The organism is Bdellovibrio bacteriovorus (genome assembly GCF_001592735.1).
GTDB classification, from domain to species: domain Bacteria; phylum Bdellovibrionota; class Bdellovibrionia; order Bdellovibrionales; family Bdellovibrionaceae; genus Bdellovibrio; species Bdellovibrio bacteriovorus_D.
Window position 1 is genome coordinate 574624 of record NZ_LUKE01000001.1, and the last position, 115343, is coordinate 689966.

Consider the following 115343-nt stretch of genomic DNA (forward strand, 5'->3'; position numbering starts at 1 on the left):
ATGGCACTGATAATTCCCGACGAGTTCAGCGCGTGACAGAAAATATTAAAGGGCTTAAAGATATGTGCGAGCTGATTTAAAGCCTTTAACTGCCCCGCACTTTTTCCGTTTTCATCGGCCGCATCTTCACCATTAAATAAATGAGTCACCAAGGCTTTCAGACGGATTTTTTTATTCTGCCAAAGACGATCAAATAATTTTTGACCTTCCTCTGGACGGAATCCCAAACGATTCATGCCGGTATCAAACTTTAAATGAATGCCGATAGGACTGTTTGATTCCAAAGCCTCAAGATGGTCGATATGATCCCAAGAACTCACCACCGGAGTCATCGCGTATTCGGCGATTTTTTGAGCTCCATCAAAATCAAATCCACGGAATACCAGGATCTCGGCATTCACTCCGGATTTGCGTAATAAAATGCCTTCTTCAATCAAACACACGCCCATGTGACGAATGCCTAAGCCTTCAAGATAAAGGCCCAAGCGCACGTCCCCGTGACCATAAGCATTGGCTTTGACCATTGGACATAAAAATCCCACTTGCGGAAAAGCCTTTTGAATCGCACGAATATTGTACGCTAAATGGCTTAAGTTAATTTCCGCATATGTGCGTCGGTACATTTCCATGGGTTCGATCACTCCGCCGGGATTTGGAATTCAGGTTTATGCGTTTCCGGAGCTTTATAAAGGCAGATTTTATTTCCACCCTTATCCGTGATGTGCAGCAAAGCTTTTGAAGCCGTTTCATCCAGAGTTTTCGCTGAATCACACAGGGTCGGGTATTCACTCACTCCTAAGCTGATTGAAACCTTCATGCCGTTATCCATAAAGGAGGTGCCTTCAATAATTCGGCGCAAACGTTCGGCCCGGATCGCCGCCCCTTTTTTTGAAGCATGCGGCAGAATCAAGGCCATCTCGTTAGCGGCTGTTCGGCAGGTCACATCATTGGTGCGACTGGTTTTAGTGATAATAGCCGCTACCGAACGCAAAAGCTCGTCACGAACTGCATCCCCCAGCGAAGACTCAATTTCGTAAATATCATCCAAAGCCACTTTCACAACCGACAATGGCTGTTTCAAACGTCGCGCCCGAGAAACTTCTTCGGCCAAGATCTTTTGATAGTAATTACGATTGTACAGTTCCGTGACATAGTCTTGAACTTCTAACGTATCCACTCGCTTTTCTAAAACTAAATTGGAATAACATAATGACATCAAAGAAAACTCTTCGGTCATGGCCGTGCTTAATTGCTTATTCACTTCACCTGAATACACAAAAACACCTTCAAGATTATTGTGCGCATACAGCGGCAACGCCTTGGGTGGTCGGAAATGAAAAGCTTCTGTAAGCATATCCATAAAGCGGGAAGGTAAAAGCCCCATCGCCATTTGTGAGTTGAGTTCTTTCATGTCGGCGGAATCTAACTGCACGCCCACACCTTGAATGTCAGAGGCCGGAATTCCCGTGGCATGGGTCGCCACAAAACTTCGCACCGTCGGTAAAAACTTAAAGAACAGACAAACCATCTGCGGTAAGTTATTCAAATATTTTTGAACCATGTCTTCTTTGCTTTGCGCCGAGCGATAGTCCCCGATGCGCGGAGAAATGAACTCAACCTGTGCCGCTGCGGCGACCGGAGCCGACGCCTCTATCACCGGAGCTGAGGCTTGCACGCTGCCAGCAATCGCTTTGCTTGCTTCTAGGTCATCAAAGAGCTGTTCATTTTGATATGTAAGAAAGATTTTTTCACAAACACGATCCACCGACCATAACACACGTTGATCGATGGCGATTTTATCTTCGACCACCACATCGCTAAAACCATTGGATCCGTATTGTGCTAGAATTTCAAATTGTTCTAGCGTGGCCACCGCAATCATTTTAATTTCATCGTTGATCTTGCGCACATGCTCCACAAACTCCGCCAAAGTGCCATACAGAGCTTGAGTTGAAAAAACCAAAATATGCGGCGCGGATTCTTTTAACGCATTTTCTAAAAGATTGGGATCTTGAAAATAAAAAGCATCATAGCCCGCCTGAGAAAGCGCCACTTTGATAGGCGCCCCCATATCCACGTCGGCGGTAAATACATGAACTGTGAATTGCGAGCTATGCTGACGAATATCCAATTAAATCCTCTTTCCAGGTCGACGAATCTCGACATGATAAGAATCCAGTTTCGAAGTCTTGGGTGGCGCTGCCAGAACCACGGTCGCGTCATCTACAGTCGGCGGTGGGGTTACTAAATTAACCGGCTTCATCGGCTCAATCGGCTCTTCTTCGACAAATGACATCTTCGAAGTATCTTGTGTTATTTCGGGAGCGGCCTCGGGCAGCTCCAAAAGGCTTTCGATATTCACATCTACCGGCGAAACTTCAGGCGTGGTGGCTTTGACTTCGGCAAAAGCAGTTTCGGCTTCTTCGCGGTGAACAGATTCAACTTTCAATTGCGGAAGATCCACAGACATCAAGACCGCCTCAGGTTCTTTTTTAGCAACCGGAGCCGCTAAAGTTGTTTGCACGGATGGTTTAAATAAAATATTTACTTTCGTACCTTGGCCCCGCTGGGACTCAAGACTGACTTCAGCGTGATGTTGTTTTAAAATCCCGAACGCCACGGATAAACCCAAGCCCATGTGATTTTGAAACGAACGCGTCGTGAAAAACGGGTCAAAAACTTTTTGCACGTTCGCCGCATCAATCCCTTCCCCGATATCTTGGATTTCAAGATGCACGCCTTGGTGATCTTCAAAAAGATTCACGGTGATTTCTTTTTTCGGCATGCGCTCCATGGCTTCAACCGCATTATTAAAAATATTATTTAAAGCGCGAATCACACCGTCGACATCCAGATCTAAAGCGCGAGTTTCTTGGATGTTCTTATTGATTTTCACACCCTTCATACTGAAGGTTGCATCCATCGCCTTTAACGATTTCACCAAAGGGCCTTCCAGCTTTAAGGAGTTCTTTTCTTGTGATTTTTCACCGGCATAACCCAGAAGCTTATCCAAAACTCCCCGTGCCGAACGAGCTTCGCGGATGATTGAGTCCGCACTTTGAGTAACATCACTTGATGGCGACTGCGCCAAAATAGTTTGGGTGTAACCCAAGATCGAAGCCAATGGACCACTCATTTCATGAGCCAACGCGGAAGCCACTTTCATAGAGGCTTGCATTTTCTCTTTCTTGGCAATTTCCGGATCAGGCGCGATCACTTTTTCCTTTACCACGGGGGGCAAGCTTGCTGCCATGATAGCCGGCCTTGGAGCGGCTACTTGCGCTTCCAAGTCCTCGATACGTTTTTCTGCGGGCGTAATCACCCACACCACCGCCGCCGTACCGACAGCCACCAGCCCACAACCCATCAACAGGAACTGCCACCACAAGCCCGTGCGGCCTTTCATGGTTTCTTGCAAAGGGGCGGAGCTGATCACCAACAAGTTACTTTGGGGGATGCTTTCGTACATGCCAAAAATTTCGCCCGAACTTAAATTGAAAGTGTTACTGCCATGAGTGGCGCCCGCACTTTGCGCTTCTTTAAACACGGGGTCATCACGCATCACCGTGCCAAGGTATTCTGGAACCGAATGACCCACGGTCAAACCATTGTTCGTCACGATAGAAAAAGAACTTAAAGATCCTCGTTGCGAATCGATCAAAGACTGAAAGATTTCACCCGATCCGAAAAGCGCATAGGCGCGATTGCCTTCAATAAACACCAAAGCCACATAACGGCCTCGTTGCGAATCTTGGAAAGGCTTCACGAAATATTTTAAATCCGCTCCCCGTGCATCCAAATTTCCAATGGCCGCTTTTACAAACTCGCCTGTCCATGCTGCGGCTTTAGAATTTTCTTTAACTAAAACCATTTGAGGTTCAAGTGTTGTTCCGCTCACCGAAAAAGAAGCGGCCGCATAATATGGGCTTAATGAATTCCAATTGATTTTATTTTTTTGAAAATTGTCGGCATTAAAAGTCGCCACCAATCTTTGCAAAGATTTTAATTCCGTTGCTAAAGACTTTTGAATGGAACCTAGTTGTGTTCGCGTTTGGGCTTCCACCCAACTCATACGATCACCATAAACGAAGCTATCCGTTCGCCACAACACCGCGCCGATAAATACGGCAGCAATGACAACAAGAACGGCAATCAATTTGGCCTTCATTAGTGAGGATTCCTTTCCGTCAAAGAATGAACCAGAGTCGTTGATTTCATTGTAGTTTTAGAAACTAGTAAGAATCAAGCAAGAGTCCTTTGCAAATGCCAACAAAAGGAGTAGAAGATGAGCCATTATGAGTACTCATTACTGCGACGTTTTAATTATCGGCTCGGGAACTGCTGGACTGGCTTTGGCTTTGAAGCTCTCTGTGAAGGGAAAAGTCATCATTCTTGCCAAAGAAACCGCGGGCGGCACAAACTCCGCGATGGCTCAAGGTGGAATTTCTGCCGTCATGTCGGATGAAGACAGCTTTGAATCCCACTTGCAAGACACACTGATAGCCGGAGCCGGTCTTTGCAAAGAAACTGTCGTCAAAGACTATGTCGAACAAGCCCCCGATCGTATTCATGATTTAATAAACTGGGGTGTTCATTTTGACGTTCGCAAACGCGGTTCCGAGGAAACTCAGGAAATTGATTTGACGCGCGAGGGCGGACACAGCTTTCGCCGCATTTTACACTTTGAAGACCAAACTGGTTTAGAAATTCATCGCACTCTTTTGAGACGTGTCCAGGAGCACCCGAACATCGAACTCATGGAACGTTATTACGCGATTGATTTGATCGTGAATAAAGAGGTCAATCCCGACGACATGAGTCCCGTCACCTGCATCGGCAGTTATGCCTTAAATAAAAACGACGGCGAAGTGCATACTTTTGTAGCAAAAAACACCGTCCTTGCCACCGGCGGCGCTGGCAAAGTCTACCTTTACACCTCGAACTGGGGAGGCGCCACGGGTGACGGCATTGCCATGGCTTACAGAGTGGGTGCGCGAATCGCCAACTTAGAGTTCATGCAATTTCACCCCACATGCCTTTTTCATCGCGAATCGAGAAACTTTCTTATCTCTGAAGCTTTGCGCGGCGAAGGGGGCGAGCTGATTGATCAAAACGGTCACGCTTTCATGCCGAAATATCACCCCTTGGGTTCGTTAGCCCCCCGTGATGTCGTGGCTCGCTCTATCGACAATGAGATGAAAAAAACGGGTGCAGAGTGCGTGTTCTTGGACATGACAAAATTGGATCGAGATTTTTTAAAAAATCGCTTCCCCAACATCTTTAACAAATGCTTAGAGTACGGCATCGACATGAGCACGCAACCCATCCCTGTGGTCCCGGCGGCTCATTATTTATGCGGCGGAGTCGTGACCGATGTGGATGGTCGCACCGATATTCCCGGCCTTTGGGCCGTAGGGGAAACCGCATGCACGGGTCTGCATGGAGCCAACCGTTTAGCTTCCAACTCTTTGTTGGAATGCTTAACGACCGCTCATAACTGCGCGCAGAAGATTAATTCCGTTAGCGACGCCGAAACACTTTTTCCGTTAGAACCAAAGCCCTGGACGCATCCCCAAGAATCTAACGATGACGAGATGATCGTGATCAATCATATGTGGGATGAAATTCGTCGCACGATGTGGAACTACATGGGTATTGTTCGCTCTAATAAACGCTTAGAGCGCGCTCAGCACCGTTTAAAAAACATCCTGGCAGAAACAAAAGAATATTACTCCAACATGAAGATCCACTCGGACATTTTAGAGTTGCGCAATATCGCCACCGTGGCCGATCTTTCCATTGAATGCGCCCTTCGTCGTAAAGAGTCTCGGGGTATTCATTACAACATCGATCATCCAGAAAAAGCAGCTCTTGCCCAAGATACAATCGTGGTCCGGGGTCTAATTTGACTTGCCCCAGCCCCGGGGCACACGGCATGCTATTGAGGTATGTACAAAAGATCTGAAGGCTTTTTCAAAGGCTACAACGACATCAATTTGTTCTTTCAAATTTGGGACAACCCGAAAGCGAAAGGCACTATTATATTTACTCACGGTCAAGGCGAACACTCGGAATCTTATCACCGCCTGATCTCGGCATTTGAAAATGATTCGTGGAGTTTTTATGGCTGGGACTTGCGCGGTCACGGTCGCTCCGAAGGTCGTCGCGGTTTTGTTTCTGAATTCGATGATTACACTCGCGATTACAAAATATTTTTAGATATGGTGATGAAAAATGAAAAGGTGCAAAAAGGACCTGTCATTTTGCTTTGCCATTCAATGGGCGCATTGATTCAGCTTAAAACCATGATCCGCAATCCCGAACTTAAATGCGACGCGATCGTGGTGAGTTCTCCGCTTTTAGGAATTGCCGTAAATGTTCCGGCCATCAAAGCTCGCGGCGCACAGATTTTAAATATGCTTTTGCCTCAAGTAACTTTGGGAAATGAACTCTCCAATGACATGCTTACTCGTGATACGGACGTTATTCGTGAATACGAACAAGATGCTCTTCGTCACAATCGAATTTCTTCAGGGGCCTTTTTAGGATTTTTAGATTCATTTGCTTACGTGACCCCACGGGCCAATGAAATTAAAAAGCCCGCGCTTTTTGTAATTTCAAGTGCAGACCCGGTGGTTAGCTCGGAAGCAGCAAAAAACTTTTACGAACACATCGGCAGCAAGAAAAAAGAATTATTCGTTTACCCAGATGCAAAGCATGAACTGATCAACGATACAATTCGTTCCACGGTCTTTGCCGATATTAAAAATTTCCTTGATGGCTTTTTGGAGTCCAAATAATGAAAAAGATCTTAGTGTCATTTGCTTTATTTTTTACGGCCTGTGCTTCTTACGAAGTGACCCCTACGGGCCATACGATGAAGACCACTACGGACTATATGGGAGTGATCACCAAACATTCTGACAGCGTTCGCCGTTATTCAGGTTTTTATAATATTCTGGATATGGAATCGACGATCATCACTTCACAAGTGGCCCAAGCCCAACTGGAGCAATCCGCTATGTTGTATCAGTGGGATGAAGCCCGTTTTGCCGAAGAAAAAGCCAAGTTTGAGACTCGCTTAAATCGCGAATCAGAAATCTTTTTAAGCTTCTATACGCCAGACAGAAAAAACGACGATCTTTTTAAAAAGAATACCATTTGGAAAATCTTTTTGGACGTTGAAGGCAAACGTTATGAAGGCCGAGCCACGAAGCTGAAACTTCAGCTAGTTGAAATCGAAGGTTTGTATCCTTACCACAACCGCTTTTACACACCTTATTCAATAATTTTCCCTGTTCCTATGCGCTCCATCGAGGACAAGCCTATCAAGCTGACCGTGACGGGTGCTGTTGGTGCGGGCGTGATGGAGTTTAAGCCTTAGGCCTTTTGAATTTCCTAGAAGCCTCAAACTCAAAAAGAGGCTTCACGTATTTAGCAATCTTCAACCCTACGCCTGTAAAACCGGACGGCTCTAAGACATCCAAATCATGTAAGATCGCTTCGCGAATCATCTGCGCATACTTTGTCGGCGTGATTGAGTCTTTGGGTACTGCAAAAGTTTTTGAATATAGTTTTTCGATTTCATCAAACATCCGAGTTTTCACCCCCGGCGTGATTAAAAGCAATGTACTAACACCGGTGTCTTTTAATTCTAACTTCAAACACTCTGTAAATGCTAAGACCGCCGCCTTAGAGGCCGCATACGTCGTCGCACTGGGAAAGTGCATGAAGGCTGAAACACTTGAATTATTGATAATTTTTCCGCGTTTTCTTTCAAGCATTCCCGGTAAAACCGCCTGGGTCAGATGAACCAACGACTGGACGTTTACTTGAAACATCTTATAAATATCATCCAAGGGCTGTTCTTCTAGCAAACCACCGGTTAACATTCCGGCATTATTAAAAAGAAGCTCCACCGGGACATTTTTGACTTTTTCCAAAAGCTCTTCCACACCTTCGCGCGAGGATAAATCGGCGTAATATGTTTTTACCGATTTTGCACCTGCCTCCTTTAAGGCCTGCACCAGCTCTTCGTCTTCTTTTCTTAAAACGAGATGCAACTGGGCCTTATCTTCCGCGCACATCTTGGCAAAGGCTTTACCAATACCCCGACTGGCGCCGGTGATTAAAACATGTCGATTGGAAATTTCCATGATGCTTAGCCTTCCTGGATGGGAGTTTGCGAACTTAAACCCCATGCCTTCAAGATTTCAATTTCATCGGCGGCCGAAGTGGCTTTTTTAAATTTAGCCCCCGATTTTCCGCTGACACGACGCTGGCACGAGGGCCAGTCCTTATGGCGATAAACAAGACCGCCCAAGTTACTCAGATAACTGAAGGCTTGTTTCTTCTCTCCGGGTTGTCGCATTTCTGGCAAAGACGTATCAGAAGGAATTTGCATAAGATTATGTCCATAAGATTCATAAGAACCCTCGTACAAATTCACATAATCATTTTTGGAAAACGCCACCGCAATGCGATCGCAACGCTCATTGCCCGGAATTCCCACGTGTCCGCGAGAATACTTCCATTCAATTTTGCCATTGGTGCCGCGTTTTTGTACGACCTCGGCCAAGTCTTGCCATAAATCACGATTGGAAACGTCTTCACCTTCGGCCGTTTTCCATCCCCGTTTTTTCCATCCCCAAATCCATTGCGTAATGCCGCGAATCAGGTATGTAGAATCGGTGTAAAAGTGAATGGCTTCCGGCCGAGCTTGAACAACTTTTAACGCCTCAATCGCCGCCGCCATCTCCATACGGTTGTTGGTGGTGGATCTTTCCGCACCACCCAATTCCCTTACTAAGTTTTCAGGTGTTAAAATAATACTGCCCCAGCCCCCAGGACCTGGGTTTCCAGAGCAAGCACCGTCCGAATAAATAATGATATAATCGCGATTGATGTTCACCCTTGAATAGTCACGATTCCTGCCAAGGGTGTCAAGCTGCGCCGGGTGCATGTCTTTTAAGGCAGTGACAGTTTTGAGTTTCATCATGAAAAAAAGGCCAGGCCTGTAGCATTCATCTCGGCGGCAATGAATTTGAATGATGGCGCTACCCTTGCTTCCATATTTCTTCAACCGAGCAAGCAGGAGTTTTAATTTATGAACGTCATTAAAAATCTCATTATCTTTGGAATGATCTTTTCTATGTGTCAAATCGCTTCAGCAAAGCCTTGGGATATATGGGAGCTGCGCGAGGAACTCAACCAACGCGCCTCTGTCGGACAAAGCCTGTTCTGTAATTCAGAAGTTGGTAAATTTAGCATCACTGTGGATAACGCCAAAAACATCATCATGAACGGCCTTGTTTATAACGGTGGAATTTTGGGTGGCGATTCTTGGGTTGAAAATCAGCTTTGCGAAACGACCTTAGATGAAGTTCTTTGTTATTACGGAACTGGTAAATGGGTTGGAATCAACCTTACCAAAATGTACGTCGCCAAAGCAGACGGAGATCATGTCGGCGCTCAAGGTCGTCGCATCGTGATTCCCGGAACCGTAAAAACTTCGTTTTTATCTGGAGATCTTGAGCGCATCAGCTGCACCCTGCCCCTTTAAGGTCACCTGTTTAAATCCTAGACATCTTAAGGCGTCTGACGGCGCCGCTCCTGCTTTTATTTCATGGCATCATCTTCGCACTTAGATTCGGTGAGGAGCCAAATCATGAATTTAGCTGTGCGATCTATTTTAGGTATTCTTGCTGTCAGCGTATTGGCTCACCCTGCTTTGGCTAATTACAATGCCACAGCAACGTCGGCATTCAATATACAGCAACCCAAAAAAGAAGGCCGCCGCTGGAGCGGCTATATCAATGCCAGCCGCTCTTCAAGCCTCGTCGATTTTCAAGATGGCACTCGCCAAGAATCGGCTGACTATTTGACTCGTTTTAGCTATAAATTCACCGAAACTTACGGCATGCGCCTTCAAGGCGGATATTCGCAAGATATGCGTTATTCAGAGAATAGCGATTTTGCAGATACGTCCTTAAGCCTCACCCGCACTCCAGGCAAAGTGGGTAGCAGCCTTCTTTTAGGTTACCGCGTCTCTGCTGTCGCCCCGACGTCAAAAGACTCTTACAAAAGACAAAGCCTACAAACCGCACTTTCAACAACTTTAGTGGGTATGATCAATCCAGAGCGTCTGGTTCCGAGTTTAGAAATCAGCGGGTCTGTTTCATTGGGTCGCAACATTCATCAATTTGAAACCGCCTTAGATGGACGTGTGAATAATCAATATTCGTCGGCCCAAGCCCTGTCTATCAGCTATGGCTTTAAATATGGAATTTCCATTTCGGGAGAGTTTGTTCATAAAAATGCGTGGTCTTACCAAAATGTGATGAGAGACAGTTTCGAAATGTCTCAAGAACTGGGTTTTGAGATCAATCCTTCTTTTGCCGTGGCCGTGGGCCATACGAATTCAGGATCTTCATTGCGCCCAAATGGCAATGACTCGAACGTGCAAATTATCGATGAAAAAACATCTATCCTCTATGGATCTTTAACGGCCACTTTCTAAAGGATTTTATCAATGCGCTTGCGGCTCATTTTGATCCTTTTTAGTCTTTGCTTTTCCCTTCAAGCTTTTGCGCAAAACCCAAATCACGTGGATATCATTTTTGATATTGATTGGACGGCGTTTTATAGCGTCGATGAAGCCCATAGGGACGAAAAAACCGTCTTGGTCGAAGGAAAGCTTTATCGACCGACGGACTATTTTATCGAAACCGTTGAATGGCTTTTATCTCGTCACCCCCTTAAGGCGGTCCCCTCTTTAGGGACCTTCAACTTCCAAAAGACTTTCGATCCCCTAAAAGCCACGGAAAGTTTCTTCCCGGCCTCGCGCGAGGCCTGGAGTTTAGAGAGAAATAAAGCCGCGCGCATTCCTCGGATGCTGCCCTCACATTTGAAGGACGCCGCCTGTTGCGCCCATTTTCACAGTTATCTTGTGGAAAAATCTTCGGATTTTAGTCCTCTTATATTTGTTTCAAACTGATATTCCGCGAATTGTCTCCTGTTCATCTTCTACACACCTTTCTGGCGTGAAATCCAATACAGCCCAGTTGTTGGTTTTTTTTGATGGCACCTTGAATGCATTTATTTCACTCCAGAGAGAGTCCCTGCCCTCAAAGCCTCTATATAAGATGTGGCCAAAGGCAGTGACATTTAAGGAACGGAGAGAACTATGGTTAACAAAACTCAAGTCAACAAGGCCGTGATGTCTTTAGTCGCCTTGGTGCTGTTCATTTCGGGTTGTACAAAAACTCGAGATGCGAGACTGAGTGATTCAGATACTTTGGCGATCTTCGCCATCTCTGACTTCGGAACTGTTCAAGACGGTGCCGGATTTGACGTTCCTTCAAAACCCGCCGTTCGCTCTCAAAGCATTTCTTCTGATAAAGCTTTATTCGGCAAGACTCGTGTGGGCTTAGATGCCGATGAGTCTTCCGTTCCAGAACGCATGCGCTTTATGTTTAATGACTTAGAAGTTGCTGGCCAAGAAAACAAATCCATGAAGATTGCTTTTGGTGTCGATTCTAAATTCGTTACGGCCTATAAAGTGACTTCCGATCTTGGATCACTGACGTCTTTTGAAAAGCAAATCGCGGTCAGTTCTTTAGAAGTTAGAACTGCAATCGAAATGCAAAAAGCCAAAGACAATGCGACGGTGAAGGCTCTTTCAACTAAGGTTGAAGCGGCCGCTAAAGCACGTCAAGAAGCTTTGGCAAAGCGTTCGCCAATCACTCTTTTAGTTCCTCTTTTCAAGTTCGCGGTTCAGTCTAAAGGTATCTTAGAAAGAACTAAAAATGAATTGCGCGAGGAAACTTCGAACTTAACTCTTCGTGAAACAGAATTCTCAAAAGCCACGCATATCCGTTTGGCTTTGACCTCAGATGCCCGCGAAGAAATCGGTGGCGCTAAGCAAGCGGACCAGTTAGACCAATTATATAGATCTGAGGCTTTGGACGGCCAAGTGATGACCGCTTCAGAGCTTCAAGAGCGCTTAAGCATCAACATGAAATTCATCCCCGACCAATCTAAAGTATTCACTAAGCTTGATGCTAAAGACATGAAAGTGTTTGAAGTTATCGACGTGAAATCTTTGACGGAAGATGAAGCCCGTCGTTACGCAACAGGCAATGCCAATGGCGAAATCATCCCGTGTAAAGACGTCGCCGAAGTAGGCAATAAAGAAGCCTCTTGCGTTCTTCGTTTTGCGGCGACCGTTCCCGTAAAATACAAAAACATCCGCATGAGTGTTGCTGACGGTAAGTACAATACTTCAAGTGCCCTTGTTTTTGATGAAGTTTCTAAGGCGCAATCCCAAGGCTTGGTGGAAGTTACTAAAAACTCTTCCGCGACTCGCAGCCGCCCAGGGGGATTGTTTGATCCTTTAAATACGATCAAGGTTTCTGACCTTCAAGGTTCCTTCTATTTCCGTCGTACTTTTGAAAGTGCGTCGAATATGATTTCTTTCGGTTACGTCGGCTTTAGCGGCGACATGTCCGTGGTTGCTTTTGAGCTAGAAAAAGATCGTTTGGTTGTTCGTAACCAAAAAGCTTTGGTCACTTACCAGGGCCAAGGCACGAAGGACCGCGAAGAGCTAATGAGCCTTCCCGTAAAATACTTTAAACTTGAAGATACCGATGCCGATGGCAGTAAACTTCAAGTCGCGCGTTTGATTGAAGCTAAAAAAGAAGATGCTCAATATTTAGAAGTCGACTTGGCGAAAAGCACGATTCCTATTTCGAACTCTCCTTTAGCTTTCTTTGACTCAGGTTCTTGCATCAAAGCCGCGGGTTCACAAAACGTGGCTAATATGGATATGCGTTTAGCTAAAGATGGCATGTTGAACTTCTCTATTGAAGGGGCCTACACCGTTCTTTATGGTTGCCACAGTGCTAGTACCACAGGTGAACAATTCAACTATAATATCAGTGAACGCGTTTCTTTCCGTCGCGTGGCGGATCGCAACGAGTTCGTGCAGTTTGCACCGAACTGGTCACCGTCTTTCCAAAACTCTTTGAATTTTAACATCTTCACAATGACTGATACAAATACCGGCAATGACGTCCGTCAAGGTCGTGAAGGCAGTCAGTCTTACAAACCAACTATTCATGACTTCCGTAATGGTAAGGTCTTGACTTACTGGGTTGGTGGTTTGACGAAAGAAATGTCGGAAGATCGCCGTAAACTTATCATTGAAGTTTCTCAAGAAGTCGTCGCGGAATGGAATGCAACGTTCCGCATGGCTTTCCGTGGAACGGAAAACGAGCGTTCAGGTGATTACATCGTTCTAAAAATTGAAGATGAATCAAATCAAGGTCGCCTGGGTGACTTGGATCGCAACTATTTATGGTTCATGGATATGCCTACGGCCAATGGACTTTTGGGTGTTGCGCAGTCGGCACCAAATCCATACTCTGGGACCAACGTAGCCAATAACGTTATTATTTACTCTGGCAATATTGAAAAACAAGTTGTCGGCACGATTGAAATGCATAAAGAGGGTCGCCGTTATGAAGCTCTTTTAGAAACGGCTAAAGTGAATGCAGTAAAAAAACTGCAAGAGCAAATGGCTGCGGAAAAAGCCGAGGCGGCTAAATCAGCGGCAGCGGGCAAGGCTACTGGCGATCAAGATGCCGCTCAAAAATTATTAAGCACTGGTAAACAGTACAGCGCGGCTTTGCAACGTCTATTGCAATCTGCGGCTCCAGAGCGCAAGCAATTGAACTCTCTCAATGCCATGGCGAAATCTAAAAGCATCCGCGCTTTGCGGCCGCAAATTGAAAACTTAAGAAATGAAGTTTCTGACGTTCAATTTGACTCGAAAAAGTCTTTTGCCAGCCGCGTTCTGAAACAATCTTTCCAATCTGAATTCAGAGATGATCCTGTCATGATGGAAGCCATCATTGCGCGTGAGTTACTGAACTCTGAACAAGGTCTTTCAAATGAAGTTCGCGAGCTTTTAGCTCAAAAAGCGAACATCAATGAAATGCGCGCAAAATTCGAATCAGCGGCTAGCAAACGTGGAACTTGCTTCTTGCGTTCACGTGGCGAATACCATGATTCTTTCTTGCAGCTTGATTTCAGAACGGCATTCAAAAAAGAACTTCTTTTGACATTGTCACATGAAGTAGGCCATGCGATCGGCTTGAACCACAACTTCAAAGCCACTTACGATAAAGCAAACTTTAACTTCGCCGGTGAAAACACGGACCGTAATTACTCTTCAGTGATGGATTACCAAGGCTCTTCGGAAATGAACTATCAAGGTCCTGGTCCTTATGACTTGCATGCTTTGCGTGCAATTTACACCGGTCGTATCGAGCTTTCTGAAGCGGCGGCCAAGAAAGTTTCTGGCGGCGCCCTTGTGAACGGGAATGATAAACTTGAAGTTCGCGATAACTTAGTATCTATCGCTCAACTTCCTAAGTTCATGAAGTTCCGTTATACGTCAGAAATGGTTAAAAAGAACGTTCGCGAAAAAGGTTTGATTAAACAATATGCGCAATGTTGGGACTACCAAGTTGGTGATGTGCCGGCTTGTACAAGATACGACAATGGTGCTAGTGCGACGGAAATCGTTAAAAACGAAATCCAAGATTACCACCGTGCTTACAACCGTGCCTACGTAGCCAGTGACCGTCTGAAATTCAATTGGAATAATAAAGTAGCGGCCATCAATCAATCATTGCGCACTTTCAATGCAATCCGTGGTGTTTTAGATGATTTATTTAAAATGGCCATCTATGACACGGCCACAAGCAATGAAGAAATGGCGGACTACATTAATGCCGCTCAACTTGGTTATGATTTCTTCCATGAACTGATCCGCACACCAAACACGGACAGCCCTCACGGTGAAACGAACGAGGAAATCGAAGCTCGTCTGTTCCCGATCCCGGTTAAATACCAGACTCAAGTTATGGGATCTGACGGCAAACCAACGACGGAAGACAAAATAGAAATCCGGGTTATCGAAGCTCGTCCACTGTACGATCAATTCGATTCTCCGGACCGTTTTGACACTTTGGGTATTAGCTATGACAAGACCTTTGCTTTGCAATTCTTGTTGGAAGCAAACCCCGTTCGCAACATGCAGGATTCTACGGGTTGGATTTCATACAACGAGTTCGAACAGTACTTCAAAGGAATCAGCAGTGCGACTGAATCCCCAAATATGATCACACTTCTTGAAGTGTTATCAGGACAATTGCAAGCCGGCATCATGACCCCAAATCATGAGATCGCTTCCCTTGGAGTGGCCGCACCGATCAGCCGCACGATGTTAGATACAGCCTCCGTAGCGGTTATCGCGAGTACGAACCAATACAAAGCGATGGGCATGGATTCTTTTGCGGAATTCTTTAAAGTGACGACTTTAAAAGGCGGCAAAACGTTGACAGATCGTCCGACAGCGGTTCGTTTCGGTCAAAAATCGACGTCTCAAGCGTCGATCAAGTTTGCGGCGATGGATAATTCTGTCGGTGCGAATGCTTTGATCGCGGTTGCGGCTCGACGCGGACTGGTTTTAGAAAACAGATCCCTTTTGGGGCAAAAAATCCAAAACTTGCTAGTTGAAGATATTAAGCTTCAACAAAAAGTGGCGGCTCTTCTAAAAACAGAAGCTTACAAAGGAAAAACAGCACAAGACGTGATGAAATCCGATGCGGATGTTATCGCGAACATGGCTGCTAACCAAAAAATAGTGGATGATTTGACGGCGACTTTGAACACCCTGAATGCGGGTCATGTTCTAGCAACGCCAGAAGAAATCAAAGACAATCCAAATATGGCGATGGATAAGCAAGTTCTGTTGTTAAGAAGTATGTTAGCAACAACGAACAGCGCTTTGACTCAGCTTCAAATTGGTTTGAAAACAGTGGATGTTGAACAGCTTCAACCACTTTTAAGACAGCTTAGCCAGATCAAACAGCAAAATGCGCAACTTGCTTCGGCAATGCCCGTTTTAGGTTTGGGTCAGGAATTGTTGGTGGAACTCGTTGGAAACAGCATGACGCCACTGAAAGCCGGTGGCCAGATTTCATTGTCTCGCCTGGCGGGCATGATCGTCGTACCAAAAGCGGTCAGCACACCTCACGCAAATGCGATGTACGTGATCGAAGATTTAGCTCGTTACACGAAAATCTTCCATTCAGAGTACGAACAATAATTTAATATTTTTTTGGCACGTTTGTTTAAGCGCGGGTTTCTGCTCTCTCTAAGAGCCCGCGCTTTTTTTATGATTTTCTTATGCGCGGGAAAAGACCTTCGCCGGTCGTAAAAAGCTTCTTCAACCATACACCGAAGCTATCTTCGGGCCCAGGTAAACGTTCGACCACAATCTTACCCCGACGATGAAGTGTGGCAATGACCTGCGACACCTTCTTTTCGCCTTCTGGATGAGGATCAAATTTAATTCCGTAACCAGGAAAATCGGGACGATTGCTTTTATACACAACTTTCCCCGGTATGCGCACCTCAATACCTTCAAAGTTCCAGAAAATATCTGCTCGATCCCCTTCAGACAGTTCAGGACCTGTGGTCAAGTACAAGCCCCCTTGACCCAAATTTTTTATGAAAGCCGCAGTTCCGTTGACTTGACCTTCAATATCAAAGTGATAGCGAGGGGCGGCTTCCCACCAACGCAAACGCGGATCAAAATAAACTTTCTGGACCGACGGAACCACAAAATAGGCGACCACTAAAAGATCAGCGATGACCACCACTACCAAAAGTACAAAAGACATCAGGTTCGCATTCGTCGTGAAGCTATAGACGTTCGAAATAAAGACAAGCCCCAGGCAGACTAAATAAAGCCAATAACTCCATCGACGGCAAATAAGAATTAAAATCCCGGCTACAATCGGAACAATAACATAAATAAACACCAAGGACTTCGGCAGAACTTGAGACCAATAAAACCATTGTTCAGAAATACTTCGACCGGACTTTATCGCATTTAGCAGCAGATTTCCGAAAGGCGCAAAAATATGAAGTACTGCGATGATAATAAGCGGCCAAGGTTTTCTTTTCATAATGAAATGATAGGGAAACCGGAACAACTAGACAAGCGATTCTTGTAACAGCTTTTCCATTTCAGCTTCAATCGCCGGAAGATCTGATAATGTTTTTATTTTGATAACTTCATCAAGTGGATATACCACCGCCAGCTTCACGTCCTGGATACCATCCGCATAGCCCATCTTTCTTAAAGACCAGGCATAAGCTTTCAACTGTTGAAATGCGACATCTGAATACTTTTGGGATCCCGTCTTGTAATCAACCACCCAAAGCGTCGAGTTGATGACTCCCCAAAGATCAATTTGTCCCTGTAACAAAGTGGATCCTTGCTTCATGGCAAACCCCCACTCCACAAAGCCTTTTTCAATGATCTCGAACAAAGGGATTTCAGAGGCATTCTTTAAATAATCTAATGGTTTTTTGAATTCGGGTTCAATGATACCGAGCAAGTCCTCATAAGAAGAATACTTCAAGGATTCAAAAAGACGATGAGCTTGAGTTCCCTGTTGAGCTTTCGCGAGCCCCACTCCCATTTGACTGGCCTTCGGAACATAAACGGAATCATGAGCCGACTCCGGCGCCACCAGGGACGTCACCGAAACAGATCTTTTTACTGCTTCCGGGATAGTATGAGTCCAAGGCTTGCGCACATCCTTATTTGCCAAAGTTTCTTGCAGCATTTTTTCAGGACGCGTGTTTTCAACCCGAACAAGGTAGGAAAAATCCTTTTCTTCGTGGAGGCCTTCTTCCAAATTCAAAGGACAGTGAGCCGCCCATGATTTTTTGCCCACTTTGCGATCCCAAAGCAAAGTAATCCCCAGTTTTGCCCGAGTTAAGGCCACGTAAAGAACGCGATTAAACTCTTCGGCTTCCCTTTGACGAAGTTCTTCGGTGATTTGATCGGCCAAAATACTTCCATCCATTGCTTGAGTTTCATCGTTACGCACTTTGAGTGACCATAAGCCATCATTCTCCCGAACGCTGAAAACCGACGCATGACTGGCTCGTGGATCTTGTCCCATACCAGGTAAAATCACTTGGTCAAACTGCAAACCTTTAGAGGCATGCACCGTCATAAAGTTCACTCTTTTCGGTTCAATCACCGGAGTTGCATCCGCGTCCTCGCCACCTTTATCCGCAGTCAAGGTCTCTAAACTCGCATCCAAGAAATCTAAAAAGTTAAATCCTGGACGTCGTTCTTCGGAGGAAAGGAGCGAAAGGACTTTCCAAAGATTGGCTTCTCGACGTCCCGTGGAATCAACTTTAGCGGAATAATCAAAAAGACCAAAATCAACCAGTGCAGACTTTAACGTCCACGAGAGCCCCTTTTCTTCACTCATTCCCAAAAGGCCTTTGAGCGAACGGATCGGATGAGAATCCGACAACGACTCGACAGACTTTAAAGCTTCTTTCCAATAAGAATGCTTGGAATGATGGCAGAACTTTAAAAGCTCCGAATCCGCAATACCAAACCAAGGCGAACGCAAAAGAGCGACAAAGTTGGCATTGTCATGAGGATTGATTAAAAACTTTAAAATAGCCAAGGCATCTAAAACTTCCCGACGCTCGTAAAAACTGCTGCCACTGTGAAGCTGTAAAGGAACACCGTGGTCTTGAGCCACTTTCGCAATATCTTCCAAAGTTTTATGCGTTCGTCCCAAAACACAGATCTGCTCTGGCGGAACGCCGTCTTTAAGCAATTCTTGAATGCGGGCGACCGTACTTAAAACTTCCATTGAAGTTTCGTCATCGTCAGATGTTTCTGTCATTTGAATCTGCGCAATCGGTTGGGCGTTGCCTTTTTTCTCTTTATCCGGAGCTGGCGTCATCGCGGCAAACTGGTTTTTACCCAGACTTGTAAAATAGAGATTTAAAAACTCCAAAACTTCCGGAGAAGAGCGGTAATTGACAAGTTTACTTTCAACCTGCCCGCCTTCATTGCGAACCTCGTCCACCTTTTGTTGAAAGACTTCCGAACGAGCTCCGCGAAAAAGATAAATGCTTTGCTGAGGATCGCCAACCACGAAGAATCTTTTTTCACCTATAAGATGACGTAAAAGCGCCACTTGCACGGGGCTGGTATCTTGATACTCATCGACCATCCAGTAATCCCACTCTTGGGAAAACTTCACGGCCGCTTCGGGAGCTTCACGGATGATCTTGTAAGACAAAACTTCAAGATCACTCATCGACAACAGGCCTTGCTCCAGTTTAGAAGCCATAAAATCGTGAGCAAAACTTTTCGCCAGTTTTTCAAAAAGCTCACAGTTTTTTTGGTGTTTTTCCCAAAATGCTGGCCGGTATCGGCCCGATTCTAAAAGCTCATCGACGTGATCTCGGGCCTGGCTCAATTCATCATTAAGGCTTAAAGAAAATGGGGCGGAGGTTTTACGAAAAACAGGTTTTGCCAAGTGCTCCCAGAAACTTTCCAAGCGCGCATAAAAATCTTCCCAAGATTCACTTTCTTGTCTCCAAGAAAACTGCGCCAAGCTTTGAGCATATTCTTGCCATTTGTCGTTGGTCGATTCTTGTTGAATTTCTAAAGCAACCTTGCGAATTTCACCCGCGGTTTTTTTTATAAACTTTTCTGTCTCTTTTTCAAGTTCCGCACCCGAAATAAAGCGCATTTCAGGAAATACGACGCTTTCATTGAAATAATGAATCAAAGAATTTTCTAAAGTGCCGAAGTCATACTCTTCCAAAAGCTCTTGCAGTTGAGCGTCCTCTAAAAGGTATTTACGAATGATCTTGCGCGCGCCTTTACGGATTTCGGCTTCATTCATGATCTTATAGTCCGGCGTCAATCCCACGGCCGCTCCATAGCGCGATAAGAAAAGACTTAGCACCCCATGGATGGTTGAAATTTGCACTTGCGACTTAGAACTTACAAAGTGAAACAGATCTTCGCGTTTTTCTTCTAGGGCTTTAGCTAAAAGGCGTTCCTTTAATTCTTGGGTGGCTTTTCGAGTAAACGTGGTAACCACAATGCGCGGGAAACGGCCTTGGCTTTCTTTAAAGCTTTTTGCGTACTCTAAAAATTCATGAGTCAGGCGTGTGGTCTTACCCGCACCGGCACCGGCGCGTAAGATGATGTTTAATTCAGATGCGGGGCTCGACATTGTCGCCTCCACTCACAGGTTGTGCAGATTTTAAAATCTGCTGGCCGAGGCTGAATCTCACCTTGGCGAATGCGATCCATCGTCGCCATTAAAAGACGACTGAACTCAGTGAGGTACTGTTGTTTCATTTCGGCCGTGGCATTTTTGTCTTTTCTTTTCGGCGCGGGATACAAAAGTCCCGCGCGATCTTCGATGCGGAAACCTTTGCGTTCAAAATTCTTAAAGACATAATAGAAAACACCCAGAACTTCGCCTTGGATGTTTTCTAATAAACCTTTTTCTAAAACCCACATGTAAAACAAGAGCTGCAATTCATGATTTTTCAACCAAGAAGCATGTGCGGAGATCCCCCCGGCGGAGCTTTTATAATCCAACAGGACTAACTGATTCCCGCCATCACTGTCGATGCGATCAATCTGACCTGAAATTTTAAAGCAGTTCTCTTTCGGCTCGCGGTGAATTTCTTCGGTACGGGGATCAAGATAAAACTCAAATCTTGTTTCTCTTCCGACGGTTTTGGTTTTTTTAAATTCCTCACGCCATTTCTTTTCAATTCCCAAAAACCGCAATCCTAATTGGATGTGCTTACGTTTTAATGGTAACCACAGTCTTTCATCGGCAAATAAGAGCTTCTTCTCCGCGCGGATTTTTTCTAAAACTTTATCTAGTTCGTCGGAGTTCCAATCATACCGCATGGGTTCTTGAGTTAACACCTCAAAAAGGGCATGGGCCAATTGCCCGCGCGTGCGGTGATCCACATCTAAATCAATGTCCGGCAAGTCTTTGAGTTTAAAATGCCTTTGCGCTGCAAAAATAAACGGACATTCCAAAAAGCTTTCTAAAGCGGAAGCTGATAAACGCGGCAGATCCAAAAGCTGGACGGGATCAAGCTCTCTTCGGCCTGCGTCTTGTTCAATGCGCTTTTCGATAAACTCTTTACGGTCTTGTACCGAAGGACGTGATCCCGGCAAATCCGAATATTGCACTTCATCCCAACGGGTTTCTAAAGGTAAAGACAAATGTTCATGATCCCCTTGCAAGCTCATCCAAAAAGTCGATGGGGAACATAAAGAACCGCTTAAATCTGTGGCTCCGAAGCAAAAGAGGTCTTGCTTCGAAGGACTTTCAGACAAAAGACGCAATTCAAAATCCAAATCACTTTGATCAGGATTATCCAGGTAAAATCCCAAATCTTTCGCCAGCTCAAAGTAGTCTTGACCCGAAAGTTGGGTTTTACTGCGACTTCTTAAGGACTCATCGGTGAGCCCTAAGAAAATCCGGTGCAAGGCTTTCTCGCTATCCGCGGACATGAGCTTCGTCACCATAATGCCGTGGCTCTGACCTTTTTCGATGCTAAACTCTTTGGCTGCGACGATGCTTTCAAGATAGCTCAACCATTCTTTCCAGCTTAAAGCGGTGTTCGCGGTGGCGTTTTGCAGAAGCTCGCGTAAGATGACTTCCACCATATCTGTCGACGCGGAAGTCCAATAAAAAAGAGCTTGGGCTACAAAAGCTTCACGCAAAATAACCCCGCGTAAATCCAACTGCTCGTTAAAGACTTTGCTAACGATTTCATTGCGCGACAAATCTTCCGTCGTATACAGGCTTTTAAATAAAGCGCGAAAATCTTCATAACGAATATGCTGAGATTCATCACGCTCATAAAAAGAAAGCTCTAAGTCCGAACTAGAAAGTCTTCCACTGCGCGAACGCAAAGAGGCTAGCCACCGAGTCACCGAAGGCAAACTTTGTACTTTGTGAGAGACATCTTTTTGAGCCGCAATGCCTTCTTCTTTTAAAAAAGCTTGAAGAACCGGCCAATAGGTTTCAATGTCCGGGGCAATGATCGCAATATTTTCAGCAGCAATCCCCGAGTCAAGCCAAGTGCGAACCTGACCTACCGTGTTTTTAATTTCAGCAAGCATGCCCGAAAAACGCAGAACCTGGATGCTTTTTTGCGGAGCCGGGCTTGGCGCCAAAGTTTCGGCCTTGCCCTGACTGTGCCCACGTAAATCATCATACGGCTTTAACAGAAAATGGAAATCTTCACGCCACGGCGGCGAAGGCTCTATCACCGTCACATCCACCGAACGCGACAAGGTGCGCAGGATTTCAGCTTCCACGCGGGAAACCTCGCCTCCCAGATCAACGATCAAAGGGAATTGCCACACTTTTTCTAAATCCGTAAAATTTTGCAGATATGAAGTGATCCAGTCCCCCGTGATCACGCGATGATCGTGCAAAAGCTTTAAGGCGCAAAAGCGTGCTCGCAAGTACCAATCTTTCCAACGATTCTTGGCTTCCGGGTGGGATTCAAACCATTCCTCCAACCGCGACGTACCGTCCGGATGAAAAATGATCGCGGCCATTTCATCAATATACGCAAATACCGTGTCTTCGGCCGAAGAGTTCACACCCAAGACTTCCGCATTTTCATCCATGATTGTTCGAAGCAAGCTGCGGGCGAAAGGATCACTGACGAGGCGCAATTTGGGATCTAAACGCTTTAAAAGAATTTTCCATAAATCACTGGCACGCAATACGGACTCATCAATGAATTGACCATCTTGTTGCAGAATTTTCTGTTGAAGCTCAAATTTAGTACGCAGATCCGAAACGAGCCATGATTGCACGCGGGGATTATAGTGTTGGAAAATCTCTTTGATTTGAGATCTATTATTCAGCAGAACTGTTTTTAGCATTCTTTCGGATCACCGGCGTTGTTTGAGTCTTCTCTTCTTGCCGCTATTATCCGTGAATTTGAAGTCAGCATCAAAGCTTAAATCAATGTTCAGAGTTACCATATATCGTGCGTCACCCGCTTGACCGGGATAAACACCCATCTCTTCGGTGTAACTTACAGCATCAATATGAAAGATCAAAAGATTCACCCCGGCGCCATAGCTAAAATAGCCCTGACCATAACCCGCACGCAAATCAATCATCGGCAAAGACACTTCGGCACCCAAATGCAATTTTTTTCCGATTTGAATATCCGGCTCCGTCAAATGACGTGCTTCAAAACCGACCAGAACATCAAGCCCCGGCAAGTCCACGCCCAACCCACCAGCAAAAGTCAGACTTTGCGGGATCGCAGGCGGCGCTTCATCCCCGGCCGTTTTGTTAAAAGTGGTCGTTCCCACATCTTGCATGATTAGACCCAATGTTGGTTTAAAAACGGGAACTGGGAGTTCGGTCATAAGCGCCACATCCACCCCGTAACCTTGCCCTTTATTTTGGAACCTATCACCGATGTCTTGGATGCTTGAAGCATCGCTCACATCACCGATGCTGAGCTCTTGGGTCGATCCTCCCCAGCGATTGATCCGTTTAAATGCCAAACCCAAATAGGTCGTAGGACTTAAAGGAAATGCACCCGCCAAATAAATGGCTTCGTCCTGCACAAAGTAAGTGTCAAATTCGGGAAAGGCCGGATTATGCAGCTCTAACGAAACCTCGGCATTATTCAAATAGCCAATACCAAAAAAAGGAATCGCCACACCCAATTTACCTGTGGCTTGGGCCCATACTTTTTCCCCAAAAAATCTGTTAAATGTCGACGGATCATTCGCGTCGATATCTTGGAAGTTTTTGATATTTTCAAAAGTAAAGCTGTTCGTCGCGGCACTGAGCTCTAAAAGCTTGATCTCTAAAACCGGTGAAGTCGCTAAACCTGCCGGATTGACAAAGATCGCATCTGCTCCACGAGCAAACGGCGCATACACTCCACCCATGGCCCGCGATCTTGCCGAACGAGAGGCATCACCCAATTGAGCTTGGGCTATGGCCGAAGTAAGAATAAGGAGAACGGAAAACACAAACTTCATCACTGAGGATCCAAATTAGGGCAACAGCTTGAAACAATGGATCCTTCAGGACGAGGATACGGAGGCATGCCGCTGGTATCAAAAGTAAAGTCGACGGTAATACCGCTAATATTGCAAGATCCAAATCCCATGTCAGAACTTGCGATCAAGCGACGCATAATGATTCGCATATTCTCGGTCACCGCCGAATCTAACGTGTTCGTGCAAGAAAGGGGTTCATCGAAATATGCTGGCAATCCAAAGTCGGAATACTTCGGTGTTACCGGCAGAACCGGCGTGATCGGAAGTTGATCCCAAGTTTTTCCCGCCCATAGCGGATTTGCGTCGTAACTTGAGGGGCTGCCAATCACGGGCAAAGTCGCTTCACACAATGTTTTTGCCGAATCAAATGCGCTTCCCGCGGAACCCGCAGTCAATTCGTCAGAAAGATAGGTCAGGTTTTCAAAAATCAATCCAATACCAGTAGAGATACGATTCACATCGGCATCGGTAAGATGGCTTGCGGCTGCAGAAGCATCACAGGAATTCCAAGTAACATCCACATTTCCATCACCCAAGCCCGAAGATTCCGTATCAAATTTAGTCTTTAAAGCCACCGCCATACGCGTAAGACCCAAAAGAGCGGCATAGACATTCTGGTTATTTGTTCTTAAATTCGCCGTCGCCCCAAGTTCACGCAATGTCGCAATCGAATTATCACAAGCCGTGATATCGGTCTGCTGAGTCGCATACAGTTCTAACGCAAACTCAAACATTTTTGAAGAACTGACATTTTTTAAACTTTGAATCAAATTAAAAAAGTTAATCCCGCACTTGCCACCGTAGGCATGCATCAAGCGTTCTTTCACCTTTGTTTGCGAACGAAAGGTCGGCGACAGCGTTGTCGTCAAAATGGTGATAGCCCCGTCCCAATTTCCAGAATCCATCATCTTGCGCGATTCATAAAATAAAGCGTCATCGCCATCCGTTTTAGAATACTCAGTCAACACGTTCGGTTTATCACACGATGTCGTGATCACTAAGCTCAGAACTAAAATGAGGATTTTACGCAAAGGCTTCATGCTTTCCATCCTTAAAAGCGAAACGCGAATTTAAATGTGTAACGTCTGTCTTCTTTAGGTGTGTCGGCCGTTCCTACTTCTTCTCCGTAAGTCGCCAATTGCCATTGAAATCTCTCTGATGCCAGCTCGAATCCCGCTGTCCAATATCTCTGATTATATCCTCCGCGAAGGAAGAACACATCCCCGAAGTTCATTTCGAGACCGGCATGCAAAAGTTTAGCTTTGTCGGGCTCATCCGCTGATGTTAATAAGCCACGATATTCAACCGTCCACGAGCTACGCACATTATTGGTGTGGATAGGAAACAACGCTGCTGCGACATCTAAGTCTTGCTTTACCAAATTGGGACGGTTCGTAGTGCTCATACGCACGCCACTCGCTGAATCAAATTTTGTATCGCCCACATCTCGCAATACCGCTGTCACCGTCGGCAAGAAGGTCCAAGGGGCCGTTAACATCAAAGCCACATCTGTAGAAAGACCCACGCCTTCACTGGCAATGGTGCTGTAATCTAACGGACCCGTCGCACTTAAGGCAGGATCAGAGACTTCGATACGACTGATAAGTTTGGTGTTAAATCCAAGCTTGGCGCGGCCATCAAGAAAACGGAAATTAAAACCTAATACGAATGCAAGGTCGTTGCGGTAATAAGTATTGATGGTGCTGCCATCCCCCGACATCTCCGCATCTAATAAATAGTTTCCATAAAGACCGATACCAAAATTTCGGGCAACAAACGAAGGAAATACTTGCGCCTTGGCGTGGTAATAAGAACTGCGTTTTTTATCCAAAGCACCGACCACATCTTCCAAGGTGAACGGGTTTGAAAAGCTTTGCTCTTTATACATGCCGTAAGTGTTGTAGCCAAACTCTAATTCGGGATCAAACATCGTCCCGTAAAAATCACGAAGTTTCCCCAATGCTGCGGGGTTTACTAACAATGCAGTTTCATCATTGGTCACAGCTAAACAAGCTCCGCCCATGCCTTGGCAGCGGACTCCGCTGTAAAAACTGCGACGCTCTTGGGCGTTTGCATCCTGCAAAAGCGACAAGAAAACTGTGATTTGAATGAGTGAGATCCATAAAATCCGTTTCATAGAATCCTCTTTTTCAAGATCTTCATCGGCAGAAATGGGGATCAAATTGAGACGACTGTCTAAAATAACGACGAAAGTCAGAACATTTATTTTCATCTCGACCTGTAATGGAAAGGCCCGTTAAGGACCTTGGTACTATGCCGATAAGCCCTATATATAAGACCAGTTCGTTCTCTTGAAGGAGTTTAAAATGAATAAGACGGCAGCAGTGATCCTGAGTTTAAGCATGGGTGCTCTTTTGGCAGGTTGCGAAGGCGCGCAATCCGAAAAAGATATGATCGCCGAAGCACAGTTTTGCTTAGATGAAGCCACTGATGGGCCTACGGCTAAAGCCTGTGTTTCAAAGATCGCGGGACTCGATACCATGCAAGCCAACACCCTTCGTTGCGCGGCAGGATTTATTGAAGCTGAAGTCACCAGCCCGCGCAATCTTTCCAACGCACTGAACGCCATCAGTAATGGTGAAGGAGCATCCTCATTACTGACCTCATTAAGCTTTCCGAGCGTCACTTTGGCCAATGAGACTTTCGTTTCCTGTAACAAAGCCTCGACAACGGGATTAAAATTGATTGGTGCGATGGCAAAAAGTGCCACCTTACTTGCAGAAGCTGCCAAATCATTTGGCCTAAGCTCATGCTCTACGATCACGGCTTGTTCGCCAGCGGACCTTGAAAACGGTTTACAACAATTAGCGGACGATATCCAATCGGGAAACCCCAGCGCGCAAACAGAACAAACAGTTTTAGCGGTGGTCGCATCCATCCAAACGGTTTACACATCGACTTGTACAGGATCTAGCACAGCAAATGGCGATATCTGTAATCAGATCAACAATGCCATCTCTACTTCAGGAAAAGACATTACAACCACAAATGAAGCAGAACTCTTAGCCATCGGCAAAGAGCTTCTGCTTCAATGGAAAAACAATTAGAAATCTAAGTTCAAACGAGTCGCGTAAACGCGGCTCTCAATCGGCGTATTGCGAGTGCCGACGTCATTCGCATACGTCACTAAGTCCAGATTAAAGATACCAAGTTCCGCCGACAGACCGGCCGTCCACATCCGGAAATCAGCACCATTTAAACCAAATCGGTAATGCCCTTTCCACCATGACGACACTGTCCAATCAAATTCTAAACCGGCATGAATACCTTTACGCCAGTTGAAATCCGGATGACCTAAATCACGCACATCAAGAACACCCCGGCCCCCAAAAATCCAGGCAGATGGATATTCCCAACGAGAGCCCAAATCATACACACGGTACAACTTTTCTGGACGATCCGTTGAAGTGTTTTCTTTATTTACTAGCTTCATGGATTGACCAAAACCCATTTCACCGACGTTACGCACGACCGCGCCGAAAGTTGGACGCGCCAATCTTAAAACAGACCAGAAACCTTCATCGGGAAGCTCTGGTGTCCACAAAACACCGATATCGGCATCGATCGTGTAACCTTCTAATAGGTCCTCTTTTCTTACAATTTCATCACTCGCCGCTAAATCCGTCGCACTGATCGGTTTGCTAAAAAAACCGCGGTTGACGAATTTACCAGTGATACCCCATGAAAAACGGCCATGATCAAAACCTTTTAGATCATCGGCATAAGCAAGGCCCAAAGTTGTATCTGCATACACGGTGGCATTTAAAGTAGGACCAACTTGTTGATGCATGGCCATTTCCACACTGACATCTAACGGAATTAAAGCAACTCCCCAATTCGGGCGCACCCACGCGGCTTCTAACGGAGAGACCCGTACAGAAAACACATCGCCGTAGTGGCGTTGGATCAACTCCAAATACTGCGTTTGCTTATCCGTTTCAGACAAGGCCGCATTATCTTCGATAACTTTATATTCATCGTAAAAATCTTTAGCTCCTGGGGTTGCCGCATAGCTCATGGAAAGATTGATCTGACCATCTTCACGGCGCGCTAAACCCGCCGGATTATAAAAGATGGCCGTATAATCATTAGCAACAGCAACGAAGGCATCACCCATTCCCATCGCGCGCGGAGATTGATACTGATGATGAATGGTCGTACTAATACTTTGGGCTAAACTTATAGAAGAGAACGCCAAAGTTACTAGGCTCAAGGATAAGCCCCGTCTTGAAATCATTTTGCCTCCAAATTTCATTAACAATGATTGTAGTCATAATTTATACTTATTCGTATGCGACTTTTGCTGCTTCCATTTTTTTTGACCTTCGTCTTGAATGCCGCCCCAGCGTCTGCGGCACCACAAACAACCACGACGGTTGAGTCCACTCCTTTAAGGGGGGACGATGATCCGGCCTTGGTCAGAACCAATCCCGCATTTCGCGAAGATCCCGTGACATTTTTCATGAATCTTTCCATTGGGTACGATGGCGGCAATCTTTTAGAACGCGATGAGTATGTTCAAGGCGGTTATTTTGCTTTGCGCTTTATGCCTTTAAAAAATGACCAGATTGTTTGGGATTATCATTTAGAGGTGAGCGAAAAGAATCTTTTGGGGGTGGCGGTCGGTCGTCGTTGGTATTGCTGCCCGGGGGATGAGTTTATGCCTTATGCGCGGGCATCGGCCAACATGATTTTAGATCCCAAGGATGAGCTTGCGGGATTTGCCGAAATTCGCCGTTGGCGCTTGCGCGCCGCTGTCGGTATCGGTGAAAAGTTCATTTGGGAGTTCGGTGTCGGTCTTGCGGTGACAGGTCCGGATATCTATGCCCAATTCGGTTATAACTTCGGCTTTTAAAGCGACTTTAACCACTTCGTCAGTCGTAAAATTTCAGTCTCCAAATGCGCGCGGTCTTTATCATTCCGAACAATAAAGTCGGCGTATTTTTCTTTTTCTTTCAACGGCACTTGGGCCTGCAAACGACCCTCGATCTCTTTATCTGTCCATTGATTACGAGAACGCAGACGTTGTTTTTGTTGTTCAAGTGTGCAGGTCACCACCACCACTTTATCAAATTGAGCCTGGGCTTGAGACTCCACTAACAAAGGCATGTCATAAATGGCCAAGCTATGCCCTTGGCTCGCTAAAACTTCGCGCTGTCTTTTGACTTCCGCCCTAATCAGCGGATGCAAGATCGCTTCAAGTTCCAGTTTTTTAAAAGGATCATCAAATACGTACTGCGCCAGTTTGCGGCGATTCAAATGTCCTTCGGGGTCGAGAAGTTCATGACCGAATTTTTCTAAGACTGACTTAAGTCCAGGCGAGCCTTTTTGTACCACTCCCCGCGCGATTTCATCGGCGTCAACCAGCTGAAAGTCCAGCTCGCGAAGGCGTTGACTGACGGTGCTCTTACCACTTGCAATACCTCCGGTCAGGCCGATCCATTTCATAGCTCAAATCTCCTTAAGGATTGGGGTCATTTTACCGATAGACCTCCCAAAGGGGAACAGATTTTCATGTCTCAGGCCTTGGAACAATTTGGTAAATACATTCTTTTAGAGCGACTTGCCGCAGGCGGCATGGCGGAAGTGTATCTATCAAAATCCACGGGTGCCGTGGGCGTAAATAAATTTGTCGCCATCAAGCGCATCCTTCCCCAATATTCAGATCACCAAGAATTCATCGAGATGTTTAAAGAGGAAGCAAAGATCGCCGTGAATTTAAATCACGGGAACGTTGTCTCTATTTATGATTTCGGGGTTGAAAGAAGTCAGTTCTATCTGGTGATGGAATATGTAGAAGGCCGCAATCTTCGTCAAATTTTAAATGAACTAAAAAAATCAAATACGCAGTTCACGATTGAACAGATCGTTTACATGATCAAAGAGGTGGCGGCGGGCTTAGACCACGCTCACCGTTGTATCGATGGAACTACGGGTAAGCCTTTAAACATCGTTCACCGTGATATGTCCCCACAGAACGTCATGGTTAGCTTTGAGGGTGAAGTTAAGATTATCGATTTTGGTATCGCCAAAGCCGAAACTCAATTGGAAGCCACTAAAGCCGGAACCCTTAAAGGTAAATACGGTTACATGAGTCCGGAGCAAGCCGATGGTCAATCCATCGACACGCGCACAGACATATTCTCTTTAGGCATCGTCCTTTGGGAGCTTTTAGCAAATGACCGTCTTTTTACTTCTAACAGTGAAGCGGCTATTCTAAGAAAAATCCGTGAATGCCAAATACCTTCGATCCGCAAAATCAATCCTTCGATTCCACCGGAGCTTGAGCAGATCGTGAATAAAGCTTTGGCCAAAGATAAAAGCTTGCGCTATCAAACCGCATCCGCTTTTCATCGCGATCTGAATCGCTTTTTAAATACTCAATATCCCGAGTTTTCTCCTCACGATTTTAGCGTATTCATGAAGAATGCTTTTTCCAGCGTATTCTTAGATCAGCGTCGTAAGCTTGTTGAATACTCGAAGGTTCAAGGTTCACCGGCTGAAGATAAAACGGTCGTGACCCAAACCGACGTGCGCCCTCCACAGCCTCCGCGCCGTGCAAAGGTTGATCCCGATGCCGAAGATAAACTGGATATCGACACGTCGACCGACATCCGCGTTTCTTTAGATCCTTTAAAACCACCTCCTCGTCCCCAAGGCGGCACGCAGACAAATATCAGCGTCACGCAGACACGCACGAGCGTTGGAACGATGACTCGCACCCCCTCTTCTGGAACAATCCGTGGCCCCATGCCAAGTTCAAGATCAGGATTGCCGGTTGAAGAAATCACCGGCTGGGTGATGAAGGCTGTATTATTATTAGCTTTAGTCGTTGGCGGCAGCTGGGCTTATCAAAATCTTTTTGCGAGCAAAAAACCGAAAATGACGGCAAGCACAGATCCAGGTCGCGCGACGACGTCAGAGCCCGTCGCGGAAGAAGTTCCGATCAATACGATGGAAACCGCTTCCAATGCTCCGGAATACACTATGACTATTCATAGTGTCCCCGACAAAGCCCGTGTCGTTTTAGATAATGTCGACACTAAAGAGTACACGCCGTTTAGAAAAACGGTCAAAGCCAACACACCCGTAACAGTGCGCTTGGTTCGCGAGGGCTACACCGACCTAGTAACAACCGTCACTCCGGTTTACGAAGCGTATTCTTTCAGCGGAAAGCTTGAACGCTTACGTATGATGGCTTCCCTTTCAATTAACATTGTTAATGGTGGCGCAAATCCAGAACTTGTTATCTCTGGCATTCCAGTGGATATTAAGCCTTCAGGTGCTACTTACACCATTCAAGCCGGTGTTCCGATCAAAATCCAAGCTCGCAATAAAACTACGGGATTGTCGGCGGAAGCCACTGTCACCGTTCCAGAAAATGAACGAAGAACGTTGGATCTGTTTCTGAAATAGGAGCCCTCATCATGTCGAAATCCACCACGCTTGGGTCCTCCATCTTAAGTATGCCGGACCGGGACCCGAATCATATTGCCATTAAATTCAAAGTCCGCGACGAATGGAAAGAAAAAAAATGGCAGGACTACTATCACGATATTGAAACCGTTGCCGCAGGTTTGCTGGCATTGGGCATTAAACCTGGCGACCGCATCGCCATTATGGCCAACACTCGTTATGAATGGTCCGTCAGCGATTTAGCTATTTTCGGGATCAAGGCCGTCACTGTAGCCGTCTATCAAAATAACACCGCAGAAGATGTGGAATACATTCTTAACAACAGCGGCGCGCGCATCTTGATATCTGAAACTCGCGGTCCTTTGAAAATATTTGAAGCCGTTCGTAAAGAATGCCCTTTGATTGAAAAATTGATTGTTTTTGATGAGACCTGCCCAAACCCCGAAGCCATCACTTGGAATCAATTGCAAAAAATTGGCGCGGAATATTTAAAAGCTCATCCCACTCAGTTCCGCGAGCTGTGTTCTTCTATCACCCCGGATGACTTTGCGACTTTGCTTTACACTTCAGGAACCACGGGCCGCCCTAAGGGTGTGGTGATGACTCATCGCCAAGCTTACAGTGAAGTTTCTGAGGCTTTTCCTTATGCGGGGGCGAACCCTAAAGATACTTCTTTAAGCTTTCTTCCCTATGCCCATATCCTGGGTCGCATTGAACATTGGGGACATTTATACATCGGCTTTACCATGGCCTATGCCGAAAGCATTGAAAAAGTGCGCGGCAATTTAGCGGACGTACGCCCGACGATCATGGTGGCCGTGCCACGAATTTTTGAAAAAATCTATGCTGCTATTTTAGCGCAGATCCAGACCCAACCTTTAAAACAAAAACTTTTTAGTTGGGCCTTAGACATCGGCCGCAAAGTGGGCGAACACAAAATGAGCGGCCAAGCTTTGCCTTTAGATTTACTTTTACAATATGAAATCGCGCGCAAACTGGTCTTAAGAAAAATCACAGACGCCTTCGGTGGCCGTTTGCGTTTTGCTATCAGTGGTGGCGCCCCGATCCCGAAGGAAATTGCCATCTTTTTTCACTCTGCCGGGATTCTGATTTTAGAAGGTTACGGACTGACAGAGACCACCGCGGCCATCACCGTGAATGTGCCTTATAACTATCGCTTTGGCAGCGTGGGCCGCCCTATCGGCGATGTGCAACTTAAAATCGCCGACGACGGCGAAATCCTTGTGAAAAGCGACAAGGTCATGAAGGAGTACTATAAAAATCCTGAAGCGACTAAGGAAGTTTTTACCGACGGATGGTTTCACACCGGAGATATTGGTGAAATCTTACCAAGTGGAGATTTAAAGATCACTGATCGTAAAAAAGATCTGATTAAGACTGCCGGCGGGAAATACGTAGCTCCGCAGCGTTTAGAGGGTTTGCTAAAACTTTCGCCTTACGTATCGCATGTCCACGTTCACGGAGATCAAAAAAAGTACATCGTGGCCTTGATCACCTTAGATCGTCCTTCGGTGGCGAATTTGGCGAAAGAGCGTGGCGTGCCTTATGAGGACTGGAATAATCTAGTCGCCTCAAGCTTTGTGCAAGATCTTATTCGCAAAGTCGTGGCCGACACCAATTCCCAGTTGGCAAGTTTTGAAAGCATTAAAAAATATCTGGTCTTGCCCCACGAATTTACCGTTGAAAGTGGAGAGTTAACTCCGTCTTTAAAGGTCAAACGCAAAGTCTTGGATCAAAAATTCAAGGCGCAAATTGACGAGCTTTATCAATGAGAACTTGGGTCGTCACCTCCGCCGTGACATTTGTACCCGATAACTATGAGGATCTGATACTTCCCCTAGCCCACGATCCTCACATCGAAGGACTGCTGATTTTAGACAATCGCAGTCCTGATATCATTTTAAAGGCCGTACTTTTAATTGTCTCTTTGGCCGGCCCACGCATGGGTTGGCAGCTTTTAAAAAATTATTTTCGCAGTTCAAGCTTACGAAAAAAAAAATATTATGAACAGGCCCAGAAAAAGGTCCTTATTTTTAAAGACATCAATTCGACCGAATGCCTTGAAGCGCTTCGCACCATCCAACCTGATTTAATATTGAATGCGCGAACTCGGTCCTTTTTTCGTAAAGACATTTTGGCCCTCCCGCGTCTGGGATGCATTAATATCCACCATGGACTTTTACCCGATCAACGAGGTTTGATGTGCGATCTGTGGGCTCATCTTGAAAATACGCCCGCAGGATTCTCCATTCACGTCATGACCTCAAAATTAGATGACGGGGCCATTTTAAATACGACGGAAGTCCCATCTGACAAAAAAAATTATTTAGCGTCGATTCAAGCAGCCGCCCGACTTGAGGCGCAGGCCGCTTCACAAGTACTTGCAAAAATAAATCATGCTGGAAAAATAGAAGGACAAAGCAATCTTAAAACAGAAAAAACGGTTTATCGAAGAAACCCAGGTATTAAAGACTTCTATAAGCTTCGTTTAAGAGGTGTGAAAATATGAAAACCATCTTGGCTCTTCATGGCAACCCCGGACATCCTGAAGATTGGAATCTGCTTAAAAAAATACTTCCTGCAGGTTATGAACTTGTAACGGTGGATCCCCACGACGACACTTGGACAAGTTTGCTGACAAAAACCTCTGATAAAAAAATTCTTCTGGGTCATTCTTGGGGCTGTTACCGCGTTTTAAAGGCTTTAAAGCCTTTTGCCTCTTCCATTGAAAAAGCAATCTTGGTGGCCCCTTATGTTAAACCTGAAAAAAAGATTTCGGGTTTGGCGCAAGCACTTTTGCATCTGCCGGTCATAGGTGACGCTTTGCTAAAAGCCAACCACGCTAAAGCCAAAGATTCTTTTTTCGCGGATCTTATTCATCCTTTAAAGTCTCAAGATGATAGTTATCTAGAGATTGTCAACGGCCGTTTGCAAGAATGGCATTTGTGGAAAAAAACGGCTTTTCAAAAAATGGCCATGCAAGCAAATCCATGGAGCCCCGCGGATGTATCCGCTGTTCCGGTCACCGTGATTTATGGGGCGAAAGATAAAGTCTCTGACCGTAAGGCCCAGGGTGATGTTTTTAAAGCTTATCCAAATAAAACGGAAGTTGAAATTCACGATGCGGGTCATGGCCTGATTTGGTCGCATGCTCGCGAAATCGTCAAAGCCTTGCAAGAGGAGTCTAAGACCATGAATCCTAAAATCGGTTACTTCCCGGGATCTGACGAAAGAAATAACGTCATTAGTTATATGGAAAAACACTTGCGTGAATTCCCTGATCGCATTGCTTTGACGTGGGCGCGTCGTGATTCTTTGCAAGCTTGGGATGGAAATCCCATGACTCCGATTGCGCATGATAAAATCACTTACAAAAATTTTGCCGAAAGAATTAATTCTTTTGCACGTGGACTTTTAGATATCGGTATTCAGAAAGGCGATCGCGTGATCATCTTTTTGCCGATGGCCCTAGATATGTACACGGCGATGTTTGCCGTTCAGCGTATTGGGGCTATTGCCGTGTTCCTAGATTCCTGGGCGCGCAGCCATCACTTAGGGGCTTCGGCCGAATGCGTGGGCCCTAAGGCCATGATCAGTTTTAAAATGGCTTTTGATTTGGTCGATCAAGTTCCTGAATTTAAATCTATGCCGGTCCGTATTCTTTACGGACCAGGGGATAAGTTCACTCATAAATTTGAAGATCTGCTAAAAAAAGATCCTTCCCCCGTGGCGGCCGTGGAAAGTGAATTCACCGCTCTTATCACTTTTACGACGGGCTCAACCGGTAAGCCCAAGGGAGCCAACCGTACTCACCGCTTCTTATCTGCGCAACATCAAGCCCTTTCGCATGTCATTCCCTACACGGAACAAGATAAGGATATGCCGGCGTTCCCGATCTTTAGTTTAAATAACTTAGCGTCGGGTGTAACCACCGTGCTACCGGCTTTAGATTTATCAGCCCCTTCGGACAAAGACCCCGCGTTGCTGGCTTGCCAAATTATCAATGAAAATATCAACTGCACGACATTATCACCCAGCATGCTGGTCGGGCTTTCGCGTTTCTGTAAAGAAAAGGGCCTTCAGCTTTCAAAACTGCGTCGCGTGGTGACCGGTGGCGCCCCCATTTCTAAAGATGACGTTAAAGCGTTTTACGAGATCGCCCCGCAAAGTGATCTGTGGATTCTTTATGGCTCAACCGAAGCCGAACCCATGGCCCACATTGAAGGCCGGGACATGCTTAAAGAAAGCAAAGTCACTGATCCAGAAATCATCGAGGAAGGTGTGAACGTGGGTCATATCAGTGATGATATCGACTTTAAATTCATCCGCATCAAGGATGGTCCGATTTCGTTATCCCAAACAGATTGGGATAAGATCGAGGTTGCCAATGGTGACGTGGGCGAGTTTATTTGCACGGGCGACCACGTTTGTCGCGAATACTATAATAACCCCGAAGCCTTCAAGACGACGAAAATCATGGGCCATGACAACCGAGTGTGGCATCGTACCGGCGACCTTGCCTATATTGATTCTGATAAAAATCTATGGATCGTGGGCCGCGTGAACAATGCCATTGAGCGCGCCGGGAAATATTACTTCCCCGTTCGCGCCGAAGTCTTATTGAAACGCATGGACTTTACTTATCGCTGTGCTTTTTTAGGTATGGATGACGCAAAACTAGGCCAAGCAACTCACGCCGTGGTGGAATTAAAATCAGATATTGATCCAAAATCTTTTGATTTCGTATCCGCCAAAAAAGAAATCCAACGCGTGTTTGAAAAGAATAAGATCCCCGTGGATCATATTCAATTCATAGAAAAAGTTCCTATGGACCCCCGTCATCACTCGAAAGTTGAATATAAAGTCCTGCGTGATCAATTAAAACAACCAGGAGTCGTTATTGGGTAATTGGTGGATCCTCGTTAAAGAACGATTCAGTCCCGCATCCTATATTCCGATGATCGCCGTCTTTACGGCGGTCAACGGGTTGTATTTATCTAAGCAAGCTGAAATGGAATGGAATTGGACTCAGTTCTTTTTGACCTTTATTTTGCTGCTGTCCTTTTTCTTTCGCATGCGTTTGTTTGACGAGATCAAAGACTATGAGGTGGATTTAAAAATCAATCCCACCCGTCCCTTAGCTCGGGGAATTCTTTCGGTGATCCAAGTCAAAAAAGCATTGCTGCTTTTGATTATTTTCGAGTTGATACTTGCGGCCTTTGTCGGTGGGTGGAATAGCTTTATCGTTCACGGTTTAGCTATTGGTTACAGCCTGCTTATGTATGAAGAGTTTTTTATCGGCGATTTTTTACGCCCGCATTTAACGACCTATGCGGTGACGCATACATTTTCTAGTTTTTTGCTTGCGATCTCTGCCGGTGTCGCGATGACGGGTATTTCAATCACTGATTTTCATGCTGACATCTATATTTTCTTTTTAATGAACTGGGCTTTTTTCAATCTTTTTGAATTTGCCCGAAAGACTTTTGCCGTATCAGAAGAACGTCCTGGTGTTCTGAGTTATTCCAATATCTTTGGCCGCACGGGGGCTTGGTTATTATCGACGAGCCAGGCAGCAATCGGGATTATTTTAGTTTCTTCAGCAAAGATAGAGCCCTTGGTGATCGCCGCCTTCGTGCTATACCTTGCGGCCAGCTCCTTGTACCTTATCCAAGGCAACGCCAAAGCTGCCAAAATCTTTAGAAATAGTTCTGCGGCTTACTTGCTAGTTCATTATATAATTGTGATTTACGTGTTGGGAGCATCTTAATGTTAGTTACACCGCACTCCACCCTATTCTTTGCCAAAAATGAAGCCGGTGGTAAAGGCTATAACCTTTACCTGATGTCGCAGGCGGGCCTCCCTATCCCGGAGTGGGTGGTCTTTGGTAAAAGATATTTTCATCTGTTCATGCAAAGTGCAGGCGTGCAAGCAAGCCTGAATAATATTTTAGAAAGCTTACAAGCAGGAAAAATCACTGCCGCTCAATGCGAAAAAGAAATTCACCAGCTCTTTGAATCAACCCCACTGCCACCTCAAGTAGAAGCAAGCTTAAACGAAGCCTTAAATCATCTTGGGCCACAGAATGTATTTTCAGTGCGCTCCTCAGCGGCGGATGAGGACAGCTTGTCCCATTCTTTTGCCGGTCAGCTTTCAAGTTTCTTATATGTGCAAGGGGCCGCAGATATTTTAAAATACATCCGACTGTGCTGGGCCTCTGCTTTTTCAGAGCGCAGCTTGGTCTATCGTTTAGAAAATAAAATTGATCTAAAAAAGATTTCCGTTTCGGTGGTTTTACAAAGAATGATTGATCCGGATAAATCTGGCGTTCTTTTTACTTGCGACCCAGTCGCAAAAAAGACAGATAGCTTTGTCGCCTCTGCCGTTTACGGAGTGGGTGAAGGCTTAGTCTCGGGTGCTTTAGATGCAGACTCTTTCTGGATTGATGCAAAAACCGGCGGTCTTTTAAGACAAGAGGTTGTGGAAAAAACGGAAATGATGAGGCGAGCCAACTCAGGTCACTGCGAACTGCAAAAAGTCGCGGCAGATTTGATCAATGTCCCTGCGCTGAATAGCTCTGAGTTGCACGGCCTCTACAAGCTTGGTCAAAAGCTGAATGAACAATATCATCGTCCGCAAGATATCGAATGGGCCATTGAAAATGGTAAGATTTATCTTTTGCAAACTCGTCCGGTCACAAACCTTGATCAAGATCTGATCGGATACCCGAATCTTTGGGACAATTCGAATATCATTGAATCTTACGGTGGGTTGACGTCGCCTTTAAGTTTTAGCTTCGCCCTTAGAAATTATAAAGCCGTCTATGTGCAATTTTGTGAAGTCTTAGGTGTGCCTAATGAAATCATCAAAGACATGGATTCTTACTTAGGAAACATGCTGGGCAGTTTGAATGGTCGGGTTTATTACAACCTTTTTAATTGGTACAAGCTTGTCGGCGTTCTGCCGGGCTTTAAACAAAACCGAGAATTCATGGAAACCATGATGGGTGTTTCTGAAGCCTTAAGTGATGAAATCGCCAATCGTATTAAACCGCATCCGTCCTGGGACACGCCGGCGGGTCGCATTCGTAAAATCATCACTGGATTTAATTTTATTAAATACCATTTTACCATTCAGTCTGTGGTGGATGATTTCTTAAAAACTTTCCACCGCGACTATGATCGTTTCCGCGCCATGCCCTTAAAACGCTTACGCGGAGATCAGCTGGTGCAAGTTTACCAAGATATGGAAAGAAATATGTTGGGTCGGTGGAAAGCGCCCATCATTAATGACTTTCTATGCATGGTTCACTTTGGACTTTTACGTAAGCTGACTTTGAAATGGCTTTCGCAATTAGATCCAACAATACAAAATGATCTTTTAGCCGGTGAAGGCGGACTTGAAAGTGCGGAGCCTACAAAAGCGTTATTGCGTCTGGCCAACAAGGCTGCACAATATCCGGAACTGCATCGTTTGATTGAAGACGTCGATCCCAAAGATGGGTTGGAAGCCATCAATCAATCGCAATACCAAGAGTTTTACAAATCAGTCTTAGATTACCTAGATCGTTTCGGCTTCCGCTGTATGAGCGAAATGAAGCTTGAAGAGATAGATCTGTTAACGGACCCAAGCTATCTTTTTGTTTGCTTAAAGAATTATCTTAAAGCCGGACAAACTGAAATCCATGATGATTCCCACGAAAAATCTTTGCGCAAACAGGCCGAAGAAAAAGTGGCTGGTCATTTAACCGGAATAAAGAAAAAGATCTATTTCTGGGTCTTAAAACATGCTCGCAAAGCTGTTAAAAACCGCGAGAACACCCGCTTTGCGCGCACACGTATTTACGGTATTGCGCGTACAATCTTCCAAACCATGGGTGAAGATTTAGCTTCACAACAAGCCATCGAACATCCGCGCGATATCTTTTGGCTGACCATCGAAGAAGTTTTTGGTGTCTATAATGGCACCTTGCCTTCGTACAATATGAAAGCACTGGTGACTTTACGTAAATCTGAATACGCAAACTTCACCGAAGAAACTGACCCCCGCATTATGACTCGCGGAGCTGTCTACTGGAACAATGCTTTCATTAAAGAAGTCGAAGCCCCAGCAGCGGACGCCAATGGAGAATGGGATTTAAAAGGTCTGCCCTGCTGCCCAGGTATTTTAGAAGGTACGGTGAAGGTCATCATGAATCCAAGTGATAACTTAGAGCTGAATGGAGAGATTCTGGTAACGGCCAGAACCGATCCAGGATGGGTGCCCTTGTACCCCGCGATTTCAGGTTTGTTAGTTGAGCGCGGCAGTTTATTATCCCATTCAGCCATCGTGGCGCGTGAAATGGGAATTCCGGCTGTTGTCAGCATCCCGGGCCTGACTAAGACACTAAAGAGCGGAATGAAGGTCCGCATCGATGGTAAAGCCGGCACAATCAAGATTATCGGTTAATTTTTCTTAAAAATATGGAACTGGTAAACCCCAGTTCCATCTAAGTTCTGCGCCCACATATTTTTATCTACTAGTTCTTGCCATGATTTTAGATCCATGGCCGTGGGTGCGCGCATAAAAGAGCGGATCACCATCTGACTGCCTGACTTGGTATCAGGATGCAGTCTTTGTAAAATCTGATTGGCCTCTTGCTGAGGCAGATAAGAAATCGTGTCTGACAAAGAGATAAAATCATAGGCATGCTTTGGCAGCTCCTCTAAAAGGTTGCCATGCAAGTACCGAATTTCGGTTTTTGATTTTTTGACCGCTTCTACGACATCTTCATGGGCTTCTAATGGCAGGCCCTCTTCGTAAGCGATTTTTCCTAAAAACAAAATCTGCATAAAATAATTTTTACGCACCAATTGAGTTTTAAAGATACGCTCAAACTCTTCCATAATAAATTGCGAGGGTGGGCGCTGTTCCGTGCGATGATCGGATTTACCGCTGAAATGTCCTTTATAAAGAAATTTATTAAAGACATATTCACTGGCAACAACTCGGATAAAGCTGTTCCAGCGAAGTTTCGGCCAATATTTTTCATAAGCCTCGGCTTGTTCGGCCAAGCTTTGTGTTTCAAAGATTTTCGTAAAATCACACTTTAAATAATCCCTAAATAAAACACCGATCTTTTGAAAGTGCGATTCCCACCGACCTAAAAGAATAAAACCTTTCGGCTTCCATCCCTTCACACGTTCGTTCCAATAAGCCGTTGCTTCGGGCGAAAGTTTTAAGCGACGATACAAGGCCTCGCGATCATCCCCTTCGTTGGGACCCCCTTGCAAAGCCCCGCGGTAACCCATTAAAAATAGATATTCCCCGTAGGAAAGATTCTTCATCGCCTGCAAACGCAGTTCACACAAATAAAGCTGACTGACGGACATATCAATCACATCTAGGTTTTTCGGTTTTTTTGCCAAAAGCGGTAAACAGCGCGCCCCCGAACCAGCGATACTAAAAACCCGATCCACATTGGCAGGCAAAAGCTCCCACTCCACACGCGTGTCTTCGTTGGCCAATGTGTAGTTCAGATCCGAAAAATATTCTTTTGCCATGATGACTCCTGCAATAAAATCAAAAATTAAAATGCCAAATTTCCGGTCAGTTCAACGCGAGCCCCAAAAGCCCAGCCACCGGTGATTTCTTCAAAAACTTGATAAAGGCCCTGCTGACCTTCATAGTTCTGCACAAACCCTAAAACCGTCATATAATCAGTCACGTTGTATCCATAGCTGACATTGGCAAAGACATCTTTTGCCGTATCGTTACGGTAAAACTGCATTTGCAGATCATGGCGGTTGGGATTCCACTGTGTACTTAAATAATAACTAACTTGATTTTCGGTTGTTAACGTTGCGGTGCTTGCTTCAAAAACACTGACCTGAGGAAGCAAAACCCAGTTTCCTAAAAAAAGATCGCACCCTAAGGTCGAAAACCAATGATCCTTTTTTAAAGGTGCACTGACGGCGGTGTCAGTGACCGAACCGACTTCAAATTTAGGCACGGCCTTTTCAAAGGCATAGTTCGCCGAGACCCCATAATAGTTCTTTTTTAAAACCTGCGCGGTGATCGCCGACAATCCAAAGCCTGCGACATCGGCTTTCACCCGCCCGCCGAAGCTCGTATTTTTTTCTAAATTTTCTTTAGGCACCGGAATAGGATAATAATTCGGAGCCACATCCCCGATACCGACAAACTCTAAAGAAAACGTATCAATCGCATAAGACGCCGAAATCCCCGTGGGATGAGTCAGCTGATCCACCAAAGGATCAAAATACAATCGATTGTAACGTCGTCCTGTCCACACATCTAAAGACGGCAACGTCCAGGATTCACTCCAGCGAATGGCCTGACGTCCCACGCGTAAATAAAATGAATCCACTTTAAATTCTAAATACGCTTCTTGAAGGTAGGCTTGAGATTCGGAGCGACGAATGTACTTTTGATCTTCGTTCCCTTCAAGCTCGCCAAAGCCCTCAAGATACAAACCAAACGGGCCCAGATTATAATTTAATTTTGATTTTAAAATAAGTCGGTGGGCCAACTCTTCTTCGGGCCCGCGGATATAATCATAGCGAGCGGCCCCGGTCAGATCCGCTTGTGCAGCCAAGCTGCTTGCTAAAATAAATGCCGCCAACCAAAACCGCACTACTTCATGCTTTCCATATTACGCACGGTAAAGAAAGAACTTGGATAGTCCTTTTTTCCCATTTTCAAAATACGGATATGACTGACTTGTTTATTGGTGTCTTCGATTCGTAATGTCGTCGGACGAACCGCGCCAGCGATATTTTTATAGTCTTCAAAGAAAGCGCGTTTTAAAACTGTTTTACCATTAAGTCCCAAATATTCCGCGCGGATCGGCTGAAAGTTTCCCTTTTTAAGCCACAAATTAATGGCCGCATAAGTTAAATTGTCCTTAGTACCTTTTAAGAAAAGCTGAACTTCATCTTGAGTTTCACCAATTTTAGTCGCCTCATAGTCACCATACCAGCGCGTGCGCGAAATATCGCCGTTGGCCACTTGGCCAGAGAGTTTTTGCGCTAAAGACAAACGCATGGATCTTTTTAAATTCGGAACATAGGCATTAAAATCGCGATCCAGCATCAACATATTGCGACCCTTGTCGCGAGCGGGCTCTTTGGTAACAATCAAAGTTTTATCTTGCCCTTGCAAATAAACTTGAAACACCGAAGTGTTTTCACTGGTTTCAACCTTGATCTGCATTTCAAAAGAATCTGCTGGATTACGAATATCATCGGCCTTTTTCACCCATTCATTGGGGTTGGCAGAAGCCGCGGCATTTGTAAGTATAATCAAAGTTGCAAAAATCAATGCCTTCATGACATCTCCTGTTTATTTTTTTCTTTTCGAAAGGGCCAACTGTCGAGTCAGTTCGATTTCTCGATCCGTGATAATACCCATATGACCTTGGATCGCGGCTAATTCCACGCCATGCCTGCGAGCCATTTTATAGATCTGCTTCACCTTGTCCCACTCGATATCACGTCCCATGGTAAAGGGCTCATAACGTTTTTCCATTGTTAACAAGGCCGTTTCCGCTAAGCAAGCATAGACTGTCTTACCCGGAAGCCCTAAGTCACACGTCAACTCCACCGGCCCTGGCAAAACCACCTCACCCGATTCAATAATTAAAACATCCGGGCGTTTTTTCGCATCGTCTTTATCAAAATCCAAAGGTCGTGAGCAATCACAGACCACCGCCCCTGGTTTTAAGCGCATCACATCAATAATTTTATGATCAAAGGCCGAAGTGGCCGTCACAACCGCGTCAGCCTCACCCGCAAGCTCATTGGCGTCGGTGGAAACGATGACTTTGCAGTTCGGCGAAATTTTTTCGATTTCAGCGCGAAGTTCTAACAAACGATTCATTCTTGGCGCCACCAAGGTCAGTCTATTAAAGACCATCGACAAAAGCTTGGCCGAAACTTGGCCGATAGAGCCCGTGGCCCCGACCACCATCGCCATGCCGTCGACCAATCCTGATTCCGGAGAAATCTTAAGCAGGTTCATTTTAATAACAACATCACGCAACGCCCACAAGGTCGCGGCGGCACTTAAGCTGTTTCCGGTCGTTACCGGAATCGGACTGTTCTGATTGATGGTGATACCTTGATCGCCCACGATTTTGGTATAAGCGCCAAGGCCAATCATTTTAGCTCCGCGATTCGCGGCATCGTAACAAAGGCCTTGGATCTTTTGATAAATTTCTTCCGGATCAGATTCTTTTAAAACTTTGGGCGTCGCTGGCAAAGTATAAATAATGCCGTTGATTTCCTGTCCCGTTTCTTTGCTCATGATATGCTTCACATGCCCCCAAACAAAAGCCGGAGCATTGGACGCCACGCGATCAAACCTATTATTCCATTCTTTCGGCATGTGCTTGAGCAGCGAAAGACCTGGCACTCGTAAAAAGTCGTCATGTGAAAGTGCATGCACGACGAAAGCAAAATCCGGTTCTTTTTGATTTAAGATTTTATTCTTAAGCGTGTTAACACTTTTAGAAATCTTGGCTTGGGTCGACGCCTGGCGACTCATCACATATTTGCGAGCCACATGGCGGATATCCACATCCTGCGCTAAAACCTGTTCCCACTCTTCAATACTTAACGGAGCCGTCCGACCCCGAGCCAGACGCAGCGTCGCATCTAAGACCGAATAGTTCATGCAAGGATGAATACGGTACTTTTCAGGGATTAAGTTTGTGATACTGCGCGGGGAAAACTTGCGGGCTTCTTCTTCCATCTTGGGATGGCAAGACCAAATAACTAAATCTTTACCGCGCACAAATTCCGTCGAGGAATCAAATAAAAGTAAAAATGGCAAATCACAAAAAACATACTGCACGTTTTCAACCTGAGCGGCCAAAGAAGAACGACTTAATTTTTGCAGCTTGGTTTCAGCTAAAGGTGTATTACTGCGCAAGTCTTTAAGATTGGCGACATTCAGCGCGAGCTTTGAAAGAGTCTTTAAACCTTTAAAGGGCTGCAACAAAATGGGAATGCCCAAGAGTGAATAGGCATCCCCGAAATAAATGGATTTCGGATAACGAGCGCGGATGTATTCTTCAAGCTCGGTGGAAAACATCGCCGCCGGAAAGAAAATACCCCGTTCGGGATCAATTTCCCCTGATTCCATTTTTTGAATCAAGGAGGTGATATTAGAAACCTCACGCAATCCTGTCCCGTCACACAATGGCACCGGCGAAGGAGTTCCCATAATATCTAAGTACTGGCGATGCACGTAACTTTTCTGATCTAAGCGAATCACCGGCGGCAAGCTTGTCAACGCAAAGGCATCCACTTGACTGCGCAAAGATTCGATCAGCTTTTGAAAAGCTTCAACGGAAAAATTTGTACCGAATCGCTGCACTTCAAAGTTTTTCCCCTCGAATTCAAATTCGTAAGCGGTATCCCAAGAAGGACGGCCGAAACTAATCTCAGCGATACGATACGAACTTTTCATAACCGCTCCAGAAAGTGTTGGCGTAACTGCTAAATTCCGGACACCAGCGATCCCCTAAGATCTCGCGGGTCGGAGTCGTATCGTATAAAGGAAAATGCAAAAGATAATGCAGCTGTTCTTCAGGAAACTTCGCCACTACTTTGGAAATTTTCAAAGTCAAAGCTTCTGGCAATTGATCCACCAGCAGAACCCCTTTGTTCGGGATCGCAAGTTTTTTCAAAGCTGACGAATAAAGTTCCGTGACCGAGGCGCCTTCGGTTGGAGTGATATGATAACTCCAGTATCCGCCGGGCTCTGTCGACAAGGTCCACTCACAGAATTTTACAATAGCGTCCGCCGCGACATCCACTGGCACAAAAGGCAAACGCGTTTTCTCACTGCCTGGTAGCGGAATCGGTGTCGGCATATGTTCAATCAACTGACGAATTTTTTTAAAGGCTTCTGCTGCATAGTAAGGGCCATCAATACGATCGATTTCACCCTTTTTAGTATCACCTACTAAAACACCTAAGCGCAGATTGATGCGCCCTTTTATATTCATCGAGGACCAATTTTGTAAAACTTGTTCACCCCAGGCTTTAGATTCAGAATAAGCATCCGGAAAGGGCTTCGTGAAATTCAAGTCATAGGGCTTTACTAAATTCAATGAAGAGTTAATGGCCGCCGCCACCGTGCTAGTACTTAAAAAATACGGAATTTTTAAAAGATCCGCGACCTTTAAAGCCGTTCCCATAGCCGAAACATTTTGCAAAGTGCAATCCGCTTTCGGTTTCATCAAGTCATACAAACCTGACATATGTAACATCAAGGCATAATTCTTTTTAGAAAGTGCCGGTAAATTTAAACCTGCGTTCCACTGCGTAAGATCACCCTGGACTTCAGTCGTGCCCGATCGTGATAGCACATCGACTTCGAATTTTTCACGAAGTAAAGGAATGACTCTTTTTCCTAGAAAACCAGTCCCACCCGTGACCAGGATGCGCGGTCGATTCACTTTGAGAACTCCTAAGGACGAACCATCACAGGCAAACCGTGATGAATACAGCGGATTTTGATTTCTTGAACGTCCTTCAGAAGGATCTCGCCATCTCCAAAAAAAGTCAAAGTTCGCTCTGGATTCTGGCTCTTTAGACTGAATTCTTTCAACTCAAAAGATTTAAAAATAGGCGACTTTTCAGTAGTACCACGACGGATCTGTAAAGCCGCCATCGTGTGCTGTGGAATCGTTTTAGTTTCAGATAAAAGTAAATTAACGGTGCCATCACTATTCGAAGTAAATGGGGCCGGAAAGAAACCTTTGCCGATGGTTTTTTGATTATTAACCAATACGATCGGCGAGGACGTTTGAAAACTGCGTTTACCAGGGATACTGACCTCAAGTCCCCAGCCTTCTGGGTTCCAAGTACGAATCGCCTCGGCACTCATCATGGAATAAACCGCGGGGCCCATTTTTTTAACGGCGTGATAACTTTTTTCGGCAATAAATTGAAATGCCTTACGCGTCGAAGGCGTGCTGGCCAGTGCTTGCAAGTGACCACGAAAACGATTTGCAAGCTCGGCCGCCTTCGCGGGCATACCTAAGCCACCGTTAGTGAGCATGTAAGCTTTTTCTTCCCCTGAAGAAATCTCGATCACATCGATTTTTTTCTCAACACCTTCAAAGATATTGCGAACCGCATAATCCACTCGCGTGGAAACACCGATGGCGTGAGCGAGATCGTTGGCCGTGCCCGAGCGTACTAAGGCCAAAGGTGGAAGCACGTGAGTGTCTTTGTATTTCATCATCGATTGCAAAACCACGTTGATAGTGCCATCGCCGCCGCAAACGATCAGATAGTCCGTTTTTTGATTCAACTCTTCGTGAAGAAAGTCATCCATTTCGCCTAACGAAGTGGGTCGGCAAAAGCGTAAATCGCAGCGAAAAAGGGAGTCTCTCACCTTCGCCTCGATCAAGTCTGCGTTCACAGACCCGGCTTTAGAATTGATCAGTACCGACACTCTCATTTGCTTTCTCCGTCTAAGTAAGAAGAGCAAGAGTTGTACCCAAAATTTAAAGCTTAGGGGGCTGGTAAAATAGATCTGTATCGAAGAATCAGGCCAAAACCGTCATTTTGGCACTGATGTCAATTATTTGGACGATATCCGAGAAAGCTTAGGTTTATCGACTCATATTTGGAAAAATGCCCCATTTACGTCGAACGGAGCAAATCGGGAATCGATTTTTTTAAGAGCTTCATAATAGGCCACAGACTCGCGATGATCGTCGCCGCCATTGGTAATAACAGCGCTTGAGTAAAGTGGCTTGGTTGGATGTCTAAGAAGATTATAAACTGCCGAGTGATACCCGGAGCCGGTGGCATCAAAATCCCTTTTACTAAAAGAGTTTTATCAACCAAGATCGCTAAGCACACGCCAAGGAAACCACCTAAGATTCCCAACAATGCATTTTCAATCACTAAGATTTTAAATAAGCGTGAGCGTTTTTCTCCGTTCGCACGAAGGGCACCCATTTCGCCCGCCCTCTCTAAAAGACCGGTCGAAATCACATTGAAAATCCCCATCGCCACAATCACCAAAATGATCGAACGAATGAATGCAAACTGCGCATTTAAAAAATCCACTGAGTTTTGATAATAGTTTTTATCCAGAATTTCAAAAGGCACGGCTTCGACATTGGGATTGGCCTGATGAATTTCTTTTTCCGCTTGGGCCCAAGAGTCGACCCCTTTGGTCGCGAGCGCAAACATCTCAACACGGTTTGTATCTAAAAGCTGCTGAGCTTGTTTTAAATCTAAGCGGTAAAAGGCATCATCAATCACTTTTTTTCCAGTAAAAAAAATGCCGGCTACTTTTAAATCCGCGCCATTGAGCTGGGCATTCACGGTTTGGGTTAAAAGCGTTACTGTGTCGCCGACTTTCGCATCGATACTTTCGGCTAAACCTTTACCCAAGATGATTTCATCCGGGCCCTGTAAGTCGTGACCTTCGATAAAGTTGAGCTCTGTAAAAAACTTGCCTTCACGTTCCGGAATGACGCCTTCCCCTTTGCCCCCTAAGGTGGTTCCGCCTTTCACGATGAAAGAGAAAAAAGACACTCGCGGGAAGACTTCCGTCACCGCACTCGAAGAGCGAATGTCTTTTTCCACCTGTTCAGGATTTTCAAACCACTGCTTCCACGGTGTCTCATGCACTTTGCCGAAGTAATTTTTTGGGAAAACCTGGCCATAGCCGTAATATCCATGAATGACATTTTCGCGGTATTGATTCATCACGCCAGTATTAAATCCTTGATAAATTAATAATCCTGAAGCACCGAAAGCCACGGTGCAAAGGCTGGCCAGCGTCCGGCGAGGGTTGCGAAAAAGATTGCGCCAGGCAATTTTGCAGAGTTCAAACATATTAACTTCCCTTCTCTATCTGTCCGTCTTTCATGCGATAAACAGACTTCGCAAAACTGACCAGATGGGAGTCATGAGTTGAAAAAATAAAACTGGTGTTGGCGCTTCTTTGCAGTTCTTTAAATGCATTGATGGTTTTTTCTGCCGTCACGGAATCTAAATTCGCTGTCGGCTCGTCGGCTAAAACCACCGCGGGCTTTTTAGCAATGGCGCGGGCAATGGCCACGCGTTGCCGTTGCCCGCCGGAAAGCTCTAAAGGTTTTTTATTGGCGTGATCTGCCAACCCCAAAAGATCCAAAGTTTCCATCGCCGTTTTATGTGCGTCACCGGTCGAATAGCCTAAAGAGGGCAAAAAGTAAGACGTATTTTCAATCACTGTTAATGTGGGAATCAAATAGAAAGCTTGAAAAATAAATCCGACCTTATGCAAACGCAGATCTTCTTTATGCTTTTCTTCTAAAGTGGTCACATCTTGGCCCGCAAATTCAATCTGCCCTTGCGAAGGAGAATCAATCAAACCCAAAAGGTTGAGCAATGTGGTTTTGCCCGTACCACTAGGACCGACGATGCAGGCAAAGCAACCCGACTCAAGTTCAAGATCAATGCCCTTTAAAACGGGCACCTGTTGCTTATTCCACAGATAAGAATACTGCAGTCCCTTTAAACGATACAGAGCACTCATGACGCTCACTCCTTAAAGATAAAAACGGAAACCGATCGAAATAAAGCCCCCGGAAAGATCTAAGCTTCGAGCGGTTCCATCGGCGCGCTTAACGCTGTCTCCACTGGTTTTGGCTCCACCAAAAGTGGAGACATCTTTGGTGTATTGAAGGTTTTCGATTTTAAGCTGACGATAGCCGAACTCAACCGCAATGGTCGTGGTGTCTGTCAGAATATTTTCATAACCTAAAGAAGCGGCCAGCGCTGTTCCTGACCCCTTGCTTTCGGCGGTGTGATCAGAAACCCCTAAGGCGCTGGATCCTAAGGCCGTCATCGTGTATTCATTTTTCATCGTGACACTGGCTAAACCGCCCGCCACAGAGACATAGGAGCGCGAAATTTGATTGCCATGCAGATTGATTTCTAAAGCCAGCTTAGGGGCAAACCCTAAAATAGTGCTGCTTGCAGAATAATAATCAGCACCCGAACTGGTTGCGGTGGAATCTAAGACCGAAGGCTTCAAAATCTCGATACCGAAACGAAATCCTAAGCGAGACTTTGAATATAAAAAACCAAACTCGCCGGAATAATTTTGGCCGATACCGCCAGAGTAACTTAACGACGATCCTGCTTCATTATCTAAAGAAGTAATTCCTAATGCCGAGGATCCACCACCTACGGCAAAGTACCCCGCAAATGATTCTTTATTGATGTCAAAGACCCGCGCGTGGGCACAGGTCGCCGACATGGATAACAAAAAGATCCAGTATCTTAATTTCACAGATTACTCCGTGATCAGATCGACAACGACTTTGCTGGTCGATTTTTTTCCAGCGACTTGGTAAACGCGCACTTTGGTATTTTGTTTTAAATCCAAAGTCAGGTTCAGCGAATTATCCACAGGGTCTAAAGACATCTGCGAGTTGCGAACAGCCATGGAGCCCTGCAATCGTTGCTTGATCTGCTGTTGATTGATACGCGCATTTGGCATTTGCGAAAAATCAATGACCAGACGTTGAGGATTTTTCTTTAACTCTGCATAATAATATCCCGGCCAGCCCTTCATGGGTGCGCCTTGAATATCACCGACGTCCAAAACCAAGCGTTCTATTTTCTTTTTGGCATCAGCGGTACGGCGAACATCTAACAATGTGAAACCTGAACCTGCCAGTCCCCCAAAGCTGGCTCCCTCGCCTGCCAGAATTTTTGAAACCGGTTGAGGCTTGGCGGCGATTTTCTTTTTTGAAGGTAAGGCCGCGTGTGCCGTGGCAGAAAAAACCAAGGCCAAGATAAGCCCTGAGATACGTCCCATGTAATTCATAATCGACTCCCTTCGATTAAAGATACTTAAAGCCTAAATAAGATCGTGCTCTCTGCCAACCCTTTTGCGGCGCAAGGTGCCCGAAATGGTCACCCCCATGAAGGCATTACTCCTCATCTCAAATATAGACGGTCACACGCCGGTCTTCTTGGGGCACGAAACTTGGAGAAGGACTCTCTGTTGAAAGATTTTTTAATTTAAGGAGCCCCCCATGAAGACTTGGGTTGTTTTAATTTTCGCTTTATTCATGACGGCCTGCCAAGGTGATGGCGGCGGTGGTGGTGGCGGAGCTGTCGGGACAACAACGGTGACAACTCCCCTGACAAGCTGTTTAGACGGTTCAGTCTATTGCAATAATCAGCAATATGCAGGGATGCCCGGCTTTATGCCTTATCCAGGCATGTATGGCTATGCTTACAACTATATGACTTATTTCAACCAGAATGGCTTCTGTAACTGCCCGCAAGGTTGGATCCCGGTTTACAATTCTTCTTACGGTTTGGGCTGCGTCCAATCTCGTCTTTTGATGCAAAACTACCAGGCTTCTTACTTGTATTGGCAATTCCAAAACTCCAGCTCTTGGAGCTATGGCTGGGCGCAAAGCAATGATTACTATTACTGGTCGTACTATTCAGCGCCAACAATGCCCAATAATTTTGGTCAATCTTCAAATATTCCCAACGGCTACTATGGTGGCTCAGGCGGATCTTGCTCTAGAAACCTCACTCAGAGCTGCCTCCTGAATCAAGCAAACACTTGCGGCGCAGGGGCGACGTGCCGTCAAGTGATTGCGGGATCGTCTTTGGGCGTCTGCGCAAACTATTAAGAGTTCGAAATTTAAAAGAGAGAGGCGGCTTCTCTCTCCGTTTTTTACGGATATAATATGCCGCATTATCATGGCCCTTTGGACGGATTAAACCACCAAGGGGCCTTTCCTTTTTCCCCTAGCAATTCCTGGTTTTCGCGGTCTGTTTCTTTTTGATTTTCCGCTCTGTTCATGAAAGAAATGAAGGGTTCTTTCACCCCTCTGGAGGCCCTATGAACACGACCAATCCTCTCTTAAAACCCTTCACCGCCAAAGACCAAGCGATCCCCTTTGATCAGATCAAAGTAGAACACTATGTTCCCGCCATTGAAGAAGCCATCAAAGTGGCCAAAGATAATATCGCAAAAATCAAAGCCACTACGGCGGCTCCTAATTTTGAAAATACCATTCTCGCTCTAGAAGCTTCCACGGAGCTTGTTGATATGGCTGGCGGAATTTATGGAAACCTTGAGATCGCCAACGCCGATGAGGCCTTGCAAGCTTTGGCCAAAGATATTTACCCAAAAATCACCGCTCTTTCTTCCGACATTTCTTTGGATGACGAAATCTTTAGGCGCGTAAAAACAGTTTATGACAATCGCAATTCGATGAACCTAAATCCCGAACAACTTCGCTTGTTAGAAAAAACTTATTTGTCTTTTTCTCGCAACGGGGCTTTGTTAAATGCGACGGACAAAGAAACTCTTCGTCAGATCGATCAAGAGATGTCTGTCCTTGGACCCAAATATTCAGAGAATGTTTTAAAAGCGACAAACTCATTTGAAATGATCTTGGATAAAAAAGAAGACGTGGAAGGCTTGCCTGAAGGGGCTCTTGAAGGAGCTGCCGCCATGGCCGAAGCCAAAGGTCACAAAGGCAAATGGCTTTTCAATTTGCAAATCCCCAGCTATCTGCCTTTCTTGACGTACGCGAAAAATCGCGCGCTTCGCGAAAAGATGTGGAGAGCTTATGCTTCTCGCGCCTTTAAAGGCGACTTTGACAACCAAAGCAATGTCTTAAAGATTGTCGAACTTCGTGCCAAACGCGCGAAGCTTTTGGGCTTTAACACGCATGCGGATTTCGTTTTAGCTGAGCGCATGGCTAAAAACCCGCAAACGGTGAATGATTTCTTAAGCAAACTTTTAACGGCTTCCAGAGATGCCGGTAAACGTGACCTGGCAGAGGTGGCGGAATACGCTAAGAAACTTGACGGCATTAAAGATCTTCAACCTTGGGATTTCGGATATTACTCTGAAAAATTAAAAGAAGAAAAATACGCTTTCAATGAAGAAGACTTGCGCCCGTATTTCCAACTTGAAAAAGTGGTTGATGGAGTTTTTGCGCACGCTAAAAAACTTTACGGTTTGACGTTCAAAGAAAACAAAGACATCCCCGTCTATCATCCCGAAGTCAAAGCTTACGAGATTTACGAAGAAAAAACGGGCAAGTACATGGGCTTGTTCTATACGGACTACTTCCCGCGCGAGACCAAAAAAGGGGGCGCTTGGATGACTCAGTTCCGAGGCCAAGGACTCATCGGTGGCGAAATGAAACGCCCGCATGTCAGCATCGTTTGTAACTTCACAAAACCAACGCCGACGAAGCCGTCCCTTTTAAGCTATGATGAAGTTCGTACTTTGTTCCATGAGTTCGGTCATGCCTTGCACGGGATGCTTTCAGAGTGTACGTATCAATCTTTAAGCGGCACGAATGTGTACTGGGATTTTGTCGAACTTCCATCACAAATCATGGAAAACTGGGTCGGCGAAAAAGAAGGTTTGGATTTATTTGCTCGTCATTATCAAACCAACGAACCCATGCCCGCAGACCTGATCCAAAAACTAAAAGCATCGCAAAAATTCCAAGCGGGTTATGCTTCTTGCCGTCAGTTGCAATTTGCGATGATGGATATGGCATGGCACACGACGGATCCTTCAACAATCAAGGACGTCGATGCGTTTGAAGAAAAAGCGACGGCCAACACCCGCCTGTTCCCTAAGTTGGACGGCGTGAACTCTTCGGTCAGCTTTAGTCATATTTTTGCCGGTGGTTACTCTGCCGGATATTACTCTTACAAATGGGCGGAAGTTTTAGATGCCGATGCGTTTGAGTACTTTAAAGAAAAAGGTCTTTTTAATGAAGAAGTGGCTAAGAAGTTTAAAGAAAACATCTTAAGCCGTGGCGGCACCGAGCATCCAATGGAGTTGTACAAAAAATTCCGCGGACGTGAACCAGATACAAATGCCCTTCTTCGTCGTGACGGATTGATTTAATGGCAAAAAGTTCGATGAGCAAAATGTCTAGCCCTAAAAGTCGTACCAGCAAACTGGTGCTTCCCGAAGGAAGCGCCATCGCTTTGGTGTACCGCCTAGAAACAGCTCAGGCGGTTTCTTTAGCGAAAAAGGTTGCCGATCACTTGAAAGAAAAAAACTTTAAAGTGCTCACCGGCCCTGAACAGAAGCTGATTCCGGGAACGAAGGCGGCTAAAACCAAAGACCTTAACGATGTAAAACTGATCATCGTCTTAGGGGGGGATGGAACTTATTTGCGGGCCGTGCGAATGCTGGAAGGCAGAAATGTTCCGATTCTCGGCTTTAACATGGGCTCATTGGGCTTTTTAACCGCGCACAGTGCCGAATCGACTTTTGCTATTATCGAAAAAACATTAGCGGGAAAAATGGTTTTGCGCCCACGCTCGATGCTGGTCGCAAAAATCAATCGTAAGGGAAAAACTCGTGGTGAATACCACGCCTTGAATGACGTGGTGATTGAAAGAGGCTCAATGTCTCAGTTGATCAACACGGCGATTTATTCAGAAAAGTTTTTAGTCAGCGAAGTGAAGGCCGATGGTTTTATCGTTGCCAGCCCTTCGGGTTCAACGGCTTACAACTTAGCGGCCGGGGGACCGATCTTGCATCCAGAGTCGCCGGTGTTTGTAGTAACCCCCGTGGCTCCGCACAGCCTGACTTCGCGTCCTTTGATTTTCCCGGATGACAGAGAGCTTTCATTTAAGCTTGATGCCAAGAAAACGCAGAAGGCGCATTTTATCGTGGACGGACAAAAGATGACGGAAATCACCCCCGATGACGAAGTAGTATTGACTCGCTCATGCTATGATCACTGGATGGTGCGCGAACCCGATCATAATTACTTCCACTTGCTGCGAGAGAAATTAAAATTCGGAGATCGTTCTTAGAACGTTCTGTGAGGGGGTTTTAAATGTTATTAGAACTAAAAGTTTCAAACTTTGCCATTATCGATAATCTTCATATCACCTTCAAAGAGGGCCTAAATATCCTGAGCGGTGAAACTGGTGCAGGCAAATCGGTGCTTCTAAAAAGCTTGTCCCTGTTGATGGGCGGCAAAGGCTCAAGTGACGCGATTCGCACCGGCGCCAGTCAAGCGACTATCGAAGGCTCTTTTGACATTAGCAAACGTCCCGACATTCAAGGACATTTAAAAGACATGGGTATCGATGCCGATGAAGATACTTTGATTGTTCGTCGTGTTCTCAGTGCGGGTGATAAATCTAAAGTTTATTTGAATGGCTCTTTAAGCACTTTAAATAGCTTGCGCGACGTCGTGGCTCCGCTCGTAGAGCTTGCCGGTCATTCAGCGCCGCTGATTGAAATGACCGGCCAACATGAAAACCGCAACTTGATGTCTAAGGCTTATCACTTAGACCTATTAGATCAGTATGCCGGAACTTGGGATAAACGCTTACTTTTCACCGAAAAATACAATCGCTATCACGCGATTTTTGAAGAAGTCACAAAATTAGAAAACGATGCGAAACAAAAAGCGCAACGTCTGGATTTTTTGGTTTATCAACGTGATGAAATCGCGCGCTTAGATCTTTCTCAAGGCGAAGACCTTGAGCTTGAAGTCGAAGTTAAAAAACTTAAAAACTCAAGCCGCATTGGCAGCTTTGTCGATCAAGCCGAAATGGCTTTGTACACGGACGATGATTCGGCGATCAGCCGTTTAAATGCCATTCTAAAAAAAGGCACCGAGCTTGCCCACGTCGACCCCCAGATTGCCAATAAGCTTGAAAACTTAGAACAAGCCAAAGCGCTTATTGATGAAACCGTGTATGAGCTTCGTCAGTACGCATCTAAGATTGATGCGGACCCACAACGCCTAGAAGAAGTTGAGCAGCGTTTAAGTGATATTCGCAAACTGCAAAAAAAATATGGCAGTGGTGTCGATGACATCTTAACCGCACTGCTCAATATGGAAATTGAAATTTCCAATTTGCAAAACTCGGAAACCAAAATTGAGGCCCTAAAAAAAGAAGCAGCCCAATTGCGTAAAGAGTTAGAAGCTTTAGGAGCTGACATCCATAAACGCCGCCAAAAGGGGGCTGACCTTCTGGCCGACAGTGTGAATGCGGAGCTTTTAGAGCTGAATATGAAAGGTGTTACTTTCCATGTTCAGGTGGAAAAACTGGCCGATCTTTCGTCGACCGGAATCAGCGATGTCGAGTTCTTGAGTCAAACTTCTGCCAAAGATGCTAAACGCCCGTTAGCGAAGTTTGCTTCTGGGGGAGAGCTTAGCCGTATCTTGCTATCATTGAAACGCGTGGTGGGCTCTCACAGCCAGCCTCGTACTTACCTGTTTGATGAAGTCGATACCGGGGTTTCAGGCGAAACGGCCGAAAAAGTCGGTCGCAAGCTAAAAACCATCGCTTCAGGACAACAAGTGATCTGTGTCACCCACTTGCCGCAAGTCGCGGCCTTTGGACACAGCCACTTCTTCATCCAAAAGGCTCCGCAAAAAGATTTCGTGGCCATGATGGTTTCAGAACTTAAAACCAAAGATCGCGTTCAAGAAATTGCGCGCCTCATCAGTGGGGAAAAGATCTCTAAAACTTCCTTAGCACACGCTCAGCAATTGCTGACCGAAGCTCAAGGGTAAAAATATACAAAAGGGGCGCATTTGCGCCCTTCACAAATTCTTGCTAGCATACTTCCTATATGAATAAGTTCGTCTATGTACTTTTCTTTCTGGGAGCTTCTTGTATGCATAAAAATATTCCACTGACGGCCCCTCAGCCGGTCAAAAAGGCTTTCACCCATTCTAAACACGGCGACAATCGCCAAGATGACTACTATTGGCTGCGTGAAAGAGAAAACCCTGACGTCATCAAATATCTGCAAAGCGAAAACGCTTACACCGAATCCGTCATGGCTCCGGCTAAAAAGATCGAAGAAAAAATCTTTGGGGAATTAAAATCTAGAGTCAAAGAAGACGAATCCTCTGCACCCGTTAAAGATGGAAACTACTATTATTCCGCCCGCTATGAGTTGGGACAACAATACCCCCTGCACGTCCGCCGTTTGGGTTCCGCCACCGGCCCTGAGGAAATTCTTTTAAATATTCCCGCACTAGCGCAAGGACACAGCTTTTACCAAAGCACCGGTCCGCGCATGAGCATGGACCAAAATAAAATGGCTTATTCGGTGGATACGGTCGGTCGCCGTTTTTTTACGATTTATTTTAAAGATTTGAAAACAAACACGATGCTGCCGGATAAAATCGAAAATGTTTCGGGCAACATGGCTTGGGCCAATGACAATGAAACGGTTTTTTATTCACAGCAGGATCCCAACACTTTACGCGTGCATAAGATCTTTCGTTACAGCTTAAAAACCCATAAAGCCGAATTGATCTATGAAGAAAAAGATGAAACGTTTTCTTGTTACGTTTATAAATCACTTTCTGACAAATTTATTTATATCGGCTCATTTAGCACCTTGTCGTCAGAGATTCGCTATATCGACGCGGATCGCCCCTTGAATGCAGCCACCTTATTTCAAAAAAGGGAAAAAGAAGTCAAATACATGGTCACAGACCATGTGGATCGCTTTTACATCACCACCAATAAAGATGCTAAGAACTTTAAGCTGATGACGGCCGAACTGACTAACACGGCCGCTTCCGCCTGGAAAGAACTCGTTCCGCATCGCAAAGATACTTACTTGATGGACGTGACTGTTTTTAAAAATTATCTAGTCCTTGAAGAAAGATTTAACGGCATCACACAATTGCAAATCATGGACCTTCAAGGGAAAAATCCGTATTTAATTCCTTTTGCGGATCAAAGCTATCTAGCTTCCGTCGGCGACAACCGTGAGTTTGATACGGACACTCTTCGTTATGATTATGAATCCATGCGCCTGCCTTCATCGGTTTATGATTTCAATATGAAGACTCACCAACAGGTCCTAGTAAAACGTGATGAAGTTCCTAATTACGACGAAAACCTTTACCGCACCGAGCGTGTTTTCTTAACAGTGCGTGACGGAACGAAAGTGCCTGTTTCTTTGATCATGAAAAAAGATCTAAAGCTTGATGGATCCGCCCCCATGCTGGTTTATGGATATGGGTCTTACGGCGCCAATATGGACCCTTGGTTTAACAGCGAGATCTTCAGTCTTGTTGATCGTGGATTTGTCTACGCCAAAGCCCATATCCGCGGTGGCTCTGAAATGGGCCGCGAATGGTATGATCAAGGGCGCACCGTAAATAAGAAAAATACTTTTTATGATTTCATCGACTGCACGATGGAGCTGGTAAATTTAAAATACGCCGATCCTCAACGCATCTATGCCATGGGCGGCAGTGCCGGCGGCCTTTTGATGGGAGCGGTGATGAATATGCGACCGGATCTTTATAAAGGCATGGTAGCGCAAGTGCCATTTGTCGATGTGATCACCACGATGCTTGACGATAGCATTCCACTGACGACCTCTGAATATGACGAGTGGGGCAATCCCAATGAAAAGACGGCTTATGATTACATCAAGTCCTATTCGCCTTACGACAACGTCAAAGATGCACGATATCCCAATGTGTTAGTGACCACCGGCCTGCATGATTCTCAAGTCCAATACTGGGAACCTGCGAAATGGGTGCCGCGCTTGCGCGAACACAATAAAGGGGACTCGGTCATTCTGTTAAAAACGGATCTTGAGGCCGGCCACGGTGGGGCTTCGGGTCGCTTTGATCAATTAAAAGAAACTGCGACCGAGTATGCGTTTATTCTGATGCTGGATCAACCGGCGGCTTTATAGCTACAAGCAACTGCGTGCTGGGGGCTTTGCCCCTGGCACATAGTCTTCCAAATCCACATCAAAATGCAACTGACCTTGTTGGCACTTAGTCACCAGAATATTTCTCACCTCTTGGGTGTTTTTGAAAATCCCTGCGAAGTCATTTTCAGAAAATAGCAGTTCTGCTTTGAAAAAATCTTTTGCGGCAGATGAGTTTAAGTCTTGAGCAAATCTCAACAGATGGCGATAGGTCGAATAACTCAGATGTCGAACTTTTTCTAAGGCTCCAACCTCTTTCATCATATTTGTTTTGATAACGCCGCAGTCATTGTCTTTAAGGATCATTTCCTTGAGCAACACCGCTTGTTTTCCTGCCATGATTTGGGATTCCGCCGGTGGAACAATGATTTTTCCGTTTTCAATTTTGGCATCAGATTTTTTACGACTGAAAGTGTTCGACCCTGGCTCAACAAAATACCAGAACAATTTAAAATGAATATTCCCGATGCGATCTTGCTGACTTAAAATGCGATCTAAAATAACCATATCGCTCACATCTTTCATCTGCAGCACGATCTGCGCAACCTTGGTAAAATCCGATGTCCCAACGCTTTGGGATACTGATTGAGCGTCTGTCAGTCTTAAAAACGGCTTTTGCTGCATGAACCTTTCATATCGTCGATCGTAACTGCCCGTTCCACTCACCTCGATGTATTGCTCCTCTTTTTTTATGTTATCAATCAAGGCGCCATACACTTGAGTTTGGGTACTGTCATAAAGCAGGGGATAATTCTGTGGGTTTTGATGGGTGCGGGCGAATTGCTCCCAAATGGTCTTAATTAAGTCTTTCGAGTCCCGCAGATGGTTCACCGCTTTATTTGCAAGATCCTCGTGAATACGGATATCCATCGTGCGAATAACATTCACCGGAACTTGGCCGCCCCCTCCGAGGGCGCGTGAGACATGGTAATAAGCTAAGATGGCTGGAGTATAAGAACATGAAATACTTTGCTTAAACTTGGCTTCATTGTTTAGGTCCATCGCTTTGTAGTTGCATTGAGAGGCATCAATCACCTCCTTGGGATATTGAGCCGTCGGTTCTAATAAAAGAATGGCCGGATTTGTCGATGTGTACTTAGGACAAATGCCGACGTTGCGATGAAAGTCATAACTGCATAACGTAGTTTCTTTGGCGGGATCCTCTTTTTTATACATGCCCCCGGGCCATTTTTTGGGGACGACGCAAACTTCTTGCACGCCTCGGGGTGAAGAATACGTGGTTTTAGAGTCGCCTTGCAGATCATTTAAGTTTAAAGCCAGACTTGAAAAAGAAACTAAAGACAGAAGGATGCTTGCTAAGATTTTTATTTTTTTCATCTCTTTGTTCTGCCGCACCCTTAAAGTACATGCATCTTACAAAGCAGAAATTAAAAACGCCGTTCGTGTTAGGAACGGCGTTTTTATTTTTCAACTCTAAAAATTGATTAAATCAGCTTTCTTAAAACATAGTGCAAAATACCGCCGTTTTTCATGTACTCAAGCTCAACTGCGGTATCAATGCGTGAACGCACTTTGACCTCTTCTTTTTGACCATTGGCGCGTGTAATCACTAAAGTCAAATCTTGCTGAGCTTTCATACTTGGATTGATACCGATGATATCAATTTTTTCGGTTCCATCAATTTTCAAAGTCTTGCGATCTGTGCCGGGATGGAATTGCAATGGCAATACGCCCATACCAATTAAGTTTGAACGATGGATACGTTCAAAGCTTTCAGCGATAACCGCCTTGATACCCAACAGACGGGTCCCTTTCGCCGCCCAGTCACGCGAAGATCCAGTCCCGTATTCTTTACCCGCAAAAACTACCAGTGGTGTTCCTGCCGCTTGGTATTTCATCGACGCATCGTAAATCGACATCGCTTCACCCGTCGGGATGTATTTGGTGTTGCCGCCTTCTGCACCACCCATCATTTCATTTTTAATACGGATGTTGGCAAAAGTTCCGCGCACCATCACATCATCATTACCACGACGAGCTCCGTAAGAGTTAAAGTCCACAGGTTGCACACCTTTACTCATCAAGAACTTGCCGGCTGGAGAATCTTTTTTAATATTACCCGCCGGAGAAATATGATCCGTTGTGATCGAGTCACCTAAAACCGCAAGGACACTGGCCCCTTTGATTTCACTGACCGATCCCGGCTGCATTTTCATGCCTTCGAAATACGGAGGATTTTTGATGTAAGTACTTTCATCCCAAGAATAAGTTTGTGATGAAGTCGTTTCAATTTTCTTCCAATCATCTGTTCCCGCAAACACGTTACCGTAACGAGAATCAAACATCTTCGTTTCTACGGTTTTATTGACTAAATCCGCGATCTCTTGATTGCTTGGCCAGATGTCTTTTAGATAAACCGGCTTGCCGGCAGAGTCTTCACCGATCGCATCTTTCGCAATATCAACATGCATATTGCCCGCTAAAGCATAAGCCACCACCAACATTGGCGATGCCAAGTAGTTAGCTTTGACATGCGGGTTGATACGACCTTCAAAGTTACGATTCCCAGAAAGAACCGCCGCCACTGTTAGGTTTCCTTTTTCAACCGCACCGGCAATCGGCGCTGGCAATGGACCTGAGTTCCCGATGCAAGTCGTGCACCCGTAACCAACCAGGTTAAAGCCCACTTGATCAAGGTATTTTTGCATTCCTGATTTTTCAAGATAATCGGTCACGACTTGAGATCCGGGAGCCAGTGACGTTTTCACCCAAGGTTTTACTTTCAAACCTTTCTCGATCGCTTTTTTTGCGACAAGCCCCGCCCCCAACATCACTGATGGGTTTGAAGTGTTCGTACAGCTGGTGATCGCGGCAATTACCACGTCCCCATTGCCGACTTGATAGTTTCCACCTTCAACGGCTTGGGCCGAAGAAGCGCGAGACGTTTTATCAGCGGCAACTTGAAATCCAGTTAAAAGTTGATTTTGGAAATCACTGGCAGCATTTGTCAGAACCACGCGATCTTGAGGACGTTTCGGTCCCGCCAATGATGGAACAACTGTCGACATATCCAAACTTAATGTGTCGTTAAAGAAATAATCTTTTTCATTTTCTTCTTTACGCCACATACCCGTGTTTTTCGCGTAAGCTTCAACCAACGCCACGGTTTCTGCAGGACGGCCCGAAAGGCGTAAGTACTTCATGGTTTCTTCATCAATCGGGAAGAAACCGCATGTAGCTCCGTATTCCGGCGCCATATTGGCGATCGTCGCACGATCCGCCAATGGCATTGTTGAAAGACCTGGTCCATAAAATTCGACAAACTTACCAACCACACCTTTTTTACGCAGCATTTGCGTGATGACTAAAACTAAGTCTGTCGCCGTGGACCCTTCGGGAAGTTTCCCTTCTAAACGGAAACCAACAACTTCAGGAATCAACATACTTAAAGGCTGTCCCAACATGACGGCTTCCGCTTCGATACCACCGACACCCCAACCTAGAACGGCCAAACCGTTCACCATCGTGGTGTGAGAATCTGTTCCCACAAGTGTGTCTGGATAAGCGTATTCAACGCCGCCATCTTTTTCATTCCAAACAGTTTTACCAAGATATTCTAAATTTACTTGATGGCAAATCCCTGTTCCCGGGGGAACCACTTTGAAGTTTTGGAAAGCTTTTTGACCCCACTTAAGGAAAACATAACGTTCATGGTTCCGTTCAAATTCCATTTTTACGTTTTCATCAAAAGATTTAGGGCTGGCAAAAGAATCCACCATCACCGAGTGGTCGATCACCAAATCCACCGGCACCAGTGGGTTGATCTTTTTGGGATCGCCACCTAATGATTTCATCGCGTCTCTCATCGCGGCTAAATCGACAACCGCCGGCACGCCGGTAAAGTCTTGCATCAAAACGCGGGCCGGGAAAAAAGAGATCTCGCGCATCATGGCTTTAGGATCCAGACTTAAAAGTGCGTCGATATCTTCTTTGCTGACATGCAGGCCGTCTTCATGACGAAGCAAATTCTCAAGCAAAACTTTTAACGAGATAGGAAGTCTTTTTAAGTTTGGGTGATTGATTTTAGATGAATTGAAGATGGTATAAGACTTCCCACCAACATTCAGAACTTCTTTGGATTTAAAACTGTCTTTTGACTGGATATGCATAGAAGGCTCCTTGCCCCCTTAATTCCACTCCCCATGGAGGATTTTATCAAGCCAAAAAGCCCCGATCTGGGTCTTTACATCCGTGACCTTACCTTCACGAACAAATTTCATAAGTTCGTCCGGGGACACCTCAACAACCTCTAAAAACTCCCCGTGATCTAGCTGCTGAGGCGCGGCCGTTAAATCCCGCGCTAGAAAAAGGTCGATATGTTCATTGGAATAGCCGATCACCGGGTGGATCGTGGTCAAGAACTTCCAATCCTTGGCTTCATAACCAGTTTCTTCACGCAACTCTCTTCGTGCGGTGAGCAAAGTTTCTTCGCCGCGATCACGCTTCCCTGCTGGAAATTCCAAAAAAACTTGTTTCACGGCATGACGATATTGATGAACCATGACCACTTTTTCGTTACTGAGAAGAGGAATCATCATCGCAGCGCCCGGATGCAAGATATACTCACGGACATATGTTTTTCCGTCAGGAGCTTGAACTTGATCTTGTTCGACTTTCAAATAACGGCCGCGAAAGACTTGCTTAGAGGACAGAACTTTTTCTAAGAGATGTTTCATATTTTCAGCCTCTCACAGCCCGTGAATTTTGTAAGCCAATACTCTGCTAGACAAAAGACAGATTGGCCCTTCGTCCAAGAGTGCCCACACCTCTTCCTAAACAGTTGCGGCTTCAGGGTGAATCTTTGAACCTATTAAAAGCCATTTAAAAATAGTCAAGATCAGGAGGATCCGACATGAAAACTTTTGGTAAAGTAGGCCTATTTATTGCGGCTGCCATTTTTGCATCTGTTCTTTTCACCCAAGATGCTTTTGCCCAACGTGGAAGAGTCAGCAGCCGTCCGAGCCTTGAAGGTGACATGTCACTGACTTTAGGAATTTCTACGGTATCGGCCGCTCAAGACGATATCAATGGCGCAGCTAAAGACACCGGTGCAAACGTTAAGGACATGAGCAGTGCCTGGGAATTTGTGGGCAACTGGGGATATCGCATCAGTGGATCCATGTATTCTTTCATTCTGCGACCCTCCTATTTTATGCAATCTGCGGATGGTGGCGGATACAAATACGAACTTTCTGGTTACACGATCTTCCCCATGATGCGTATTTACGCCTTGGAAAATTATTTTATCAAATTCTTTTTCCAAACAGGCGTTGGCTACGGTCAATTAAACGGTTCCATCACAGCCCCTTCGCAAACTTTAGATTTTAAAGGCGGTGCTTTTGGAGCGATGGGCGGCATCGGTGTTGATTTTTGTTTCACCGACGCTCACTGCTTAACGGTTGAGGGAAACCTTCGTTACCTCCCTATCGAGCGCAACCTGACTACGGGTGGCAGTTGCACCAATGGTTCGATCCCCGGCATCAGCCAATGTGGCGGTGGCAGCGAAGTTGAGCGTAATGGTTCGGACTTAAAAACCACCATGTCAGGTCTTCAAGGTCTGATCGGTTACACGATGAATTTCTAGTTTCAAATTTCAAATTTTGAAATAAAAGGAGCCGGAATGGCTCCTTTTTCATTTAAAGAAATGTATATTTCACTTTTCGACGTCCATCCTCTTGGGGAATAAGCACCTGATTGCTCACACCCACAATCAATGGATCCACGTTGTACCTGGTGTATTTTTTTACAAGTTTCAAAGCATCCTCGCCTGAACTTTCGGACATTTGAATGATCACCAAGTGCCCCGTGGCCGCCGCCTCATAAGCCGCGCCAAAAACTTGTTCTTCATTGCCAAAATAAGAAGACAGCCCCAAACAAATAACATCAGGATCTGATCCATGGATTTGGTGAAAGACGTTCGCAAAATCTTCGGGCTTCCTGGATTTAACTTCAATTTGATTAACACCCTCAATGACCATCTCCACAGATTCTTCGATCGTAAAAATCACTCGGCCCTCAGATCGAAGCTCGTTTAACAACGAATGCACTGTGGTCGTTTTCCCTGATCCTGGGGCTCCGGTGACAATAATAATTCCGTGGGCCTTCTGGGTCCAGCTTTTGAATCTCTTCAAAGCCTCTTTATCTCCCCCACTGATCTTTTCCAAAGACAGAACATCTTTTTCCGGCTGCCAGATTCTTAAGGTCAAACGAGGCCCGGTGACCGTCTCAATTTTTTGATAACGAATCTGCAGAGACTCGCCTTGCTCACGATTAAGGTGAAAGCGACGAGAGTCTTCTTGCCCTATCGGAGAAGAAAAAGAAACTAAGCTTGAATCAAGCTCGTGAAAAAAGTCTTCTTGGATGGAACTAAGCTTATCCAAGCCCTCGTTATTACGATAAGAGATTTCGTACTTTCCCTTAGTGGGATAAATATGCACCAAGCGTGCTCCATGATCAAAAGCATCCCAGATGATTTGTTCGGCCAAAGTGTGAGTATCCAATTGCATTGATGTCTCCTTTTTATTTTTCTTTCGAGACTGCAAAATCTCTGAAAGCTGAAGAAAATCCCTTTGCACATTGATCCGAGAGGCCTTCCCCGAAACATGGATCTCTAATTCCTCCCTTAAGAAACGCCATTGTCTGCCCAGCTTATGACCCGGAATTTTCCCCGCCTGCAACCACTTATATAGAGTGCTAGGGGTGGTCTTCAGAAAAGCGACAGCTTCGTCAAAATCAAGGTATTCATTATTATCCATAGATAGCAATATATATCTTTTATTATCCATTGTAAACCATTATTATCCATAAATACGAGGCCAAACTTTCCCAAAGGATTTCGAACAGATAACTATTCGAATTGGGCATATTAAGTTTTGAAACCCTCATTTTTGAATTCCGCCGAGCTCAGATATAAGAGCCGCATGAAAACACTTATCGCCTTTTTAGCCATTTTTGCCACTGCCCCATCAAACGCTGCCATCGAAGGCATCAGCATCCCTAATGCCCACGTCGTCACTTCGACAGATCAGTCAGCGGTGCTTCGCGGACGGGCTCCGAAAAATACGGCCGAAATGAACGAGCTCATTAATGCGGGCGTGACTGAGTTTTTGATTTTTAAAAATGACACCAAAGGCGAAGTCGCCAAAGAACAAGCCCAGTTATTAAAACTCGGAATTCAACCTCAGAACATCACCCATATTCCCTTTTTATGGAAAGACATCAAAGATTTTAAAGCGGCTTGTGCAATGACCATCCAAGCCTTGCAAGTGATTGAAAATGCCACTCAAGCGGGTCGTAATATTTATTTTCATTGCACCGTGGGCGAAGATCGCACGGGATACCTTGCCGGTCTTTGGGGAATTTGGACTTCTATTTATGACTCAGAAACTCACGCTTTAAATGAGGAAATGTGTCCTCGAGGTTACGAAGCTGGAAATCCGGGAAAACCTTACCAGAACGTGGTTTCAAAAATTCGCGAAACACTCACACCGACATACTTAAAAATGGCAAATATCCTAGCCAGCGCGAAAGCTCGCGGCGAAGCTTTAGACATTTCGATGTGCGATCAAGAACCAAAAGTAAAAGTGGTTCCGTCGGTTCATTACTGCTCTTCTGGCAAGTAGGAACCGGACCTCGGACGACCTCAACGGCCGATATAGTTTTAAGAATAGATAAGCAAGAGATGAAGTTTGCAAAATAAAAAAGCGGTCCCAAGACCGCTTTTTTATGGATGAAAAGTCCCCTTCCGAACAAGGAGACTTTTATGAATATACCCCAGCAAGGTACTATTCGGTTTTCCAAAGATTTTCTTAAACTGGTTATTTTAGCCATCCTGCTATTTTTAACCTGAAGCGGGCCATTCATATCTTAGAATGATACGTCACGAGCGATGGGCGCGCCGTGCTTAAAACACGGGAAGAACCTAGGGATAGGGGCGGTTTTTGGGACCACCTAATTATTCAGGTAAATAGACCCAGTCGCCGATGCCGTCTTTCAGACGGAAGACTTTCACCTTGGGCTCAAACCATGAGCCCAAGTTAATTGAGCGTACAGACGTGTTACCGTCAACGGCCACTTGATGATCATCAAACACATGCATATGGCCTGAGATAATTATATCAAATGGTTTTTCCGGATAAACTTTGACGGCATGATCACGAATCATCTGCACAAGCTGATCGGTATTACGATTGGCGTAATCGGAAGTGCGCGCACGGCTTTTCTTGCTGGCTCTATTGCCGATATAATCCCAAAATTGACCCGGCAAGATATTGCCTAAGGGCTTAATACGCGGATTGCGGATGATGCTGCGATATTTCAGATATTTTTCATCTTGCAGATTAATCAGATCTCCGTGCTCAACCCGCACGCGCACGCCATCGATCAAGTAATGCTGGGCTTCGACAAAGACCTCAACACCCAGTTTTTTTTGAAAGTAACCTTCGACATGCACGTCGTGATTGCCTTCGATGTAAGTGATTTTAGCACCGGCCTTTTTTAGATCCTTTAATGCTTCCATTAAAGGCCAAAACTTTTTGGCAAAATAAGTGTGCGGACCCACCCACAAATCAAAGATATCACCCACCAAAAATAAATGAACTTGCTGCGGATTTGCATTAAGCAAAGAACGCAAAAAGCGCAACAGGATTTTCCCATTGCGCTCTTCAGCGGTTTTCAAGTGGATGTCAGATAAAAACCAGGCTTCCACTATTCTTTATTCAGATCGAATCCTTGTTTCTTGCGAATGAACGCAGGAACTTCCAAGTTTTGATTCGAAAAAGGAGAACTTAAAACTTCGCGAGCCATGCGACGAGCTTCATCAAGTGATTGCTGTTCGTGGTCCACGTTCATTGAAAGTTGCTCTGGAGTGTTGTGACGATCTTTCAAGCTTTGGCTTTCCTTAAAAGCGCGTGCTTTTGCCAGCAACAAATCGCGTGGAGACACATTTGTCTCCATTTGCGGTGCAATCGGCGTTGCCATTTCAGGAGCCGGTTGCGGAGCAACTGGAGCTTGGTGAGAAGCCGGCATTTGCGGCATTACATTTTGCGCTGCTTGCTGAGCCATTTGCGGAGTCACTGCTGGAACTGGTGGAGTTACCACAGTTTCAGTGATGTGCTGTTCTGGCGACTGAGTTTGCGTGAAAGTCATTACTTGAGTTTGCACCGTCGCAATTGGCGGCAATTCCGTCGGCATTTGCTGCGCTGGTTGCTGCGGTTGTGCTTGCTGAGGCATTTGCGGCATTACCGGCATTTGTGGAAACTGAGGCATCTGCGGCATTGTTGGCATCTGAGGCATCACCGGCATCTGAAATTGCGGCATTTGTGGCATTGGCGGCAATGTATTCATTTGACCGCCGAATTGCGCTGCTTGCTGATTCAAGAAGTTTTGCATTTGGTTTACTTGAGTCATATCGTTCACAAGCTTCACTTCATGAGAATCAAATCCCGTCGCAATCACTGTCACACGAACGACGTCACCCATATTGTCATCGATAACTGCACCGAAGATGATTTCAGCTTCTTCGTGAGCGGCTTCCGTGATCAATGTCGTTGCTTCGTTCACTTCGTAAAGTGAAAGATCAGATCCGCCCGTGATGTTCACGATGATACCTGTAGCGCCATCGATTTTAACATTTTCCAAAAGTGGAGAGGAGATCGCTGCCGTCGCTGCTTCAACGGCACGGTTTTCACCGCGAGCTGCACCTGTTCCCATGATCGCAATGCCTTTAGCTGACATAACCGTGCGGATATCGGCGAAGTCCAAGTTGATCAAGCCTCTAATGTTGATCAAATCAGAAATACCTTTCACCGCTTGCAGAAGAACTTCGTCCGCTTTTTTGAAAGTTTCCAAAAGGGGCGTTTTCTCTGCAGCGATTGAAAGCAATTTTTGATTTGGGATTACGATCAAGGTATCAACGTTTTCTTTGAGTTCTTGCAAACCGCCATCAGCATGTTTGCTACGTTTTTTACCTTCGAATAAGAATGGCTTAGTCACCACCCCGATCGTCAAAGCCCCTAGTTCGCGAGCAATTTTCGCGACGATGGGCGCGCCACCAGTTCCTGTTCCGCCACCCATCCCAGCAGTGACGAAAACCATGTCAGAACCTTCCAATTTTTCTACGATTTCATTGTAAGACTCAATAGCTGCTCTGCGACCCACATCTGGATTCGCACCAGCGCCCAAACCTTTAGTAAGGTCGATACCCAGTTGGATTTTGTTAGGAGCTTTGTTGGCATTCAAAGCTTGGATGTCTGTGTTGGCTACGATGAACTCAACACCGGACATATTGGATTCGATCATCGTGGTCACCGCGTTGCTTCCACCGCCGCCGACACCAACAACTTTGATATTCGCTCCGATATTGATATTTTCCTCTAACTCAAACATTTTGCCTCCCCCAGTTAACTATTTGGCTGTCCTCGAAAACAGCACCCGCCAGTAAAAAAAATTAAAAACTAAAAAATCTGTCCAAAAAAATCTTTGATCTTTTTCGTGAATCCATCAAAAGATTCACTGATGTTCACTTCATGCTGATGCCCCAGACCCAAATCTTTGCGCTGGCTTAAAGCATATAACATCAGACCAACAACTGCTGAGAACTCTCCAGACTTCACAACATCTGTTAATCCACCGATTTCACGAGGCGAACCACGACGAACCGGAATATCAAAAATAAACTCACCCATCTCAACCAAACCATCTAATTGACTTGCTCCACCCGTCAGGACAATTCCTGATCCAAGTAAAGGCATCAATCCGCTCATGCGCAGATCGTTGGCAATTAAATTTAAAACTTCTTCCGCACGCGCTTCAATCACGTCGGCTAAATCTTTGCGAGGAATCACGCGGGACTTACGCCCACCAACGCCTTCCACTTCAATGGTCTCAGTCTCATTGACCATCGAGGCCATCGCGCATCCATATTTCTTTTTCAAATCTTCTGCCGCAAATTGTGGAGTACGCAACCCCACCGCCACATCGTGTGTGAAATGCTGTCCACCCACCGGGATTGTTGAAGAATGCGCAACACTGCCGTTAACAAAGTACAACGCATTACAAGCGCCGCCGCCCATGTCGACAACACAGACACCCAGATTTTTTTCGTCATTAGAAATCACGGCCGTGGCTGAAGCCAATTGACTTAGCACCAAGCCCGCAATTTTTAATCCGGCTTTTTCAACGCATTTAACAGAATTATTGATAGCACTTTGGCTGCCTGTCACGATGTGCACATTCGCTTCTAAGCGGATGCCCGACATGCCGATAGGATCCGTGATGCCGTCTTGGCCGTCGACCTTAAATTCGCGAGGCAGTACGTGTAAGACCGTGCGATCAGCAGGGACGGCAACAGCTTTGGCCGCATCAATCACACGCTCGATTTCACTGGCGGTGACTTCACGATTTTTGATAGCCACCATTCCTTTAGAATCAAAAGAAGTGATGTGAGTTCCGGCAACACCAACCCAGACTTCTGAGACTGAATAACCGGACATTAATTCCGCTTCTTCTTTTGCTTTTTTTATGGATTCGGTGGTGGCTTCGATATTAATGACAACGCCTTGGCGAATACCTGTATTCGGAGCGGTGCCGACGCCGGCGATTTCAATTTTTCCTTCGGTAGTGACTGTGCCAATGACAAAAGAGACCTTGGTTGAACCAATATCCAAGCCAGCCAATACCGGTGCTTTCGGTTTTGATGTACTCATCCTTAAGTCCTCACGGATGCCTAAAGCTTATGTTGCAATCAGCCTCAAAATCATTTTAAGGCCTTATGGAGAATTTTAGACGGAGTTAGACTCAACCTAAGACTATCCAGACTTAAGCTTAGGGATCCTTACGCAACCTGACAAGGACTTTCTTAGACAGATTCGCATCTATGACGCGCGCGTCAAACTGGCGAGTTTCGAGATAATCAACCACTTGGCTGACCCGTTTGGCCTTCAAAGCCATTTGATCTTCACCCATTTTCACTCGAATGCCAGTTTTTATCATCGTCATCCAAAAACCTTCTTTAGCATCGTAGCGAATTTCCGAAATTGTTTTTTTACTGAACGAACCTTCATTCGGAATTTGTTCGATCACTTCCACGGCTTTTTTTCGCAGCTCTGTTTTTTTCAGAAACGTTTCCCCTTCAAGCAACGCCACATCGGGCGCTTGCTTGGCTTTCACGGGCTCTAAAAAATCACCACTACTGATGATTGGCAAAAGATCTCCACCTTTCGCCATAAAAAGAAGTTTAACTTCGTGAGGACGTACGCGTACCGACAGAGTTGTAGGCCAGCTCCGCTTGATATTCAGTCCGTCCACCCAATCTAGGGATGAAACCTCTTTAGATATGTTTTTTAATTTTACCGTCCACAATGAAAGACCACGATATTTCGACAATAATTTTTCAAGTTCGTCGACATGCGGTTTTAAAAATTGTTCTTGGCCTGCGGGAGGATTTTCTAAAACCACTTCTATATGAGCGACGTTAAAAAAACCATTTTGATTTAAATAATAAAGAGTTCCTGCCAGCGCGGAAGGTAAAACGACGAATCCAAATACCAGCTGTAAAACGATCTTTTTCACTGTGGGCAACTCCGCGGCAGATGCGACATCAAAGATGTCGCAAACTCAGAATAGCAATAAGCCCCACAACAATGAAACCGCGCTGACAAAACAAGACCTAAGTCAGAATGTCAGCGCTCAAAACTATCGACTTCCAAACAATTCATTTCTTTCGGCTTCAGTAAGCTGCTGACCATTGACATAAAAAGCCTCAGGCTCGTTATCAACTCTCGAGTATCCAATCCAAATTGCACCGCCCGGAGTTGACATCTTTGAGATGTTAGAGCTTTCCGACTTGCTGGTCTCCACGCCATTTTCGTCAACTAATCTTTCAGATCTTGAATAGTTTTGGCTGGTACTTTTGATCACGGTGCCGTTAGCCATCACGCTTTCGGAAGTTGAAGACCCGGCATTTGCATATCTAGAAACCTGTCTATACTTATATTCTGGTGAGCCGGACACTCGTTCAAATGTATATTCGGAATCAGACTTAGAAACACGTTGAGTCTTACTAGATTTAAAACCGACGGCGTTGATCACTTGCGCATTACGAATTTCTCTAGTTTCCGTCTCAACCTCATCTCTGATTGTGCGATCTACGGTCTTCGTATTTTCTGGGTTTTTTTCTTTTTTAAGATACTGGATTTTTATATCAGCATTTTTACTTTCCAAAAGCTCACACCCCGGACCGGAAGAAGACAATCCCATTTTTACGGTGATAACATCCCCCTCTTTGGCATTCTCCGTATCCCCAGAAGCTGCTTTTGATACTGACGGACTGATCAGACATGTAGCCTTGATGCGTTCTAAATATTGCCGTCCCTGCTCATTCAATCGACCGATGGCTTTTTCGCGAGACTCGTCGGACACCTTAGAAACATAGTCGCCGAAAAATAGTTCCGCATATATGGCGTCTCCATCGGGGATCAGGCCTTCGCTTTTTCCAGCGGATTTAAAGAGCTCCTTAATATAGGCTTTAGATGCGGGGTTCGGAGGGCGCTGTGCAGGATTGACCGGACCACCCATCGGGTCGACTTTACCGCCGCCATTCCCGCCACTTCCGCCGCCAGAACACGCGGCCAAAAATAAAACCGAACCCAAAGAAACTAAGGACATTTTCATGATAAACCCCTATTTGATTGATGGGACAGGGTTTACCATCGCCTGTTGTTCTTCTTCAAGGCTGACACATCGAGGGGCTAATTATTTCGAAGGTGTAAAATATTTGATCAGCACACACGCTGCCAAAGCAGCGTAAAGTGCCCTAGAGAATTATAAATTATTCAAGACGTCTAAACCCAGTTTCCACCCATCCCCCGCGCCGAGGGTGATGAACACATCGCCCTCTTTCAGAGTGGATAAGATTTTCTGGGTCGCTTTTTCATCGCGCACAAAATATTGCGCATTTTCATGCTTCATTTCTTGCGCTAAACGTTCGCTGGTGACACCCGGAATTGGTGATTCCCCCGCTGGATAAATATCTGTCAGTAAAACCTGATCAGCATCTTTAAAAGCCGTCGTGAAATCATGCCAGCAATGCTCCGTACGCGAATAACGATGAGGCTGAAAGAATACAACCAAACGTTGTTGCGGGAATTTTTCACGGAAGGCCTGCATAACGGCCCGCACTTCTGTGGGATGATGCCCGTAATCGTCGTAAACTTTAATGCCACGCTTTTCACCTTTATAGTGAAAACGACGATCCACACCCTCATAGCGTTGCAAACCTTTAGCACAAACCGCAAACGGAATTCCCGCGGCCATGCCCGCACAAATAGCGGCGGTTGCATTTAAGGCATTGTGACGACCGGGAACGTTCAGTTTAAATTCGCCCACCAAGTGTTTGGTCCCAAGTAAACGATCGCTGCGATGAATTGAGTACTTCCCTTGCTCCCCACTGATAACTAGATCGTTTTTTTCCTCAAAACCGTAAAACAAAATTCTTTTTGGGAAGTTTTCAAACACCTGTCGGACGATAGGATCATCCCCACACACGATGACCTTGCCGTAAAACGGAATGCGCAAAGCGAAGTCATGGAAGTTTTTTTGCAAGTTTTCAAAAGTTTTAAAATGATCCAAATGATCCGAGTCAATATTCGTGATGATCGCAACTTCCGGGGACAGCTTATGAAAACTGCCATCCGATTCGTCCGCTTCAGCAATCAGCCATTCACCCGACCCTAAGATCGCCGTTGATTTAATGAGCTCCAAACGCCCGCCCACCACAATCGTAGGGCTTAGGTTGGCCTCTAAAAAAATCGCCGTGGTCATGGATGTCGTCGTCGTTTTCCCATGAGTTCCGGCCACCGCAATCCCGCGTTTGGAACGCATGATTTCGGCTAAGGCTTCTGCTCGCGGCATTAACGGAATTTGACGAGCACGTGCTTCAGAAATTTCCGGATTACCATACTGAATCGCACTAGAATACACCACCACATCAGCATCGCCTACGTTGGAGGCCGCGTGACCCTTAAAAACCTTGACGCCTAATTCCTTCAAACGCTCGGTGTTGGCATTTTCCGAAATATCACTGCCCGAAACTTTCGCACCCATATTGTGTAAAAGCTCCGCCAGACCACACATGCCAATGCCCCCGACGCCGACGAAATGGAATTTGGCCGTTTGTAACTTCATTGCAAGATTTCCTTTGCGATCGCGGTCGCAGCTTGAGGAATATAAAACGCTTTTATATTCTGAACCATCTGCTCACGCAATTGCTTATCGTTTCTTAACGCTTGTATTTCAGAAATCAAACGTTCAGGGGTTAAATCTTTCTGTAAAATCATTCTTGCTGCGTTCTTAGCCACCAAGCTTTCAGCATTTCTTTGCTGATGGTCGTCGGCCGCGGGCAATGGGATCACGATCGGGATGATTCCGAAAGCGGCGGCTTCTGCCAAGGAACTGGCCCCACCGCGACAGACAATAATGTCCGCCCATTGATAGTACTTCGGCATGTCGTAAATAAATTCCTGAGGCTTTACCTCGCACGGAGGCGCTTGGTATTTTGCCAGAATCGTCTGAATGTCTGCAGAACCCACTTGATGAACGACAGAAAGATCCTTCACCCAATCGCCACCTTTTAAAATGGCGTCACTCAAAGCATTGTTAATAACGCGAGAACCCTGACTGCCTCCGAAGGCCAAAAGATGAAATTTTTCGTCCGAGTGCTTTTCATGAACCGCAGATTCGATTTCAGCACGCACCGGCATGCCTGGCTGCAAAACCTGATCGTTTTTCAGATGCTTCTTAGCATCCCCGAAAACCACAAAACACTTATCCACAAAGCGAGATAAAAGACGATTAGCCATTCCCGGCATCGCATTGGGTTCCCAGATGGCCGTATTAAAACCAATAGTGCTAGCAGCAAGCACGAACGGGCCCGAAGCATAACCACCGACGCCAATCACGTACAATGGCTTTAAACGTCCTAAAAGCTGAACGGATTGCCACAGGGCTTTAGGAATCTTTAAAAGAGTTTTGATTTTTTGAATCGGACTTTTCACATTTAATTGCCCAGATTCAATGAGATGCAGTGGAAAACCCTCGCGAGGCACAATTTTACTTTCGAGTCCCCGTGAGGTCCCGACAAAATGCACCTCAATTTGAGGATCGATTTTTTGAATCGCGCGAGCAATGGCAATACCTGGATAAATATGACCGCCGGTCCCGCCCCCAGCAATAACAATGGTTTTTTTTGACGTAGAACTTTTCATGATTTTTTTGCTGCCCAACGTGTCCCGAATCTTCGAGCCACTTTATCATCTTCCATTGAGTTTTCGATGTTCAGGATTAATCCGAACATAAAACACAATGCCAATAAAGAACTTCCGCCATAACTGAGGAATGGCAAAGTGAGACCTTTTGTCGGAAGAAGTCCCATGACCACCCCGGCATTAATGAAAACACTTAAAGCAAATGTCACCGAAAGGCCCAAGGCCAAAGATCTTTTAAAAGTGTCTTCGGCTTTCACCGCTATTTGGATTCCGCGGAAGACCACAAAACCATAAAGGGCGAGCAAGAACAAAAATCCCACAAAACCCATTTCTTCACCAAAAACGGCCATGGTGAAATCCGTGTGCGCTTCCGGTAAGAAAAATAACTTTCCTTGTCCTTGTCCCAAGCCGACTCCCGTCAAGCCCCCGGAGTGAAAACTCAACATACTTTGAATCACCTGAAAGCCTTTTTGTGCAGGATCCGACCAGGGGTCCAAAAAAGCCAAAACACGAGCGCGACGATAAGGCACGGTCATCACGAGCATATAAAAAGAAGGCACCATCACCGCGAAAGCGGCAATGATGTAACGCCACTGCAATCCGAAAGCAAAAAGAGACGTCACACCGACGATGACGATGATCGCAAAAGTTCCGAAATCGGGCTGTTTAAGCAAAAGACCCAATGGAACAACGGTCGCGATAAACAGCCAAGGCCATTTCACACGCGACAGAAAGTTTCCTTGACGAGTCAACAGACTTGCAAACCACAAACTAAAAGCAATCTTTAAGATCTCTCCGGGTTCTAAGCGCAGTCCGAAAGGAAGTTGAATCCAGCGCAAAGCCCCACCAACTCGAACGCCCAAACCTGGAACGTAAGTAGCCGCAACACCCAAAGTTGCTGCCAGCCACATCACCCAACCGTATTTTTCAATCCAACGAAAAGGGATGTGAACCGTTCCCACTAAAACGCAAAAAGCCATAATGGCGAAAAGAAGTTGGCGTTTGAAAAAGAAGAGTCCATCACCGTAAGACTCAATCGCAAAGATGAAGCTAGAAGAATAGACCTGAACCAGGCCGATTCCTAGTAGCGTAATGATGGCCAAAAAAAGACTGCTGGATAAATATCTCAACATAAAAAAAGACTCCCGAGCACTGCAGTTAGTGTACCCGGAAGTCCATTCTTAGGTCTATGACTCATCCAACGGGCCCGCAAAAGCTGGACCCACAAAAAATGTTTATTCTGGGATGATATCGGCGTCAGTAGAAGGGCCGCTAGTTGCAGGTGCGCCCGATGATTTCTTCGCCGCGGCCGAGGCTCGTTTGCCAGAAGTCGAGCAGCAGTAAACGACGCCGTTGTGATCTGAGGAATTTTTGTAATTAGTGATCGAAAAGTTTTTACTAGCATCGCAGCGTTTGGCCATCGACATGCTCAACTCAACATCCAAATCAGGAAACAAATCACCACTGACAAACTCGCAGTACATGCCGGTGCTGGCCGCCATTTTTTCACGCTGCTCTTGGCGAGCTTTGAATGTTCCGGAAGCACAACCTACGAAAAGTGTAGAAAGGGAAAGTAATAAGGCAAGACGAAGCAACACGGAAGCCCTCCTGGCAGCATTTATGGAGGGACGCCATCATGGTGTCCCCCGCTCGCCCCGACAAGGTCGGAGCGTAGGTCAAATCAATGAAATTTTCTAACGATTTCCTTAAAATAATCGCCGCGTTCTTCAAAACTGTCAAACATGTCAAAGCTTGAACAGCCCGGAGAAAGCAGAACCGTGTCCCCGATTCTCGACTTTTGATATGCGATTAAAACCGCCTCCTCAAACGTACCAATCAGGAATGTTTCAGAGAAATCACCAAGGTCGCGATTGATGCGTTCTTTTGCTTCCCCGACCAAGATCAAGGTCTTCACCTTACGCTTCACCGCAGTACGCAATGGTTCATAGTTCAGATTTGTATCTTTACCACCCGCGATCAAAATCACGTTTTCATCAAAAGTATCCAAAGCGCGAAGGACCGCATGTACGTTTGTCGCTTTAGAGTCGTTATAGAACATAACTCCGCCGACTTTGCGAACGTACTCAATACGATGCGGAAGACCTGTAAAAGTGTCGATCACTTTTTGAACCGCTTCACGAGTCGCTCCGTGTTCGCGGCTGGCTAAGATTGCCGCCATTAAGTTTTCAACGGAATGTTTCCCACGCATTTTCATGTTCTTGATTGAGAATGCTTTTTCAATCTCTGGGCCGGTGCGCACGCGAATCTCATCGCCAATATTCACCGCACCACCAATGTTCATAATTTGCGGTTCTAAAGCTGGTTTGCGGGAGAAATAGAAAATACGCCCACGTTGAACCGCCGGATCACGCGCTAACTCGACCACCGCATTGTCATCTGCATTTAAAATGCTGGTTGTTGCTTGGTTGGTATTTTTAAAGATACGGCGTTTGGCGTTGACGTATTCTTCCATGGAACGATAACGGTCTAAATGATTTTCCGCCAAGTTCGTAAATACGATATTCATTGGATTGAAGCTATCGCAATGTTCAAGCATGAAGCTTGAAACTTCGGCGATGACCACTTGAGCTTTTTCATCTGAACGAAGGTAATCAACAAGCGGCTTGTCGTTAGCTCCACCCACCCAAGTTTTGATTCCAGATTCTTTCAAGATCGCTTCCGTAATTTTAGCCACGGTGGTTTTACCGTTTGTGCCGGTCAAGCCAATGATCGGCTCTTTGATAAATCCGGCAGAGAACTCAAACTCACCCGTGATGCGGATACCTTGAGAACGAGCGTAATCAAAGATTTTTAAATTACTCGGAACCCCCGGAGACAAGATCACCAGATCTTGGGCAATGAAAGTCTTAGGGCTGTGGCCACCAAGCTCAAACTTGATTGGCAATTCGCCCAGCTGTTCAAGCTGAGTTGAAAGTTCGGGTTTAGATTTATGATCTGTCACCGTCACTTGAGCGCCGTGCTTAGTTAAGAAGTGAGCCAAAGACGCACCGGTCTTACCCAATCCTACAACCAAAATTCTTTTATCTTTTAAATCACTAAACTCTTTATACATTCGCTTACCTCAATTTCAACGTCGCCAAGCTTAAGACCGCAAGCAAGATCGAGATGATCCAGAAGCGGACAATAATTTTTGTTTCAGTCAGTCCACCCAATTCAAAATGATGATGAATCGGAGCCATTTTAAATACTCTTTTTCCCGTCGTCTTAAAGGAGATCACTTGAGTGATCACCGATAAAGCTTCCACCACAAAAACCCCGCCCAGGACCACCATGAGCAATTCGTTTTGCGTGATCACAGCCATGGATCCCAGGAATCCTCCTAAAGACAATGAACCTACGTCCCCCATGAAGACTTGTGCAGGGTACGCGTTAAACCACAAAAAGCCCATTCCTGCAGCTACTATTGTGGCCGCAACCGGAGTTAATTCACCCGCACCCACAACGTGAGGAATCTGCAAATACGAAGCAATCGAAAAGTGACCGCAAACATAAGCAAAAAGACCTAAAGTAGCCGCGGAAATCATCACCGGCACAATCGCTAAACCATCTAAGCCGTCGGTGAGGTTCACGGCATTGGCAGTGCCCACCACCACCAGCGCACCAAAGATGATATAGAAATAGCCTAAATCTAAAGACACTGCTTTCATAAACGGGATGGTCACCGCCGTGCTAAGACCATGGAAATAAACCAAGTAACCAATGACAGCACCGCTGATCAAAAACTCTCCCGCTAAACGAACCTTGCCCGAAAGACCTTTAGAATTTTTCTTACTTACTTTGAGCCAATCATCCATGTAACCGATCATGCCGAACCCCCAAGTGATCAGCAAAACAGCCCACACTAACGGATTCATCATATCGACCCACAACAAACACGGAATTAAAGTCGACAACAAGATCAAACCACCACCCATTGTAGGTGTCCCGGCTTTCTTTTTATGACTTTGAGGACCGTCATCGCGAATCGCTTGACCAAAGTGTTTTAATTGCAGGCGGCGGATGAAATAAGGTCCCCACAACCAGCACAAGAAAAACGCCGTGAAAAATGAAATAAAAGTACGAACGGTAATGTATCGGAAAACATTCAGCGGAGAAAATTGGTCCGCCATTGAATAAAGCCATTGATAAAGCATCTGCTGTGGTCCCCTGCTGCTGGTACTAAAAACTAAAATCACTAAGAACTTAAAGGATTTAGCACAGGTCCAGGACTAAACGCAAGAAAAACTTCTTAAGTAATTGATATTACTAGCAAATATTAAATCTATTGACCTCTGACACTCGCCATAGGGTCGCAAGAACAAAGGTGTTAAAATGGGAAAGATAGGAGGTCGCTATGAAAATGGCTTTAAAAGATCATATGACCAAGAAACTTATCACCGTCAGCTTAAATGCTCCGGCTTCGGAAGCCCGACGACTGATGTCGAATTTCTGGATTCGTCACCTCCCGGTTATGGACGAGCAAGAAGACTATATCGTGGGAATGATTTCTGACCGCGATCTTTTAGGGGCTTCTTCGACTGAAACACCAGTTTCTAAACTGATGAGTTCGCCGATTAAGACTTTTGACATCAATACGCCTATTAAAGCGGTGGTTGCAGCGATGTTAGAAGAAAAAATATCAGCATTTCTGATTACGAAGCACGAGGATGTCGTGGGCATAGTGACATCCGAGGACATGCTCGTTTTATTAAATGAAATTTTAGGAAAAGATGAAGCGGACCGTTGGTCCATCATGGAGCTATTTTCTAGCCCCGCCATTCAACGGACCGCCTACACTGTGAGCCAAGCGGGAATTTAGAAAACCGCTTGGCACTTACCTACCGCACCCAATGTTTTAAGTTTGGTCGCCGTTAGGTATTGAGCATTCCACTGAGCTGTTTCACTAGAAATTTTACGACCGAAGTGCACACTTAGGTTGCCTTGGATATCAGCGCCATAACCCCTGACAACATATTTATCTGTGCCTAAAGCTGTCATTTTTTCTTTTAATTGAGCAGAGACTTTTTCGCGAATTTTCGCTTCATCTGCAAGCTCAGCCGTTGTCAAAGAAGCCATGGCTTTCGTCAATACTTCACGCAAACCATCGGCACCGCCCACTTCACCAAGTAAAGCATTCGGAACGATATGGCCGTCAGCCATTCTCATTGCTGACGTGGTCGTCTGTTGGCGGATCAAAGTTTTATCCGCATCGACCATTGAGATCTTGCTGATCACTTCTTCTGTCGACAAAAGACCGAATGATAGTTGAGAACGAAGAGTTTCAATACGCTCTACCGTCACATCTGAAAGACCCAGACTCTTCATTTCCGCTTTTGTTGCTTTGTCCAGGTTCAAACGAGCCATATCACGAGTCACTAAAGTTTTCGTGCGCTCTTGGTAAACCTTGTCAAATTCAGCAGAGAAATCTTTCTGGAAACCGTATTCTTTAGCGATATTTTGTGCCGCGGCCACAACGTGAACTTTTAAACCGGCACTCCAAGAGCTCTTCGGATCACCCAAGACGTCGCGTCCGTGAACGAAGTCGAAAGGCGCGTATTTAGCTTCACCGAAATCAACGACTTCCGCGATACCAAAGTTGTCCTTATTATGATTTGAAGCTGTCACGCGTGCATGTTCTTTTGCCGCTAGTGTACGAGCGGAACGTTGCACTAACCAATCTGCAAACTCTTGAGCCGTTAAAGTCTTCCCCGCTTCTTCCGCCACCAACGCACTTAAGTGGTCAACCGTGTTGCGAAGTTCTTGACCGGTACGATCCATCAAATCATTCATACGCAAAGTCGAACGGCTTAAACGGATGTAATTAGCTTGTGTTGAACCGCCATCACGGGGGCGGACCACCGCTAAAGCTCCAACATAAGTGTCCGCGCCTTTTTCCATCAAAACTTTTGAAAGCAATGTATCACGATGAGCTTCTGCCGCATCTAAGCTTCCGTCCGGCTGATAGTTTCTGCCGGCATTTCCGCCATAACCCTTGATCGTCAAACCTTTTAATGGACGGCCATTGATGTAAGCAAAGGCATCACCGGTGGCTTGCTTTTCCCACACACCACTGCGGCCCACACCTTTACCCGCATAAAATACGGAGTTGTTCGCATTAAGCACCGCCGGATTTTGCGTGGTACGAATCGCAAAGGCGTTAAAGATACCTTTAGCGTCAGGAAGATTTCCGGTGGAAGCATCCCAACCCGGTAAATTCATTTTTTGATTTAAAAGAAGGTCGTTGTACATCAACGACAACTTATCTTGATTCGGAATGTCTTCGACGGCTTGAACCGTCGCTCCTGGAATCACTTGTTCTAATTTCACCGATGGAACTTTCGACGTTTCGATAAGCGCCTGCGCCGACGTGGAAATCATCATCACCGCACTCAAAGTCATTCTTGCTATTCTATTTACGTTCAAAATATTTTTCATAGCATGTACCTTCTTTTTAATTATTCTTTTAAAATCTAATTAAAATCCAAGAACTCGACCGCAGCTCATCGCTCCACCGAAATGGTCCTCAAGAGCATGTTGCAATTTCTTACCCCTTTTTAGTTCTTCGGCGACTTTGACACGAGCAGCACCATCCATCACTGCAGCAGCCTGAGGTCGGAATGTATTCAAAGGACCTTTCGCATTCACTTGTTGAGCCACGTCGACTAAATTTCGCTGAGAAGACATGCCATTGACCGCGCGATTTGAATCAATCGGCAATGGATTTAAAGCTTCAGACACTGACATACGGGCAAAGAAGTCCGCGGTGATACCATAATCAGCCCATCCTGGATCAGAAATACCGCTCCAAGTGGAGGTTTTAATATCAACGCCTTTATAAGTCGCCTTTTCTGGTGGCAGCTTGATATTGATTTCCGTCATGTCACCGGCTTTGATGGCCGCTTTATTTTTTTTCAAAGCTTCTTCCCATAGCTCGTAAGCAAACACCTTATCAAAGTTCACCGTTTGCATATTCGTTTTAAGGTCGTAGCGAACAAATCCATGGCCACCTTGGGGATTTACCGTCGTGCCATTTAAATTATAGGCCTTGATACCCAAAGATTGGCCAACGCCTTGAATCGCGTATGAAAGAACCAGGGCTTGGTCAAAACACACGCCACCGCCGCAAGCTCTCATCCCGATACCTTTACCGGAATTCGAAGGCGCATTACGATTCATCTTAAAGTGGCGAAAAATCTCTAGCATCAAGTCTTGCTGCTTTTTTTCGACGTCCGCACCATTAGCACGAAAATCAATTTCAAAATTCTTTTGCGCCATTTTTGATTTAAATTGTTCTAACTTATCACGCCAAACTTGGTCTTTTTGCCAATCAAGAACCTCACCCATTTTATCTTCAGGCAAAGAGCTGGCCGGTGAATTCAAAGCATCTAATTCCGCCTTGGTCATGATTTTCGTGACTTTGGTTAACTCGTAATTGTCACCGTAATAAATGACATTGCCTTTACGGCCGTCATAGAAAGTTCCCTGACGTTGGGTCATCTTATCTGGCCCATCGACATAAACATCCACCGAGTAATAATCCACGCCGTTCACTTGAGCATGATCCGTGATTTGCGCGCGATGATTCACCTGACCAATACCATAAGCACGGTCATGAGCTCCTTCTGCTTTCACCCACACCAGGTCACCAGATTCATAAGTGTAAGCACGCTGTAAGTATTTAAATTGAGCTTCGATTTTGGCCTGAAGCTCTGGCGTAAAATGAAGAACGCTTTCTTGCCGTACCTGCTTCCAATATCCCAAATCATCTAAAAGGTTACGGGCTTCGACCACTGTGGCCATGGGTTTGCCATCGGCTTTCTTTAAAAGTTCGATCGCTTCCGGCAAAGTGTATTTGAAACGTGCAAAATAATCTGCTGTGGTATTGGCATTCACGGCTTGCGCGAAGGCCTGGGTCGCTGTCATAGAAATAACAGCACCTAACAACGTCATAGCGATGGTCTTCTTCATTTTTTTCATACTTTTCTCCGACGAGGAGGGACATGAAAACTTTATACCACGCTCTAAAGTCGTTTATTTTCTATAGGGTCGTCTAAAAATAAGACAGGGAACCAATTTCGGCTCCCAATTGAATTAAGTGACCTTTTCTTGTCTCAAAATGAGACGAGTTAAGTTTTCTCTGAAAAATCCAGCGGCTCACACGGGAAAACAAAGCGTTCAAGCTTTGTTCCGCGCGATGCTTTCAGGACGGCGATATCTCCGTCTTTTAAGTACTGAGCTAAGTCTTTACCCATCTGTTCGGTATAGTCCTTCTCGATCATCGATGGATTTTCATAGTCCGCCTTCATTAAGCCGGCGTGAAAAGACATCGCATCATCACCAATAAAGTACACTCGATCAAATCCCGCACGCGCGACCCAAAATCCCAATTCTTCGTGCAAATCCGGCGAGGCGGGTCCCATTTCACGCATCTGTCCAAAGACGCCGACCTTACGCCCCGGCACCGTTAACAATTTCATATTATCAATCAAGGCTTTCATGCTGTCAGGGTTGGCGTTATAGGCATCAAAAATCATTTGCGCACCTGATTTTAAATGCACCAACTGATTACGACCCCAATTAGTTTTACACGCGGGCAAACCTTTCCAGATTTGTTCAGGTGTCAGGCCGGCGGCGTAAGCCAGAGCCGCAGCCGCCATCAAATTCGTTAAATTTTGAGCCCCAAAAACTTGTACGGCCGCTTGCCCGTCTTTGCCTTTGATACGCCCCTTAACGACCAACTCCCTCATACTCATTGAATGAATCGTTAAATGAATATCCGCGCGTGGATCTTCGGCCGAAAACGTCAACAAACGATCTTTCGGATATTTTTCCATCGCCTTCACGTACATATTGTGAGTTTGCGGGTTATCCAAATTATAGATACGCAAAGCTTCTGGTTTTGCCGCGTTGTAAATTTCTTCTTTGGCTTCCGCGACTTTTTCAATCGTGCCAAAAAATTCCATATGGGCGCGCCCCACCATGGTACACACCACAACATCGGGTTCGGCAATTTTCACCAGCTCCGTCAATTCGCCGGCGTGATTCATGCCCATTTCAATGATCGCGACATCTTTAATGGCTGGAAGCTGCAAAAGAGTAAACGGCACACCCCAGTGGTTATTAAAACTGCCTTTGTTATAATGAACGTCTTTAACCGTGTCGATTAAAGCCGCCGCAAATTCTTTGGTTGTCGTTTTTCCATTTGAACCGGTAATACCTAAAACTTTTGCATTGGATTCACGACGAGCCGCCGTCCCCATGCGCTGTAAAGCGATTAAGGTGTCAGGAACTTTTAAAATAGTGACTTGGCCCTTAAGTTTCGCGACCTGTTCATTTTCTTCATGAACCAATAAAGCCGCAGCCCCTTTTTGTACGGCCATTTCTAAAAACTTATGCGCATCAAAAGCTTCACCTTTAAGGGCAATAAAAAGTTGACCTTTTAAATCGGCGCGCGAGTCTGTGCCGATCCCCGCAAAGTTTTTTTCTTTCAGGCTGATTGTTTGCGCGCCTGTGGCTTTAATTACAAATTGAACGTCAACGGCTCTCATACGGACCTTTCTTGTAGCGCTTTTTCAGCTACACCCACATCACTAAACGGGCGTTTTTCTTTACCGATGATTTGATAATCTTCATGCCCCTTACCGGCGATAAGTATGACATCACCAGGAGCCGCCTTTTTTATAGTACTGCGAATAGCTTCTTCACGGTCTAGGATGGCCGAGGTCTTATCTTTATCAGCCGCAGTGACACCGGTTAAAATTTCATTGATAATGCTTTGCGGATCTTCGGTGCGAGGATTATCAGAAGTGATCACGACCTGGTCAGAATATTTTAGCGCCATTTGCGCCATCAAAGGTCTTTTACCTTTATCTCGATCACCACCACAACCAAAGATCGTCCAAATGCGCGCTGAGGATTTTAAGTTTTCACGCACTTGATTTAAGGACTTTAAAACATTTTCCAAGGCGTCTGGTGAATGGGCATAGTCGACAAATACCGAAAGCTCTTTTTGATTAGGCACGGACTGCAAACGTCCCGGCACACCCGTAAAATTATTCAGCGCTTGAATACAGATTTCTAATGACAAGCCTGCCGATAATCCGGCCCCCAGAGCCGCCAAGGCATTAAGCACATTATGAACCCCAGACATAGGCAATAGAACTTCACCGGAACCGCGAGGCGTATCCACCGTGAAATGAGTCAGGGCAAAATCCATTTTTTTAATTTGATAGCGGAGATCTGAATCTTTATCTCCGTAAGTCCAAAGAACCGCCGGTCCCGCGATCTGCAAACGGCGCCCATACTTATCCGCGGTGTTTACAATCGCATAACAAGGACTTTTGGGAGTCTTCCACAGCAGATCCGTGAACAATCTTTGTTTTGCTTCAAAGTAATTATCCATGTCTTTGTGATAATCCAAATGATCACGTGTAAGATTCGTAAAGATCACGGTGTTAAAAGGAACACTGTCCACGCGCTTTTGATCCAGAGCATGAGACGACACTTCAAGTGCCGCCGCCAAAGCTCCCTCATCGCGGAACTCGCGCAAGCGCTTTTGTAAAAACACGGGATCGGGTGTTGTCATCTCTGACGCCCAAATTTTATCTTTTAAATGATGATTGATAGTGCCCACCACACCCGTCGGGATATGACCGGCATTTAAAATCGCTTCGGTCATATAAGTGACCGAAGTCTTCCCGTTCGTGCCCGTAACCCCAATGCAGAAAAGTTCTTGGCCGGGATCCAAATAAAAGCGGCTGGCCAGAAGATCTAAAGCCGTGCGGCTGTTTTGAACCTGAATGACCACGCCTGAAAAGTTTGTCGGAACAAGGGCCCTGTCTTCAACAACGAGAGCTAACGCCCCTTTTGATACCGCATCGGGGATAAACTTATGCCCATCCAAAGCGCTGCCTTTAATCGCCACAAAAACAGATCCGGGCGTGACAAGACGAGCATCGTTAAAGACGCCTGCCACCTGCGCATCTTGCGTCAGATTTTCAGAAGATATTTCTGGAAGAATAGAAAGTAACCGATTGAGTTTCATCTTGCCCCACACCTTTAGGGAGGATAACGTAGGCCCTGACTATGAGACAACTCGGAAAAATAAATTGCCTAGAAATAAATAATGACGATAACGCGCCTTGGGTGATTCTGTTTCACGGCTATGGTGCAGATTGCAATGATCTGTTCTCTTTAGGAGACATGATTAGTACTAAAAAAACCTACAACTATCTTTTTCCGAATGGGATTTTAGAAGTTCCGATTGGTCCAGGGTGGACCGGCCGGGCCTGGTGGCCCATAGATATGATGGAAATTCAAAGAGCAGCCGAACAGGGCACGCATCGTGATTTTTCGCAAAACACCCCTAAGGGCATGGATAAAGCTTATCAAGCGGCCTCTGAAATGATTCGTCAGATGAAAATTCCTTGGAACAAAATTATTTTAGGCGGATTTAGCCAAGGCGCTATGCTGGCGACCGAGCTTTATTTGCGCGCTCCGGAAACTCCGGCGGGCTTGGCGATTTTGTCAGGAACTCTTTTGCATCAAGAAGAATGGAAAAAACTCATCCCCGCCCGCACGGGTCAAAGATTCTTTCAAAGTCATGGACAATTAGATACGGTTCTTGGATTTAAGCAGGCCCAGCAATTAGAAACTTTGCTGAACCAAAATGGCATGAAAGGAAGTTTGTTGGGATTCCGCGGAGCTCACGAAATCCCGGGTCCGGTCTTATTGAAACTGGGTGAGTATTTAAATTCCCTTTAGGTCTTCATCGGTAAGGTCTTCGACCTTGCCGTACTCCACATATCCCGGCCACCAGCTGCCCATGCCTGGGAAATAAACGACGTCCCCATTTTGATCCACGGAATTAAGATCACTCAGGAAAATCCAGACCTCCCCACCGTTCACGCATGTTGTTTTAAACCATTCTTCTTGGGGAACATACATCGACGGATCATAATCTGTTTTTTCTAAGATATCTTGCGCTACCACGTACTCGACACCTTTAAAACGCAAAGCAAACATGCCTTCGGAATAATAAATCAGATATTCTAACAGATCGCCTTTTTTGGCGAAGATGATGCCGTTGTCAGTGTCGTAATCAAAATCTTCCTTCGCATGCAGAGGAATGATTTTTGAGGCCGTTCGATATTGAACAACCCTGGCTTCATTCCAAGGGTGAAACACGGCCTTAAAGGGAAGCTGACAAGAAATCGAAGCCGGAATGTCCCGGTCCATCACGGGACGAGCCGGCACAGAGACGTTTTCTTTATAAACGGCAATGCCATTTCCATACTCTCCGGACCAGAAGTCATCCTGATACCAAGAATCGTCATAAGCCGCCTGAGCGGTGATTGAGAAAAGAAATCCTAAAGTCAGCATCGATGACTTGAAGCTCATAAAACCCCCTCGCTAAAAAAGCTCAATCAATATGAAACCTCGAGGGAAGTAAAGTCCGTTCGCCTGACGAGTGTCTGATAACACTATTTTCCTAATTCCGCCAAAACATCCCAGCCAAATTTTTCAAGCTTTTGGTCCCCAATGCCATGAACCTGCCGCATTTCATCTAAGTTGCGTGGGTTGCGCTGAGCCAAATGCCTTAAAGTCTGATCGCTAAAGATCACGAAGGCCGGCGCGTCCAATTGGCGAGCACGTTCGCGACGCCAAGCCCGCAAGACTTCGTATCTTTGTTCGGCCATTGCATCCAAAACGATGTCGGTTTGTTTTGATTTGGTCTTTTTGGTTTTCTTAAGCGTGGTTTTAATAGCGTCTAATGCTTGATCCACTTTGACAAAGGAAGTGATCGGCTTAACCACCTTGCGCGTAGACTTGGCGTCACAGTTATCGCAATGCCCGCAACGTTCAATCCGTTGCGCATCTTTATAGTAAGTCAGGACTTCGGCATGACGACATTCCCCACCCTCAGAGTAATTAACCAAGGCATCAAGATTTCGCCAGCGAGCACTTTTAATTTCTTCCGGGGCTTCTGAATTGTGAATGAAATAACTTTGCAAGCCTTTGTCTTTTTTTGAATACAACACCAGACATGTCGAATCTTTTCCGTCACGCCCCGCACGACCCATCTCTTGATAAAGAGCATCGATGTTCGCCGGAATTTGAAAGTGCACCACCAAACGGACATCCGGTTGATCAATCCCCATCCCGAAGGCATTGGTCGCCACCAAAATTCGCAGATCGCCGCGTTCGTAAGCTTCTTGAGTTTTCGTGCGTTGTTCTGCCGGAAGACCTGCGTGATAGTAGCCTACTTTAGCAAATTTCTTACCTAAGGACTCTGCCAAGCTTTCTGTGACTTTGCGAGTTCCGCAATAAACAATAATACGACCGGAAGGATGATTTTTAATTCCTTGAAGTAAAAAATCCATTTTCGCGTCATCGTTTTCACAAAGCTCGACTTGATAATATAAATTAGGACGATAGAAACCGTGCACGCGACGCTCAGGCTTATGCAAAGCCAAGTGTTTGGAAATATCATCCAAGACCGTCGGCGTTGCCGACGCCGTCAACGCCAAGATCGGAACTTGGGGGCATAGTTTTTTTAAAATATTCAACTGCGCATATTCTTCGCGGAAATCATGACCCCATTGCGAAACACAGTGGGCTTCATCAATGGCAAAAAGAGCTACATCACGATTTTGAATCCATTTTTGAAAACCCTCTTTTTGCGCACGTTCTGGTGACAAATACAAAACAAAGGCGCCACCCTTGTTGAGCTCTGCAAAGACTTCGCGCTTGGCATCATCTGATTGTCCCGAATGCAAGCATCCGGCCGGAATTCCTAAACGACGTAAAGAGCTGACTTGATCTTTCATCAAAGCGATCAGCGGGCATATCACGATAACCAATTTTTGAAAATAAATGGCGGGGTACTGATAACAAAGGGACTTGCCACCGCCGGTTGGCAAAACAGCCAAAACATCTTTTTTATCAAGGGCGGAAGCAATGATCTCTTTTTGACCGCGGCGAAACTCTGGCAGTTTAAAATACTTTTGTAGCAGATCTTCGCGGACGGACGAGATGATTTCCATAGACGACACTTTCATTGAAAGCTCCTTTTTGAGCAACAAGAAAGCAATTCAAGGACCAAAATAAAAACGAGGATTTCGCTAGATAATCCTCGTTTTTAAGCAGATTCGTCCGAAATACGGCGCGTCTATTTTAAAATGACCGTGATCTCTTTATTTTCCGGCAAAATGGAGCCGATGGCAGGGTAAACATCGCTGACCAATCCTTGCCCCACAAACTTGACGCGCAGATCTTGGCCACTCACGCGACGAAGAACCTCACGAGTTGTCATATTCAACAAGTTAGGAACATTTTCATTGGCTTCCACTTGCGTGACCTGATCTAACTCCGTTGAAGTTAAAATTTCTTTGGGCGGAAGTTTGGGTGGTTGCTTGATGTCAATGGCCGCCAGCTTACGTGCTTTTGATATTGTTGACTGTTCTGCAATGGCAAGCGGAGCAATACCTTCTTTACGAACAGCATATGAAGCCATGCGCGCAAACAAAGGGGCTGCCACAGTTGAACCATAATAAGCTTTTTTCGGAGAATCCACCGCGATGTAGATCACGAACTTCGGATCATTTGCCGGAATGAAACCACCAAAACTTGAAATATAAGCACCACGGACATATCCACGACCGTTAGGATTTACTTTTTGCGCGGTCCCGGTTTTTCCCGCCACCATGAAACCGTCAACTCTGGCATTGCTAGCACTTCCGTCGGTGGTTACGCCCACCAACATCGCACGCATTTGCGCAGCTTGTTCAGAGCTAAGGACTCGACGAATCGGTTTTACTTTCGTTTCTTCTAACACACCGGTTTCAGCATCACGCACTGATTGTACGATGTAAGGTGTATTTAAAACTCCGCCATTGGCGATGGCCGCGTAGGCATTTGCCATTTGTAACGGCGTTGAGGTGATGCCGTGGCCAAAAGAAATATTACTTAAAAGATGCTGGCGCCATGGTAAGGCCAAAACACTGCCCCGCGCTTCGCCAGGCAGATCCACACCTAAACGTTGGCCAAAACCAAAATCTAAAAGACCTTGGCGCAAACGATCTTGCCCCATCTTAAAGGCGATTTTGGTGGTCCCGACGTTCGATGAGAAAGCCAAGATCTGAGAAACCGTTAAGTCTTCAAATTTTTCTTTGGCTTCAGCTTCACGGATGATGCGATCACCAACACGAAAGCTTCCCTTTTCGCAGTAAAATTTGGTATTAGGTTGAACCAAGTTCTCGCGCAAGGCCGCGGCGATCACAAAAGTTTTCATCGTGGATCCCGGCTCAAAAGCATCCGTCACAATTTTATTACGACGAAATTCTGCCGCTGTTTTTTGTGCTTTGTTCACGTCAAATGTCGGTGCCGACGACAAAGCCAAAATCGCTGAAGTTTTCGCATCTAAGATGACACCCACGGCGTGATCGGCTTCAAACGTAGAAACCGCATTGGCCAATTCTGTTTCCAAGCGATATTGCAATTCAGAATCAACCGTCAAGCGCAACTCATGCCCTTCGGGATTTTCCGTGAACATCGTGCCATTGTTAATCAGTGGTCGACCGCGGGCATCACGCTTCACCATAACTTTTTTAGGATTTCCAGCGAGCACTTTTTCATAGCCCAACTCTAAACCTTCAAGTCCTTGGCCTTCGATACCTAAGAATCCCAAAGTCTGCGCCATCAAAGTTTCATTGGGATAAACGCGACGCCATTCTTCAACAAACGAAAGACCGCGAATATCCCAAGCTTTAATTTCGTTGGCTTGAGTTTGATCCATCATGCGTTGGATCCATACAAAACGGCGATTTTTATCTTTGATTTTACCGTAAATAGATTCTGAAGACTGACCCAAAATTTTGGCCAATTTTTTTGCCACGGCCTTGCGGTTCTCTAAAATCTTCGGATCCGCGTAAAGTGAATAAGCCGCCGCCGACATCGCCATGTCACGGCCATTGCGATCTACAATCGCGCCTCGACGGGCTTGCAAGGTCACCTTGGTTTGGAACTGACGATTCTGCAAAGAGTTCAAACGATCATTAGGTAAAAACTGAAGATAGCCGGCACGTAAGATCAACATCGACCACAGCGTGACTATCCCGACAAAGATGATAACAATGCGTGCTTTCAACTATAGGTCCTTTTTTGCAATGTCCTTACTAACAACCTTATCCCCTGAATCCGCAAGCGGCCCGGTCAGATGAATGATTTGGTTGGCTTGAACTTTTTTAAGAGTGAACTTTTGCTGAGCCACCGTATCCAACAACTGCGGACGCGTGATCTTCGCCAAAGAAATCTCTTTCGTTCGTTTTTCTTCGTAAACTTTTTTATATTCGCGGGTCAGCTTTAAAACGCTGTAACCCATGCGGCGTTCTTCCATTTGCAAGAAGACGATAGAAAATAATGTGGCAATTATTAGCAAGATACTAAAGAAAGGTTTCAGCTGCCTAAAGTTTTGTGAGCTCATCCTGAGCACTCCTCTCAAACACTCTCAATTTCGCGGAACGAGATCGAGAGTTCCTATCACACTCTTCCTGAGTGGGAACAATCACTTTTTTGTAAACCGGCTTTCCAAGATCTTCATTGTCTCGGAAAATATTTTTAACAATGCGGTCTTCTAACGAGTGAAAACTAATCACGGCCAGACGACCTTTAGGATTGAGCGCCTTCATCATTTTCGGCAGTGCTTCTGCTACTACTTCTAATTCTGAATTCACGGCCAATCGCAACGCCATAAAATACTTTGTCGCGGGATGATGGCCTTTAATTTGCCAACCGTCCACGCGTTCGATCAAACCTGCAAGTTGTAACGTTGATTGAAATGCTTTGGTCTTACGATCTTTGACGATCGCACGTACGACTTTTCCAGGGCGATAAACTTCGCCATAGTCTTTGAAGATTCGAATCAAGTCATCCTCAGAAGCCGTATTAATGAGCACCTCAGCCGTCAGTCCTTGCTGCTGATTCATTCGCATATCCAGGGGTCCATCGTGATAAAAACTAAAGCCTCGTTCGGCCTGGTCTAACTGCGGTGAACTTACGCCTAGATCTAAAAGCATCATATCAAAGTTTTTTAGATTGTGATCTGAAAACTCTGAGAAATTACCATGAATTACGTTTAACTGGCCCTTCTCGACGTCTGTCTTAAACGCATTTTTCGCATGACTAACGGCCGCTAGATCTTGGTCCATAACTGTCGCGATCATTTGCGGAATGGTATATTTCACCGCCGAGTAATGTCCTCCGCGTCCGAAAGTTCCATCGAAGTATGTGGGTGCGGATGCTTGTCGATAAGGATAGAAAGCGGCCAACACTTCTTGAAGCAATACAGGATAATGCTCAGGTGAAAATTCAAAGGGAAGCTCGACCTTTGGCGGGATGATTTCTTCAACGTGTTCTATGCGCTCGCCAGATTTCGGCTTATATTTTTTCATCTTCTATCCAAGCTTTTTCAAGAGTGATCCGCGTAAGCCAGCGTATGAATTATTCTATTGAGCGTCAAGAAGCTTTGCCTTAGTCTATAAATAGGAACCTTCGAATTTTAAAAGGATTTGATTTTCGATGCTAATTAATTGCCCCAAGTGTGGTTTTCAACAACCTAAAGACAAGTATTGCGCTCAATGTGGGGTCGACATGGAAACGTTCCGTCCAGCCAAGCCTCCCTTTTTTCAACGCGTCTTGGGCAATCCGATAGTTCCGCTTTCAATTTTAATTGTCATGGTCAGTGGTATCGGCTTTTTCATGTATAAAAGCGGTCAAGAAAATCTGCAAAATCGCGTCACTTACCTAAAGTCATCAGTACAAATCGAATCTTCCGCCAGTTCTCCGGCAAGTACGGATGAGCAAGTTCTTTCTGCCAGTGGCGATGTTCCGTCACCTCCCCCGCCTCCGACCTCCACCCAATCTACGGAAGTCGCGTCGATGGCGGCGGCTAGTGAATCCGTGGATCCGACAGCAAAATCGCTGGTCGCAGGCCCTACCCCAGCCGCGGAAAAACCAAAAACCGCACAGATCGTCGTTTACTACGCCGAGGTGGGGCGCGGAATGCTGGGTGATTTTGTTAACTCGAGCCGAGGCACGGGACAGTATTTAAGTTTCAACGACTACTCTGCCGGAATTTTACCGGGCATCAATAAAGCGCTAACAGCCCCGACGGTAAAAATTCTGCGCAAAGAACAACGTTCGTTGTCGCAAAAGTCCAATCAATGGTTTTTAGGTTGGACCGATAAAAGAGATCCTTCACGACAAATTGGTTTAAATACCTATTTTGAAGTGAACGACATGGAGGCCGGCAACCTGCGAGGCAATATCGAGATTTTAAGAACATGGCGCGAAGAGACAGCACCGGGCGTTTTTGAGGTCCAAAAGCGCACCTTCCCCGCTATTTTTGAAATCGGTGGAGAAACAGGTTTTTTTATGTGGGGCGTGATGCCTCGCCGCTCTAATTTACCTAATGAAGATGAGCTTGTTGAAGTTGACGTCTATAAGATTTTGCGATCTCCTCAATTTCGTTCCCACGAAAGTGAGTTCGTCATCTTTGTCGAATTTGAACGTAGCCAATAAAACTTAAAGGATTCTAAAGCCATGATCACCCATCAGGAGCTTAAGCACCAATACGGGGCTCAAGTGCATATCATTGACAGCCCTTTTTTGAACGGTCTTTTAGCACAGCTGTGTTCTCCACAATGTTTTCAACCGGAAATCAACCGCATCGTGGAAGTGCTTTACACGCATTTGATTTCAATCACCGTCAACAATCAATTTGCGATTGAAAATTTCGAACAAGACACCCGCATGACAAGCATGCATCCGGGAAAAACTTTGAAATCCACCCGCATTGATTCCAATCAAAAAGCCGTGACCGTCAATCTGGCTCGCGCCGGCACTTACCCAAGTCATATCTGTTACAGCTTTTTACATTATGCTTTACCCGCGGCCAATATTCGTCAGGACCATATTTTCGCGGCTCGCGTGACAAACAGCAAAGAGACCGTCACCGGAGCTGAGTTCGGTGGCATGAAAATCGGGGGCGATGTCGACGGGGCTCACGTGATCTTCCCCGACCCTATGGGGGCCACAGGCACCACGATGGTGAACGCCATTGAGCATTACAAGCAACATATTGCAGGAAATGCGACCAAATATATCGCTTTAAACCTGATCGTGACGCCCGAGTATTTGAAGAATCTTCTGAAGGCGCACCCGGACGTTGTGATCTACACCTTAAGACTTGACCGAGGACTATCTCCTCAGGCAGTTTTAGATGCAATTCCGGGCCAATTTTGGGATCAGGAACGCGGCTTGAACGATAAGCAATATATCGTCCCCGGCGGCGGTGGTTTCGGCGAAATCATGAACAACTCATTTGTATAAGAGCTTTGCAAAAACGGAGATAGAAACATGACAAATCTAACCCTTAAACCTTATATCACTGAAGACCAAATCCAAAATAAGGTGCGTGAGTTGGGCGAAACCCTTACAAAAAAATTCAAAGGCGAAAAAGTCGTCGCCGTTTGCGTTCTTAAAGGTTCTTTCATGTTCTATTCTGATTTGATCCGCAACATGGGCGGCGATGTGACTTGCGAATTTTTCGGCGTTTCTTCCTACCACGGTGGAACATCTTCATCGGGCGAAGTCAAAGTGACTTTGGATCTTGCAAGCCCGGTCGAAGGCTGCCACGTTGTTTTAGTGGAAGACATCATCGACACCGGTCTTACGATGAACTATCTAAAAAATGCAATGACTTCACGTAAACCAAAATCTTTGACCACAGTTTCATTGCTTGAAAAACCAGATGCATTAAAAGTGAAATGCGAAATCGACTATGTTGGTTTCAAAATTCCCAATGACTTCGTCGTTGGTTACGGCTTGGATTATCAGGGTTACTACCGTAATCTTCCCTACATCGCGCAAGTTCAGAACTTCCAATAGTTTTATCATTAAACTTAAAACGAAAATCCCCAAGGCCTTAAACCTTGGGGATTTTTTTTAGCCAATATTGATCGTGCTGCTAGTGCCAGAATAACTTGTTACAGCCGCTCCGAATTTTTTCGCCACCGACAGATGGAAATGCGACATATTCGTGCGTGTCGGAAAAGTACGTAAAGCCCCTTGCTGAAGATTCCCGCCAGCACGCCCCGCCAAGATCAGAGGAAGGTTCGTGACATCGTGATTATGCGAATCCATCATTGAACTTCCGTACATGATGATACTGTTATCAAGAACAGTTCCTCCGGACTCACTCATTGATTTCAGACGCCCTAAAAGACGCGCGAACTTACTGGCATAGAACTTATTAATTTTCTGCACCATTGGACCCAGCTTCGCAGGATCGTTTCTCCAGTGAGAGATCTCATGGGCTAAGCCCTGAACGCCAGAGATAAAACTCATATTGCGATACCCGGGTTCTGGGTCAAACATATGAGTCATGACACGTGTGCGATCCGCCTGGAATGCGAGCGCAATCATGTCCATCTTAATATCCATATCCAAGGAGTAATCAGCACAACTTCCTTTACTTGCCAGACTTGAACACGTCGCCATCGCTGGATTCAAAGTCAGATTTCCAGGGGGTGTTACTGGTGGTTCTGTGGCTTGAATCTTTTGCTCTACCTCGCGAAGATTTGTGAGGTATTGATCAAAAGTCTTTTTATCTTGAGATCCCAGTTTACCGTTAAGGCGTGTGATACTGTCTTTTGCAAAATCAATGACGGACTGACGTGATTTTGTTTTCGAAGAGGTCGTCGTCGTTGTTGTTGTCGTGGATGAACCGCCAGGAACAATCAAATCAAAGATTTGCGAATTCCGAATCAGGCGCGTGTTCGGCGTTTCTTTACCAATCCAAGAAATATTAGTTCCATAAATCCCGCTGATACTGGCCTCTCCGCCACTCAGCTCGTCCGACCCCATTGCGATACTGTGAATCAAACCCGTGGCTTGAAGTTTGTCAGCAATAAGCTGATCCGTTGTGCGGCATGTGTTTACTACATTTTGTTGAGGAGTAAACCCTGCCGTCATAAACGTCGTTACACCACCGGGATGCAAAGACCAGTTATCGGCCATTAGATTTTTATAGAACGAGATATCAGCAACATAAGGATCCAGTGGCGACAGCATGCCTGATGCATTCATGATCAGCTGGTTATTAACAAATGTTGGAAACCAGTCCGAATCCTGCGTCGTTCCGTGAGGGTAAAAAAGACAAGCAAACCGCAACGGCGCTTGGCCAGCGGCCCAGGCAGTTTTTCCAAAAGGAAGCATGATCTCTAAAAACGGAAGCGCAATCGCTGCACCTCCGGCATGAAGAAAGGTTCTGCGCGAAATCTTGGGTGTCGACATATTATTTTCCCTTCACTTTTGTAAATAGATCGCTGCGAACAATGGCTTCAATCGTGTCCGCGACGCCCTTATCTTCGCTGACACTACTTTTTGCGATGTCTTTCACATTGCAATCGTCGTCGTCATCAAGTTTGCGGGCCATCGCATAAGTCATTAGATACTTAGAAATACACTGATCAAAGGCCTTCGTTGACTGCAAGTAAGCTACGAGCATTTCCGGATTATTAAACGGAGATCCATCAGGCAGAGCCCCGGCATTATCCACCGGCTTACCGTTGAAACTTGTGCGCCAAGCCCCGATCGCATCAAAGTTTTCTAAGCCAAATCCCAGCGGTTCCATACGCGCATGGCAACTAAAGCAGCTCGCATTATTGCGATGAACCTCTAGCTGTTGGCGTTTCGTCAAAGTCATGTCGTGAAGACTTGAACTGTCCCCCACATTGGGAGGTGGGGGTGGAGGTGGGTCGCACATCAAGTTTTGCATAATCCATTTTCCACGTTGAATAACGGAAGAATCATCTGTATGGGATGTCATCATCAAGACACTGCCGTGAGAAGCCAGCCCGCGACGAGGAGTATTTGCGATACTCACTTTTTGGAACTGAGTCCCCACAACGCCACCAATACCGTAGTGTTTTGACAATTCTTCATTCACGTATGTGTAATCGGCACTAATAATTTCGGTAAGACTTCTGTTTTGCGAAAACATATTTTCAAAGAAGGTGCGCGTTTCGGCTTCAAAGGCCGTTCTTAAGCTCGGCTTATAATTTGGATATACCGTCGCATCCGGAACTCTTTGCGAAATACGGCTTAAACCAATCCAACGAGAAGCAAAGTTCTGCGTCAGACGTTTTGCTTTTGGGCTTGCCAGCATTCGCGCAATTTGCGTTTTGAGCTGGGCTTGCTGCTTGATAGTTCCATTTTTTGCTAGATTTAAAAGCTCCGCATCCGGAGTACTGCTCCATAAAAAATAAGACAAGCGCGTTGCAAATTCATAGTTGTTCAATTCAGAAATAGCCCCAGAGCTTGATTCCACCGTGCGATACAAAAAGTGAGGTGAAAAAAGAGCCGCGACCAATGCCGTTTGAATCCCGGCCTCAAAATCCGTTGCACTCACGCCTGAAGTCGTAGGCACCATGGCCAAAAGCTTCGCGCGCTCCGCCGAATCTAAGGGGCGGCGCAAAATCTTCGGAGTCCAGGCATCGATAATATTGGCAGCACATGTTGCCGGTGCTGTTGAAGTCGCGTTGCACGTCATTATAAGAGCTTTGTTTGTCGAAAAAACAGTCTCCACAATTTTCTCTGCAGCATAGAGGTACTGTTCGATCTGGGCGCTCGAAGCATATGCCAGTTGCGCGGCGCTATTGGCGAACATTTCGCCGTCATTGTCTGGTGGGAAGTTATCAGCGACTGATTCTGGAACACCAAAAAGATCTGCGACCGTATTTGTGTACTCTCCTTTATTCATGCGAAAGATGGCCGTGATATCAGCAGCACGAGTTCCTTTGCAGGAATTTGCGGAAGCATTTGGATTATAACCCAACGCATAGGAAATCTTATTGATCTGATCGGCAGAAAGAGTTCTTAAGGCAGACATCTGTGACAACGTCGAAATCGCGGTGCTGATCTGAAACGGCGTTCTTTCTTTTTTGTTAGAGCTATCAATAGCACCATGGCAGGCCGCACAATTTTGTGAATAAAGAATTTTTCCGTCGGCGATTTGTTCGGGTGGAATATTAACTCCGCCTGAATCATTGTTATCGATGATTTCAGACGGCATCGATAGTGGCTTGAAACCTTCCGTACAATTTTGAAACGCGGTTACAACAAGAGTACTTACCAGAATAACGCCGGCCGCCTGTATTGTGCGATTCATGGATTGGTTCCTTATCCGTTATTGATACCTAACTAAAGAATAATATGAATACTCCTTTTTATTCGGATAATATTCTCAGGTTCTCAACAAAGGACGCGGATATATAAAGAAGTTCGACGGTTTATGTTCGGTAGCTCTCTGTGCACCCCCTTTTCCCAGGAAAACGGGGTGCTTTTTGCCTCACCCTGAGACAAGAATTCCCACTCCGAATAAGACATATATCAGTGAGGTGACATAGTGAATCCATTTCATTGGAATACGCGACGTCAGTTTTTCGCCAAAAACCACTGCCAAACCATTAGAGAAAAGCATCCCCAAAGTTGTTCCCATCGTCACCAGCAAAAGGTTGTTGTATTGAGCCGCCAAAGCCACGGTCGCAAGCTGAGTCTTATCACCAATTTCGGCAAAGAAGAAAAGAACGGTCGTTGTCCAGAAGGCCCCCCAGCGCATACTGCCTTCGTTTGATTCATCCTTATCTGGGATTAAAATCCATATGGCAAAAGCAAAGAATGTGAAGGCCAATAACCAAGTCAGGTACTGCATCGGCACAAGCTTAGAAATCCACTCACCCGCCCATGCGGCAAGACCGTGATTTAATAGTGTCGCCACGAAAATACCTGCAATAATGTGCCAAGGTTTTTTGTATTTGGCCGCCAAGACAAGGGCGAGAAGTTGGGTTTTGTCGCCCATTTCAGCGATAGCGACAAGAACAAATGAATTAAGGAGAATCTCCACAAAGGGACCCTTTCGTTTTTTGCCGCGAACTCGAATTTTATTTTTGGAAATAAAAAAACGAGACAACACGGCGTTTGGTTAAACACTCGTGTTAGTCTCGTCAACAGTGGATTCTAAAAAGGCATTTTAGAATCTTGCACTTAAACCGGAGCCTCGTAAGAAACTCAGTATGTCGGCTTAAGCCCATCTATTTTTCTGGGAAGATGGCGACTACTCCCTAACTTGTGCCCTGAAACTAAGGCATCATCGCCACTCCCGTCAATTTTTATTTTATTTTAAATCAAACAAGAGGAACTCGGTCTCCCGGATCCCTTTTATTTTGATTCTAGACTCGTCTTCAATCACCAGACCATCCCCGGAGGATACACGGCGCCCATTCACTTCGATTTCTCCATCCGCTAGCTGCAGCCAAATACCGCGCCCTTCGCGTAAAGTGAATTCCAGTTCGCTTCCTTGTTCCAGAACGGAAGCATAAAGATCCACATCCTGGTTGATCTTTTGACTGCCTTCGCGCCCCGTCTTTGAAGCTAGTAAGCGCAAGCCATTAAGCTTCTCTGCGCGCGTGAAAGACTGTTGCGTGTATCCCGGTTCCGCACCAACGACATCCGGCAAAAGCCAGATTTGGAAAAGCCGCAAATCTTCTTTCGAAGACGGATTGAATTCACTATGACGAATACCCGTTCCGGCATGCATCACTTGAATTTCGCCGGCTTTGATTTGGCCGACATTTCCCAAGCTGTCTTTATGGGCCACTTCACCTTGCAAAACGTAAGTGATGATTTCCATATCGCGATGAGGATGAAGAGGAAAGCCCGAGCTTCTGGCAATCCAATCTTGGTTGATGACTCGCAAATCCCGATAGCCCATAAATTGGGGATCATAGTAATCACTGAATGAAAACGTATGATAGGATTTCAACCATCCGCCAAATTCTGCATAACCTCGTTCATCGGATTTTCGTAAATACATCATAGCTCCCTCCTTTGCCTGGGGGCTTCGGCGGGCAGGCCCTCGCCGTTGCATCTAACTTCTATTAAACCTTTTTAAATAAAGGCTTATAGCTATTAAAGTACGCGACTCCTAAAAAGACATTCAGGATCACCATCAAAAGTGTCACGCCCATTCCTGCTGGCGCTAAAATCGCATGGAATAAAAGAATGTTCACCGTGATCGGTGCGATCAATACTAAAGCCAAAGGTACGGCGATATTGGCCACCAACATCAAGCCCACAATAATTTCCAGCGACTTAATTGTCGGGAACATATAAGGATTCGCCATCAATCCGCCTAAAAACTTCATCGCCTCCTCTGGCACCGGCGGCTGAGGTGGTAAGAAGTTAAAAAAGAAATTCAGACCGAAGATCAACCACAAAAGACCGAATACGATACGCGCTGCTGTTTTTGCTTTATTCATAGAACTACTCCTTCAATTATTTTTAGCGTTCTTTGATGCCCTTATCATACAAAACTAGACGATCTAAAAAAATTATAATTATTTGATTAACATGATCTATTTTTCTGATATAGTTTCCTTATGACGTTGGATCAGATTCAAGTTTTGCAAACCATCATCAAGACCGGCAGTTTCCGTGCGGCCTCTCAAGATCTGCATCGCGCCCAAAGCGCGGTCAGTTACGCCATTCGTTCTTTAGAGGATGAATTGGGTTTTAAACTTTTCAGTCGTGATCAATACCGTCCGCAGCTCACACCACAAGGAAGAGCCTTTATCAAAAAAGCGGATGATCTTATTTGTCAGTACACGGAATTAGAAGAAACGGCCGAGTTTTTAAAACTGGGCCATGAACCCGTTATTAGAATCGCCGTCAGTTCGCTCTGGCCCCTCCCGTTATTGGTAAGAGCGCTGAAGGATTTCAAAAAACTCTATGCTCAAACAGAGATCAAAATCATTCACGATGTGTTGAGCAACGACGAGCAGCTTCTGGAGGATCGCGCGGATATTGCCTTTGGAACGATCTTTAACGACCAGGCGCTGCTCGTCGTTAAAGACCTCTTTGAGGTCAAAATGGTTGCGGTGTGCGCCGCTGGCCATCCACTAACTAAATTTAAAAACAAAGCCCCCGATTCCGAACTAGCGCGCCACCCTCAAGTGATTATGTCTAGCACCGGGGGGTCTAATCGATCTGGGGGAATTATCAACCCCGCCAATGTGATCAGTGTGCAAGAATACCTCACAAAAAAGACGTTTTTGATAGAGGGCTTAGGCTGGGGGCTGATGCCCGAACATTTGGTGGCGGAAGAAATCAAGAAGAAAAGCCTTGTGACACTGACGCAAAAACCCTACTTAGCGATGACGCGCATTGCTCGGCACTCGCAAAGGGAGTTGGGTCCCTGCGGTAAATTCCTTTGGAACTATTTTTCAAATGGACAAAAAGGTAAGCTGAAATAAGATAATTTTAAGAGGTCTCCCGTGAAGCAATACCACGACTTAATCCAGACAGTTTTAGATAACGGCGTAAAAAAAGAAGATCGTACCGGCACCGGCACACTTTCCGTATTCGGTTATCAAATGCGATACAACCTGCAAGAAGGTTTTCCTCTTTTAACAACGAAGAAGCTTCACACTAGATCTATCTTTCATGAGCTTTTGTGGTTCCTTAAAGGCGAAACCAACATCAAATATCTTCACGATAACAAAGTGACGATTTGGGATGAATGGGCGGATGAAAATGGCAATCTCGGCCCCGTTTACGGTAAACAATGGCGTTCGTGGGAAACCGCGGACGGTCGCACGATTGATCAAATCAGCAACGTCGTCGCGCAAATTAAAAAAAATCCTGATTCTCGACGCCTTTTGGTGGTGGCATTTAATCCTGGCGATGTTGATAAAATGGCTCTGCCTCCTTGCCACGCGTTTTTCCAATTCTATGTGGCGCAAGGAAAACTTTCTTGCCAGCTTTATCAACGAAGTGCGGATATCTTTTTAGGCGTTCCGTTTAATATCGCAAGTTACGCTTTACTGACCCACATGATCGCGCAAGTTTGCAATCTTGAGGTCGGTGATTTTGTTCATACCTTGGGTGATGCGCACTTATATTTAAATCATTTAGAACAAGCGCAGCTGCAAATGTCGCGCGAGTTCCGCCCATTGCCACAATTGAAGTTAAACCCGAACGTTAAAGATCTTTTTGCCTTCACTTACGAAGACATTGAAATTTTAAACTATGATCCGCACCCTGCGATCAAGGCTCCGGTGGCCGTATGATTTTAACCCATGTGGTGGCTTGTTCCGAAAATCACGTGATTGGAACTCAAGGCGGGCTGCCTTGGGACTTACCGGAAGATATGAAATTCTTCCGCGATACCACCAAGGGTCATATCATGATTATGGGGCGTAAAACTTTTGATTCTTTCAACGGCCGCGCCCTGCCCCACCGTTATCACATCGTGATCACTCGCGATCCAAGTAAGCACAGCTTCCCATCGAAAGAATCTTCACCCGTGGTCTTCGTAGCGTCCATTGAAGAAGCTGTAGAACATGCTAAGCCCCTGACCGCCAAATGGGGCGATGAGGTTTTTATCATTGGCGGTGGTGAAATCTATAAACAAGCGATGCCCATCACGGATAAGATCTATCTGACGTTGATCCACCGCGAATTTCCTGGTGATACTTATTACCCGCAAATTGATCAAAAGATTTTCACCCAGACAGCTCGACGTGACGTCCAGGAACCGATTCCTTTTTCCTTTTTAACATTCGAAAAAAAGCGTCAATAAAGCAGCCGTCTTATTTTGAGACGAATGAAGTTTGGACTCTACGAACGCGACTTTTCTTCCGAGAATATATTTAGGAGCCGCGGGATGAACACTACCACAGCAAAACGATATCCAACTAAAGAAGTCGCTCACCTAGAAGTTTATGGCCACATTGGCACCTTGGTCGCCAATGTTCGTAACCTATCTACCAGCGGTGCTTTCCTTGAAGTCGTTTCCCAAGGCGACTATGTCCCACAAAAAGGGGATCTTTTAAGCATGACCATCAAACTTTCAACCTTGCAACGCGAACACAATGTTTCGGCCGAGGTTGTTTGGAGCAAAGATCTTGGCCTGGGTATTTGTTTTATCAATAAAGGCGAAGTTCTTGAAAGAATGATGGCCAAAAGTTCCGGGTTCTAATAAACTCCTGTTCTGTGATTCAAACACAGGTCGATCTTAGTCATTTAAACACTCTGCAATTGCGTTCGATCGCCGAGCACTATGCCGAAGTTCGCTCGGCGGAAGATGTATTATCATTATTGAATGATTCAGAAACCAAAAGCATGAGCTGGCATCTATTGGGTGGCGGTAGCAATCTGGTTTTGCCTTCGGTGGTCTCAGGCCTCACCGTTAAGATCGGCAATCATGGCCGAAGCCTCGTGGATGAAGACAAAGATTTTTGGTTTGTAAAAGCCCAAGCCGGTGAAGTTTGGGATGACTTTGTTCAATTCACTTTGCAACACGGCTATTGGGGATTAGAAAACCTGTCGTTGATTCCCGGAACTGTCGGCGCTGCCCCTATTCAAAATATTGGCGCTTACGGCGTTGAAGTGAAAGATTACTTATGGGAAGTGACGTGCCTTGATTTAAGAACTGGCAAAAGCAAAGTTTTTACCAATGCCGAATGCCGTTTTTCTTACCGCGATAGTTTTTTCAAGCAAGAAGGCGCCGGCAGATACCTAGTTTGGGATGTGACGTTCCGTTTGCCCAAAAAAAATCAGCTGCATCTTGAATATGGCGATATAAAAAAAGAAGTGGAACGTCGTGGTTTAGCGGCAAATCCAAAGACGATTTCTGAAGCCGTCATCGCCATTCGCCAAAGCAAACTGCCCGATCCTAAAGTGATTGGCAATGCGGGTAGCTTTTTTAAAAACCCGATTGTTTCAGCAGAAACTCGCGAAAAACTTTTACAAACACATCCTGATCTTGTCAGTTTTCCCTATGGAAATGGTGAATTTAAACTTGCCGCTGGCTGGTTGATTGATCGTGCCGGCTGGAAAGGCAAAAAGCTAGGCCCCGTGGGCATGTATGAAAAACAAGCGCTGGTTCTAGTAAATCATGGCGGCGCAAATTCAGAGGATGTCTGGAGCTTAGCTGATCAGGTTGTTCGAGATGTGGAAACGAAGTTCGGTGTCACAATAGAACCAGAACCGATTCGATGGTAATCCTCTGCCTAGACTTTAGCCCTAAACTTTTTTCCCCTCGGACTTAAGCCTGTACGCCCTGCTTGAAGTTTGAGCACAATAATTCCACTTCCTTGAGGGGGGAATTATGAATATTCGTTATGCGTTGCCCGCTCTGTGCGTGGCACTTTTGGCGTTCACGCCGGTAGACAAAAAAGATGACACTCAATATTGGATGAAGGTTCGTGCGACAGATAAGTTCACACGCACGCAAATCGCGAACACGGGCGTGGTCATTGACAGTGTCCGTGAAGATTTCGTCGCGGCTGTAGGGAATGCCGAAGAAAAAGCTCAACTTGAAGCAATGGGATTAGTCGAAGTCAGCTTTCCTTTGACCGCTGAAATGGACTTCCCCGCAAAAGATGCGGCTTTCCATAACTATGATGAAATGACGACCAAGCTTCGGGATTTGACCACTCGTCATTCGGGAATTTCGCGTATGCAAAGCATCGGCAAGACCGTTGAAGGTCGCGATATTTGGAATGTTGAAATCAGCGGAAATTTAGCCCAAGCCGAAACCTTGCCAGCGGTCGTTTTCATGGGCGGTCACCACGCACGCGAACATTTGTCCGTAGAACTGCCAATCTATTACATCGAGTATCTTTTAACCGAATACGCGAATGGCAATCCCCGTATTAAGCGCCTTGTAGATTCACGCGATATTCATATCATTCCGTTAGTGAATGCCGATGGTGCCGAATACGATATTTCAAACGGCAGCTATAAAGCGTGGAGAAAAAATCGCGCGAATGTGGGTCGCGGTTCTTACGGCGTGGATCTAAATCGCAACTATGGTTTCGGTTGGGGTGGCGCCGGCGCCAGCACAAGTCCCTCCAGCGACACGTATCGCGGACCGCAAGCTTTCAGTGAGCCAGAATCTATCGCCATTAAAAATTTCATCGAACAGCATGAAAACATCACGATCCTGCTTTCATTCCATACTTTTTCAGAGTTGATCTTGTATCCTTGGGGTCATATCTATGATTCGATCGCTGTGGCTCGCGACAAACAAGTGCATGAGACCATGGCAAAAAAGATGGCCACTTGGAACGGATACACTCCTCAACAGTCTTCAGAGCTTTACATTGCCAGTGGCGACACGACGGATTGGTCTTACGGTGAACACAAGATCATCTCTTTCACTTTCGAATTAGATCCGAAAGATGCCTGGGGAACTTCAGGCTTTTACCCGGGAGCGGACGTGATTCCGCAGGTGCAGCAAAAAAATCTTGAGCCGATTCTTTACTTAATTGAATATTCTGACAACCCTTACCGAGTCATCGACGGCGACGGTCCCATTTTAAAACCCTAAAGTTTTTTTCACCGTCTCAAATTAAGACCAACGTTAGAATTCCACACTTTTTCAACGCCCCTCCTCTAGAATAAGAGGAGGGGGAAAAAATGTTAAGCGCTCGTAGCATCTTGTTCGCAGCAGCGATACTCATCGGGTATTTTTACTTCTTAAGTTCAGAATACAAAGATCGCACCTTGGATTCCATGGCCAAACTTATTCAAACTCAGGATAAGTATCATCCTATTCAACCACCTCCCCAAAAAATAGAAATGGCTTCACAAGCTCCCGCAGAGCCGCCGGCTCCGGCAGGTGCTGTTCAATCTGCTCTTCTGGCAGCGGCGATCGAACAGGACAAAGCCAAAGTCGTTTTACCTCCGCAAGAAGAAGCATTAGAACACTTAAGTCCCTCGACAGAACAACTTCGTCGTTATGCGACCAACGATTTTTTTATTCAAGGACAAGGCAGTTTTCAAGTTTTACGCCTGCGCGCTATTTCAAAATATTCCTACACGGAGGAAATGGGAACAGTGATCGACCAAAAAATGAATTTGGTTTTCTTTGACCCGTCGGAATCGTCAGCGACGGCAAAACCGATGACGTTCCCGGTGGTCATGAAAAGTTCAAATGGGCAGTTAGGAATTTTAAGCGGCACCCTGTTAGTAACGATGAAAGACATTCAACAAGCAGGTCTATTGGCGCAGCGGTTTGGCTTGGCTTTAAAAGCCCAGGATAACAGCCTGGGGCTGGCTTATTTAGGCGCCCCTCGCGCCGATGAGGTGAGCGAACTGATCAACAGTCTTCGTCAAGATCCAGCCGTCAAATCTGTTGAAGCTGAAATCGTGCAGAACTGGAAAAAGAGGTAACAATGAAAAGATCCGCGCTTGTGGGTCTTGCTTTGCTGCTATCCAGTTGCACGCAAAGTTTTGAAGTGGATCCTAAGGCCAATACGCCTATCACTAAAAATCCGACGACGATCAGCGATCCGGAAGAAGAAGACGCGGGCGTTGTCGCCGACTTTACCGCTTATCAAGATGTAACCTTCAATCAAGGTCTAACCACCACCCTGACATCCTCCCCTCAATTCACTGTGACTAACAAGCCTAGTTGGCTGACCCTTGATACTAACACCGGGACGATGTCAGGAACCCCAACCACGACGGGCGTTACTTATGATGTCACCTTCACAGTGACAGACTCTAATAATGCGACGGAAACTTTAGGGCCTTATATCTTTAAGGTCACCGGTGATACATACAAAAAATATCAATGGCATCTGACCAATACTGGCCAATCTGCGTTCGCCGGTCGCTCTGGAACCGCAGGGCAAGATATTCATCTGACGAATACGATTGCCAGTGGCCTTAATGGATCCGGAATTAAAATCGCGATATCTGATACCGGCATTCAAGAGGCTCATCCCGGATTAAAAAACAGTTTGATCGCCGGCGCTTCTAGAAATTATTTATTAGATTATTCTTCTACCAACTGGATCGGGGATTCAACTCCAGACACCTCTGAAGCTGACAACGCCCACGGCACGGGCGTCGCGGGCTTGGCGGCAGAGCGGGGCTGGAAAGGTTTTGGCGGAAGAGGTGTCGCCCCTCGAGCTTCTGTCGCAGGATTCATGTTCTTACCCGCGCAAGAAGATCTTTTTATAAAAGGACGCCTCACCCAAGCCCTCATCAACCAATATCAGGGCGATTTTGATATTTTCAATTTCAGTTGGGGTGACTTGCAGTGCGAACTTACGGAATACGACGCCAGTTACAAATATGCTTCACAATACGGGGTTACCAATGCCCGCGCGGGCAAGGGAGCTCTCTATGTAAAAGCCGCGGGCAATGATTTTACGGGGCCACTTAGGGACTGTGTTTCTTCCGCCAGTTCTTCGGCCTACTTTTTAGGGAATTCTAACTTCAGCGAAGACAGCGGCAGTCCTTATATGATTGTTGTCGGCGCTTTAAACGCGAAGGGCACAAGTTCAAGTTACTCTTCACCGGGCGCAAATCTCTGGGTCTCTGCTCCGGGAGGCGAATTTGGTTACAGCACCTACAGCAATTCCTCCAGTGTGGCCTTAGATCCCGCTTTGCTGACGACCGATTTCGTGGGTTGCAACTTAGGACTTAAAAAGGGTTCGAACAACACTTTCGACCAAGGACAAAGTCCTAATACAAATTGTGAATACACCGCCACGATGAATGGAACCTCCGGAGCCTCCCCCATTGTTTCAGGTGCCATTGCACTAATTCTGCAAGCCAATCCCGCCTTGAGCTGGCGAGATGTAAAACACATTCTGGCTTCAACATCAGATCAAGTCGCACCCACCTCCATAAATATTCCGCACCCTTCCTCTTCCGGCGCATTGGCGGGAGTGACTTATGAACCGGGATGGACCACGAACGATGCTGGTTACCGCTTTCACAACTGGTATGGATTTGGTCGCATCAATGTCGACGCCGCCGTGACCATGGCCAAGACGTACACTTCAAGTTTGGGAATTTTTAAACAGACCAACACTACTGACTCCAGCAGTATTGCTTGGAAATATGACTCAGGATCTATCGCCGCCACGGTGACGGGTGGGACCGCGGCGGGTACGACTCGCACCTTGAATGTGACTGAAAGTTACGTGATTGAAGGCGTGCAAGTAAAACTCAACGCCAGCAGTTGTATTGGCAACTTGGGGGTTGAATTGACCTCGCCCAAGGGCACAAAAAGTGTGATCATGAATATCAATAGCTACCTGCAAGACAGCTCGATGAATCACACCTTCTTAACAAATATGTTCTATGGCGAAGACAGCCAAGGTACCTGGACCCTAAAACTTATTGCGGCGAAATCAGGCTGCAACACCACGTGGAATAGTTGGCAGTTGAATATCCTTGGGCATTAAGCGTCTCGTGTTGAGAAGTTAGACGGTCAAAATCCCCTAAAATCGATATAAAGCCACCTCAGCCAAGCCTTGCTTTTGCATTCTTGGCAAAGCATGAAATTGCACGTTGTCTCTAATTATTTCTTGGCCTTTATTCTGATATCTGTCGCGAGCTTGTCTTCGGCCTCCGCACAAAATCTTTGCGTGGTCTCCAGCAAGCGTACCTCACTCGCTATGGACCAAAGAGATGACGTCCGTATGAAATGCATGAAGACCAACAAAGCAAAACTTTCGACGAAGTCTTGTCTTCAGGTCGCAAACTCGATGGAGTATTCTAACAACGCTGAAGATGCTCGACTTATCTGCCTCTACGAGCTAAAAAAACAACCGCGATTATCGGAGTGCTTGGCGATAGCTGAAAATATGGAGTATCCTGACTCTGGTGATGAAGCCCGTTGGGAGTGCATTCGCCGCTTTAATAGAGTCATCTCTAAAAAGGAATGCCGTAAGGTGGCGCAAAAAATGAGTTATCCTGGCAACTCTAGACGCGCCACAATGTATTGTTCCGAAGAGCTGCTGGCTAAGTAGGCATATTCTACAAAATCCTGAGTATATTGATCAACATTACAGGTTTGTAAAAAACCAGACTTGCCTATGGGTCCACTAGTCCATATTCTGTCCCCAATTCGAAATAAAGGACAAAGGACAGATTACACGCCATGACTCAGACTTTAGATAGCAAGGAAAAGGCTAAAAAAACTAAGATAATCGTGAAAGCCCCCACTCAAGAACGTTCGCGTCAAACTGTCGCGACGATCTTAGACGCATGCTCCAGGCTTCTGATTTCTGAAGGTTTTTATTCAATCACGACGGACAAGATCGCTAAAGAGGCCGGCGTAAGTATTGGATCTCTTTATCAATTCTTTGGAAATAAAGAATCCGTTGTTCAAGCCGTTGTTAAAAACATTATGGAAGAAGACAAGCGCATCATCAGCGAAAAAATGCGCGCGATCTCTCCCCTGCCTTCTGAACAACGCATGAAAGCGATGATTGAATTGTGCATCGAAACTTTCCGTCGCAATTCAGACCTGCGTTCAAAATTATCTACTATTCAATATTACGTGGCGGACGCATCTTATATGTCAGATTCTATCCGCTTCTTCCAAGAAGTGGTTCGGTACAATCTTCCGCAAATTCCAGGCCGCGATATGGACAAGGTTTCTTATCTTATTGTGAACTCGTTCATTGGTTTGGTGAATACAATGTGCGTGGATCGGCCCGAAGCCCTTCATGATCCAACGATCGTGACAGAGATCACCCAGATGTTTATGAAATATCTAGATCTTTCAGATAAGCCGGCACAAAAAAAATCAGATTTTATCTAAATAAAAAGAGCTCCTAACGGGAGCTCTTTTTATTTGTATTACTGTCATCCATCGCAATCGTTCGATCCTTCCGAGCCAACGACACCAAAGCCACATTATATCGATCTTTAGGAACCGCCACGATTGTTTTTGCCGGGATCGTTCCTTTGCGCGCTTTCATCGTCAAATGCGGATTGAAGATTTGAACTTTACGATCATCCCCATCAAACCAGGTGAGCAAATCCTTGTAACGAATTCCCACCGGAAGTTTTAGGTCTTGAGCTTCTAATTTTTTTGACCAAGCCACGGATTCGCCAAAATATTTTCCCGCATTTCTTTCAACCTCTAAAGCCGCTAAAAAACAAGCATAGAAGTTTCTAGAAGCGAAACCAAAACTGCGGCGGGACTTCACATTTTCAATCAACTCGTTTAAATCACGCGTTTTATAAGAGCGGGTCATTTTCATCACACCCGTCGGTCCGTGATTATAACCCGTGACCGCAAGCGGCCAGGACTCAAGCATGTTAAAATTGCTGCGTAAAAGACGAGCCGCAAAACGGGTCGCTTCGAGAGGATGATTTCTTTTATCCACCGTGGGCGAAATCATACGATAAGGACGAGCCGTGTAAGGCATGATTTGCCAGATACCACTGGCACCTACTTTAGAGCGTGCCATGATATTGAAAGAGCTCTCCACAAAAGCCAAACGTGTCAGCTCGATCGGCAAGCCCGCTTCGGCAAAAATCTTTTCCATGTCTTCCAGGTAGCGACCAGAGTAAAAAATAGCATCTTGCATGCGATCTTTTTGACCCAGCTGAAAACGCAGACGCTCTTTTTCTTCTTTTGTAAGACGTAAAGCGACTTCTTTTTTAGCCTGATCCATACGACGCTGTTTTTGACGGTCTGATTTATAGTCGCTTAAATCCACAACTTCATAGACAATCTCGACATCTTCGGCATCATGAAGAACACCTTGATTGGTCGTGTATTTGGAATAGATGTCCACCCAAAACTGAACCTTCTTTTCCATCCCTGCCGGAATGGCAAAAGCATCACTGGTATAACCTAACGTTTTTTCTTGAGCGTTGAAATTAGGAGCTCGCCAAGGACGCATCTCTTGGGGACTGCGACGAATAATTTGCGGCACGACTTGATCGGCAATATTGGGCTCTTGCGCTAAACTGAGCGAAGTCGCCGTCAACATGATCGACAAGATAGAGAACATCACAATCTTCATTATTTTTCCTATTTCCGTTAAGCTTTTTGCCACCATCCATCTATTTTACTAGATAGATTAATAAATTATCAAAAAACGCGCGAATCTTTGTTTCATCCGTAGACCCATTATATATGAATGAGAAAGTGATAACTCTACCATCTTCCAAACCCGCATAACCGGCCAATGAAACCACGCCCGTTAAAAATCCCGTTTTGGCACGCACCCAGCGCTCCCCGGGAGTATTCTTCATACGCTTTTTTAGCGTTCCGTCCACTCCGGCAATCGGCAAAGAGGTGAGAAACTCCGGCTGCACCTTGAAGTCGTTTCGTAAGTGCTGCAAGACCTTCCACATCGCAAATGCCGACATCTTATTATCACGCGACAGCCCTGAAGGTGAATTCAGCCTGTATTGTTCCGATGGCACACCTAAACTTTGCATATGCTCACTAATAATCGCAACACCTTCAGCCAAAGTGGCACCCTTGGCTTTTTTCACCGTGCCCAGATTTTTCGTGAGCATCTCTGCCACATAGTTGTTAGAGAATTTATTCATGTCCGCGACCATCTGCTCGATGGGCTTACTTTCAGATTCTGCTAAAACTTCGGCCTTCTCTGGTGAGACACCGTTTTTAATCTTACCAGTTAATTGGATTCCTCTTTGAGCTAAAAAAGATTTTAAATTATAACCCGCCCAAAGATCAGGTTGCGTGATATTCTTAAAAACAACCGCCTCTTTCAGCCCTTTGCCGATGCTGCCGCCCACCGTGATCACATCGCCGTCGATTTTCTGAGTTTCTTGGCGATCCACCAAAAGTTTATTTTCATTACCGCCACCAGTTTTGGCACGATTATTTAGCTTTATATAGTCATTTTCAGGATCCACAAAAACTTCCGCCGCACTTCCTGGTGTCGTAGGACGCACAAAGATATTCACGGAGTTCCAGTTAAAGCTCATGGCCCCGACCGGCGCATCATAAGCACGGTCCACGCGCTCTTTTTGTCGACTAAGGTCGTAACGGACGTTGTCGAAAAGAGAGTCATCAACAATGATGTCCCCTTCAATCTTCGTGATTTTATTTCGCATAAATGCGTTCACCAAAAACCAAAGATTTTCAGAAACAAACGAAGGATCCCCACCACCTTTAAGATACAAAGGACCTTTTAATACTCCGTTCACAATGTTGGCATCCGCCAAAAGCTGCGTCTTAAATTTATGTCCCGGAGGAAAAGCCCCTAGCACCGCCGAAGCCGTCGCGACCTTAGAGATGGATGCCGGAATCATCAAAGCCTTGCCATTCACATCCAAAAGCACGCGAAGATTATCACCTTCACCGACAGTGGCATGCATCCCCACATCATCAATCTTCACCCCATGCTTCTTAGCGAGCGCCGCAAATTCCTTCTGAACCGAAGCAAACTTGTCATTGTCACTTTTTGCCGATTGCGCGGAAGAAACAGAAGCAACCAAAAGTACACCTGAAATAATAACTTTAAGGAACATGCGACCTCCCAGTGAGAACATCGACCGTTCAACGGTCGCCTAGGCTATGGTAATGGTGGTTCTTTTTCTTCGCAAGTTATGGATTGAGTTGTTAGACTGAGGTGCATGAAAAAACGCGAATGGCTGATAGTAATTCTTCCTCTCCTCATCACCTGGGCTCTCGACCGCGTGACGAAAATCTGGGCAACGGGACTGACCGAGATCAAATCATTCGGTTCACTTCACTTTGTTCTGCACCATAATCACGGCGCGATGTTAGGCCTGTTTTCAGATCTTCCTTCGGTCTTGCGTATCGTATCTCTCTCAACCGGTGGCGCGTTTTTACTTTGCACATATGCTTTGATTCAGTACTTGTTACCGATAAAATCACTCACTTTGCGCACGGGCTTATCCATCCTTATTGGCGGGATCATCGGAAACGTCGCGGATCGTATCATTTGGGGCTATGTCGTTGATTTCATCGTCTTAGGAACTCCCAGCCTCTCCAGTCCCGCGTTCAATGTGGCCGATGCTTTGCAATGGGTGGGCTATATCTTGATCGTCTATGCGATCATTCGCGAAGGTGATTTACTGTGGCCGGAAAATAACGTGCGTAAGCGTTATTGGGTGAATCTCTCATTTCAAATAAAATACTGTCTGATTTTGATGGGTGTGGGACTAAGTCTTACATTGATCTGTTTGGTCTTTTCATACACTTACATGCGCGTGACAATTCAAGAATTGGTAGGCAACAATCCTTTCTTGCTGAATAAATTCTTAGTCCCTTATGTCATTACTTTCGTCATTATCTGTATCGCGTTCTGCGCAATCTTGTTTGCCGTCGGTCGTATCATTTCGCACCGTATTGCAGGACCGCTTTATGCCTTTGAAAGATTTTTAAAAGAATCCCTGGATGGAACGGCCAGACCTTTAAAATTGCGTGCCGGAGATGAGTTTTTACATCTGGAAGAGCTTGCCGAACAAATTCACTTAAGACTTCAAGAAATCAAGAACGAACGCACGGTGAACGTGGTTGAATATAAAGGGGAAGATGAAGGCTAACTGGCTTCATCTTCCTCGTCGTAGTTCATTAGCCTACAGAGTCTAACGGTAACAAATCTTCATTACTTTCTTTGGAAGCGCGTGTCGGCAAAACCGGCGCTTTTTTCTTAGATCTTGGTGCCGTTGTCGCTGCGGCAAACTCTCCATTAGGAGATTGATGCTTTTCGGCTCCTTCACCGCGAACGGCATTGACCAACGTCACAATCACCATTGCCAGGCTTTCTGCTTGCGCCGAAAGCTCTTCGGCCGAAGCCGCAGCTTCCTCTGAAGAGGCTGCATTCACTTGAGTTGTTTGATCTAACTGATTCATTGCTTTAGAGATCTGCGTGATACCGTTTGATTGTTCTGTGCTTGCCGCGGCGATTTCTTGATTTAAAGCCGAAACCTTTTTAACAGAAGTCAGGATTTCTGCCAAAACTTCACCACTGCGCTGCGCTTGTGAACTTCCACGGTCAATACGATCCACGCTTGAACGAATCAGTTCCCCAATATCTTTGGCGGCTGCCGAACTACGCTGGGACAGCGTGCGAACCGCTTCAGCAACCACGGCGAAACCTTTACCTTGTTCGCCCGCCCGGGCCGCTTCGACCGCCGCATTTAAAGCCAAAAGATTTGTTTGGAAGGCAATATCATCAATCACCGTGATGATGTCTGAGATTTTCTTAGAGTCTTGAGAGATTTCCGTCATCGAAGTCACCAGGGCTTTCATTTCAGATTCGCCGCGAATCGCGATATCGCTGGTTTGCGAAGAAAGTGCTGATGCGGACGACGCATTATCGGCATTTACTTTCACCATCGACGAAAGCTCTTCAATTGTGGCCACGGATTCTTCCAACGACGACGCTTGCTCTGTCGTAGCCTCTGAAAGCTCAGTAGCAGCCGTAGCAATCTGTTGGGATGCGGCAGAAACTTGTTTCGAAGACAAAGATAAATTTTCAATCACCGCACTGATAGATTTACTGAGTGAATAAAGAACAAACCCGCCAATCGTGCCGCCTAAAATCATCGCAATAAGGCTTACGGCTATCATGATAGCGCGCGCACTATTGTATTGTTCTTGCATGTGAGCAACTTCTTCTTGCATGCGTTTTTCATTGCGATCTACAGTCCCGTCAATGATTTGTTCACCGTTTTTACGAAGTTCTCGATTTTTCCCCATGCTAATATCCACGGCTTTAGCAGTATTTCCCGCGCGGACATGAGTTCGAATTTCATGAGCATTCGCCCACCAAGTCCCATAAACTTCTTTAAATTGCGCCAGCTCCTCTCGACCCGTTTCGGTCGAAATTAAATGCAGATCTTCAATTTTCTTGAGAATTTGGTCGTGTCGGTCCGTAAGGCGTTTTTCGATCGTAGCCGCCTCATCCGGCGACTCTTCTAAAATAAAATTTTTCTCATTAATAAGTTGAATGTAGAATAGGGCACGAATGTCTTTCACCAACGAAACTCGAGCACTGTTTTCATTCACTAGGCGAGTAATGGCATCATTCATCATGCCCAGTCTTGAAAGTCCAAATCCCGCAATAGCCAAAGATCCGGCCATCAAAATACACATTACAAAAATCATCTTAAAGTTCAAACTTCTCTTCTTCATTTCTTTCTCTCCAGTGAGAGGCTATTTCGGAAAAAGAAAAATCAACTCAAAACAAATTTACTTAACAAAAATTTATTTAAGACCTCAACTCGACCTAAGAGTCATTGCTTACATGGGAGCCAAGACTAAAATACCAGAGCAACGTCACCAATTTTGTTCATGTAATATCGCTTTGCCGTCTGCTCCTGGTGACAATGTGCTTGAAGGAAATCGCCATCAGGATTGCGCACGATTCCGATAGGAGTCAAACGTCGAGTTTCGCCTTTTTTGCTGCCGCCTTGATAAATCATGTCGACATCTTTCTTATTCAAAATGGCCTCGATAAGAACTTTTATTTTTTCTTCGCTATTTAACATCAACGAATAATCTTTCCACCAAAGATTTTTCCCCTGACTTTCAATAGCCCGTTTTAAAGTAACACCTTCACCCATTTTCTCAAAACAAGCCAAGGCCACATGCAGGCAAGCCTTGGCATCATCATAGGCACGATGCGCTTGTCCGCCGTCTATTTGCAAATGCTTTACCAATGTCTGCAGCTTGTGATTTTCAACCCCATGAATCCACTTTCGAGAAAGTAAACTGGTGCACAAAGCGGGCTCCATCGGAAGTGAAAGTCGCGCTTTTTCAAACTCCACCGTAAGAAATCCCAAATCAAACGGAGCATGATGAGCAAGTACTATGCTACCTTTAAAAAAATTATGGATCTCTTCAATTTTTTCCGACATCTGCGGCGAGGTCGCCACCATCTCATTAGTAATTCCATGAATTCCAATGATGAATTCCGTCATCAGCTCACGCGGCTTCAAGAGAAATTGAAGTCTGCCGACCT

At 45.6% G+C, this 115343-nt stretch carries 94 protein-coding genes (2 of these 94 only partly in view); 38 read left to right on the forward strand and 56 right to left on the reverse strand.

Annotated features, from left to right (window positions below; all coding sequences use genetic code 11):
- The 3 genes in view from alr to AZI86_RS02780 are tightly spaced (at most 8 nt apart) and all read right to left on the reverse strand, a layout consistent with a single transcriptional unit that may run on beyond the window.
- On the reverse strand, positions 1–629 hold the 5' portion of the coding sequence (alr, locus tag AZI86_RS02770; protein WP_061833575.1) for an alanine racemase. 544 nt of this gene lie to the left of the window's left edge; only the first 629 of its 1173 coding nucleotides appear in the window; the start codon lies at positions 627–629; its stop codon lies beyond the left edge, outside the window.
- Positions 630–637: 8 nt separating this feature from the next.
- Entirely contained in the window at positions 638–2131 is a 1494-nt protein-coding gene (locus AZI86_RS02775) for a GGDEF domain-containing protein (protein ID WP_061833576.1), read from the reverse strand.
- On the reverse strand, positions 2132–4168 hold the full coding sequence (locus AZI86_RS02780) for an ATP-binding protein (protein WP_061833577.1): 2037 nt from the start codon (positions 4166–4168) through the stop codon (positions 2132–2134).
- 127 nt (positions 4169–4295) lie between these two features.
- Here AZI86_RS02780 and nadB point away from each other — a divergent pair, with 127 nt between their 5' ends.
- From nadB to AZI86_RS02795, 3 genes are read left to right on the forward strand one after another with little or no spacing between them, the layout of a single operon-like run.
- Positions 4296–5909 (forward strand): L-aspartate oxidase, encoded by a 1614-nt coding sequence (nadB, locus tag AZI86_RS02785; RefSeq protein ID WP_061833578.1) that lies wholly within the window; start codon positions 4296–4298, stop codon positions 5907–5909.
- A 39-nt stretch (positions 5910–5948) separates the two neighbouring features.
- Positions 5949–6800, forward strand: a complete 852-nt coding sequence (locus AZI86_RS02790) for an alpha/beta hydrolase (RefSeq protein WP_061833579.1) — start codon at positions 5949–5951, stop codon at positions 6798–6800.
- On the forward strand, positions 6800–7384 hold the full coding sequence (locus AZI86_RS02795) for a hypothetical protein (protein ID WP_061833580.1): 585 nt from the start codon (positions 6800–6802) through the stop codon (positions 7382–7384). Before AZI86_RS02790 ends, AZI86_RS02795 begins: the two co-directional genes overlap by 1 nt.
- Here AZI86_RS02795 and AZI86_RS02800 read toward each other — a convergent pair.
- Together AZI86_RS02800 and rnhA are read right to left on the reverse strand one after the other, a co-directional pair.
- Positions 7374–8156, reverse strand: a complete 783-nt coding sequence (locus AZI86_RS02800; protein ID WP_061833581.1) for an SDR family NAD(P)-dependent oxidoreductase — start codon at positions 8154–8156, stop codon at positions 7374–7376. The two genes, AZI86_RS02795 and AZI86_RS02800, sit on opposite strands and share 11 nt — an antisense overlap.
- Before the next feature lie 5 nt (positions 8157–8161).
- Positions 8162–8998 carry a ribonuclease HI gene (gene rnhA / locus AZI86_RS02805; protein ID WP_253715620.1) on the reverse strand — a complete coding sequence of 279 codons (837 nt, stop codon included), beginning with the start codon at positions 8996–8998 and terminating at the stop codon, positions 8162–8164.
- 108 nt (positions 8999–9106) lie between these two features.
- Between rnhA and AZI86_RS02810 the strand changes: the two genes are divergently transcribed.
- The 4 genes from AZI86_RS02810 to AZI86_RS02825 all read left to right on the forward strand — a co-directional run bounded on the left by AZI86_RS02810 (position 9107) and on the right by AZI86_RS02825 (position 16177).
- Positions 9107–9562, forward strand: a complete 456-nt coding sequence (locus AZI86_RS02810) for a hypothetical protein (RefSeq protein ID WP_061833582.1) — start codon at positions 9107–9109, stop codon at positions 9560–9562.
- A 105-nt stretch (positions 9563–9667) separates the two neighbouring features.
- Positions 9668–10519, forward strand: coding sequence for a hypothetical protein (locus AZI86_RS02815; protein ID WP_061833583.1), 852 nt, complete (start codon positions 9668–9670; stop codon positions 10517–10519).
- Positions 10520–10531: 12 nt separating this feature from the next.
- Positions 10532–10996 (forward strand): hypothetical protein, encoded by a 465-nt coding sequence (locus AZI86_RS02820; RefSeq protein WP_061833584.1) that lies wholly within the window; start codon positions 10532–10534, stop codon positions 10994–10996.
- A 189-nt stretch (positions 10997–11185) separates the two neighbouring features.
- Positions 11186–16177, forward strand: coding sequence for a zinc-dependent metalloprotease (locus tag AZI86_RS02825; RefSeq protein WP_061833585.1), 4992 nt, complete (start codon positions 11186–11188; stop codon positions 16175–16177).
- A gap of 67 nt (positions 16178–16244) precedes the next feature.
- Here the strand turns inward: AZI86_RS02825 and AZI86_RS02830 are convergent, their stop codons facing one another.
- The 6 genes from AZI86_RS02830 to AZI86_RS02855 form a co-directional block, all read right to left on the reverse strand.
- Positions 16245–17042 (reverse strand): PilZ domain-containing protein, encoded by a 798-nt coding sequence (locus AZI86_RS02830; RefSeq protein WP_061835026.1) that lies wholly within the window; start codon positions 17040–17042, stop codon positions 16245–16247.
- 27 nt (positions 17043–17069) lie between these two features.
- Positions 17070–20147 (reverse strand): UvrD-helicase domain-containing protein, encoded by a 3078-nt coding sequence (locus AZI86_RS02835; RefSeq protein ID WP_061833586.1) that lies wholly within the window; start codon positions 20145–20147, stop codon positions 17070–17072.
- On the reverse strand, positions 20123–22780 hold the full coding sequence (locus tag AZI86_RS02840; RefSeq protein WP_253715623.1) for a PD-(D/E)XK nuclease family protein: 2658 nt from the start codon (positions 22778–22780) through the stop codon (positions 20123–20125). The genes AZI86_RS02835 and AZI86_RS02840 overlap by 25 nt, the downstream gene beginning before the upstream one ends.
- A 78-nt stretch (positions 22781–22858) precedes the next feature.
- Positions 22859–23974, reverse strand: coding sequence for a hypothetical protein (locus AZI86_RS02845; RefSeq protein WP_096000871.1), 1116 nt, complete (start codon positions 23972–23974; stop codon positions 22859–22861).
- The gene (locus tag AZI86_RS02850; RefSeq protein WP_061833589.1) at positions 23974–25035 is read right to left on the reverse strand and encodes a hypothetical protein; all 1062 of its coding nucleotides are present in this window, start codon (positions 25033–25035) and stop codon (positions 23974–23976) included. Before AZI86_RS02850 ends, AZI86_RS02845 begins: the two co-directional genes overlap by 1 nt.
- Before the next feature lie 11 nt (positions 25036–25046).
- On the reverse strand, positions 25047–26228 hold the full coding sequence (locus AZI86_RS02855; RefSeq protein WP_253715626.1) for a hypothetical protein: 1182 nt from the start codon (positions 26226–26228) through the stop codon (positions 25047–25049).
- A 94-nt stretch (positions 26229–26322) separates the two neighbouring features.
- Between AZI86_RS02855 and AZI86_RS02860 the strand changes: the two genes are divergently transcribed.
- On the forward strand, positions 26323–27063 hold the full coding sequence (locus AZI86_RS02860; protein ID WP_061833590.1) for a hypothetical protein: 741 nt from the start codon (positions 26323–26325) through the stop codon (positions 27061–27063).
- On the opposite strand, the gene AZI86_RS02865 is transcribed toward AZI86_RS02860, so the two are convergent.
- On the reverse strand, positions 27060–28253 hold the full coding sequence (locus AZI86_RS02865; protein ID WP_061833591.1) for a hypothetical protein: 1194 nt from the start codon (positions 28251–28253) through the stop codon (positions 27060–27062). The genes AZI86_RS02860 and AZI86_RS02865 overlap by 4 nt on opposite strands.
- 54 nt (positions 28254–28307) lie before the next feature.
- On the opposite strand from AZI86_RS02865, the gene AZI86_RS02870 reads away from it, so the two are divergent.
- Positions 28308–28871 (forward strand): hypothetical protein, encoded by a 564-nt coding sequence (locus AZI86_RS02870; RefSeq protein ID WP_061833592.1) that lies wholly within the window; start codon positions 28308–28310, stop codon positions 28869–28871.
- Here AZI86_RS02870 and coaE read toward each other — a convergent pair.
- A complete protein-coding gene (gene coaE, locus AZI86_RS02875; RefSeq protein ID WP_061833593.1) occupies positions 28868–29464 on the reverse strand; it encodes a dephospho-CoA kinase in 597 nt (198 codons plus the stop codon). The genes AZI86_RS02870 and coaE overlap by 4 nt on opposite strands.
- Positions 29465–29530: 66 nt before the next feature.
- On the opposite strand from coaE, the gene AZI86_RS02880 reads away from it, so the two are divergent.
- The 6 genes from AZI86_RS02880 to AZI86_RS02905 are packed head-to-tail and all read left to right on the forward strand — an operon-like array spanning position 29531 to position 39901.
- Entirely contained in the window at positions 29531–31432 is a 1902-nt protein-coding gene (locus tag AZI86_RS02880) for a serine/threonine-protein kinase (RefSeq protein WP_061833594.1), read from the forward strand.
- A gap of 11 nt (positions 31433–31443) precedes the next feature.
- Positions 31444–33225 carry an AMP-dependent synthetase/ligase gene (locus AZI86_RS02885; RefSeq protein WP_061833595.1) on the forward strand — a complete coding sequence of 594 codons (1782 nt, stop codon included), beginning with the start codon at positions 31444–31446 and terminating at the stop codon, positions 33223–33225.
- Positions 33222–33962, forward strand: coding sequence for a formyltransferase family protein (locus tag AZI86_RS02890; protein ID WP_061833596.1), 741 nt, complete (start codon positions 33222–33224; stop codon positions 33960–33962). The genes AZI86_RS02885 and AZI86_RS02890 overlap by 4 nt, the downstream gene beginning before the upstream one ends.
- The gene (locus tag AZI86_RS02895) at positions 33959–36361 is read left to right on the forward strand and encodes an alpha/beta fold hydrolase (RefSeq protein WP_061833597.1); all 2403 of its coding nucleotides are present in this window, start codon (positions 33959–33961) and stop codon (positions 36359–36361) included. Before AZI86_RS02890 ends, AZI86_RS02895 begins: the two co-directional genes overlap by 4 nt.
- Positions 36354–37223: a UbiA family prenyltransferase gene (locus AZI86_RS02900; protein ID WP_253715628.1), complete on the forward strand. Its 870-nt coding sequence runs from the start codon at positions 36354–36356 to the stop codon at positions 37221–37223. The genes AZI86_RS02895 and AZI86_RS02900 overlap by 8 nt, the downstream gene beginning before the upstream one ends.
- The gene (locus AZI86_RS02905; protein WP_061833598.1) at positions 37223–39901 is read left to right on the forward strand and encodes a phosphoenolpyruvate synthase; all 2679 of its coding nucleotides are present in this window, start codon (positions 37223–37225) and stop codon (positions 39899–39901) included. Before AZI86_RS02900 ends, AZI86_RS02905 begins: the two co-directional genes overlap by 1 nt.
- Here AZI86_RS02905 and AZI86_RS02910 read toward each other — a convergent pair.
- From AZI86_RS02910 to AZI86_RS02955, 10 genes are all read right to left on the reverse strand, one after another.
- Positions 39898–40995: a DUF3419 family protein gene (locus AZI86_RS02910; protein ID WP_061833599.1), complete on the reverse strand. Its 1098-nt coding sequence runs from the start codon at positions 40993–40995 to the stop codon at positions 39898–39900. The genes AZI86_RS02905 and AZI86_RS02910 overlap by 4 nt on opposite strands.
- A gap of 26 nt (positions 40996–41021) precedes the next feature.
- Positions 41022–42089, reverse strand: coding sequence for a hypothetical protein (locus AZI86_RS02915; RefSeq protein WP_061833600.1), 1068 nt, complete (start codon positions 42087–42089; stop codon positions 41022–41024).
- The gene (locus AZI86_RS02920) at positions 42089–42784 is read right to left on the reverse strand and encodes an outer membrane lipoprotein-sorting protein (RefSeq protein ID WP_061833601.1); all 696 of its coding nucleotides are present in this window, start codon (positions 42782–42784) and stop codon (positions 42089–42091) included. The genes AZI86_RS02915 and AZI86_RS02920 overlap by 1 nt, the downstream gene beginning before the upstream one ends.
- 12 nt (positions 42785–42796) lie before the next feature.
- On the reverse strand, positions 42797–44926 hold the full coding sequence (locus AZI86_RS02925) for a dehydrogenase (protein ID WP_061833602.1): 2130 nt from the start codon (positions 44924–44926) through the stop codon (positions 42797–42799).
- Positions 44901–45920: an SDR family oxidoreductase gene (locus tag AZI86_RS02930; RefSeq protein ID WP_061833603.1), complete on the reverse strand. Its 1020-nt coding sequence runs from the start codon at positions 45918–45920 to the stop codon at positions 44901–44903. The genes AZI86_RS02925 and AZI86_RS02930 overlap by 26 nt, the downstream gene beginning before the upstream one ends.
- Positions 45921–45931: 11 nt before the next feature.
- On the reverse strand, positions 45932–46930 hold the full coding sequence (locus tag AZI86_RS02935) for a diacylglycerol/lipid kinase family protein (protein ID WP_061833604.1): 999 nt from the start codon (positions 46928–46930) through the stop codon (positions 45932–45934).
- Between the two features lie 185 nt (positions 46931–47115).
- Positions 47116–48324, reverse strand: coding sequence for an ABC transporter permease (locus AZI86_RS02940; protein WP_061833605.1), 1209 nt, complete (start codon positions 48322–48324; stop codon positions 47116–47118).
- Between the two features lies 1 nt (position 48325).
- Entirely contained in the window at positions 48326–49006 is a 681-nt protein-coding gene (locus tag AZI86_RS02945; RefSeq protein WP_061833606.1) for an ABC transporter ATP-binding protein, read from the reverse strand.
- A 12-nt stretch (positions 49007–49018) separates the two neighbouring features.
- The gene (locus AZI86_RS02950; protein ID WP_061833607.1) at positions 49019–49765 is read right to left on the reverse strand and encodes a hypothetical protein; all 747 of its coding nucleotides are present in this window, start codon (positions 49763–49765) and stop codon (positions 49019–49021) included.
- A 3-nt stretch (positions 49766–49768) separates the two neighbouring features.
- Positions 49769–50305: a hypothetical protein gene (locus tag AZI86_RS02955; protein WP_253715631.1), complete on the reverse strand. Its 537-nt coding sequence runs from the start codon at positions 50303–50305 to the stop codon at positions 49769–49771.
- A 211-nt stretch (positions 50306–50516) separates the two neighbouring features.
- Here AZI86_RS02955 and AZI86_RS02960 point away from each other — a divergent pair, with 211 nt between their 5' ends.
- The 5 genes from AZI86_RS02960 to AZI86_RS02980 all read left to right on the forward strand — a co-directional run bounded on the left by AZI86_RS02960 (position 50517) and on the right by AZI86_RS02980 (position 58186).
- Positions 50517–51131 (forward strand): hypothetical protein, encoded by a 615-nt coding sequence (locus AZI86_RS02960; protein WP_061833608.1) that lies wholly within the window; start codon positions 50517–50519, stop codon positions 51129–51131.
- A gap of 212 nt (positions 51132–51343) precedes the next feature.
- Entirely contained in the window at positions 51344–53383 is a 2040-nt protein-coding gene (locus tag AZI86_RS02965) for a M3 family metallopeptidase (protein ID WP_061833609.1), read from the forward strand.
- A 23-nt stretch (positions 53384–53406) separates the two neighbouring features.
- Positions 53407–54306, forward strand: a complete 900-nt coding sequence (locus tag AZI86_RS02970) for an NAD(+)/NADH kinase (RefSeq protein WP_253715633.1) — start codon at positions 53407–53409, stop codon at positions 54304–54306.
- 23 nt (positions 54307–54329) lie between these two features.
- Positions 54330–56027: a DNA repair protein RecN gene (gene recN / locus AZI86_RS02975; protein ID WP_061833611.1), complete on the forward strand. Its 1698-nt coding sequence runs from the start codon at positions 54330–54332 to the stop codon at positions 56025–56027.
- A gap of 59 nt (positions 56028–56086) precedes the next feature.
- On the forward strand, positions 56087–58186 hold the full coding sequence (locus AZI86_RS02980; protein WP_061833612.1) for a S9 family peptidase: 2100 nt from the start codon (positions 56087–56089) through the stop codon (positions 58184–58186).
- Here the strand turns inward: AZI86_RS02980 and AZI86_RS02985 are convergent, their stop codons facing one another.
- From AZI86_RS02985 to AZI86_RS02995, 3 genes are all read right to left on the reverse strand, one after another.
- Positions 58187–59542 carry a hypothetical protein gene (locus tag AZI86_RS02985; protein ID WP_061833613.1) on the reverse strand — a complete coding sequence of 452 codons (1356 nt, stop codon included), beginning with the start codon at positions 59540–59542 and terminating at the stop codon, positions 58187–58189.
- Positions 59543–59649: 107 nt separating this feature from the next.
- Positions 59650–62334 (reverse strand): aconitate hydratase AcnA, encoded by a 2685-nt coding sequence (gene acnA, locus AZI86_RS02990; protein WP_061833614.1) that lies wholly within the window; start codon positions 62332–62334, stop codon positions 59650–59652.
- Between the two features lie 18 nt (positions 62335–62352).
- Complete coding sequence (locus AZI86_RS02995) at positions 62353–62901, reverse strand: NUDIX domain-containing protein (RefSeq protein WP_061833615.1); 549 nt, start codon at positions 62899–62901, stop codon at positions 62353–62355.
- Positions 62902–63077: 176 nt separating this feature from the next.
- Between AZI86_RS02995 and AZI86_RS03000 the strand changes: the two genes are divergently transcribed.
- Positions 63078–63809, forward strand: a complete 732-nt coding sequence (locus tag AZI86_RS03000; RefSeq protein ID WP_253715635.1) for a hypothetical protein — start codon at positions 63078–63080, stop codon at positions 63807–63809.
- 52 nt (positions 63810–63861) lie between these two features.
- Here the strand turns inward: AZI86_RS03000 and AZI86_RS03005 are convergent, their stop codons facing one another.
- Positions 63862–64980: an ATPase, T2SS/T4P/T4SS family gene (locus AZI86_RS03005; RefSeq protein ID WP_061833616.1), complete on the reverse strand. Its 1119-nt coding sequence runs from the start codon at positions 64978–64980 to the stop codon at positions 63862–63864.
- Positions 64981–65145: 165 nt separating this feature from the next.
- On the opposite strand from AZI86_RS03005, the gene AZI86_RS03010 reads away from it, so the two are divergent.
- A complete protein-coding gene (locus AZI86_RS03010; RefSeq protein ID WP_061833617.1) occupies positions 65146–65847 on the forward strand; it encodes a hypothetical protein in 702 nt (233 codons plus the stop codon).
- Between the two features lie 332 nt (positions 65848–66179).
- On the opposite strand, the gene AZI86_RS03015 is transcribed toward AZI86_RS03010, so the two are convergent.
- The 11 genes from AZI86_RS03015 to mraY all read right to left on the reverse strand — a co-directional run bounded on the left by AZI86_RS03015 (position 66180) and on the right by mraY (position 78641).
- Positions 66180–66932, reverse strand: coding sequence for a UDP-2,3-diacylglucosamine diphosphatase (locus AZI86_RS03015; RefSeq protein WP_061833618.1), 753 nt, complete (start codon positions 66930–66932; stop codon positions 66180–66182).
- Complete coding sequence (gene ftsZ / locus AZI86_RS03020; protein WP_061833619.1) at positions 66932–68611, reverse strand: cell division protein FtsZ; 1680 nt, start codon at positions 68609–68611, stop codon at positions 66932–66934. The genes AZI86_RS03015 and ftsZ overlap by 1 nt, the downstream gene beginning before the upstream one ends.
- A 68-nt stretch (positions 68612–68679) precedes the next feature.
- Positions 68680–69930 (reverse strand): cell division protein FtsA, encoded by a 1251-nt coding sequence (gene ftsA, locus AZI86_RS03025; RefSeq protein ID WP_061833620.1) that lies wholly within the window; start codon positions 69928–69930, stop codon positions 68680–68682.
- Positions 69931–70048: 118 nt separating this feature from the next.
- On the reverse strand, positions 70049–70795 hold the full coding sequence (locus tag AZI86_RS03030; RefSeq protein ID WP_061833621.1) for a cell division protein FtsQ/DivIB: 747 nt from the start codon (positions 70793–70795) through the stop codon (positions 70049–70051).
- Between the two features lie 123 nt (positions 70796–70918).
- Positions 70919–71896: a hypothetical protein gene (locus AZI86_RS03035; protein ID WP_061833622.1), complete on the reverse strand. Its 978-nt coding sequence runs from the start codon at positions 71894–71896 to the stop codon at positions 70919–70921.
- A gap of 150 nt (positions 71897–72046) precedes the next feature.
- Positions 72047–73408, reverse strand: coding sequence for a UDP-N-acetylmuramate--L-alanine ligase (gene murC / locus AZI86_RS03040; RefSeq protein WP_061833623.1), 1362 nt, complete (start codon positions 73406–73408; stop codon positions 72047–72049).
- Complete coding sequence (murG, locus tag AZI86_RS03045; RefSeq protein WP_061835031.1) at positions 73405–74487, reverse strand: undecaprenyldiphospho-muramoylpentapeptide beta-N-acetylglucosaminyltransferase; 1083 nt, start codon at positions 74485–74487, stop codon at positions 73405–73407. The genes murC and murG overlap by 4 nt, the downstream gene beginning before the upstream one ends.
- Positions 74484–75620 carry a putative lipid II flippase FtsW gene (gene ftsW / locus AZI86_RS03050; RefSeq protein ID WP_061833624.1) on the reverse strand — a complete coding sequence of 379 codons (1137 nt, stop codon included), beginning with the start codon at positions 75618–75620 and terminating at the stop codon, positions 74484–74486. The genes murG and ftsW overlap by 4 nt, the downstream gene beginning before the upstream one ends.
- Before the next feature lie 102 nt (positions 75621–75722).
- Complete coding sequence (locus AZI86_RS03055) at positions 75723–76085, reverse strand: hypothetical protein (RefSeq protein WP_061833625.1); 363 nt, start codon at positions 76083–76085, stop codon at positions 75723–75725.
- A gap of 83 nt (positions 76086–76168) precedes the next feature.
- Positions 76169–77560, reverse strand: coding sequence for a UDP-N-acetylmuramoyl-L-alanine--D-glutamate ligase (murD, locus tag AZI86_RS03060; protein ID WP_061833626.1), 1392 nt, complete (start codon positions 77558–77560; stop codon positions 76169–76171).
- A 4-nt stretch (positions 77561–77564) separates the two neighbouring features.
- Entirely contained in the window at positions 77565–78641 is a 1077-nt protein-coding gene (gene mraY, locus AZI86_RS03065; RefSeq protein WP_061833627.1) for a phospho-N-acetylmuramoyl-pentapeptide-transferase, read from the reverse strand.
- A gap of 200 nt (positions 78642–78841) precedes the next feature.
- Between mraY and AZI86_RS03070 the strand changes: the two genes are divergently transcribed.
- Positions 78842–79306, forward strand: a complete 465-nt coding sequence (locus AZI86_RS03070) for a CBS domain-containing protein (RefSeq protein ID WP_061833628.1) — start codon at positions 78842–78844, stop codon at positions 79304–79306.
- Here the strand turns inward: AZI86_RS03070 and AZI86_RS03075 are convergent.
- The 4 genes from AZI86_RS03075 to AZI86_RS03090 form a co-directional block, all read right to left on the reverse strand.
- Entirely contained in the window at positions 79303–80922 is a 1620-nt protein-coding gene (locus AZI86_RS03075; protein ID WP_061833629.1) for a hypothetical protein, read from the reverse strand. The two genes, AZI86_RS03070 and AZI86_RS03075, sit on opposite strands and share 4 nt — an antisense overlap.
- Before the next feature lie 39 nt (positions 80923–80961).
- Positions 80962–82464, reverse strand: a complete 1503-nt coding sequence (locus tag AZI86_RS03080; RefSeq protein ID WP_061833630.1) for a hypothetical protein — start codon at positions 82462–82464, stop codon at positions 80962–80964.
- Positions 82465–82613: 149 nt separating this feature from the next.
- Positions 82614–84035, reverse strand: a complete 1422-nt coding sequence (locus tag AZI86_RS03085) for a UDP-N-acetylmuramoyl-tripeptide--D-alanyl-D-alanine ligase (RefSeq protein WP_061833631.1) — start codon at positions 84033–84035, stop codon at positions 82614–82616.
- A complete protein-coding gene (locus tag AZI86_RS03090; protein WP_061833632.1) occupies positions 84032–85531 on the reverse strand; it encodes a UDP-N-acetylmuramoyl-L-alanyl-D-glutamate--2,6-diaminopimelate ligase in 1500 nt (499 codons plus the stop codon). Before AZI86_RS03090 ends, AZI86_RS03085 begins: the two co-directional genes overlap by 4 nt.
- A gap of 41 nt (positions 85532–85572) precedes the next feature.
- On the opposite strand from AZI86_RS03090, the gene AZI86_RS03095 reads away from it, so the two are divergent.
- Positions 85573–86250, forward strand: a complete 678-nt coding sequence (locus tag AZI86_RS03095; RefSeq protein ID WP_061833633.1) for an alpha/beta hydrolase — start codon at positions 85573–85575, stop codon at positions 86248–86250.
- On the opposite strand, the gene AZI86_RS03100 is transcribed toward AZI86_RS03095, so the two are convergent.
- The 5 genes from AZI86_RS03100 to rsmH form a co-directional block, all read right to left on the reverse strand.
- Positions 86236–86886, reverse strand: coding sequence for a hypothetical protein (locus AZI86_RS03100; RefSeq protein WP_061833634.1), 651 nt, complete (start codon positions 86884–86886; stop codon positions 86236–86238). The two genes, AZI86_RS03095 and AZI86_RS03100, sit on opposite strands and share 15 nt — an antisense overlap.
- Positions 86887–86969: 83 nt before the next feature.
- On the reverse strand, positions 86970–88547 hold the full coding sequence (locus AZI86_RS03105; protein ID WP_061833635.1) for a RecQ family ATP-dependent DNA helicase: 1578 nt from the start codon (positions 88545–88547) through the stop codon (positions 86970–86972).
- A 110-nt stretch (positions 88548–88657) separates the two neighbouring features.
- Positions 88658–90634, reverse strand: coding sequence for a penicillin-binding transpeptidase domain-containing protein (locus tag AZI86_RS03110; protein WP_061833636.1), 1977 nt, complete (start codon positions 90632–90634; stop codon positions 88658–88660).
- Positions 90635–90970, reverse strand: a complete 336-nt coding sequence (locus tag AZI86_RS03115; protein ID WP_061833637.1) for a hypothetical protein — start codon at positions 90968–90970, stop codon at positions 90635–90637.
- Positions 90951–91937, reverse strand: a complete 987-nt coding sequence (gene rsmH / locus AZI86_RS03120; RefSeq protein ID WP_061833638.1) for a 16S rRNA (cytosine(1402)-N(4))-methyltransferase RsmH — start codon at positions 91935–91937, stop codon at positions 90951–90953. Before rsmH ends, AZI86_RS03115 begins: the two co-directional genes overlap by 20 nt.
- A 199-nt stretch (positions 91938–92136) precedes the next feature.
- On the opposite strand from rsmH, the gene AZI86_RS03125 reads away from it, so the two are divergent.
- Genes AZI86_RS03125 through hpt form a run of 3 tightly spaced genes read left to right on the forward strand, consistent with a single transcriptional unit; the run spans position 92137 to position 94434 of the window.
- Positions 92137–93066 carry a hypothetical protein gene (locus AZI86_RS03125; RefSeq protein ID WP_253715638.1) on the forward strand — a complete coding sequence of 310 codons (930 nt, stop codon included), beginning with the start codon at positions 92137–92139 and terminating at the stop codon, positions 93064–93066.
- Positions 93067–93087: 21 nt separating this feature from the next.
- On the forward strand, positions 93088–93876 hold the full coding sequence (locus AZI86_RS03130; RefSeq protein WP_061833640.1) for a uracil phosphoribosyltransferase: 789 nt from the start codon (positions 93088–93090) through the stop codon (positions 93874–93876).
- Between the two features lie 27 nt (positions 93877–93903).
- On the forward strand, positions 93904–94434 hold the full coding sequence (gene hpt / locus AZI86_RS03135; protein ID WP_061833641.1) for a hypoxanthine phosphoribosyltransferase: 531 nt from the start codon (positions 93904–93906) through the stop codon (positions 94432–94434).
- Between the two features lie 57 nt (positions 94435–94491).
- Here the strand turns inward: hpt and AZI86_RS03140 are convergent, their stop codons facing one another.
- The 5 genes from AZI86_RS03140 to AZI86_RS03160 form a co-directional block, all read right to left on the reverse strand.
- The gene (locus AZI86_RS03140; protein WP_061833642.1) at positions 94492–95841 is read right to left on the reverse strand and encodes a DUF1552 domain-containing protein; all 1350 of its coding nucleotides are present in this window, start codon (positions 95839–95841) and stop codon (positions 94492–94494) included.
- A gap of 1 nt (position 95842) precedes the next feature.
- On the reverse strand, positions 95843–97717 hold the full coding sequence (locus tag AZI86_RS03145) for a DUF1592 domain-containing protein (RefSeq protein WP_061833643.1): 1875 nt from the start codon (positions 97715–97717) through the stop codon (positions 95843–95845).
- 180 nt (positions 97718–97897) lie between these two features.
- A complete protein-coding gene (locus tag AZI86_RS03150) occupies positions 97898–98452 on the reverse strand; it encodes a TMEM165/GDT1 family protein (RefSeq protein WP_061835032.1) in 555 nt (184 codons plus the stop codon).
- Positions 98453–98722: 270 nt separating this feature from the next.
- On the reverse strand, positions 98723–99424 hold the full coding sequence (locus tag AZI86_RS03155) for a pirin family protein (protein WP_061833644.1): 702 nt from the start codon (positions 99422–99424) through the stop codon (positions 98723–98725).
- Positions 99425–99485: 61 nt separating this feature from the next.
- Complete coding sequence (locus AZI86_RS03160; protein WP_061833645.1) at positions 99486–99866, reverse strand: hypothetical protein; 381 nt, start codon at positions 99864–99866, stop codon at positions 99486–99488.
- A gap of 120 nt (positions 99867–99986) precedes the next feature.
- Between AZI86_RS03160 and AZI86_RS03165 the strand changes: the two genes are divergently transcribed.
- The 10 genes from AZI86_RS03165 (at position 99987) to AZI86_RS03210 (ending at position 109180) form a co-directional block, all read left to right on the forward strand.
- A complete protein-coding gene (locus tag AZI86_RS03165; RefSeq protein WP_061833646.1) occupies positions 99987–100859 on the forward strand; it encodes a LysR family transcriptional regulator in 873 nt (290 codons plus the stop codon).
- A 21-nt stretch (positions 100860–100880) separates the two neighbouring features.
- A complete protein-coding gene (locus AZI86_RS03170) occupies positions 100881–101675 on the forward strand; it encodes a thymidylate synthase (protein ID WP_061833647.1) in 795 nt (264 codons plus the stop codon).
- Positions 101672–102187, forward strand: a complete 516-nt coding sequence (locus AZI86_RS03175; RefSeq protein ID WP_061833648.1) for a dihydrofolate reductase — start codon at positions 101672–101674, stop codon at positions 102185–102187. The genes AZI86_RS03170 and AZI86_RS03175 overlap by 4 nt, the downstream gene beginning before the upstream one ends.
- An 84-nt stretch (positions 102188–102271) precedes the next feature.
- Positions 102272–102586 (forward strand): PilZ domain-containing protein, encoded by a 315-nt coding sequence (locus AZI86_RS03180; RefSeq protein ID WP_081111764.1) that lies wholly within the window; start codon positions 102272–102274, stop codon positions 102584–102586.
- A gap of 14 nt (positions 102587–102600) precedes the next feature.
- A complete protein-coding gene (murB, locus tag AZI86_RS03185; protein WP_061833650.1) occupies positions 102601–103611 on the forward strand; it encodes a UDP-N-acetylmuramate dehydrogenase in 1011 nt (336 codons plus the stop codon).
- Between the two features lie 106 nt (positions 103612–103717).
- Positions 103718–104941: a M14 family metallopeptidase gene (locus AZI86_RS03190; RefSeq protein ID WP_061833651.1), complete on the forward strand. Its 1224-nt coding sequence runs from the start codon at positions 103718–103720 to the stop codon at positions 104939–104941.
- A gap of 89 nt (positions 104942–105030) precedes the next feature.
- The gene (locus AZI86_RS03195; RefSeq protein ID WP_061833652.1) at positions 105031–105786 is read left to right on the forward strand and encodes a hypothetical protein; all 756 of its coding nucleotides are present in this window, start codon (positions 105031–105033) and stop codon (positions 105784–105786) included.
- A 2-nt stretch (positions 105787–105788) separates the two neighbouring features.
- Positions 105789–107816 carry a S8 family serine peptidase gene (locus AZI86_RS03200; protein WP_061833653.1) on the forward strand — a complete coding sequence of 676 codons (2028 nt, stop codon included), beginning with the start codon at positions 105789–105791 and terminating at the stop codon, positions 107814–107816.
- Positions 107817–107909: 93 nt separating this feature from the next.
- A complete protein-coding gene (locus AZI86_RS03205) occupies positions 107910–108383 on the forward strand; it encodes a hypothetical protein (protein WP_061833654.1) in 474 nt (157 codons plus the stop codon).
- 131 nt (positions 108384–108514) lie between these two features.
- Positions 108515–109180 (forward strand): TetR/AcrR family transcriptional regulator, encoded by a 666-nt coding sequence (locus tag AZI86_RS03210; protein ID WP_061833655.1) that lies wholly within the window; start codon positions 108515–108517, stop codon positions 109178–109180.
- Positions 109181–109193: 13 nt separating this feature from the next.
- Here the strand turns inward: AZI86_RS03210 and AZI86_RS03215 are convergent, their stop codons facing one another.
- Both AZI86_RS03215 and dacB read right to left on the reverse strand, forming a co-directional pair.
- The gene (locus AZI86_RS03215) at positions 109194–110396 is read right to left on the reverse strand and encodes a lytic transglycosylase domain-containing protein (RefSeq protein ID WP_061833656.1); all 1203 of its coding nucleotides are present in this window, start codon (positions 110394–110396) and stop codon (positions 109194–109196) included.
- Between the two features lie 40 nt (positions 110397–110436).
- The gene (dacB, locus tag AZI86_RS03220; protein ID WP_061833657.1) at positions 110437–111879 is read right to left on the reverse strand and encodes a D-alanyl-D-alanine carboxypeptidase/D-alanyl-D-alanine endopeptidase; all 1443 of its coding nucleotides are present in this window, start codon (positions 111877–111879) and stop codon (positions 110437–110439) included.
- Between the two features lie 105 nt (positions 111880–111984).
- On the opposite strand from dacB, the gene AZI86_RS03225 reads away from it, so the two are divergent.
- Positions 111985–112920 carry a signal peptidase II gene (locus tag AZI86_RS03225; RefSeq protein ID WP_061833658.1) on the forward strand — a complete coding sequence of 312 codons (936 nt, stop codon included), beginning with the start codon at positions 111985–111987 and terminating at the stop codon, positions 112918–112920.
- Positions 112921–112948: 28 nt separating this feature from the next.
- Here AZI86_RS03225 and AZI86_RS03230 read toward each other — a convergent pair whose 3' ends face one another.
- A complete protein-coding gene (locus tag AZI86_RS03230; RefSeq protein ID WP_061833659.1) occupies positions 112949–114514 on the reverse strand; it encodes a methyl-accepting chemotaxis protein in 1566 nt (521 codons plus the stop codon).
- 125 nt (positions 114515–114639) lie between these two features.
- Positions 114640–115343: the 3' portion of an exonuclease domain-containing protein gene (locus AZI86_RS03235; RefSeq protein ID WP_061835033.1), read on the reverse strand. The gene runs 124 nt beyond the window's last position; only the last 704 of its 828 coding nucleotides appear in the window; the start codon falls outside the window, past its right edge — the gene reads right to left on this strand; the stop codon is at positions 114640–114642.

Coding starts and splice junctions, on each gene's coding strand:
- AZI86_RS02780 (WP_061833577.1), bottom strand. CDS start 4,168: ATGAAGGCCAAATTGATTGCCGTTCTTGTTGTCATTGCTGCCGTATTT.
- nadB (WP_061833578.1), top strand. CDS start 4,296: ATGAGTACTCATTACTGCGACGTTTTAATTATCGGCTCGGGAACTGCT.
- AZI86_RS02790 (WP_061833579.1), top strand. CDS start 5,949: ATGTACAAAAGATCTGAAGGCTTTTTCAAAGGCTACAACGACATCAAT.
- AZI86_RS02795 (WP_061833580.1), top strand. CDS start 6,800: ATGAAAAAGATCTTAGTGTCATTTGCTTTATTTTTTACGGCCTGTGCT.
- AZI86_RS02800 (WP_061833581.1), bottom strand. CDS start 8,156: ATGGAAATTTCCAATCGACATGTTTTAATCACCGGCGCCAGTCGGGGT.
- rnhA (WP_253715620.1), bottom strand. CDS start 8,998: ATGATGAAACTCAAAACTGTCACTGCCTTAAAAGACATGCACCCGGCG.
- AZI86_RS02810 (WP_061833582.1), top strand. CDS start 9,107: ATGAACGTCATTAAAAATCTCATTATCTTTGGAATGATCTTTTCTATG.
- AZI86_RS02815 (WP_061833583.1), top strand. CDS start 9,668: ATGAATTTAGCTGTGCGATCTATTTTAGGTATTCTTGCTGTCAGCGTA.
- AZI86_RS02820 (WP_061833584.1), top strand. CDS start 10,532: ATGCGCTTGCGGCTCATTTTGATCCTTTTTAGTCTTTGCTTTTCCCTT.
- AZI86_RS02825 (WP_061833585.1), top strand. CDS start 11,186: ATGGTTAACAAAACTCAAGTCAACAAGGCCGTGATGTCTTTAGTCGCC.
- AZI86_RS02830 (WP_061835026.1), bottom strand. CDS start 17,042: ATGAAAAGAAAACCTTGGCCGCTTATTATCATCGCAGTACTTCATATT.
- AZI86_RS02835 (WP_061833586.1), bottom strand. CDS start 20,147: ATGTCGAGCCCCGCATCTGAATTAAACATCATCTTACGCGCCGGTGCC.
- AZI86_RS02845 (WP_096000871.1), bottom strand. CDS start 23,974: ATGAAGTTTGTGTTTTCCGTTCTCCTTATTCTTACTTCGGCCATAGCC.
- AZI86_RS02850 (WP_061833589.1), bottom strand. CDS start 25,035: ATGAAGCCTTTGCGTAAAATCCTCATTTTAGTTCTGAGCTTAGTGATC.
- AZI86_RS02855 (WP_253715626.1), bottom strand. CDS start 26,228: ATGAAAATAAATGTTCTGACTTTCGTCGTTATTTTAGACAGTCGTCTC.
- AZI86_RS02860 (WP_061833590.1), top strand. CDS start 26,323: ATGAATAAGACGGCAGCAGTGATCCTGAGTTTAAGCATGGGTGCTCTT.
- AZI86_RS02865 (WP_061833591.1), bottom strand. CDS start 28,253: ATGATTTCAAGACGGGGCTTATCCTTGAGCCTAGTAACTTTGGCGTTC.
- AZI86_RS02870 (WP_061833592.1), top strand. CDS start 28,308: ATGCGACTTTTGCTGCTTCCATTTTTTTTGACCTTCGTCTTGAATGCC.
- coaE (WP_061833593.1), bottom strand. CDS start 29,464: ATGAAATGGATCGGCCTGACCGGAGGTATTGCAAGTGGTAAGAGCACC.
- AZI86_RS02880 (WP_061833594.1), top strand. CDS start 29,531: ATGTCTCAGGCCTTGGAACAATTTGGTAAATACATTCTTTTAGAGCGA.
- AZI86_RS02885 (WP_061833595.1), top strand. CDS start 31,444: ATGTCGAAATCCACCACGCTTGGGTCCTCCATCTTAAGTATGCCGGAC.
- AZI86_RS02890 (WP_061833596.1), top strand. CDS start 33,222: ATGAGAACTTGGGTCGTCACCTCCGCCGTGACATTTGTACCCGATAAC.
- AZI86_RS02895 (WP_061833597.1), top strand. CDS start 33,959: ATGAAAACCATCTTGGCTCTTCATGGCAACCCCGGACATCCTGAAGAT.
- AZI86_RS02905 (WP_061833598.1), top strand. CDS start 37,223: ATGTTAGTTACACCGCACTCCACCCTATTCTTTGCCAAAAATGAAGCC.
- AZI86_RS02910 (WP_061833599.1), bottom strand. CDS start 40,995: ATGGCAAAAGAATATTTTTCGGATCTGAACTACACATTGGCCAACGAA.
- AZI86_RS02920 (WP_061833601.1), bottom strand. CDS start 42,784: ATGAAGGCATTGATTTTTGCAACTTTGATTATACTTACAAATGCCGCG.
- AZI86_RS02925 (WP_061833602.1), bottom strand. CDS start 44,926: ATGAAAAGTTCGTATCGTATCGCTGAGATTAGTTTCGGCCGTCCTTCT.
- AZI86_RS02935 (WP_061833604.1), bottom strand. CDS start 46,930: ATGAGAGTGTCGGTACTGATCAATTCTAAAGCCGGGTCTGTGAACGCA.
- AZI86_RS02940 (WP_061833605.1), bottom strand. CDS start 48,324: ATGTTTGAACTCTGCAAAATTGCCTGGCGCAATCTTTTTCGCAACCCT.
- AZI86_RS02945 (WP_061833606.1), bottom strand. CDS start 49,006: ATGAGTGCTCTGTATCGTTTAAAGGGACTGCAGTATTCTTATCTGTGG.
- AZI86_RS02955 (WP_253715631.1), bottom strand. CDS start 50,305: ATGAATTACATGGGACGTATCTCAGGGCTTATCTTGGCCTTGGTTTTT.
- AZI86_RS02960 (WP_061833608.1), top strand. CDS start 50,517: ATGAAGACTTGGGTTGTTTTAATTTTCGCTTTATTCATGACGGCCTGC.
- AZI86_RS02965 (WP_061833609.1), top strand. CDS start 51,344: ATGAACACGACCAATCCTCTCTTAAAACCCTTCACCGCCAAAGACCAA.
- AZI86_RS02970 (WP_253715633.1), top strand. CDS start 53,407: ATGTCTAGCCCTAAAAGTCGTACCAGCAAACTGGTGCTTCCCGAAGGA.
- recN (WP_061833611.1), top strand. CDS start 54,330: ATGTTATTAGAACTAAAAGTTTCAAACTTTGCCATTATCGATAATCTT.
- AZI86_RS02980 (WP_061833612.1), top strand. CDS start 56,087: ATGAATAAGTTCGTCTATGTACTTTTCTTTCTGGGAGCTTCTTGTATG.
- AZI86_RS02985 (WP_061833613.1), bottom strand. CDS start 59,542: ATGAAAAAAATAAAAATCTTAGCAAGCATCCTTCTGTCTTTAGTTTCT.
- acnA (WP_061833614.1), bottom strand. CDS start 62,334: ATGCATATCCAGTCAAAAGACAGTTTTAAATCCAAAGAAGTTCTGAAT.
- AZI86_RS02995 (WP_061833615.1), bottom strand. CDS start 62,901: ATGAAACATCTCTTAGAAAAAGTTCTGTCCTCTAAGCAAGTCTTTCGC.
- AZI86_RS03000 (WP_253715635.1), top strand. CDS start 63,078: ATGAAAACTTTTGGTAAAGTAGGCCTATTTATTGCGGCTGCCATTTTT.
- AZI86_RS03005 (WP_061833616.1), bottom strand. CDS start 64,980: ATGGATAATAATGAATACCTTGATTTTGACGAAGCTGTCGCTTTTCTG.
- AZI86_RS03010 (WP_061833617.1), top strand. CDS start 65,146: ATGAAAACACTTATCGCCTTTTTAGCCATTTTTGCCACTGCCCCATCA.
- ftsZ (WP_061833619.1), bottom strand. CDS start 68,611: ATGTTTGAGTTAGAGGAAAATATCAATATCGGAGCGAATATCAAAGTT.
- ftsA (WP_061833620.1), bottom strand. CDS start 69,930: ATGAGTACATCAAAACCGAAAGCACCGGTATTGGCTGGCTTGGATATT.
- AZI86_RS03035 (WP_061833622.1), bottom strand. CDS start 71,896: ATGAAAATGTCCTTAGTTTCTTTGGGTTCGGTTTTATTTTTGGCCGCG.
- murC (WP_061833623.1), bottom strand. CDS start 73,408: ATGAAGTTACAAACGGCCAAATTCCATTTCGTCGGCGTCGGGGGCATT.
- murG (WP_061835031.1), bottom strand. CDS start 74,487: ATGAAAAGTTCTACGTCAAAAAAAACCATTGTTATTGCTGGGGGCGGG.
- ftsW (WP_061833624.1), bottom strand. CDS start 75,620: ATGTTGAGATATTTATCCAGCAGTCTTTTTTTGGCCATCATTACGCTA.
- murD (WP_061833626.1), bottom strand. CDS start 77,560: ATGTATAAAGAGTTTAGTGATTTAAAAGATAAAAGAATTTTGGTTGTA.
- mraY (WP_061833627.1), bottom strand. CDS start 78,641: ATGCTTTATCAATGGCTTTATTCAATGGCGGACCAATTTTCTCCGCTG.
- AZI86_RS03070 (WP_061833628.1), top strand. CDS start 78,842: ATGAAAATGGCTTTAAAAGATCATATGACCAAGAAACTTATCACCGTC.
- AZI86_RS03075 (WP_061833629.1), bottom strand. CDS start 80,922: ATGAAAAATATTTTGAACGTAAATAGAATAGCAAGAATGACTTTGAGT.
- AZI86_RS03080 (WP_061833630.1), bottom strand. CDS start 82,464: ATGAAAAAAATGAAGAAGACCATCGCTATGACGTTGTTAGGTGCTGTT.
- AZI86_RS03085 (WP_061833631.1), bottom strand. CDS start 84,035: ATGAGAGCCGTTGACGTTCAATTTGTAATTAAAGCCACAGGCGCGCAA.
- AZI86_RS03090 (WP_061833632.1), bottom strand. CDS start 85,531: ATGAAACTCAATCGGTTACTTTCTATTCTTCCAGAAATATCTTCTGAA.
- AZI86_RS03095 (WP_061833633.1), top strand. CDS start 85,573: ATGAGACAACTCGGAAAAATAAATTGCCTAGAAATAAATAATGACGAT.
- AZI86_RS03100 (WP_061833634.1), bottom strand. CDS start 86,886: ATGAGCTTCAAGTCATCGATGCTGACTTTAGGATTTCTTTTCTCAATC.
- AZI86_RS03105 (WP_061833635.1), bottom strand. CDS start 88,547: ATGAAAGTGTCGTCTATGGAAATCATCTCGTCCGTCCGCGAAGATCTG.
- AZI86_RS03115 (WP_061833637.1), bottom strand. CDS start 90,970: ATGAGCTCACAAAACTTTAGGCAGCTGAAACCTTTCTTTAGTATCTTG.
- rsmH (WP_061833638.1), bottom strand. CDS start 91,937: ATGAAAAAATATAAGCCGAAATCTGGCGAGCGCATAGAACACGTTGAA.
- AZI86_RS03125 (WP_253715638.1), top strand. CDS start 92,137: ATGGAAACGTTCCGTCCAGCCAAGCCTCCCTTTTTTCAACGCGTCTTG.
- AZI86_RS03130 (WP_061833640.1), top strand. CDS start 93,088: ATGATCACCCATCAGGAGCTTAAGCACCAATACGGGGCTCAAGTGCAT.
- hpt (WP_061833641.1), top strand. CDS start 93,904: ATGACAAATCTAACCCTTAAACCTTATATCACTGAAGACCAAATCCAA.
- AZI86_RS03140 (WP_061833642.1), bottom strand. CDS start 95,841: ATGTCGACACCCAAGATTTCGCGCAGAACCTTTCTTCATGCCGGAGGT.
- AZI86_RS03145 (WP_061833643.1), bottom strand. CDS start 97,717: ATGAATCGCACAATACAGGCGGCCGGCGTTATTCTGGTAAGTACTCTT.
- AZI86_RS03155 (WP_061833644.1), bottom strand. CDS start 99,424: ATGATGTATTTACGAAAATCCGATGAACGAGGTTATGCAGAATTTGGC.
- AZI86_RS03160 (WP_061833645.1), bottom strand. CDS start 99,866: ATGAATAAAGCAAAAACAGCAGCGCGTATCGTATTCGGTCTTTTGTGG.
- AZI86_RS03165 (WP_061833646.1), top strand. CDS start 99,987: ATGACGTTGGATCAGATTCAAGTTTTGCAAACCATCATCAAGACCGGC.
- AZI86_RS03175 (WP_061833648.1), top strand. CDS start 101,672: ATGATTTTAACCCATGTGGTGGCTTGTTCCGAAAATCACGTGATTGGA.
- AZI86_RS03180 (WP_081111764.1), top strand. CDS start 102,272: ATGAACACTACCACAGCAAAACGATATCCAACTAAAGAAGTCGCTCAC.
- AZI86_RS03190 (WP_061833651.1), top strand. CDS start 103,718: ATGAATATTCGTTATGCGTTGCCCGCTCTGTGCGTGGCACTTTTGGCG.
- AZI86_RS03195 (WP_061833652.1), top strand. CDS start 105,031: ATGTTAAGCGCTCGTAGCATCTTGTTCGCAGCAGCGATACTCATCGGG.
- AZI86_RS03200 (WP_061833653.1), top strand. CDS start 105,789: ATGAAAAGATCCGCGCTTGTGGGTCTTGCTTTGCTGCTATCCAGTTGC.
- AZI86_RS03205 (WP_061833654.1), top strand. CDS start 107,910: ATGAAATTGCACGTTGTCTCTAATTATTTCTTGGCCTTTATTCTGATA.
- AZI86_RS03210 (WP_061833655.1), top strand. CDS start 108,515: ATGACTCAGACTTTAGATAGCAAGGAAAAGGCTAAAAAAACTAAGATA.
- AZI86_RS03215 (WP_061833656.1), bottom strand. CDS start 110,396: ATGAAGATTGTGATGTTCTCTATCTTGTCGATCATGTTGACGGCGACT.
- dacB (WP_061833657.1), bottom strand. CDS start 111,879: ATGTTCCTTAAAGTTATTATTTCAGGTGTACTTTTGGTTGCTTCTGTT.
- AZI86_RS03225 (WP_061833658.1), top strand. CDS start 111,985: ATGAAAAAACGCGAATGGCTGATAGTAATTCTTCCTCTCCTCATCACC.
- AZI86_RS03230 (WP_061833659.1), bottom strand. CDS start 114,514: ATGAAGAAGAGAAGTTTGAACTTTAAGATGATTTTTGTAATGTGTATT.